At 67.5% G+C, this 111,977-nt stretch carries 108 protein-coding genes and 1 other RNA gene (2 of these 109 running past the window's edge); 66 read left to right on the forward strand and 43 right to left on the reverse strand.

Going from position 1 to position 111,977, the window contains the following annotated elements:
• The 3 genes from AC3WLY_RS24660 to AC3WLY_RS24670 all read left to right on the forward strand — a co-directional run.
• On the forward strand, positions 1–167 hold the final stretch of the coding sequence (locus tag AC3WLY_RS24660) for a ribonucleotide-diphosphate reductase subunit beta (RefSeq protein ID WP_034182669.1). Its footprint begins 1,045 nt before the window's first position; the window shows 167 of its 1,212 coding nt (coding positions 1,046–1,212); its start codon lies off the left edge, out of view; its stop codon occupies positions 165–167.
• An 82-nt stretch (positions 168–249) separates the two neighbouring features.
• Complete coding sequence (locus AC3WLY_RS24665) at positions 250–576, forward strand: hypothetical protein (RefSeq protein ID WP_072436369.1); 327 nt, start codon at positions 250–252, stop codon at positions 574–576.
• A gap of 28 nt (positions 577–604) precedes the next feature.
• Positions 605–1,240 (forward strand): histone H1-like repetitive region-containing protein, encoded by a 636-nt coding sequence (locus AC3WLY_RS24670; RefSeq protein WP_175963118.1) that lies wholly within the window; start codon positions 605–607, stop codon positions 1,238–1,240.
• A gap of 214 nt (positions 1,241–1,454) precedes the next feature.
• Here the strand turns inward: AC3WLY_RS24670 and AC3WLY_RS24675 are convergent, their stop codons facing one another.
• The 10 genes from AC3WLY_RS24675 to AC3WLY_RS24720 all read right to left on the reverse strand — a co-directional run bounded on the left by AC3WLY_RS24675 (position 1,455) and on the right by AC3WLY_RS24720 (position 9,696).
• The gene (locus AC3WLY_RS24675; RefSeq protein WP_175963117.1) at positions 1,455–1,928 is read right to left on the reverse strand and encodes an outer membrane lipoprotein; all 474 of its coding nucleotides are present in this window, start codon (positions 1,926–1,928) and stop codon (positions 1,455–1,457) included.
• Between the two features lie 19 nt (positions 1,929–1,947).
• Positions 1,948–2,886 (reverse strand): carbohydrate kinase family protein, encoded by a 939-nt coding sequence (locus AC3WLY_RS24680; protein WP_175963116.1) that lies wholly within the window; start codon positions 2,884–2,886, stop codon positions 1,948–1,950.
• A gap of 86 nt (positions 2,887–2,972) precedes the next feature.
• Positions 2,973–3,476 (reverse strand): thiol peroxidase, encoded by a 504-nt coding sequence (gene tpx / locus AC3WLY_RS24685; RefSeq protein ID WP_034182673.1) that lies wholly within the window; start codon positions 3,474–3,476, stop codon positions 2,973–2,975.
• A gap of 73 nt (positions 3,477–3,549) precedes the next feature.
• On the reverse strand, positions 3,550–4,902 hold the full coding sequence (locus tag AC3WLY_RS24690; protein WP_492309261.1) for a zinc-ribbon and DUF3426 domain-containing protein: 1,353 nt from the start codon (positions 4,900–4,902) through the stop codon (positions 3,550–3,552).
• 45 nt (positions 4,903–4,947) lie between these two features.
• The gene (gene prmA / locus AC3WLY_RS24695; RefSeq protein ID WP_175963114.1) at positions 4,948–5,850 is read right to left on the reverse strand and encodes a 50S ribosomal protein L11 methyltransferase; all 903 of its coding nucleotides are present in this window, start codon (positions 5,848–5,850) and stop codon (positions 4,948–4,950) included.
• A gap of 2 nt (positions 5,851–5,852) precedes the next feature.
• The gene (accC, locus tag AC3WLY_RS24700; protein ID WP_111015350.1) at positions 5,853–7,220 is read right to left on the reverse strand and encodes an acetyl-CoA carboxylase biotin carboxylase subunit; all 1,368 of its coding nucleotides are present in this window, start codon (positions 7,218–7,220) and stop codon (positions 5,853–5,855) included.
• An 85-nt stretch (positions 7,221–7,305) separates the two neighbouring features.
• Entirely contained in the window at positions 7,306–7,779 is a 474-nt protein-coding gene (gene accB / locus AC3WLY_RS24705; protein WP_072436364.1) for an acetyl-CoA carboxylase biotin carboxyl carrier protein, read from the reverse strand.
• A 66-nt stretch (positions 7,780–7,845) separates the two neighbouring features.
• A complete protein-coding gene (gene aroQ, locus AC3WLY_RS24710; protein WP_072436363.1) occupies positions 7,846–8,298 on the reverse strand; it encodes a type II 3-dehydroquinate dehydratase in 453 nt (150 codons plus the stop codon).
• Positions 8,299–8,492: 194 nt separating this feature from the next.
• Positions 8,493–9,044, reverse strand: a complete 552-nt coding sequence (locus tag AC3WLY_RS24715) for a TlpA family protein disulfide reductase (protein ID WP_175963113.1) — start codon at positions 9,042–9,044, stop codon at positions 8,493–8,495.
• Between the two features lie 7 nt (positions 9,045–9,051).
• Positions 9,052–9,696, reverse strand: a complete 645-nt coding sequence (locus AC3WLY_RS24720; protein ID WP_034182679.1) for a hypothetical protein — start codon at positions 9,694–9,696, stop codon at positions 9,052–9,054.
• A 124-nt stretch (positions 9,697–9,820) separates the two neighbouring features.
• Here AC3WLY_RS24720 and mpl point away from each other — a divergent pair, with 124 nt between their 5' ends.
• From mpl to pyrF, 17 genes are all read left to right on the forward strand, one after another.
• Entirely contained in the window at positions 9,821–11,317 is a 1,497-nt protein-coding gene (gene mpl / locus AC3WLY_RS24725) for a UDP-N-acetylmuramate:L-alanyl-gamma-D-glutamyl-meso-diaminopimelate ligase (protein WP_374955218.1), read from the forward strand.
• A complete protein-coding gene (locus AC3WLY_RS24730) occupies positions 11,314–11,883 on the forward strand; it encodes a YqiA/YcfP family alpha/beta fold hydrolase (RefSeq protein WP_175963112.1) in 570 nt (189 codons plus the stop codon). Before mpl ends, AC3WLY_RS24730 begins: the two co-directional genes overlap by 4 nt.
• Positions 11,884–11,963: 80 nt before the next feature.
• Positions 11,964–14,051, forward strand: coding sequence for an RNB domain-containing ribonuclease (locus AC3WLY_RS24735; protein ID WP_492309262.1), 2,088 nt, complete (start codon positions 11,964–11,966; stop codon positions 14,049–14,051).
• On the forward strand, positions 14,048–14,914 hold the full coding sequence (aroE, locus tag AC3WLY_RS24740; protein WP_310138400.1) for a shikimate dehydrogenase: 867 nt from the start codon (positions 14,048–14,050) through the stop codon (positions 14,912–14,914). The genes AC3WLY_RS24735 and aroE overlap by 4 nt, the downstream gene beginning before the upstream one ends.
• Positions 14,915–14,928: 14 nt before the next feature.
• On the forward strand, positions 14,929–15,666 hold the full coding sequence (gene mtgA / locus AC3WLY_RS24745; RefSeq protein WP_175963109.1) for a monofunctional biosynthetic peptidoglycan transglycosylase: 738 nt from the start codon (positions 14,929–14,931) through the stop codon (positions 15,664–15,666).
• Positions 15,667–16,092: 426 nt separating this feature from the next.
• Positions 16,093–17,703: a S10 family peptidase gene (locus AC3WLY_RS24750; RefSeq protein WP_492309263.1), complete on the forward strand. Its 1,611-nt coding sequence runs from the start codon at positions 16,093–16,095 to the stop codon at positions 17,701–17,703.
• Positions 17,704–17,783: 80 nt separating this feature from the next.
• Positions 17,784–18,182: an EF-hand domain-containing protein gene (locus AC3WLY_RS24755; protein WP_072436355.1), complete on the forward strand. Its 399-nt coding sequence runs from the start codon at positions 17,784–17,786 to the stop codon at positions 18,180–18,182.
• A gap of 349 nt (positions 18,183–18,531) precedes the next feature.
• Positions 18,532–19,431 (forward strand): IclR family transcriptional regulator, encoded by a 900-nt coding sequence (locus AC3WLY_RS24760; RefSeq protein WP_111017759.1) that lies wholly within the window; start codon positions 18,532–18,534, stop codon positions 19,429–19,431.
• On the forward strand, positions 19,428–20,453 hold the full coding sequence (locus tag AC3WLY_RS24765) for a 2-dehydro-3-deoxygalactonokinase (protein WP_492309264.1): 1,026 nt from the start codon (positions 19,428–19,430) through the stop codon (positions 20,451–20,453). Before AC3WLY_RS24760 ends, AC3WLY_RS24765 begins: the two co-directional genes overlap by 4 nt.
• Before the next feature lie 23 nt (positions 20,454–20,476).
• A complete protein-coding gene (locus tag AC3WLY_RS24770; RefSeq protein ID WP_175963105.1) occupies positions 20,477–21,154 on the forward strand; it encodes a 2-dehydro-3-deoxy-6-phosphogalactonate aldolase in 678 nt (225 codons plus the stop codon).
• Entirely contained in the window at positions 21,154–21,933 is a 780-nt protein-coding gene (locus AC3WLY_RS24775) for an SDR family oxidoreductase (RefSeq protein ID WP_175963148.1), read from the forward strand. The genes AC3WLY_RS24770 and AC3WLY_RS24775 overlap by 1 nt, the downstream gene beginning before the upstream one ends.
• 102 nt (positions 21,934–22,035) lie before the next feature.
• Positions 22,036–23,031 carry an arabinose ABC transporter substrate-binding protein gene (locus tag AC3WLY_RS24780; RefSeq protein WP_034182691.1) on the forward strand — a complete coding sequence of 332 codons (996 nt, stop codon included), beginning with the start codon at positions 22,036–22,038 and terminating at the stop codon, positions 23,029–23,031.
• A 68-nt stretch (positions 23,032–23,099) separates the two neighbouring features.
• Entirely contained in the window at positions 23,100–24,611 is a 1,512-nt protein-coding gene (araG, locus tag AC3WLY_RS24785; protein WP_492309265.1) for an L-arabinose ABC transporter ATP-binding protein AraG, read from the forward strand.
• 70 nt (positions 24,612–24,681) lie between these two features.
• Positions 24,682–25,698: an L-arabinose ABC transporter permease AraH gene (gene araH / locus AC3WLY_RS24790; protein ID WP_310138378.1), complete on the forward strand. Its 1,017-nt coding sequence runs from the start codon at positions 24,682–24,684 to the stop codon at positions 25,696–25,698.
• Positions 25,699–25,722: 24 nt separating this feature from the next.
• Positions 25,723–26,538, forward strand: coding sequence for an SDR family oxidoreductase (locus AC3WLY_RS24795; RefSeq protein WP_310138375.1), 816 nt, complete (start codon positions 25,723–25,725; stop codon positions 26,536–26,538).
• A 50-nt stretch (positions 26,539–26,588) separates the two neighbouring features.
• Positions 26,589–27,650 (forward strand): aldose 1-epimerase, encoded by a 1,062-nt coding sequence (locus tag AC3WLY_RS24800; protein WP_310138372.1) that lies wholly within the window; start codon positions 26,589–26,591, stop codon positions 27,648–27,650.
• A gap of 39 nt (positions 27,651–27,689) precedes the next feature.
• Entirely contained in the window at positions 27,690–28,517 is an 828-nt protein-coding gene (gene pyrF / locus AC3WLY_RS24805; protein WP_175963101.1) for an orotidine-5'-phosphate decarboxylase, read from the forward strand.
• A gap of 102 nt (positions 28,518–28,619) precedes the next feature.
• Here pyrF and AC3WLY_RS24810 read toward each other — a convergent pair whose 3' ends face one another.
• The 3 genes from AC3WLY_RS24810 to thiL are packed head-to-tail and all read right to left on the reverse strand — an operon-like array spanning position 28,620 to position 30,691.
• Positions 28,620–29,120, reverse strand: coding sequence for a CinA family protein (locus tag AC3WLY_RS24810; RefSeq protein ID WP_072436346.1), 501 nt, complete (start codon positions 29,118–29,120; stop codon positions 28,620–28,622).
• Positions 29,121–29,151: 31 nt separating this feature from the next.
• Entirely contained in the window at positions 29,152–29,703 is a 552-nt protein-coding gene (locus AC3WLY_RS24815) for a phosphatidylglycerophosphatase A family protein (RefSeq protein WP_310138367.1), read from the reverse strand.
• Complete coding sequence (thiL, locus tag AC3WLY_RS24820) at positions 29,693–30,691, reverse strand: thiamine-phosphate kinase (protein ID WP_034182699.1); 999 nt, start codon at positions 30,689–30,691, stop codon at positions 29,693–29,695. Before thiL ends, AC3WLY_RS24815 begins: the two co-directional genes overlap by 11 nt.
• Before the next feature lie 135 nt (positions 30,692–30,826).
• Here thiL and AC3WLY_RS24825 point away from each other — a divergent pair, with 135 nt between their 5' ends.
• The 4 genes from AC3WLY_RS24825 to AC3WLY_RS24840 all read left to right on the forward strand — a co-directional run bounded on the left by AC3WLY_RS24825 (position 30,827) and on the right by AC3WLY_RS24840 (position 34,969).
• A complete protein-coding gene (locus AC3WLY_RS24825; RefSeq protein WP_371287022.1) occupies positions 30,827–33,169 on the forward strand; it encodes an NADP-dependent malic enzyme in 2,343 nt (780 codons plus the stop codon).
• Positions 33,170–33,547: 378 nt separating this feature from the next.
• Positions 33,548–33,979: a guanyl-specific ribonuclease gene (locus AC3WLY_RS24830; protein WP_034182701.1), complete on the forward strand. Its 432-nt coding sequence runs from the start codon at positions 33,548–33,550 to the stop codon at positions 33,977–33,979.
• 16 nt (positions 33,980–33,995) lie between these two features.
• Positions 33,996–34,559 carry a barstar family protein gene (locus AC3WLY_RS24835; protein ID WP_027783519.1) on the forward strand — a complete coding sequence of 188 codons (564 nt, stop codon included), beginning with the start codon at positions 33,996–33,998 and terminating at the stop codon, positions 34,557–34,559.
• 98 nt (positions 34,560–34,657) lie between these two features.
• Entirely contained in the window at positions 34,658–34,969 is a 312-nt protein-coding gene (locus AC3WLY_RS24840) for a hypothetical protein (RefSeq protein WP_492309267.1), read from the forward strand.
• Between the two features lie 50 nt (positions 34,970–35,019).
• Here the strand turns inward: AC3WLY_RS24840 and AC3WLY_RS24845 are convergent, their stop codons facing one another.
• From AC3WLY_RS24845 to speE, 3 genes are read right to left on the reverse strand one after another with little or no spacing between them, the layout of a single operon-like run.
• Positions 35,020–35,787: a 16S rRNA (uracil(1498)-N(3))-methyltransferase gene (locus AC3WLY_RS24845; RefSeq protein WP_175963099.1), complete on the reverse strand. Its 768-nt coding sequence runs from the start codon at positions 35,785–35,787 to the stop codon at positions 35,020–35,022.
• Between the two features lie 17 nt (positions 35,788–35,804).
• Complete coding sequence (locus AC3WLY_RS24850) at positions 35,805–36,221, reverse strand: VOC family protein (protein WP_072436342.1); 417 nt, start codon at positions 36,219–36,221, stop codon at positions 35,805–35,807.
• 51 nt (positions 36,222–36,272) lie between these two features.
• Positions 36,273–37,130: a polyamine aminopropyltransferase gene (gene speE / locus AC3WLY_RS24855; RefSeq protein ID WP_175963098.1), complete on the reverse strand. Its 858-nt coding sequence runs from the start codon at positions 37,128–37,130 to the stop codon at positions 36,273–36,275.
• Between the two features lie 216 nt (positions 37,131–37,346).
• Between speE and tkt the strand changes: the two genes are divergently transcribed.
• Complete coding sequence (gene tkt, locus AC3WLY_RS24860) at positions 37,347–39,419, forward strand: transketolase (protein ID WP_492309268.1); 2,073 nt, start codon at positions 37,347–37,349, stop codon at positions 39,417–39,419.
• A gap of 87 nt (positions 39,420–39,506) precedes the next feature.
• Positions 39,507–40,517: a type I glyceraldehyde-3-phosphate dehydrogenase gene (gene gap / locus AC3WLY_RS24865; RefSeq protein WP_006485712.1), complete on the forward strand. Its 1,011-nt coding sequence runs from the start codon at positions 39,507–39,509 to the stop codon at positions 40,515–40,517.
• Positions 40,518–40,610: 93 nt separating this feature from the next.
• Here the strand turns inward: gap and AC3WLY_RS24870 are convergent, their stop codons facing one another.
• The gene (locus tag AC3WLY_RS24870; protein ID WP_492309269.1) at positions 40,611–41,498 is read right to left on the reverse strand and encodes a LysR family transcriptional regulator; all 888 of its coding nucleotides are present in this window, start codon (positions 41,496–41,498) and stop codon (positions 40,611–40,613) included.
• 151 nt (positions 41,499–41,649) lie between these two features.
• On the opposite strand from AC3WLY_RS24870, the gene AC3WLY_RS24875 reads away from it, so the two are divergent.
• Positions 41,650–42,423, forward strand: coding sequence for an SDR family NAD(P)-dependent oxidoreductase (locus AC3WLY_RS24875; RefSeq protein ID WP_492309270.1), 774 nt, complete (start codon positions 41,650–41,652; stop codon positions 42,421–42,423).
• A gap of 11 nt (positions 42,424–42,434) precedes the next feature.
• The gene (locus AC3WLY_RS24880; RefSeq protein WP_492309271.1) at positions 42,435–43,493 is read left to right on the forward strand and encodes an L-idonate 5-dehydrogenase; all 1,059 of its coding nucleotides are present in this window, start codon (positions 42,435–42,437) and stop codon (positions 43,491–43,493) included.
• 89 nt (positions 43,494–43,582) lie between these two features.
• On the opposite strand, the gene AC3WLY_RS24885 is transcribed toward AC3WLY_RS24880, so the two are convergent.
• Positions 43,583–44,305, reverse strand: a complete 723-nt coding sequence (locus tag AC3WLY_RS24885) for a FadR/GntR family transcriptional regulator (protein WP_072436337.1) — start codon at positions 44,303–44,305, stop codon at positions 43,583–43,585.
• A 214-nt stretch (positions 44,306–44,519) separates the two neighbouring features.
• Between AC3WLY_RS24885 and AC3WLY_RS24890 the strand changes: the two genes are divergently transcribed.
• From AC3WLY_RS24890 to AC3WLY_RS24900, 3 genes are all read left to right on the forward strand, one after another.
• Positions 44,520–45,842 carry a C4-dicarboxylate transporter DctA gene (locus AC3WLY_RS24890; protein ID WP_492309272.1) on the forward strand — a complete coding sequence of 441 codons (1,323 nt, stop codon included), beginning with the start codon at positions 44,520–44,522 and terminating at the stop codon, positions 45,840–45,842.
• Between the two features lie 205 nt (positions 45,843–46,047).
• On the forward strand, positions 46,048–47,055 hold the full coding sequence (gene alc, locus AC3WLY_RS24895) for an allantoicase (RefSeq protein WP_175919094.1): 1,008 nt from the start codon (positions 46,048–46,050) through the stop codon (positions 47,053–47,055).
• Positions 47,056–47,069: 14 nt separating this feature from the next.
• Positions 47,070–47,594 (forward strand): ureidoglycolate lyase, encoded by a 525-nt coding sequence (locus tag AC3WLY_RS24900; protein WP_175963092.1) that lies wholly within the window; start codon positions 47,070–47,072, stop codon positions 47,592–47,594.
• A 170-nt stretch (positions 47,595–47,764) separates the two neighbouring features.
• Here the strand turns inward: AC3WLY_RS24900 and fur are convergent, their stop codons facing one another.
• On the reverse strand, positions 47,765–48,193 hold the full coding sequence (fur, locus tag AC3WLY_RS24905; RefSeq protein WP_011350926.1) for a ferric iron uptake transcriptional regulator: 429 nt from the start codon (positions 48,191–48,193) through the stop codon (positions 47,765–47,767).
• A 142-nt stretch (positions 48,194–48,335) separates the two neighbouring features.
• Here fur and AC3WLY_RS24910 point away from each other — a divergent pair, with 142 nt between their 5' ends.
• The 9 genes from AC3WLY_RS24910 (at position 48,336) to AC3WLY_RS24950 (ending at position 57,709) form a co-directional block, all read left to right on the forward strand.
• Entirely contained in the window at positions 48,336–49,154 is an 819-nt protein-coding gene (locus AC3WLY_RS24910; RefSeq protein WP_175963091.1) for an outer membrane protein assembly factor BamE, read from the forward strand.
• A gap of 65 nt (positions 49,155–49,219) precedes the next feature.
• On the forward strand, positions 49,220–50,017 hold the full coding sequence (gene dapB / locus AC3WLY_RS24915; RefSeq protein ID WP_492309273.1) for a 4-hydroxy-tetrahydrodipicolinate reductase: 798 nt from the start codon (positions 49,220–49,222) through the stop codon (positions 50,015–50,017).
• 20 nt (positions 50,018–50,037) lie between these two features.
• Complete coding sequence (locus AC3WLY_RS24920; RefSeq protein WP_175963089.1) at positions 50,038–50,706, forward strand: MotA/TolQ/ExbB proton channel family protein; 669 nt, start codon at positions 50,038–50,040, stop codon at positions 50,704–50,706.
• 24 nt (positions 50,707–50,730) lie between these two features.
• Entirely contained in the window at positions 50,731–51,192 is a 462-nt protein-coding gene (locus tag AC3WLY_RS24925; RefSeq protein ID WP_175963088.1) for an ExbD/TolR family protein, read from the forward strand.
• 294 nt (positions 51,193–51,486) lie between these two features.
• Complete coding sequence (gene leuS, locus AC3WLY_RS24930) at positions 51,487–54,081, forward strand: leucine--tRNA ligase (protein ID WP_310138304.1); 2,595 nt, start codon at positions 51,487–51,489, stop codon at positions 54,079–54,081.
• Between the two features lie 38 nt (positions 54,082–54,119).
• Positions 54,120–54,671 (forward strand): LPS-assembly lipoprotein LptE, encoded by a 552-nt coding sequence (locus AC3WLY_RS24935; RefSeq protein WP_034182717.1) that lies wholly within the window; start codon positions 54,120–54,122, stop codon positions 54,669–54,671.
• Positions 54,672–54,689: 18 nt separating this feature from the next.
• Positions 54,690–55,784, forward strand: a complete 1,095-nt coding sequence (holA, locus tag AC3WLY_RS24940) for a DNA polymerase III subunit delta (protein WP_111015313.1) — start codon at positions 54,690–54,692, stop codon at positions 55,782–55,784.
• Positions 55,785–55,997: 213 nt separating this feature from the next.
• Positions 55,998–57,269, forward strand: a complete 1,272-nt coding sequence (locus AC3WLY_RS24945) for a glutamate-5-semialdehyde dehydrogenase (protein ID WP_492309275.1) — start codon at positions 55,998–56,000, stop codon at positions 57,267–57,269.
• A 17-nt stretch (positions 57,270–57,286) separates the two neighbouring features.
• Positions 57,287–57,709 (forward strand): CopD family protein, encoded by a 423-nt coding sequence (locus AC3WLY_RS24950; RefSeq protein ID WP_110281316.1) that lies wholly within the window; start codon positions 57,287–57,289, stop codon positions 57,707–57,709.
• 97 nt (positions 57,710–57,806) lie between these two features.
• Here AC3WLY_RS24950 and AC3WLY_RS24955 read toward each other — a convergent pair whose 3' ends face one another.
• Complete coding sequence (locus AC3WLY_RS24955; RefSeq protein WP_011350936.1) at positions 57,807–58,655, reverse strand: MurR/RpiR family transcriptional regulator; 849 nt, start codon at positions 58,653–58,655, stop codon at positions 57,807–57,809.
• 293 nt (positions 58,656–58,948) lie between these two features.
• On the opposite strand from AC3WLY_RS24955, the gene edd reads away from it, so the two are divergent.
• The 4 genes from edd to AC3WLY_RS24975 all read left to right on the forward strand — a co-directional run bounded on the left by edd (position 58,949) and on the right by AC3WLY_RS24975 (position 63,550).
• Positions 58,949–60,805: a phosphogluconate dehydratase gene (gene edd / locus AC3WLY_RS24960; RefSeq protein ID WP_310138290.1), complete on the forward strand. Its 1,857-nt coding sequence runs from the start codon at positions 58,949–58,951 to the stop codon at positions 60,803–60,805.
• Positions 60,806–60,824: 19 nt separating this feature from the next.
• Positions 60,825–61,451 (forward strand): bifunctional 4-hydroxy-2-oxoglutarate aldolase/2-dehydro-3-deoxy-phosphogluconate aldolase, encoded by a 627-nt coding sequence (eda, locus tag AC3WLY_RS24965; protein WP_034186432.1) that lies wholly within the window; start codon positions 60,825–60,827, stop codon positions 61,449–61,451.
• Between the two features lie 220 nt (positions 61,452–61,671).
• Entirely contained in the window at positions 61,672–63,033 is a 1,362-nt protein-coding gene (locus AC3WLY_RS24970) for a GntP family permease (RefSeq protein WP_175963083.1), read from the forward strand.
• A gap of 13 nt (positions 63,034–63,046) precedes the next feature.
• Positions 63,047–63,550, forward strand: coding sequence for a gluconokinase (locus AC3WLY_RS24975; protein WP_072436328.1), 504 nt, complete (start codon positions 63,047–63,049; stop codon positions 63,548–63,550).
• Positions 63,551–63,622: 72 nt separating this feature from the next.
• On the opposite strand, the gene AC3WLY_RS24980 is transcribed toward AC3WLY_RS24975, so the two are convergent.
• Positions 63,623–64,270 carry a TetR/AcrR family transcriptional regulator gene (locus tag AC3WLY_RS24980; protein ID WP_492309276.1) on the reverse strand — a complete coding sequence of 216 codons (648 nt, stop codon included), beginning with the start codon at positions 64,268–64,270 and terminating at the stop codon, positions 63,623–63,625.
• 273 nt (positions 64,271–64,543) lie between these two features.
• On the opposite strand from AC3WLY_RS24980, the gene AC3WLY_RS24985 reads away from it, so the two are divergent.
• Positions 64,544–65,965, forward strand: a complete 1,422-nt coding sequence (locus AC3WLY_RS24985) for an NAD(P)/FAD-dependent oxidoreductase (RefSeq protein WP_492309277.1) — start codon at positions 64,544–64,546, stop codon at positions 65,963–65,965.
• Positions 65,966–66,035: 70 nt separating this feature from the next.
• Here the strand turns inward: AC3WLY_RS24985 and purB are convergent, their stop codons facing one another.
• Positions 66,036–67,424, reverse strand: a complete 1,389-nt coding sequence (gene purB / locus AC3WLY_RS24990) for an adenylosuccinate lyase (RefSeq protein ID WP_072436325.1) — start codon at positions 67,422–67,424, stop codon at positions 66,036–66,038.
• Between the two features lie 232 nt (positions 67,425–67,656).
• Here purB and AC3WLY_RS24995 point away from each other — a divergent pair, with 232 nt between their 5' ends.
• The 6 genes from AC3WLY_RS24995 to AC3WLY_RS25020 all read left to right on the forward strand — a co-directional run bounded on the left by AC3WLY_RS24995 (position 67,657) and on the right by AC3WLY_RS25020 (position 73,528).
• Complete coding sequence (locus tag AC3WLY_RS24995; protein WP_492309278.1) at positions 67,657–68,610, forward strand: LysR substrate-binding domain-containing protein; 954 nt, start codon at positions 67,657–67,659, stop codon at positions 68,608–68,610.
• A 284-nt stretch (positions 68,611–68,894) separates the two neighbouring features.
• Positions 68,895–70,181, forward strand: coding sequence for a Glu/Leu/Phe/Val family dehydrogenase (locus tag AC3WLY_RS25000; RefSeq protein WP_034182728.1), 1,287 nt, complete (start codon positions 68,895–68,897; stop codon positions 70,179–70,181).
• Positions 70,182–70,410: 229 nt separating this feature from the next.
• Positions 70,411–71,304: a glutamate/aspartate ABC transporter substrate-binding protein gene (locus AC3WLY_RS25005; RefSeq protein ID WP_175963079.1), complete on the forward strand. Its 894-nt coding sequence runs from the start codon at positions 70,411–70,413 to the stop codon at positions 71,302–71,304.
• Between the two features lie 84 nt (positions 71,305–71,388).
• Positions 71,389–72,129 (forward strand): amino acid ABC transporter permease, encoded by a 741-nt coding sequence (locus AC3WLY_RS25010; protein WP_034182729.1) that lies wholly within the window; start codon positions 71,389–71,391, stop codon positions 72,127–72,129.
• A complete protein-coding gene (gene gltK / locus AC3WLY_RS25015; protein ID WP_310138273.1) occupies positions 72,129–72,806 on the forward strand; it encodes a glutamate/aspartate ABC transporter permease GltK in 678 nt (225 codons plus the stop codon). The genes AC3WLY_RS25010 and gltK overlap by 1 nt, the downstream gene beginning before the upstream one ends.
• Positions 72,803–73,528, forward strand: a complete 726-nt coding sequence (locus AC3WLY_RS25020; RefSeq protein WP_034182731.1) for an amino acid ABC transporter ATP-binding protein — start codon at positions 72,803–72,805, stop codon at positions 73,526–73,528. The genes gltK and AC3WLY_RS25020 overlap by 4 nt, the downstream gene beginning before the upstream one ends.
• A 124-nt stretch (positions 73,529–73,652) precedes the next feature.
• Here the strand turns inward: AC3WLY_RS25020 and AC3WLY_RS25025 are convergent, their stop codons facing one another.
• Positions 73,653–78,917: an autotransporter outer membrane beta-barrel domain-containing protein gene (locus AC3WLY_RS25025; protein ID WP_492309279.1), complete on the reverse strand. Its 5,265-nt coding sequence runs from the start codon at positions 78,915–78,917 to the stop codon at positions 73,653–73,655.
• Positions 78,918–79,557: 640 nt separating this feature from the next.
• Positions 79,558–80,469: a class II glutamine amidotransferase gene (locus AC3WLY_RS25030; RefSeq protein ID WP_425132401.1), complete on the reverse strand. Its 912-nt coding sequence runs from the start codon at positions 80,467–80,469 to the stop codon at positions 79,558–79,560.
• A gap of 205 nt (positions 80,470–80,674) precedes the next feature.
• Between AC3WLY_RS25030 and pyrC the strand changes: the two genes are divergently transcribed.
• From pyrC to rnpB, 3 genes are all read left to right on the forward strand, one after another.
• Positions 80,675–81,739, forward strand: a complete 1,065-nt coding sequence (gene pyrC, locus AC3WLY_RS25035; protein WP_072436318.1) for a dihydroorotase — start codon at positions 80,675–80,677, stop codon at positions 81,737–81,739.
• On the forward strand, positions 81,736–82,614 hold the full coding sequence (locus tag AC3WLY_RS25040) for a DUF3025 domain-containing protein (RefSeq protein WP_492309280.1): 879 nt from the start codon (positions 81,736–81,738) through the stop codon (positions 82,612–82,614). Before pyrC ends, AC3WLY_RS25040 begins: the two co-directional genes overlap by 4 nt.
• Before the next feature lie 12 nt (positions 82,615–82,626).
• Positions 82,627–83,038, forward strand: an RNA gene (rnpB, locus tag AC3WLY_RS25045) — RNase P RNA component class A.
• Positions 83,039–83,108: 70 nt separating this feature from the next.
• On the opposite strand, the gene AC3WLY_RS25050 is transcribed toward rnpB, so the two are convergent.
• Both AC3WLY_RS25050 and AC3WLY_RS25055 read right to left on the reverse strand, forming a co-directional pair.
• On the reverse strand, positions 83,109–83,573 hold the full coding sequence (locus AC3WLY_RS25050; protein ID WP_072436316.1) for an OsmC family protein: 465 nt from the start codon (positions 83,571–83,573) through the stop codon (positions 83,109–83,111).
• Between the two features lie 431 nt (positions 83,574–84,004).
• Positions 84,005–84,310, reverse strand: coding sequence for a DUF1090 family protein (locus tag AC3WLY_RS25055; protein ID WP_175963074.1), 306 nt, complete (start codon positions 84,308–84,310; stop codon positions 84,005–84,007).
• A gap of 311 nt (positions 84,311–84,621) precedes the next feature.
• Here AC3WLY_RS25055 and rplM point away from each other — a divergent pair, with 311 nt between their 5' ends.
• From rplM to erpA, 3 genes are all read left to right on the forward strand, one after another.
• Positions 84,622–85,050, forward strand: coding sequence for a 50S ribosomal protein L13 (gene rplM, locus AC3WLY_RS25060; RefSeq protein WP_009687896.1), 429 nt, complete (start codon positions 84,622–84,624; stop codon positions 85,048–85,050).
• A 10-nt stretch (positions 85,051–85,060) separates the two neighbouring features.
• A complete protein-coding gene (gene rpsI / locus AC3WLY_RS25065; protein ID WP_006476904.1) occupies positions 85,061–85,453 on the forward strand; it encodes a 30S ribosomal protein S9 in 393 nt (130 codons plus the stop codon).
• Positions 85,454–85,671: 218 nt separating this feature from the next.
• Positions 85,672–86,043, forward strand: coding sequence for an iron-sulfur cluster insertion protein ErpA (gene erpA, locus AC3WLY_RS25070; protein WP_072436314.1), 372 nt, complete (start codon positions 85,672–85,674; stop codon positions 86,041–86,043).
• 102 nt (positions 86,044–86,145) lie between these two features.
• Here the strand turns inward: erpA and AC3WLY_RS25075 are convergent, their stop codons facing one another.
• Positions 86,146–87,294, reverse strand: a complete 1,149-nt coding sequence (locus AC3WLY_RS25075; RefSeq protein ID WP_492309281.1) for an anhydro-N-acetylmuramic acid kinase — start codon at positions 87,292–87,294, stop codon at positions 86,146–86,148.
• 142 nt (positions 87,295–87,436) lie between these two features.
• Here AC3WLY_RS25075 and tyrS point away from each other — a divergent pair, with 142 nt between their 5' ends.
• The 3 genes from tyrS to AC3WLY_RS25090 are packed head-to-tail and all read left to right on the forward strand — an operon-like array spanning position 87,437 to position 89,819.
• A complete protein-coding gene (tyrS, locus tag AC3WLY_RS25080) occupies positions 87,437–88,678 on the forward strand; it encodes a tyrosine--tRNA ligase (RefSeq protein WP_425132404.1) in 1,242 nt (413 codons plus the stop codon).
• Complete coding sequence (gene dtd, locus AC3WLY_RS25085; RefSeq protein ID WP_034182741.1) at positions 88,675–89,133, forward strand: D-aminoacyl-tRNA deacylase; 459 nt, start codon at positions 88,675–88,677, stop codon at positions 89,131–89,133. Before tyrS ends, dtd begins: the two co-directional genes overlap by 4 nt.
• A 23-nt stretch (positions 89,134–89,156) precedes the next feature.
• The gene (locus AC3WLY_RS25090; RefSeq protein ID WP_175963071.1) at positions 89,157–89,819 is read left to right on the forward strand and encodes a histidine phosphatase family protein; all 663 of its coding nucleotides are present in this window, start codon (positions 89,157–89,159) and stop codon (positions 89,817–89,819) included.
• 129 nt (positions 89,820–89,948) lie between these two features.
• Here AC3WLY_RS25090 and AC3WLY_RS25095 read toward each other — a convergent pair whose 3' ends face one another.
• The 9 genes from AC3WLY_RS25095 to AC3WLY_RS25135 all read right to left on the reverse strand — a co-directional run bounded on the left by AC3WLY_RS25095 (position 89,949) and on the right by AC3WLY_RS25135 (position 99,173).
• Entirely contained in the window at positions 89,949–90,902 is a 954-nt protein-coding gene (locus AC3WLY_RS25095) for an oxygenase MpaB family protein (RefSeq protein WP_310138246.1), read from the reverse strand.
• Positions 90,903–90,926: 24 nt separating this feature from the next.
• The gene (gene ruvB, locus AC3WLY_RS25100; RefSeq protein WP_034182744.1) at positions 90,927–91,997 is read right to left on the reverse strand and encodes a Holliday junction branch migration DNA helicase RuvB; all 1,071 of its coding nucleotides are present in this window, start codon (positions 91,995–91,997) and stop codon (positions 90,927–90,929) included.
• Positions 91,998–92,105: 108 nt separating this feature from the next.
• Positions 92,106–92,687: a Holliday junction branch migration protein RuvA gene (gene ruvA, locus AC3WLY_RS25105; RefSeq protein ID WP_006401679.1), complete on the reverse strand. Its 582-nt coding sequence runs from the start codon at positions 92,685–92,687 to the stop codon at positions 92,106–92,108.
• Between the two features lie 156 nt (positions 92,688–92,843).
• Complete coding sequence (ruvC, locus tag AC3WLY_RS25110) at positions 92,844–93,386, reverse strand: crossover junction endodeoxyribonuclease RuvC (protein WP_034182746.1); 543 nt, start codon at positions 93,384–93,386, stop codon at positions 92,844–92,846.
• 149 nt (positions 93,387–93,535) lie between these two features.
• Entirely contained in the window at positions 93,536–95,101 is a 1,566-nt protein-coding gene (gene purH / locus AC3WLY_RS25115; RefSeq protein ID WP_034182747.1) for a bifunctional phosphoribosylaminoimidazolecarboxamide formyltransferase/IMP cyclohydrolase, read from the reverse strand.
• Between the two features lie 44 nt (positions 95,102–95,145).
• On the reverse strand, positions 95,146–95,379 hold the full coding sequence (locus AC3WLY_RS25120) for a Fis family transcriptional regulator (protein WP_006476892.1): 234 nt from the start codon (positions 95,377–95,379) through the stop codon (positions 95,146–95,148).
• Positions 95,376–96,443 carry a tRNA dihydrouridine synthase DusB gene (gene dusB / locus AC3WLY_RS25125; RefSeq protein WP_174421738.1) on the reverse strand — a complete coding sequence of 356 codons (1,068 nt, stop codon included), beginning with the start codon at positions 96,441–96,443 and terminating at the stop codon, positions 95,376–95,378. The genes AC3WLY_RS25120 and dusB overlap by 4 nt, the downstream gene beginning before the upstream one ends.
• A 116-nt stretch (positions 96,444–96,559) precedes the next feature.
• Positions 96,560–97,747 carry a UbiH/UbiF/VisC/COQ6 family ubiquinone biosynthesis hydroxylase gene (locus AC3WLY_RS25130; RefSeq protein ID WP_492332726.1) on the reverse strand — a complete coding sequence of 396 codons (1,188 nt, stop codon included), beginning with the start codon at positions 97,745–97,747 and terminating at the stop codon, positions 96,560–96,562.
• Between the two features lie 40 nt (positions 97,748–97,787).
• Positions 97,788–99,173 carry an aminopeptidase P N-terminal domain-containing protein gene (locus AC3WLY_RS25135; RefSeq protein ID WP_175963068.1) on the reverse strand — a complete coding sequence of 462 codons (1,386 nt, stop codon included), beginning with the start codon at positions 99,171–99,173 and terminating at the stop codon, positions 97,788–97,790.
• A 186-nt stretch (positions 99,174–99,359) separates the two neighbouring features.
• Here AC3WLY_RS25135 and AC3WLY_RS25140 point away from each other — a divergent pair, with 186 nt between their 5' ends.
• A complete protein-coding gene (locus AC3WLY_RS25140) occupies positions 99,360–99,971 on the forward strand; it encodes a glutathione S-transferase family protein (protein WP_175963147.1) in 612 nt (203 codons plus the stop codon).
• A 104-nt stretch (positions 99,972–100,075) separates the two neighbouring features.
• On the opposite strand, the gene AC3WLY_RS25145 is transcribed toward AC3WLY_RS25140, so the two are convergent.
• The 3 genes from AC3WLY_RS25145 to AC3WLY_RS25155 form a co-directional block, all read right to left on the reverse strand.
• Positions 100,076–101,695 (reverse strand): FMN-binding glutamate synthase family protein, encoded by a 1,620-nt coding sequence (locus tag AC3WLY_RS25145; RefSeq protein ID WP_072436307.1) that lies wholly within the window; start codon positions 101,693–101,695, stop codon positions 100,076–100,078.
• Positions 101,696–101,813: 118 nt separating this feature from the next.
• The gene (mnmA, locus tag AC3WLY_RS25150; RefSeq protein WP_175963067.1) at positions 101,814–102,962 is read right to left on the reverse strand and encodes a tRNA 2-thiouridine(34) synthase MnmA; all 1,149 of its coding nucleotides are present in this window, start codon (positions 102,960–102,962) and stop codon (positions 101,814–101,816) included.
• Entirely contained in the window at positions 102,959–103,468 is a 510-nt protein-coding gene (locus tag AC3WLY_RS25155; RefSeq protein ID WP_049030822.1) for an NUDIX hydrolase, read from the reverse strand. Before AC3WLY_RS25155 ends, mnmA begins: the two co-directional genes overlap by 4 nt.
• A 286-nt stretch (positions 103,469–103,754) precedes the next feature.
• Here AC3WLY_RS25155 and AC3WLY_RS25160 point away from each other — a divergent pair, with 286 nt between their 5' ends.
• From AC3WLY_RS25160 to AC3WLY_RS25170, 3 genes are read left to right on the forward strand one after another with little or no spacing between them, the layout of a single operon-like run.
• A complete protein-coding gene (locus AC3WLY_RS25160; protein WP_034182753.1) occupies positions 103,755–104,894 on the forward strand; it encodes a Re/Si-specific NAD(P)(+) transhydrogenase subunit alpha in 1,140 nt (379 codons plus the stop codon).
• 11 nt (positions 104,895–104,905) lie between these two features.
• Positions 104,906–105,232 (forward strand): NAD(P) transhydrogenase subunit alpha part 2, encoded by a 327-nt coding sequence (locus tag AC3WLY_RS25165; protein ID WP_034182754.1) that lies wholly within the window; start codon positions 104,906–104,908, stop codon positions 105,230–105,232.
• Complete coding sequence (locus AC3WLY_RS25170; RefSeq protein WP_175963066.1) at positions 105,229–106,683, forward strand: NAD(P)(+) transhydrogenase (Re/Si-specific) subunit beta; 1,455 nt, start codon at positions 105,229–105,231, stop codon at positions 106,681–106,683. Before AC3WLY_RS25165 ends, AC3WLY_RS25170 begins: the two co-directional genes overlap by 4 nt.
• Before the next feature lie 174 nt (positions 106,684–106,857).
• Here AC3WLY_RS25170 and AC3WLY_RS25175 read toward each other — a convergent pair whose 3' ends face one another.
• Positions 106,858–107,544 (reverse strand): helix-turn-helix transcriptional regulator, encoded by a 687-nt coding sequence (locus AC3WLY_RS25175; protein WP_034182756.1) that lies wholly within the window; start codon positions 107,542–107,544, stop codon positions 106,858–106,860.
• 73 nt (positions 107,545–107,617) lie between these two features.
• Positions 107,618–108,022 (reverse strand): VOC family protein, encoded by a 405-nt coding sequence (locus AC3WLY_RS25180; protein ID WP_072436303.1) that lies wholly within the window; start codon positions 108,020–108,022, stop codon positions 107,618–107,620.
• Positions 108,023–108,191: 169 nt separating this feature from the next.
• Between AC3WLY_RS25180 and AC3WLY_RS25185 the strand changes: the two genes are divergently transcribed.
• On the forward strand, positions 108,192–108,524 hold the full coding sequence (locus AC3WLY_RS25185) for an ArsR/SmtB family transcription factor (protein ID WP_072436302.1): 333 nt from the start codon (positions 108,192–108,194) through the stop codon (positions 108,522–108,524).
• Positions 108,517–108,981 carry an SRPBCC family protein gene (locus AC3WLY_RS25190; protein ID WP_347067963.1) on the forward strand — a complete coding sequence of 155 codons (465 nt, stop codon included), beginning with the start codon at positions 108,517–108,519 and terminating at the stop codon, positions 108,979–108,981. The genes AC3WLY_RS25185 and AC3WLY_RS25190 overlap by 8 nt, the downstream gene beginning before the upstream one ends.
• Before the next feature lie 60 nt (positions 108,982–109,041).
• Here AC3WLY_RS25190 and AC3WLY_RS25195 read toward each other — a convergent pair whose 3' ends face one another.
• Both AC3WLY_RS25195 and AC3WLY_RS25200 read right to left on the reverse strand, forming a co-directional pair.
• Complete coding sequence (locus tag AC3WLY_RS25195) at positions 109,042–110,343, reverse strand: THUMP domain-containing class I SAM-dependent RNA methyltransferase (RefSeq protein WP_492309283.1); 1,302 nt, start codon at positions 110,341–110,343, stop codon at positions 109,042–109,044.
• A gap of 155 nt (positions 110,344–110,498) precedes the next feature.
• On the reverse strand, positions 110,499–111,977 hold the 3' portion of the coding sequence (locus AC3WLY_RS25200; RefSeq protein ID WP_492309284.1) for a site-specific recombinase. It continues 636 nt past the right edge of the window; only the last 1,479 of its 2,115 coding nucleotides appear in the window; its start codon lies beyond the right edge, outside the window; its stop codon occupies positions 110,499–110,501.

Raw genomic sequence — 111,977 nt, forward strand, 5'->3', positions numbered from 1 at the left:
TCATCAGCAACCGCCGTTGCCAGCAGATCGGCCTCGATCCGCTGTACCCGAACGAGGAAAACCCGTTCCCGTGGATGAGCGAGATGATCGACCTGAAGAAGGAGCGCAACTTCTTCGAGACGCGTGTGATCGAGTATCAGACGGGGGGCGCGCTGTCCTGGGAATAACCCGCAGCAGCGAACCCGTTACATGATGGAGCAGCCGGCGGCCTCTCGGCCCCGGCCCAAGGTTTAGGAGCAAGAACGCCTGATGCAAAGCATGCCCGGTGCCTTAGCGGCACAACGACACGACAGGCACTTTGCGAACCCTTCAGTGGGATGGGCAAACTTCCCTCCGGATAAAGCGGACGGCCGTGTGGCGGTCCGCTTGATCAAGCGATTAGGGGTAGCGGCGCGAGGTGCGCCGGCTACCGACTTGATTTGGCGCGCGAGGCCGGGTGGTCACGCGCGCCATACCGTATTCATTAGCGTAAGCGCGCGGTATCCGCGTACGCCGATGAATAGCCCGCTTCGAAGCGCACGTCCTGAACAGCGTCCGCGGGAAGCGGGTTTTGACGAAGGGTGTAGTTTGAACTGACTCTCATCTGAACCTGAAGGAGAACAACATGGCTACCGCCAAGAAGAAACCGGCTGCTAAGAAAGTTGCTGCCAAGAAGACCGTCGCGAAGAAGGCCGCTGCTCCGGCGAAGAAGGCCGCTGCAGTGAAGAAGGTTGCTGCGAAGAAGGTCGCGGTGAAGAAGGTTGCCGCGAAGAAGGCAGCACCGGCGAAGAAGGCCGCTGCGAAGAAGGTCGCAACGAAGAAGGTTGCAGCCAAGAAGGTCGCAGCAAAGAAAGTCGCAGTGAAGAAGGTTGCTGCGAAGAAGGCAGCGCCGGCCAAGAAGGCCGCTGCGAAGAAGGTTGCAGCCAAGAAAGTCGCAGTGAAGAAGGTTGCTGCGAAGAAGGCCGCACCGGCCAAGAAGGCTGCTGCCAAGAAGGCTGCGCCTGCGAAGAAGGCTGCTGCCAAAAAGGCTGCGCCTGCGAAGAAGGCCGCTGCGAAGAAGGCTGCGCCCGCCAAGAAGGCTGCCCCTGCGAAGAAGGCTGCCGCTCCGGCGAAGAAGGCTGCTGCTCCGAAGAAGGCCGTCGTGAAGAAGGCTGCACCGGCAACGACCGCGTCGACCGCATCGGTCGCGCCGGCATCGGGCGTGAAGACCGCGCTCAACCCGGCAGCGGCATGGCCGTTCCCGACCGGCAGCCGTCCGTAATCGCGGCTGACCAGCATCACCCGGGCACTCACGTGGTGTCCGCGGGTTGAGTAGCGCTACTCAATCAGTCCCGCCATCTGGCTCAGGTGGCGGGATTTTTTTCGTCCGTATTCGCCCATGTACCGGCTGCGGCGAGGACGGACGAAAAAAAAACGCATGTGCAGCTTCGCACATGCGTTCGACTGCGGCTTGCGCCGCATGCTGAGGTACCCGGTTAGTGCGTGACGCGCGTGACGCCGCCGCTCGACAGCAGCCGCACACGCTCGCCGGCGCGGAACGCTTCGCCGCTTGCTGCCTGCGTGATCGAGCGCAGGTCGCCGTTGTCGAGGCGCACGGTGATTTCGACACCGTTCGCCGTGCTGAGGTTTTCGCCGACCGCGTTACCCGCGACCGCACCGACGAGACCGCCGGCGATTGCCGTCAGGATCGATCCCTTGCCGCCGCCGATCGCGCTGCCTGCGACCGCGCCGAGTGCGCCGCCGCCGAGCGTGCCGATCGCGCTGCCGCCGCCGTCGGACTGGATGCGCACCGCACGGACGCTTTCGACCGTGCCCATGCGGACCGTCTGTTCGCGCTGCGCCTGGCCGACGCTATAGACATCTGCCGAACCGGGTGCCGTGAAGCAGCCGGCGAGGGTCAGCGTGGCAGTCAGCATGGCCGCGAGCGTGAGGTTTTTTGTCGTCAACATTTTGGCTCTCCCACAATATTCATTTGAGACTGTAACCGAATGCAGCCTCGAAGCGCGCGTCGATTTCGGCGCGCGTCAGTACGTAAGTCTGGGGCCCCTGGTGAGCGATCTTGATCGAACCCATCAGGCTCGCGAGGCGGCCCGTGGTTGCCCAGTCGAGGCCGTTCTCGATACCGTATAGCAGGCCGCCCCGGAAGGCATCGCCGCAGCCGGTCGGATCGACGACACGCTCGGCCGGCACAACCGGAATCTGCTCCGTGCCCTGCTTGTGGCGGATGGTCGCGCCGTGCTCGCCACGCGTAATGACGAGGGCGTCGACCCGGCTGGCGATTTCGTCTTCGGACCATCCCGTTTTGTCGCTCACCAGCTTGGCCTCGTAGTCGTTGACCGCGACATAGGTCGCAAGTTCAATGCTGCGGCGCAGCGTCGCGCCGTCGAACAGCGGCAGGCCCTGGCCCGGATCGAATACGAACGGCACACCGGCCTTGGCGAGCTCTTCCACGTGCTGCACCATCCCGTCGAAGCCGTCGGGGCCGACGATCGCGAGCTTGATGTCCGGCGCGTCACCCGCATGGTTCAGGTGCGACTGCATCATCGCGCCGGGGTGGAACGCAGTGATCTGGTTGTTGTCGAGATCGGTCGTGATCATCGCTTGCGCCGTGTACGTGTCGGGCAACACGCGAACGTGATCGCAGCGCAGGCCGAGCTGATCGAACCGGTCGAGATACGGCTGCGCGTCGAGCGCGCCCATCGTCCCCATCATGCGCGCATCGCCGCCGAGCAGGTGCAGCGCGTACGCGATGTTGCCCGCGCAGCCGCCGAATTCGCGGCGCATCGTCGGCACGAGGAAGCTCAGGTTGATGAGGTGCACCTGGTCGGGCAGGATGTGCTCGCGGAACCGCCCTTCGAAGGTCATGATGGAGTCGTAGGCGATCGAGCCGCAAATCAGCGTAGCCAAGGTGTGCGTTCCTGTAGAAATGAAAGGCCCTGCGCGACAGCGCCGCGCGAAGGGCGCGGCGCGGCAGGGGACAGCGGGGGGAAAGCTTACTTCAGTGCGGCGAGCGCGGCGTCGTAGTTCGGCTCGTCCTTGATCTCGCCGACGAGTTCCGCGTGGATCACCTTGTCCTGCGCGTCGAGCACGACGACGGCACGTGCGGTCAGGCCGTTCAGCGGGCCGCTCGTCACGTCGACGCCGTATGCGTTCGCGAACGCGCGGCCGGTGCGGAACGTCGAAGCCGTCACGACGTTCGCGAGGCCTTCGGTCGTGCAGAAGCGCGTGGCGGCGAACGGCAGGTCGGCGGACACGACGACCACGACCGTGTTGTCGAGCGACGACGCGGCTTCGTTGAACTTGCGGGTCGACGTCGCGCAGGTCGGCGTGTCGAGGCTCGGCACGATGTTCAGCACCTTGCGCTTGCCGGCGAAGCTGGCGAGCGACAGGTCGGCGAGGTCCTTGCCGACCAGCTTGAAATCGGCGGCTTGGGCGCCGACGGCCGGGAACGTGCCGGCGAGATCGATCGGGTTGCCACCCAGCGTAACTTTGCTCATGTTCGTGCTCCGAAATAGCGCGCCGCTCGGGCGCGCGGGTTGAGACGGGCGCGCAGGCGCGCGCCGCGGCGCGTCACGGATAGAAGATCTGGACGCGGAAATTCGAGGCGGGCGTGCCGTTCGTTTCGACGCGGACGATCATCGTCTGCGTCTTGCCGGGCGGCAGCCCGGCGTCGATCGGCGTACCCGGGCGCACGTAGTCGCGCGGCGCGAGCACGCGGCGCACGGTCACGTGATTGGTGTCGTCGAGCAGCGTCAGTTCGAGCGACGGGTACGCGAGCGCGACGCGGTAGCGGTTCGTCAGCGGCACCTTCAGCTCGAGCACGCGCGGGCCGTCGAGCTGGCGCAGGTCGGTCGCGTCGAGCCGCAGGCCGTCGATCGCGCGCGGCGGCGCGACGGTGCAGGCGAGCGGCGCGCAGGCCTGACGGAACCAGCCCTGCGTGACGGGCCAGTAGATCATCAGCGTCTCGCGCTGCCACCATGCGAGTTGCGCGACGAGCAGGAAGGCCAGTGCCGCGGCGACGAGGCCGCTGAAAAAGCCGCCGAGCAACCCGCGCCGCTGCGGCGCGCGCGTCTCGCGCGTGACGGCGAAGTGCGGGCGATCGTCGTCGGTCGGCGCGGCGGGGAACGGCGCGGCGGGTATGTCGGTGACCGCGGCCGGGGTTTCGTCGTGCCGGGCGGCGGCGTCGGGTTCCGATCCGGTTTCGGGTGCGGTTACGGCCGGCGCCGGAGCGAACGCAAAACGCGGTTCGCGCGGCGCGCGCTCGTCGTCCGGTACGGCGAAGTGCGCGTTGCCCACCGGTTCGGTGTCGTCGGTAGCAGTTTCTGCTTCCGACGGAATGTGGGCGACGAAGCGGGGCTCATGCGGGTCGCGTTCGACGGGGGACACGACGGGCGCCGGCGATGCTTCGATTTCCTGTTCCGTCTGCGTCGAATGCGGTTCGGCCGGTTGCGCGGCGTCGGCGGATGCATCGAGCTCGGTCGGGGACGGGAACGGCGCGGGCGTACCCGACAGGTGAACGATGCCGGCTTCGGTGGACGGGAGCGCGAGCGGCACCAGCGGCGCGGTGCGCACGGTCTGCACGTTGTGATGCAGCGACGGATCGACGCCGGCGTCGAGCCACGGCGCCCACATGTCCCAGCCTTCCGGCTTGTAATCGGTGTCGGACGGCAACCCGGCCGGCGCGTCGGCGGCGAACAGCCGCGCGGGCGCGGCCTGGTGGCGCGCATCGCCGTTCTCCGGCGCGGCAGCCGTTTCGGTCAATGCCGGTTCGGGCTGCCGCGCGTGCTCGGGAACGAGCGATTCCGACGCGTTGAAGACTTCGTGGCAATGCCCGCAGCGCACGAGCCCTTCATGCAGCGAGAGCTGTTCCTGCTGCAGCCGGAAGACGGTTTCGCAATGGGGGCAGCGCGTCGCAAGAAGCATGTCGAGCCGGGCGGCCTGCTGGCCAGAGTAAAGGACAGCGCTATTCTAATGGCTTTCCCGCCGGGTTCCGGCAAGGCAGACCCAACCTTCGTGTTCGCGCCAGACCGAGATGTCGATGTAGCGCGCATAGACGGCCGCGACTTCGTCCGCCTGGCGCGCGAGCACGCCCGACAGCGCGATGCGCCCGCCCGGTTTGACCTTCGACGCGAGCATCGACGCCATCAGCTTCAGCGGGTTCGACAGGATGTTCGCGACGACGATGTCGAATTCGCCGTCCGGGCATGCATCGGGCAGCCCGTACGTGACTTCCGCGCGGTTGCGTTCGCTGTTCTGCCGTGCCGATTCCACCGCCTGCGGATCGATGTCGATGCCGATGACCGGGTTCGCCCCGCATTTCTTCGCGAGGATCGCGAGAATGCCGGAGCCGCAGCCGTAGTCGAGCACCGACTGGCCCGGCTTCACCGATTGTTCGAGCCATTCCATGCAAAGGCGCGTGGTCGGGTGGCTGCCGGTGCCGAACGCGAGGCCGGGGTCGAGTTCGAGTACGAGCGCGTCGGGATCGGGCGCGTCGTGCCACGACGGCACGACCCAGATCCGCTCGCCGATCGGGATCGGCTCGAACTGCGATTGCGTGAGCCGCACCCAGTCCTGTTCCTCGACTTCGCGGACGTCGAATTTCGGCGTCCCGGCGAGGCCGATCTCGTTTGCGGCCGCCGCGAGCAGCACGGCCGGATCGTGGTCGGGCGACAGCAGCGCGACCACGCGCGAGTGCTGCCACGCGGTGCGATCGGGCACGAGGCCGGGCTCGCCGAAGAGCGGCTGTTCGTCGGGCGTGTCGGCGTCGGCGTCCTCGACGGACACCGACAGCGCGCCGAGGTCGAGCAGCGCGTCGGACAATGCCTCCGCGTGCTCACGGGCCAGTTCGACGACGAGTTCGCGATAGCTCATGCTTACGCTTCTTCCGGTGCGACCTGCTGCTTCTGCGCGAGCCGGTTTTCGAGGTAGTGGATGCTGGTGCCGCCTTCGACGAACTTCGAGTCGATCATCAGCTCGCGGTGCAGCGGGATGTTGGTCTGGATGCCTTCGACGACCATTTCCGACAGCGCGATGCGCATCCGGCTGATCGCCTGCTCGCGGGTCGCGCCGTAGGTGATCAGCTTGCCGATCATCGAATCATAGTTCGGCGGCACGAAATAGCCATTGTAGGCATGCGAATCGACGCGCACGCCGGGGCCGCCCGGCGTATGCCACGACGTGATCCGGCCCGGCGACGGCGTGAACTTGAACGGATCTTCTGCGTTGATCCGGCATTCGATCGCATGTCCGCGGAACTGGATGTCGCGCTGGCGCAGCGCGAGCTTCTCGCCGGCCGCGATGCGGATCTGTTCCTGCACGATGTCGACGCCCGTGATCAGTTCCGACACCGGATGCTCGACCTGCACGCGCGTGTTCATCTCGATGAAGTAGAACTCGCCGTTTTCGTACAGGAATTCGAACGTGCCCGCGCCGAGGTAGCCCATCTTCTTGCATGCGTCCGCGCAGCGGTCGCCGATGCGGTCGATCAGGCGGCGCGGAATGCCGGGCGCCGGCGCTTCCTCGATCACCTTCTGGTGGCGGCGCTGCATCGAGCAGTCGCGCTCGCCGAGCCAGATCGCGTTCTTGAACGCATCGGACAGCACCTGGATCTCGATGTGGCGCGGGTTCTCGAGGAACTTCTCCATGTACACCTGCGGGTTGCCGAACGCACGGCCGGCTTCCTCGCGGGTCATGTTGACCGCGTTGACGAGCGCGGCCTCGGTGTGCACGACGCGCATCCCGCGCCCGCCGCCGCCGCCCGCCGCCTTGATGATGACCGGGTAGCCGATCGTGCGCGCAATCTTGACGATCTCCTTCGGATCGTCCGGCAACGCGCCTTCCGAGCCCGGCACGCACGGCACGCCGGTCTTGATCATCGTCTGCTTGGCGGTGACCTTGTCGCCCATCATCCGGATCGTTTCCGGGCGCGGGCCGATGAACGTGAAGCCCGACTGCTCGACGCGTTCCGCGAAATCGGCGTTCTCCGACAGGAAGCCGTAGCCGGGGTGGATCGCCTCGGCGTCGGTGACTTCCGCGGCGCTGATCAGCGCCGGCATGTTCAGGTAGCTCAGGTTCGACGGGGCCGGGCCGATACAGACGGCTTCGTCCGCGAGGCGCACGTACTTGGCTTCCTTGTCGGCTTCCGAGTAGACGACCACCGTCTTGACGCCGAGCTCGCGGCACGCGCGCTGGATGCGCAGCGCGATTTCACCGCGATTGGCAATGAGGATTTTTTCAAACATAGCGAGTATTCGTCTCTTCGAGGGGCGCGCGAACGGCGCCTGGCGAGCATCGGCGGCGCGCGGCTGGGCCAGCCGCGCGGCGGACTTAGCCGATCACGAAAAGCGGCTGGCCGTATTCGACGGCCTGGCCGTTCTCGACGAGGATTTCCTTGATCACGCCGGCTTTGTCGGACTCGATCTCGTTGAGCAGCTTCATCGCTTCGATGATGCAGATCGTCTGGCCTTCCTTGACCGTGTCGCCGACCTGGACGAACGGGTCCGCGCCCGGCGACGGCGCGCGATAGAACGTGCCGACCATCGGCGACGTCACGACGTGGCCCTGCGGGACGGCCGGCGCGGCTGCGGCGCCGGCTGCCGGCGCCGCGGCACCGTCCGTCGGCAGCGCGGCCGACGGAGCGGGCGCGCTGAATTGCGGGGCATACCCAGCCGTCGGCTGTACGTAGACCGGCGGTGCGTTCTTGACGATGCGCACCTTGCCTTCGCCTTCCGTCACTTCCAGCTCGGAGATGCCGGATTCGGAAACGAGGTCGATCAGAGTTTTCAGCTTACGAAGATCCATCGGGAATTCCCCTTTCAATACGTGAAAGCGCCGGTTAGGGGCCGGCGCTGAATCTAGATCGCGAAATCAGCCGCGCGACGTGCCTTGCAGCTTGTCCAGCGCGTACTCGAGCGCGTACAGATAACCTTTCCAGCCGAGCCCGCAGATCACGCCTTCGGCCTGGTCGGAAAAGTAGGAGTGGTGCCTGAACGCTTCGCGGCGATGCACGTTCGACAAGTGAACCTCGACGAACGGGATGCCAACGCCGGCGATCGCGTCCCGGATCGCGACGCTCGTGTGCGTATACGCGGCCGGATTGATCAGGATGAAATCGGTCTGTTCCTCCCGCGCGGCCTGGATGCGGTCGACCAGCGCGCCTTCATGGTTGCTCTGGAACGACGACAGTTCGGCGCCGGCTTCCCGGGCACGCGCGGCAAGCGCCTGATCGATCTGTGTCAGCGTGACGCGGCCGTACACCTCCGGTTCCCGGGTGCCGAGAAGGTTCAGGTTGGGGCCGTGCAGCACCAGCAATCGTGTCATGGTCGCTTCTATTTCTGCGGAATTGCGCGAACTTTAGCGCTATTTAGAGAAATTTGTCTAGTTTTGCCGAACGGCCGAGTTCGCCGGACCCGCAAGAATTACCGGTGCGGATGCAAAGTATCGGCGAATTCACGCGAAATTGCGGTGATCGACGGACAAATTGCTGCGAACGTGCGGGCCGGCGTTCGGGCAGGTTACAGCGCGTCGAGCGTCTTTTTCAGCTCGGACGGCTGGATTTGTCCCAATTTTGTCTCGCGAATCTTGCCGGTTGCGTCGATGACGACCGTAAACGGCAACGCGCCAGCGGTGTTTCCGAAATTACGGGCCAGATCAGCGCCCGCATAACCGCTGACGAAAACCGGATAGTCGACCTTCACTTTCTGCAGAAAGTTCTTCACGTTCTGCTCGGAATCGACGCCGATCCCGATGAAACGGATGCCTTTCTGTTTGTACTGATGCGACAGCGCGACGAGCTCGGGCATCTCTTCGACGCACGGGCCGCACCATGACGCCCAGAAATTGACGACGACCTTCTGGCCCTTGAAGGCAGCCAGCGTGGCCGGCTTGCCGTCGACACCCGTCAGCGCCGCTGCCCACAACTGGTCGACCGGGCTGCCCGCTGCGGCGGGCGAGGCGACGGCGACGCCGTCGTCGGCATTGCCGCGGAACCAATGGCCGGCGGTAATCCCGCCGGCGACAGCGGCGGCCGCGACCACCGCGAGCGCCAACATGCGTTTCATCATCATCGTTGAATCATTCAGGTTCGGAAGGGGCTTTGCCTGCTTCGACGAGCGTGCGCAGCGCGGCGGCATCCGCGCGGGCGACCCGGCCGCGCGAGTCGGCCTTGACCGCGCCGCGCAGGTCGTCGCTCGCATAGAGCGCGAGGTGGATGCCAATCGCGTCCACGTCGCGCCGCGGGCGCCACAGGAAGCTCAGCGTCTCGACGTCGCCGCGGCCCGCGAAGTGCCGCGTCTCGGACACGTCGTACTGGATATTCTGGTTCAGCAAGTAGATCGCGACGTCCTTCGGGTTGTCGGTGAATGCCTGCAAATGGATATCCGAATGCGCGTTTGCGGTGCCGTTCAGCACGGCGCCCGTCACATACGGACGGAACTCGGCGAGCCGGCGCATCCAGTCGAGCGCGATCTCGCGCAGCAGGCGCAGTTCGTCCGGCTGCGTGTCGCTCTGGAACAGTGCGAGGTACTCGCGCAGTTCTTCCTCGATCTGATCGTTATCCGGCAGCCATTCGCCGGCAACGCGCGAATCGCCGAGCAACTGGCGCGCGGCCTTGCGTTTCGCGCCGGCATAGTCCAGCCCGTCCTCCGCGATCAGGCGGGCGGCGGACTGGGCGATTTCCTCGCGGACGCGCCGCGGGTCGACAAGAGGTTTGCGAGACATGATCCGGCAATCATACTAGATCGCCGCGGCGCCCGAACACGGGTGCGGCGGCCTGCCGCCCGGTGCGCCGGCGGCGTTCGCGCGCATCGTTCGGGCCGCCGGGCACGGCAGGCCGTCAGTTACAATACTGCTCTTTGTGTCGCGGCGACGAGCGCCGGTCGCACGGCCTGTCCGGCGCGCCGCAGACGCATCTTTTCCGAATCGACGGCGCCCGGCGGCGCGAAAGCATTCATCTATGCACATCCACATTCTTGGCATCTGCGGCACCTTCATGGGCGGTCTCGCCGTACTCGCGCGCGAGGCGGGCCACACGGTGACGGGTTGCGACGCGGGCGTCTATCCGCCGATGAGCACGCAGCTCGAGGCGCAGGGCATCACGCTGATCGAGGGCTACGGCGCCGAACAGATCGACCTGAAACCGGACCTGTTCGTGATCGGCAACGTCGTCACGCGCGGCAATCCGCTGATGGAGGCGATCCTCGATCGCGGCCTGCCGTACGTGTCGGGCCCGCAGTGGCTCGGCGAGCACGTGCTGGCCGGCAAATGGGTGCTCGCGGTCGCGGGCACGCACGGCAAGACGACCACGTCGTCGATGCTCGCGTGGCTGCTGGAAGACGCGGGCCTGAACCCGGGCTTCCTGATCGGCGGCGTGCCGCTGAACTTCGGCGTGTCGGCGCGGCTCACCGATTCGAGCTTCTTCGTGATCGAGGCCGACGAATACGATACGGCGTTCTTCGACAAGCGCTCGAAGTTCGTCCATTACCGGCCGCGCACCGCGGTGCTGAACAACCTTGAATTCGATCACGCCGACATCTTCCCGGATCTCGCCGCGATCGAAACGCAATTCCATCACCTCGTGCGCACCGTGCCCGGTGTCGGCCGGATCGTCACGAACGGCCGCTCGGACGCGCTCGAGCGCGTGCTGGCGCGCGGCTGCTGGAGCGAGGTCGAGCGGTTCGGCGTCGACGGCGGCTGGCAGGCGCTGCCGGCCGAGGACGGCGTGCCGGTCGACGAGCGTTTTGCCGTGTATTCGCACGCGGAGCGTGTCGGCGAAGTCGCGTGGCAGGTGCAGGGCGATCACAACCGGATGAACGCGCTCGCGGCGATCGCCGCCGCGCGCCACGTCGGCGTGCCGCCCGCGCAGGCCGCAGCCTCCCTCGCAGCGTTCCGCAACGTGAAGCGCCGCATGGAAGTGCGCGGCAGCGTGGACGGCGTGACCGTCTACGACGACTTCGCGCACCATCCGACCGCAATCGAAACCACGATCGCCGGCCTTCGTGCGCGCATCGGTAGCCGGAATGCCCGCATCCTCGCGGTACTCGAGCCGCGCTCGAACACGATGAAGCTGGGCGTGATGAAGGCGCAATTGCCCGCGAGCCTGGCCGATGCCGATCTCGTGTTCGGCTACGGCGCGCCGACCGGGCGCGATGCGCTCGGCTGGAATCTCGGCGAGGCGCTCGCGCCGCTCGGCGACAAGGCACGCGCGTTCGACGATCTGCACCTGCTGGTGAAGGCCGTCACCGAGGCCGCGCGCCCGGGCGACCACGTGCTCGTGATGAGCAACGGTGGCTTCGGCGGCGTGCACCAGAAGTTGCTCGATGCGCTCGGGAGCCGCACGTGATCCTGTATCTGCACGGCTTCCGGTCGTCGCCGGAATCGCAGAAGTCGCGGCTGCTCGCCGCACGCATGGCCGAACTCGGCCGCACGGACGAGTGGCGTTGCCCGTCGCTGTCCGTGTCGCCGCTCGATGCGATCGCCATCGCGGAAGCCGAGGTTGCCGGCGCACGCGACGTGACCGTCATCGGCAGCTCGCTCGGCGGCTATTACGCCACGTGGCTCGCCGAAAAGCATGGCTGGAAGGCCGTGCTGCTGAATCCGGCCATCGTGCCGCAGCGCGATCTCGAGCAGCATCTGGGCGAACAGCCGCTGTGGCACGGCGGCGGCACGATCGTCGTCGAGCGCCATCACCTGCACGAGCTCGATGCGCTGCGCGTGCCGGCGATCACGCGTGCCGAGCGCTACTATCTGTTCGCGGCGACCGGCGACGAAGTGCTCGACTACCGCGAGATGCTGGCCCATTACCCGGGCGCGAAAACGCGCGTGATCGAAGGCAGCGATCACGGAATCAGCGAATTTGCCGACTATGTCGACGACGTTCTCGCGTTTTGCGACGGAAAAGCGCGATAAACCGGCCGCGTGCCGATCGAATCCCCATCATCATGCGGCGCCGCCGATGCGGCGTCCGGCAGTCTGAACGAGAGTACTGAGTGAACGTTTTCTTCGAGGAATCGGGCAGTTTCAAGGCGGGCAGCGTGCTGTCGCGCCAGGGCGACGCATTTCAGGTCGAGTTGCCCGGCGGGCGGCGCGCGAAGGTGCGCGCGAAAGACGTGCTGATCGAATTCGACAAGCCGGCCGCGGGCGAACTGATGCAGGAGGCCGACACGGCCGCGCAGCAGATCGATCTGGATTTCCTGTGGGAATGCGCGCCGGCCGACGAGTTCGCGTATACGGCGCTGGCCGAGGAGTACTTCGGCGCGGCGTACGGCCCGGTCGAGCGCGCGGCGCTGGTGCTGCGGCTGCATGGCTCGCCCGTCTACTTCCGCCGCAAGGGGCGCGGCCAGTATCAGCGCGCGCCGGAAGAGCAGCTCAAGATGGCGCTCGCGTCGCTCGAGCGCAAGCGCCAGCAGGCGCTCGTCCAGGCGCAGTATGAAGAGGAGCTGAAGGCCGGCAAGCTGCCGGAAGCGTTCGCGGGCAAGGTGCTCGGGCTGCTGACGCGGCCGGACAAGAACGCGATCGAATACAAGGCGCTGGAAGCGGCGGCCGGCGCGCGCGGCGTGTCGCCGGCGCGGCTGATGCTCGACTGCGGCGGCATCGCGTCGCCGCGTGCGCTGCACGAGGCGCGCTTCCTCGCGGAATTCTTCCCGCACGGCACGGGCTTTCCGCCCGTCACCGTCGGCGCGCTGCCGGACGACCTGCCGCGCGCGAACGTCGAGGCGTTTTCGATCGACGACGTCACGACGACCGAAATCGACGATGCGTTCTCGGTCGAACACCTGTCCGACGGCCGCGTGCGGATCGGCGTGCACATCGCGGCGCCGGCGCTCGGCATCGTGCGCGGCGACGCGGTCGACGCGATCGCGCGCACGCGCCTGTCGACCGTCTACATGCCGGGCGACAAGATCACGATGCTGCCGGACGACGTCGTCGACGTGTTCACGCTGAAGGAGGGCGATTACCGTCCGGCGCTGTCGCTGTACATCATCGTCAACCGCGAAACGCAGGACATCGTCGCGAACGAGACGCGCGCCGAACTCGTGTTCGTGAAGAGCAACCTGCGTCACAACACGCTCGACGAACTCGTCAACGAAGAGACGCTCGCGGCCGGCACCGGCGACTACCCGCACAAGGACGACATCGCCGTGCTGTGGCCGCTCGCGCAGGCGCTGTTCGAGAAGCGCCAGCTCGCGCGCGCGGGCTACGGCCTGAAGCGCGAAGTGCAGCGCAACACCGACTACAACTTCTACGTCGAAGGCGAGCACGTGTCGATCACGCCGCGCCGCCGCGGTTCGCCGCTCGACCTGATCGTGTCCGAGCTCGCGATCCTCGCGAACTCGACCTGGGGCGCGTTCCTGCACGATCATACGGTGCCCGGCATCTACCGCTCGCAGCGCGGCTTCGGCGCGCCGGGCCCGAAGCGCACGCGGATGCAGACGACGGCCGCGCCGCACGAAGGCCTCGGCGTGCCGCAGTACGCATGGAGCACGTCGCCGCTGCGCCGCTACGTCGACCTCGTGAACCAGTGGCAACTGCTCGCATGCGTGCAGCATGGCGTCACCGCCAAGCTCGCCGCGCCGTTCAAGCCGAAGGACGCCGACCTGTACGCGGTCGTGCAGGGCTTCGACGACACCTACACCGCGTACGCCGACTACCAGCGCCGGATGGAATATTTCTGGTGCCTGCGCTGGCTCGCGCAGGAGCAGAAGAAGCAGGTCGTCGCGACGGTCGTGAAGGGCGATCTCGTGCGCCTCGAGGAAATTCCGCTGCTGCTGCACGTGCCGGGGCTCGGCGTGCATGCGCGCGGCACGCGCGTGCTGCTCGACGTGATGTCGCTCGACGAGCTGACGATCGAGGCGTCGGTGCGGTTGCTGAACGTGCTCGATGCGCCGACCGTGACCAGCGGCGATGCGGCCGAGGAAGAGGATGATGCCGAAGGCGGCGACGACACGCTGATCGACGCGGAAGACGCCACGGCGGAAACCGAGGCGGAAGCGCTGGCCGAAGCGGACGGTGCGGCGGCGGGTACGGTCGGCGAAGCCGCGAGCGGCAACGACGGCGAAGAGGGGCGCGCATCATGAACGCGGTTGCGTCGACGAGCGGCGCCGACCGCTACGTAGTGTTCGGCAACCCGGTGGCGCACAGCAAGTCGCCGTTCATCCACGCGCAGTTCGCCGCGCAGACCGGCGAGGCGATCGAGTACGCGCACCGGCTCGCGGCGGTCGACGGCTTCGAAGCGGCCGTGCGCGCGTTCGTCGCCGAAGGCGGTCGCGGCGCGAACGTGACGGTGCCGTTCAAGCTCGAAGCGCATGCGCTCGCCGACACGCTGTCGCCGCGCGCGGCGGCGGCTGGCGCGGTGAACACGCTGCGCATCGACGCCGACGGAAGCATCCACGGCGACAACACCGATGGCGTCGGCCTCGTGCGCGACATCGAAGCGAACCTCGGTGTGTCGCTCGCGGGCGCACGCATCCTGCTGCTCGGCGCGGGCGGCGCCGCGCGCGGCGTCGTGCTGCCGCTGCTCGAGCGTGCGCCGCTGTCGATCACGATCGTGAACCGCACCGCCAGCAAGGCCGAGGCGCTCGTCGGCCAGTTCATGCAGGCCGCACACGATGCGGGCTGCACGCTCGCGGGCGGCGGCCCCGACGTGGTGCGCGCGGAGCCGTACGACGTGATCGTCAATGCGACGGCCGGCAGCCTCGATGCCGCGCTGCCGGCGTGCGACGCGGCCGCATTCGGCGCGGGCACGCTGGCGTACGACATGATGTACGGCGCGCAGCCGACCGTGTTCATGCAGCATGCGGCGTCGCTCGGCGCACGCACGGCCGACGGGCTCGGCATGCTCGTCGAGCAGGCAGCCGAATCGTTCTTTATCTGGCGCGGCGTGCGGCCGGACGGTGCACCGGTGCTTGCCGCGCTGCGCCAGGCGCTCGCGGCGAGCTGAACGGAGCGCGGCACGTGGTGGCGGTAAGCAGCACGCAGCGCACGCGGACGGTGAGCCCGGCCCGCTGGATCGTCTACGCGGGTGCGGTGTTCGCGGGCGCGTGGCTCGCGACGCAGCTGTTCTATCTCGCGCAGATCGCGCTGTGGTCGTTCGTGAACCCGGGTTCGACCGCATTCATGCGCACCGACGCGTGGTGGCTGTCGCGCGACAAGCCGCCCGCGCAGATCCAGCACCAGTGGGTGCCGTACGACCAGATCTCGCGCAACCTGAAGCGCGCGCTGATCGCATCCGAAGACTCGACCTTCGCGACCAACAACGGCTACGACGTCGATGCGATTCTGCAGGCGTGGGAGAAGAACAAGGCGCGCGGCCGGATCGTCGCGGGCGGTTCGACGATCACGCAGCAGCTCGCGCGCAACCTGTTCCTGTCGCGCGAGAAGAGCTATATCCGCAAGGGGCAGGAGCTCATCATCACGTGGATGCTCGAAACCGCGCTCGACAAGGAGCGGATCTTCGAGATCTACCTGAATTCCGTCGAATGGGGCCGCGGCGTGTACGGCGCCGAAGCGGCCGCGCGCTATTACTACAGGATTCCCGCGAGCCGGCTCGGCGCGTGGCAGTCGGCGCGTCTCGCGGTGATGCTGCCGAAGCCGCGCTGGTTCGACGCGCATCGCGGCTCGGCCTACCAGGCACAGCGCGCGGCCATCATCGCCCGCCGGATGGGCGCGGCCGCGCTTCCGCAATCGGAGTGAACGGCGCGCTCGCGCCGCCGCATTGTCCGTTCTGCCGCCAATGCGTCATTGGTGCGCTGCAGCGCATTCGTGTCGCGCGCATTTCGGGCCACATCCTTTAGACGAATTCGTCTATTTCGCGCTGCTGAGCAATGCCAGCGACTACGCGATTTTGTTTGCCGATATGCCGCGAAATCCACGCTTTTTTAGTATTTCCGAGTAAACGCGAAAGGCGTTGAAAGCGGCGCGAAATGCAACGTTTCGCGAACCGAAGCATTCCTGAAAGGTGTGCGCCGCACCGGCCGTCGGCCAAATATTTCAAAATTTTTCAAAGCCGACATGCTCGCGTATATTGGCCAGCGCCTCGGCTTATCGGCCGCAATCGAGGCGGGGGGCGGCTTATCCGGCTGCTCGACACAAAAAACATCCGAGAGAAGGAAAGCAACGATGCCAGCGAGCAAAGCGAAGCTGTTGTTGGGGGTGGTTTTTTCTTCGCTGATTCTGACGGCCTGCAACGACGACGTGACATCGTCCGCTGCTGCGAGCGCCGACAACTCAGCCGATCCCGCCAGTCAGGTGGACAGGGCGTACAACGATCCGAACAGTTATTCGCCGAGCGCGAACGCGTCGCTCGACGCATCCGCCGCGATCGAAAAGGCCGCCGTCACGCATCACCAGATCACGCTGAACGGCAAGACGATCCGCTACACGGCCAAGGCCGGCCACCTCGTCGCGCGCAATCCGCAGACGGGCGCGCCCGAGGCGTCGTTCTTCTATGTCGCCTACACGGCCGACAACCAGCCCGCGGCGAAGCGGCCCGTCACGTTCCTGTACAACGGCGGTCCCGGCTCGGCGTCGGTGTGGCTGCACCTCGGCTCGTTCGGCCCGCGGCGGGTCCAGACGGGCGACCCGAACGCGAACGCGTCGACGTTCCCGTTCGTCGACAACCAGGAAAGCCTGCTCGACACGACCGACCTCGTGTTCGTCGACGCGATCGGCACCGGCTTTTCCGAAGCGATCGCGCCGAACACGAACCAGACGTTCTGGGGCGTCGACCAGGACGCCGGCGCGTTCCGCGATTTCGTGACGCGCTACCTGACCGTGAACCAGCGCAACGATTCGCCGAAATACCTGTTCGGCGAGTCGTACGGCACGCCGCGCACCGACGTGCTCGCGAACCTGCTCGAGACGGCCGGCGTGAAGCTTGACGGCATCGTGCTGCAGTCGTCGATCCTGAACTACAACACGAACTGCGACATGGCGAGCGACTATGTCGGCAACTCGAACAACGGGTCGAGCCCGGTGAGCTGCGCGGGCTTCGCGCCGTCCTACGGCACCGTCGGCGCGTATTACCAGCTCGACAATCCGAACCCGTCGAACCTGCCGCAGTATGCGGACCAGATGCGCGTGCTGACGGCCGGCAGCTACGCGCCCGCCGTGAACGCGTACCTGGCGAGCCATACGCCGCCGCCGCCGAGTCTCGTCACGACGATGGCGAATTCGACCGGCACGAAGCAGGCGCTGTGGAACGCGAACTTCAACGTGATCCCGACCTTCTTCGACAACAGCTTCCAGCTGTCGCTGATCCCGGGCACGCTGATCGGCCGCTACGACGCGCGCGTGAACGTGCCCGTGTCGAGCCCGCTGGCGGCGGACGGCGATCCGTCGAGCACGTTCATCACGAAGCCGTTCACCGACACGATCGGCAGCTACCTGCCGAACGAGCTGAAGTACACCGCGCAGTCGGCCTACTCGTTGAGCAGCAATGCGATCAACACGTGGGACTGGACGCACGACGGCCTCGCGATGCCCGACACGATCCCCGATCTGGCCGCGGCGCTGACGTTGAATCCGTCGTTGAAGGTGCTGTCGCTGAACGGGTATCACGACATCGCGACGCCGTTCTACCAGACCGAGCTCGACCTCGCGCGGCTCGGGACGCAACCGAACCTGACGATCAAGGACTATCAGGGCGGACACATGGTCTATCTCGACGATACGTCGCGTCCGCAGGAGAAAGCCGATCTCGTGACTTTCTACAACGCGGCCGCGCACTGATGCTGCGCCGGGCCGGCGACAGGCGCCCCCGGCGGCGCCTCGCCTGCCGTCGACGACCTCATTCCAGACTGGAGCCTGATATGAAGAATCGTTTCATCGTCGTTGCCGCGGCGCTCGCATGCGCCGCCGCTGCAGCATCCGTATCCGCGTTCGCGCAGGCGAGCGACGCCGCCGCACCGGCGCGTGCGCGCCAGGCGCAGCTCGGCGATCCGTACGTGCCGCCGGCCGCGCGCAAGCCGACCGCCGGCACGCAGACGACGGGCGCCGCGCTGCATGCGCAGGTGGTGCGCAAGCTCGCGCGGCAGTTCGACTCGGCCGATACGCAGAGCACGGGTTCGATCACCGAGGCGCAGGCGCGCGCGGCCGGGCTCGGTTATGTCGCGAACCACTTCCGGCAGATCGATTCGGGCGGCAGCGGCCGCGTGTCGTTCGCCGACGTGCAGCGCTACATGCAGGCACGCAGCACGAGCCAGCAGTAAGCGCGGCGCGTGGTGAACAAACGGGGGCGGAACCTGCTGCGCGGCGGGTTTCGCCCCCGTGCACATGGCGCGGCCGTCGCGTCATGCGCGCAGCGTACCTCGTCCGAATTCTCATTATCTGGACAACGCATTCAAATATTGGAGACGAGTGCGTGCGCTCCTACAATCCGAAGCACATCGACAGCTTCGGATCCACGCATCGCGCGGCGCCCGACGCACACGGAGACATATTCCATGAAGTTCGCCGGGCGCTTTACTCGGTGCATCGACCGCCGCCACGCCGCAGCACCGGACGCAGTTCCGGCGCCGCGCGAGCGGCTTCACCGATTCCGTTGAAGAAGCCCGCCCCATGACCAAGATGCCCGTATCCCTTGCCCTCGACGCCCGGCGTGCGACGCCGGACGATGGGTCGCTGACCGACAGCATCGGCGCGACCAGCACGCCGCTCGATCTCGCCGCGCAGCAGGCCGGCACGCAGACGCTGCTGCGCGGTCTCGCGATCCTCGAGGCGATCGCGAACGGCGCGCGCGACATGCGCGCGATCGGCGCCGCGCTCGGCACGACACGCAGCACGACGCACCGTCTCGTCAGCAGCCTCGTGCAGGCGCGCTACCTGCGCCAGGTGCAGGGCGGCTACCTGCTCGGCCCGAAGCTGATCGAGCTCGGCACGATCGCGCTCGAGCAGATGCCGCTCACCGCGGTGGCGCGGCCGCATCTCGAAGCGCTCGCTGAAGCGACGCTCGACACGATCCATCTCGGCGTGCGCGACGGCGACGACGTGCTGTACATCGACAAGATTCCCGGCACGCGCGGCCTCGAGATGCGCTCGCGCGTCGGCCACCGGATGCCGCTCGCATCGACGGGCATCGGCAAGGCGATGATGCTCGACCTCGATCCCGACCTGTGGCGCTCGCTGTTCGAGGCCGCGCGGCGCGCGCTGGCCGGCGTCAATTTCAAGCCCGACAACCGGCCGGAGACGAGTGCGTTCCTGCAGCGCATGGCCCACTACGCGGCCGGCGGCTATACGTTCGACCTCGAGGAGAACGAGGCGTCGATCCGCTGCGTGGCCGCGCCGATCCGCGACGCATCGGGTGCGATCGTCGCGGCCGTGTCGGTCGCGAGCACGATTCCGTACATGCCGCACGACCGGATGGACGAACTGATTCCACTCGTGCAGCGCGAAGCGCGAGCCATTTCCGCGGAACTGGGCTGGAGCCCGCCGCAGGGTACCCGCAGGATCAAACGATGACGACTTCGACCCGGGCCGTTCCGGTTGCCAGCTCCGCCACCCCGTCGCTGATCGCGCTCGACTGGGGCACGACGTCGCTGCGCGCGTATCTGTACGACGCGCACGGCGCGGTCATCGACACGCGCAGCCGCGCGGCGGGCGTCATGCATGTGCCGGGCGGCGGCGCGCGCGCGTTCGACGCGGTGTTCGAGGACGCCTGCGGCGACTGGCTCGACCGCACGCCCGGGCTGCCGGTGCTCGCCGCCGGGATGGTCGGCAGCGCGCAGGGCTGGCGCGAGGCGCCGTATGTTGCGGTGCCGGCCGGCGCCGACGCGCTCGCCGCGGGTCTCATTACAGTGACGACGTCGCGCGGCGCGACGGTATCGATCGTGCCGGGCGTGATCGCGACGGGCGAATTGCCCGACGTGATGCGCGGCGAAGAAACGCAGATATTCGGTGCGCTCGCGAGCGATCCCATGCTTGACGCCGATCGTTCAGGGCTACTGATCGGATTGCCGGGCACCCATGCGAAATGGGCGTGGGTGAAGGGCGGGCTGATCGAGCGCTTCCAGACCTTCATGACGGGCGAGCTGTTCGCGGTGCTGCGCGACCACACGATCCTCGGCCGCACGATGCGCGCGGGCGCGTCGCCCGATCGCGCGGCGTTCCTGCGCGGCGTGTCGGTCGCGCGCGGTGCGCAGCGCACGGGGCTGCTCGCGACGATTTTCAGCACGCGCACGCTCGGCCTGACCGACCGGCTCGCGCCCGATGCGCAGGGCGACTACCTGTCCGGCCTGCTGATCGGCCATGAACTCAATGCGCTCGACGCGATGCTCGCGGAGCGTGGCATCGCGCTCGCGGACCAGCCGCTGCTGCTGATCGGCGACGACGGTTTGTGCGCGCGCTATATCGATGCGCTTCGCGTATTCGGCCACATGCACGCGCGGGTCGTCGCGCATGCGACCGAGCGCGGCCTGTGGCGGATCGCGTCGCGCGCCGGGCTCGTGCGCGCGGACGGCGAACCCGTCTTCGCCGACCAATGAACCGATTGCAGAGGAACCCAGTCATGCCGTCCGACCTTACGTTGCCCGCGCCATACACGCCCCACGCCGCACTGATGCGCGCGTTCGACGCGTGCCCGCTGATCGCGATCCTGCGCGGGATCACGCCTGCCGAAGCGGCCGACCATGGGCATGCGCTGTACGAAGCCGGCTTCCGGATCGTCGAGGTGCCGCTCAACTCGCCGGATCCGTTCGACAGCATCGCGAAGCTGCGGCGCGCGCTGCCCGACGATGCGATCGTCGGCGCGGGCACCGTGCTGCGCGCCGAGTACGTCGATCGCGTGCAGGACGCGGGCGGCGCGCTGATCGTGATGCCGCACAGCGACGCGGCCGTGATACGCCGCGCACGCGAGCGCGGCCTCGCGAGCGCACCGGGCGTCGCGACGCCGACCGAAGCGTTCGCGGCGCTAGCGAACGGCGCCGACGTGCTGAAGATGTTCCCGGCCGAGCAGCTCGGCGTGACGGTCGTGAAGGCATGGCGTGCGGTGATCGACCGCGCGGTGCCGCTGATTCCGGTCGGCGGAATTTCGCCGGACAACATGCAGCCGTTCCTCGCGGCCGGCGCGAACGGCTTCGGGCTCGGCTCGGCGCTGTACCGGCCCGGCCAGCCGGCCGACGCGACCGCGGCGAACGCGCGCGCGTTCCAGGCCGGATTGCGCGTCGCGCGCGGCGGAGCCGCATGATGGGCCGCCTCGCGGGCAAGGTCGCGATGGTGACGGGCGCAGGCCGCGGAATCGGCGCCGCGATCGCCCGTGCGTTCGTGCGCGAAGGCGCGGCCGTCGCGCTCGTCGATCTCGACTTCCCGCAGGCGCAGCACACGGCCGCCGCGATCGCGCACGACCTCGACGGCGCACGCGTGCTGCCGCTGCAGGCGGACGTCGCGCGGCAGGATGCGGTGCGCGATGCGCTCGCGCAGACCGAAGCGGCATTCGGCCCGCTCGATGTGCTGGTGAACAACGCGGGCATCAACGTGTTCGCCGATCCGCTGACGATGACCGACGACGACTGGCGCCGCTGCTTCGCGGTTGACCTCGACGGCGTGTGGCACGGCTGCCGCGCGGCGCTGGAAGGCATGGTCGAGCGCGGCCGCGGCAGCATCGTGAACATCGCGTCGACGCATGCGTTCCGGATCATCCCGGGCTGCTTTCCGTACCCGGTCGCGAAACACGGCGTGCTGGGCCTCACGCGCGCGCTCGGCATCGAATACGCGGCGCGCAACGTGCGCGTGAACGCGATCGCGCCGGGCTACATCGAGACGCAGCTCACGCGCGACTGGTGGGACGCGCAGCCCGACCCGGCCGCCGCGCGCGCGGAGACGCTCGCGCTGCAGCCGATGAAGCGGATCGGCCGGCCCGACGAGGTCGCGATGACGGCCGTGTTCCTGGCGTCCGACGAGGCGCCGTTCATCAATGCCGCGTGCATCACCGTCGACGGCGGGCGCGCGGCGCTGTATCACGACTGACGCAACGATTCGAAAGACCGCACGTGCGACGGCCGCGCGCACGCTGCGTCGAAACCAACAAGCGGCTGCATCCTGTTCGATGAAAACAAGGAGACACTGGAGATGAAACGCAGAACGTTCGTAACGCTGGCCGCGGCTGCCGCGGTGGTGATGGGTAGCCCGGTTGCGCACGCGGCCGACCCGGTCAAGATCGGCTTTCTGGTGAAGCAGCCGGAAGAGCCGTGGTTCCAGGACGAGTGGAAGTTCGCCGAGATGGCGGCGAAGGAAAAGGGCTTCACGCTCGTGAAGATCGGCGCGCCGTCGGGCGAAAAGGTGATGAGCGCGATCGACAACCTGTCCGCGCAGAAGGCGCAGGGCTTCATCATCTGCACGCCCGACGTGAAGCTCGGGCCGGGCATCGTCGCGAAGGCGAAGTCGCACAACCTGAAGATGATGACGGTCGACGACCGCCTCGTCGACGGCGCGGGCAAGCCGATCGAAGCGGTGCCGCACATGGGGATCTCCGCGTACAACATCGGCAAGCAGGTCGGCGACGGCATCGCGGCCGAGATCAAGAAGCGCGGCTGGAACGTGAAGGAGGTCGGCGCGATCGACATCACCTACGAGCAGTTGCCGACCGCGCACGACCGCACGAGCGGCGCGACCGACGCGCTGGTGGCCGCCGGTTTTCCGAAGGCGAACGTGATCGCGGCGCCGCAGGCGAAGACCGACACCGAGAACGCGTTCAACGCGGCGAACATCGCGCTCACGAAGAACCCGCAGTTCAAGCACTGGGTCGCGTACGGCCTGAACGACGAGGCCGTGCTCGGCGCGGTGCGCGCGGCCGAAGGGCGCGGCTTCAAGTCGGACAACATGATCGGCATCGGCATCGGCGGTTCCGATTCGGCGCTGAACGAGTTCAAGAAGCCGCAGCCGACGGGCTTCTACGGCACCGTGATCATCAGCCCGAAGCGTCACGGCGAGGAAACCTCGGACCTGATGTACTCGTGGATCACGCAAGGCAAGGCACCGCCGGCGCTGACGCTGACGACGGGCATGCTCGCGACGCGCGACAACGTGTCGAAGGTGCGCGAGGAGATGGGGCTCGCGTCGAAGTAAGCGGCCCGCCGGCCGCCGCGGGCGATGCGGCGGCCGGCGGTCGATCGATTGGGAAGTGAGGAGACGACGTGTCAGCGGCACTGCGTTTTGACAATATCGGCAAGGTATTTCCCGGCGTGCGCGCACTCGACGGCATCTCGTTCGACGTGCATGCAGGCGAGGTGCATGGCCTGATGGGCGAGAACGGCGCGGGCAAGTCGACGCTGCTGAAGATTCTCGGCGGCGAATACCAGCCCGATGCGGGCAGCGTGCTGGTCGACGGCCAGCCCGTGCAGTTCGCGAGTGCGGCGGCGTCGATCGCGGCCGGCATCGCGGTGATTCACCAGGAGCTGCAGTACGTGCCCGACCTGACGGTCGCGGAAAACCTGCTGCTCGGCCGCCTGCCGAACGCGTTCGGCTGGGTGAGGAAGCGCGAGGCGAAGCGCTACGTGCGCGAGCGGCTCGCCGCGATGGGCGTCGATCTCGATCCCGACGCGAAACTCGGGCGGCTGTCGATCGCGCAGCGGCAGATGGTCGAGATCTGCAAGGCGCTGATGCGCAATGCGCGCGTGATCGCGCTCGACGAACCGACGAGTTCGCTGTCGCATCGCGAGACCGAGGTGCTGTTCAAGCTCGTCGACGACCTGCGCGCGCAGGGCCGCGCGCTGATCTACATCTCGCACCGGATGGACGAGATCTACCGTCTGTGCGATGCGTGCACGATCTTTCGCGACGGGCGCAAGATCGCGTCGCACGATGCGCTTGCCGACGTGCCGCGCGAGAGGCTCGTCGCCGAGATGGTCGGGCGCGAGATTTCGGACATCTACCATTACGCGCCGCGCGCGCTCGGCGACGTGCGGTTCTCCGCCGAAGGCGTCGACGGCCCGGCGCTGCGCGAACCCGCGAGCTTCTCGGTGCGCGCGGGCGAGATCGTCGGTTTCTTCGGGCTGGTCGGCGCGGGCCGCAGCGAACTGATGCGGCTCGTGTACGGCGCGGACCGCCGGCGCGCGGGCATGCTGACGCTCGACGGCGCGCGCATCGACGTGAAGCGCACCGGCGACGCGATCCGTCACGGCATCGTGCTGTGCCCCGAGGACCGCAAGGAAGAAGGGATCATCGCGATCGCGTCGGTTGCGGAGAACATCAACATCAGCTGCCGCCGCCATTCGCTGCGCGCAGGGCTGTTCATCGACCGCAAGACCGAAAGCGAAACGGCCGACCGCTTCATCCAGCGGCTGAAGATCAAGACGCCGAACCGGCGGCAGAAGATCCGCTTCCTGTCCGGCGGCAACCAGCAGAAGGCGATCCTGTCGCGCTGGCTCGCGGAGCCCGACCTGAAGGTCGTGATCCTCGACGAGCCGACGCGCGGGATCGACGTCGGCGCGAAGCACGAGATCTACGACGTGATCTACCGGCTCGCGGAGCGCGGCTGCGCGATCGTGATGGTGTCGTCGGAACTGCCGGAAGTGCTCGGCGTGTCCGATCGCATCGTCGTGATGCGCGAAGGCCGGATCGCGGGCGAGCTGCCGCGCGAACAGGCGAACGAGCATGCGGTGCTGAACCTCGCGCTGCCGCAGACGAGCGCCGCCCAGGCGGCCTGACGCGGCGCACGACATTCGAATCGACCAGGCGCGGCGTGGGCCGCGCGATGCAGGAGCAGGAGACACAATCATGCAAGTCAGGGAAAACCTCGCCGGCGCAGCCGTGAAGCAGTCGGCCGACGCGCTGGTACCGCAGCAAAGCGACCGGCAGAAGTGGTGGCAGCACCTCACCGAGTACAGCCTCATCGCGATCTTCGCGGTGATGTTCCTCACGATGTCGCTGACGGTCGATCACTTCTTCTCGATCGACAACATGCTCGGCCTCGCGCTGTCGATCTCGCAGATCGGCATGGTCGCGTGCACGATGATGTTCTGTCTCGCGTCGCGCGACTTCGATCTGTCGATCGGCTCGACCGTCGCGTTCTCGGGCGTGCTGTGCGCGATGGTGCTGAACGCGACCGACAACACGTTCGTCGCGATCATTGCGGCGGTCGCGGCCGGCGCCGCGATCGGCTTCGTGAACGGCGCGGTGATCGCGTACCTGCGCATCAACGCGTTGATCACCACGCTCGCGACGATGGAGATCGTGCGTGGGCTCGGCTTCATCGTGTCGAAGGGGCAGGCGGTCGGCGTGTCGTCGGACACGTTCATCGCGCTCGGCGGGCTGTCGCTGTTCGGCGTATCGCTGCCGATCTGGGTCACGCTGCTGTGCTTCATCGCGTTCGGCGTGCTGCTGAACCAGACCGTGTACGGCCGCAACACGCTCGCGATCGGCGGCAACCCCGAGGCGTCGCGGCTCGCGGGGATCAACGTCGAACGCACGCGCGTATACATCTTCCTGATCCAGGGCGCGGTGACTGCGCTCGCGGGCGTGATCCTCGCGTCGCGCATCACGTCGGGCCAGCCGAACGCCGCGCAGGGATTCGAGCTGAACGTGATCTCCGCTTGCGTGCTCGGCGGCGTGTCGCTGATGGGCGGCCGCGCGACGATCTCGGGCGTCGTGATCGGCGTGCTGATCATGGGCACCGTCGAGAACGTGATGAACCTGCTGAACATCGACGCGTTCTACCAGTACCTGGTGCGCGGCGCGATTCTGCTCGCGGCCGTGCTGCTCGACCAGCTGAAGAACCGCGGCGTACGCGACTGACCTGATTTCACGGAGACGAACCGCATGACCATCGACACTTCCGCGCACGACCCGCACGCCGCGAGCGATGCGCGCTTTGCGCGATACCCGAGCCTCGAGGATCGCGCGGTGCTGATCACGGGCGGCGCGACCGGCATCGGCGCGTCGTTCGTCGAGCACTTCGTGCGGCAGGGCGCGCGCGTCGCGTTCGTCGACCTCGATGCGGCCGCGGGCACCGCGCTGGCGGAAAGCCTCGCGCATGCGCCGCACGTACGCCACGCGCCGCTGTTCATCCAGTGCGACCTGACCGACATCGGCGCGCTGCGCCATGCGATCGACGCGATCCGCGCGCGCATCGGCGCGATCGCGGTGCTCGTGAACAACGCGGCGAACGACACGCGCCACGCGATCGGCGACGTGACGCCGGAGTCGTTCGACGCGGGTATCGCGGTGAACCTGCGCCACCAGTTCTTCGCCGCGCAGGCGGTGATCGACGACATGAAGCAGCAGGGCGGCGGAGCGATCGTCAATCTCGGCTCGATCAGCTGGATGCTGAAGAACGGCGGCTATCCCGTCTACGTGATGGCGAAGGCCGCGGTGCAGGGCCTGACGCGCGGCCTCGCGCGCGACCTCGGCCCGTTCGGCATCCGCGTGAACTCGCTGGTGCCCGGCTGGGTGATGACCGACAAGCAGCGCCGGCTGTGGCTCGACGACGCGGGCCGCGCGGCGATCAAGGCCGGCCAGTGTCTCGACGCCGAACTGCTGCCCGCCGACCTCGCGCGGATGGCGCTGTTCCTCGCGGCCGACGACAGCCGGATGATCACCGCGCAGGACGTGATCGTCGACGGCGGCTGGGCCTGACCGTTCGCACCGACCCGCATCGTTTCTTCGACGAAGGAAAGGAGCTCATCATGACCGCCACGTCCTCGCGCGCATCGTCGTCCACGAGCCAGTCGCGCCGTGCCCGCCTGGCCGCCGCCGCGCAGCCGGTCAGCCCCGGCCCGCAGACGGCCGCATTCGCGCAGGGCGTGGGTGCCGCGCATGCGGCGGCCGTCTCGCTGTCGAATGCGTCGCTGCGGCTCGACGTGCTGCCGCATCTGGGCGGCGGCATCGCGCGCTTCGACTGGCGCGGCGACAACGGTGCGCTGGTGCCGGTGTTTCGCCGCTGCGAGCATCCGGAGACGGCGACGGACCCGAACGAGCTCGCGTGTTATCCGCTGCTGCCTTACTCGAACCGGATCGGCGGCGCGCGCTTCGAATGCGACGGGCGCAAGGTCGCGGTGCCGCGCAACCGGCTCGACGAGCCGCTGCCGATCCACGGCGACGGCTGGCTCGCGCCGTGGCAGGTGGACGATGCGACCGACACGACGCTGCAACTGTCGCTCGATCGCGCGGGCGGCGCGCCGTATGCGTTCCGCGCGATCCAGTCGTTCGAACTCGACGACACGACGCTGTCGATCGCGCTGACGATCGAGAACGCGGGGCGCGCCCGGCTGCCGTTCGGGCTCGGCGTGCATCCGTTCCTCGTGCGCGACGCGGTGACCGAGCTGGCCGCGGCGGCCGGCGGGCTATGGTTGTCGGGCGCCGATTTCCTGCCGGTGCGGCACGTGAGCGTGCCGCCGGCCTGGCAGTTCGGCGTCGCGTATCCGCTGCCGGGCGCGCTCGTCAATCACGCGTTCACCGGCTGGGGCGGCCATGCGACGGTGAGCTGGCCGCGCCGCGGGCTGTCGCTGACGGTCGCGGCCGACGCCGACGCATACGTGCTCTATACGCCGCCCGGCGAGGATTTCTTCTGCTTCGAGCCGGTCGATCATCCGATCAATGCGGTGAACCTGCCGGGCGGCGCGGCCGCGCACGGAATGACGCTGCTCGCGCCGGGCGAGCGGCTCACGCGGCGTTTCGCGTTCACCGTCGGGCGCGCCGATGCGCGCGGCAACGCCGCGACTCGCGAGGCGCGCCGGAGACGCGGGTAAAATACGCGGTCTACCAACGGTTTGCCGCGAGTATCCGCCATGTCTTCCCCGCTTACTTTCATCGAATCGCTGCGCGCCGCGTGGCAGCGCACGAATTCGCTGCTGTGCGTCGGCCTCGATCCCGAGCCGTCGCGCTTTCCCGTGCAGTTCGACGGCCAGCCTGACGCGATCTTCGAATTCTGCCGGCAGATCGTCGACGCGACCGCGCAGTACGCGAGCGCGTTCAAGCCGCAGATCGCCTATTTCGCCGCGCATCGCGCGGAAGACCAGCTCGAACGGCTGATCGCGCACATCCACCTTCAGCATCCGGGCCTGCCCGTGATCCTCGACGCGAAGCGCGGCGACATCGGCAGCACGGCCGAGCAGTACGCGCGCGAAGCGTTCGAGCGCTATCGCGCGGACGCGGTCACGGTGAACCCGTACATGGGCTACGACTCGGTCGAGCCGTACTTCGAGCACGAAGGCAAGGGCGTGATCGTGCTGTGCCGCACGTCGAACCCGGGCGGCTCCGACCTGCAGTTCCTGGAAACGGGGGGCCGGCCGCTGTACCAGGTCGTCGCGGATCTCGCGGCGAACAAGTGGAACGCGAAGAACGGCCAGCTCGGCCTCGTGGTCGGCGCGACGTTCCCGAAGGAAATCGAGATCGTGCGCGGGATCGTCGGCGACATGCCGCTGCTGATCCCCGGCATCGGCGCGCAGGGCGGCGACGTGCAGGCGACCGTCAACGCCGGCCGCACGGCCGACGGCACGGGCATGATGATCAACTCGTCGCGCGCGATCCTGTACGCGAGCAACGGCGAGGATTTCGCCGAAGCCGCGGCGCTCGCCGCGCAGAAGACCCGCGATACGATCAACGCGCATCGCTGAAACGCTCCGGTCGCCCCTCCGGGCGGCCGACTTCGGCAGGCCCGCACCGGCGGGCCGGTGCCGCTTTCCCGCTCAACTTTCCCGCTTCGTCCGCCTGCCGGCTCAGCGTTCGCGCTCGTCGAGCAGTTTCAGCAGCCCGCGCAGCGCATGCACGGCCGCCTGCGTGCGGATCTGTTCGCGGTCGCCCTTGAACACGAGCGTTTCGACGTCGGTATGGAGCCGGTTGCTCCAGCCGAACGACACGGTGCCGACCGGCTTTTTCTCGCTGCCGCCCGCCGGGCCCGCGATGCCCGTGACGGACAGCGCGACCTGCGCGCGGCTGTTGCGCAGCGCGCCTTCGGCCATCGCGCGCGCGACGGGCTCGCTGACGGCGCCGTGCTTGTCGATCAGGTCGGGCGGCACGCCGATCATGTCGATCTTGGCCTGGTTCGAATACGTGACGAAGCCGCGCTCGAACCACTGGCTGCTGCCGGAGATGTCGGTGATCGCCGCGGCGATCATGCCGCCGGTGCAGGATTCGGCGGTGGCGAGCGTCAGGTGCTCGTCACGCAGCTTGTTGCCTGCGCGGATCGCAAGCTGGTGGACGACGGAATCGGTTGGCATGCGCGTCGGGAAACGGGAGTCGGGAAATCGGTCAGCCGACGACGGAGCGCCACAGGGCGATCACGAGCAGCGTCATGAACGCGGCGACCAGGTCGTCGATCATGATGCCGAGCCCGCCTTTCAGGCGACGGTCGAAATAGCGGATCGGCGGCGGCTTGAGCATGTCGAAGAAGCGGAACGCGACGAACGCCCACAACTGGCCAATGAAGGTCGCCGGCGTGACGAACAGCATCACGAGCCAGATCGCGACGATCTCGTCCCAGACGACGGCGCCCGGATCGGACGTGCCCATCTTCCTCGCGGTGAAACCGGTGATCCACGTGCCCGCCGCGAAGCCGGCCGCGATCAGCATCCACCATTCGGGTACCGTCAGGTAGCGGCTCAGCACGACGAACGTGAGCCAGCCGAACAGCGAACCGAACGTGCCGGGAATGATCGGCGCGAGCCCGCTGCCGAAGCCGAGCGACACGAGGTGCGCCGGGTGCGACAGCATGAAGCGCGCGCTCGCGCGCTTCGGCGCATTCCCGTTCGGTGCGGCGCCGGGTTCGGCCGCGGCGTGCGCGGGCGTCGGGTCAGTCTGCATGGAAGTGGTCGAAGCCGTGCAACGTGAGAGCCAGGGGCGCGCCGGCGGCGTCGCGCCACGCGATCGCGGGCCGCTCCGACGGCGCGGACAACGCGCGTATTGTACCGATTCGCGTGACCGGCACGCCGGCCGTCGCGCCGGCCGCTTCGACCGCCGCGCGGGCCGCGGCCGGGGCCGTGAAGCACAGCTCGTAGTCGTCGCCGCCCGCCAGCGTGCAGCGGCGCTGCACGTCGGGCGGCAGCGTCGCGAGCGCGGCCGAGCGCGGTACCGCGTCGGCGTCGATCTCGGCGCGCACGTTCGAGCGTGCCAGGATGTGCTGCAGGTCGCCGGCGAGGCCGTCGGAGATGTCAAGCGCCGCGTGCGCGACGCCCGCGAGCGCGAGGCCGAGCGCGACGCGCGGTTCGGGGCGCTCGAGCGCGTGCCGGAACGCGGCCGCTTCGTTCGCGCCGGCCGCCCATTCGCCGCGTGCGACGCCGAGGCCGGCGCGCGCGTCGCCGAGCGTGCCGGACACCCAGACGTCGTCGCCGTCGCGCGCGGCATCGCGCCGCAGCGCCGCGTCGGGCGCGACTTCGCCGAATACGGTCACGCACAGGTTCAGCGGCCCGCTTGTCGTGTCGCCGCCGACCAGCTCGCAGCCGAATCGCTCGGCGAGCGCGAACAGCCCGTTGCTGAACGCCTCGAGCCACGCCGCGTCGGCGCGCGGCAGCGCGCACGCGAGCGTGAACGCGCGCGGCTCGGCGCCCATCGCCGCGAGGTCGGACAGGTTGACCGCGAGCGTCTTGTGGCCGAGTGCGTCGGGCGCGACGTCGGGGAAGAAGTGGCGGCCCTCGACCAGCATGTCCGTCGAAATGGCCAGCAATTTCCCGGATCGAGGTGCGATCAGCGCGCAATCGTCGCCGATGCCGAGCGTCGACGCGCGTGCGCCCTGTGCCGCGCGGCGCGCGAAGAAGCGATCGATCAGCGAAAACTCGGAGAGGGCGGCTGGCACGGCGGGCGGATCCGATACGGTTCAGGGAACGGCATTGTACGAGGCGAACGGCGGCGTTCCTGCACCGTTCGGTTCATTTTTGTCGCGGCTGTCGCACCCGAATCGCCGGTCTGGCGGCCTTCGATTGGCGCTACAATGCCGTCGAACAGTTATTCTAATCCGCCCGTCACGAGACACATGTCCACCCAAGCCTCCTCCAAAGCCAAGCTCCGCGAAGCCGCCCTCGACTATCACGAATTCCCGACCCCCGGGAAGATCGCGATCGCTCCGACCAAGCAGATGATCAACCAGCGCGACCTCGCGCTCGCGTATTCGCCGGGCGTGGCGTACGCGTGCGAGGAGATCGTCGAGAATCCGCTCAACGCGGCGCGTTTCACCGCGCGCAGCAACCTGGTCGGCGTCGTCACAAACGGTACGGCGGTGCTCGGTCTCGGCAACATCGGCCCGCTCGCGTCGAAGCCGGTGATGGAAGGCAAGGCCGTGCTGTTCAAGAAGTTCGCCGGCATCGACGTGTTCGACATCGAGCTGAACGAGTCGGACCCGCACAAGCTCGTCGACGTGATCGCCGCGCTGGAGCCGACCTTCGGCGGGATCAACCTGGAAGACATCAAGGCGCCGGACTGCTTCATCGTCGAGCGCGAAGCGCGCAAGCGGATGAAGATCCCGGTGTTCCACGACGATCAGCACGGCACCGCGATCGTCGTGGCCGCGGCCGTCACGAACGGCCTGAAGGTCGTCGGCAAGGACATCAAGAAGGTGAAGCTCGTCGCGTCCGGCGCGGGCGCGGCCGCGCTTGCGTGCCTCGACCTGCTGGTCGACATCGGCCTGCCGATCGAGAACATCCTGGTGACCGACCTGGCCGGCGTGGTCTACAAGGGCCGCACCGAACTGATGGACCCGGACAAGGAGCGTTTCGCACGGGAAACCGAAGCGCGGACGCTGGCCGAAGTGATCGAAGGCGCGGACATCTTCCTCGGCCTGTCGGCCGCGGGCGTGCTGAAGCAGGAGATGGTGAAGGGCATGGCCGAGCGCCCGCTGATCCTCGCGCTCGCGAACCCGACGCCGGAAATCCTGCCGGAACTCGCGCTCGAAGTGCGCCCGGACGCGGTGCTGGCCACGGGCCGCACCGACTACCCGAACCAGGTCAACAACGTGCTGTGCTTCCCGTTCATCTTCCGCGGCGCGCTCGACGTCGGCGCGACGACGATCACGCGTGAAATGGAGATCGCGGCCGTCAATGCGATCGCCGAGCTCGCGCAGCAGGAACAGAGCGACATCGTCGCGACCGCGTACGGCATCCAGGACCTGTCGTTCGGCCCCGAATACCTGATTCCGAAGCCGTTCGATCCGCGCCTGATCGTGAAGATCGCGCCGGCCGTCGCGCAGGCCGCGATGGACGGCGGCGTCGCGACGCGTCCGATCGAGGACATGGAGGCGTACCGCGTCCATCTTCAGCAGTTCGTGTATCACAGCGGCACGACGATGAAGCCGATCTTCCAGATCGCGCGCAGCGCGCCGGCGGAGAAGAAGCGCGTCGTGTTCGCGGAAGGCGAAGAAGAGCGCGTGTTGCGCGCCGTTCAGATCATCGTCGACGAAAAGCTCGCGACGCCGATCCTGATCGGCCGGCCATCGGTGATCGAGCACCGTATCCAGCGCTACGGCCTGCGCCTGAATCCGGGTGTCGACTTCACGGTTGTCAACACCGAGCACGACGAGCGCTACCGCGACTTCTGGCAGTCGTACCACAAGCTGATGGCGCGCAAGGGCATCAGCGAGCAGCTCGCGCGCGTCGAGATGCGCCGCCGCACGACGCTGATCGGCGCGATGCTGGTGAAGCGGGGCGAAGCGGACGGGATGATCTGCGGCACGATCAGCACGACGCACCGCCACCTGCACTTCATCGACCAGGTGATCGGCAAGCGCGCCGGCTGCAGCGTCTATGCGGCAATGAACGGCCTCGTGCTGCCGGGCCGCCAGATCTTCCTCGTCGATACGCACGTCAACGTCGATCCGACCCCGGCGCAGCTTGCCGAGATCACGATCATGGCGGCTGAAGAAGTGCGCCGCTTCGGCATCGAGCCGAAGGTCGCGCTGCTGTCGCACTCGAATTTCGGCACGAGCAACGCGCCTTCGGCGCAGAAGATGCGCGATACGCTCGCGATCCTGCACGAAACCGCGCCTGACCTGAAGGTCGACGGCGAGATGCACGGCGACGTCGCGCTCGACGCGGCGCTGCGCAAGGAAATCCTGCCGGAATCGACGCTGGAAGGCGACGCGAACCTGCTGATCCTGCCGAACATCGACGCCGCGAACATCGCGTACAACCTGCTGAAGACGGCCGCCGGCAACAACATCGCGATCGGGCCGATCCTGCTGGGTGCTGCCCAGCCGGTGCACGTGCTGACCGAATCGGCGACCGTTCGCCGCATCGTCAACATGGCGGCGCTGCTGGTCGCCGACGTGAACGCCGCGCGCTGAGCGAAAACGAACGCGCCAGGCCGGTCGAACCGGCGTGGCGCGTCGGGCGAAATTGTAAACAAAAGCAAAAAGAGGCGTGCCCGCAATGGGCACGCCGTCGGGCAGGGCGCAAACGCGCTTCCCTCAAAGCAACAGCAGCATCTCTCCACTCCGGGTAGCGAGCGTGGCAAGGAGGCAGGGTCTTGCCATACGAGAGATGCCGCCCGTATTTTATCTTATGTAAGATAAATGTAGTGTGATTTCGGTAAGAAATACGTCAATCCGCGCGTCGTCGGGCTTTCGATTCCCAAACGGACATTGATTCGCGCGGCCAATAACGCTACGCTAACGCCTTTGTTGGTCGTCAACTACTTGATTTAACAGCGGGAACCCTGGTTCATGGCACGCAAGTGGCTCCGCAACGGCGCGCTCGCGTCCGTCTTCGCGATGTTCGCGATGGGTATCGTCGGCACGCCGACGGGCAGTCTGGTTTCCGCCGCTTACGCACGGGAGGCCGTTTCGGCCGACGTGGCCGCCAGCGGGCTCGATACGATCCCGACCGCCCGTCTTCCGCGCGAGGCCGTGACCACGCTGGGCCTGATCGGCGCCGGCGGCCCCTATCCGTACGAGAAAGACGGCGTCGTGTTCGGCAACCGCGAGCGGATTTTGCCGAAGGCGAAGCGCGGCTACTACCATGAATACACGGTGCCGACGCCGCGTGCCCGCAATCGCGGCGCGCGCCGGATCGTCTGTGGCGGGCCATTGCGCCGGATCGACAACTGTTATTACACGGGCGACCACTACAACAGTTTTAAACGTATTGTTGAATGACTTCGGGACGAATGGCATGAGCGACTCCATCTACGCGCACGATTCGGCGGCGGCGGAACTGTTCGCGGCCGGCGACGGCAATCTGTTTCAGCGCGTGATTCAATTGAACGCGGCGGCACAGGCCGTCGGCGCGCCGGAGCAACAGGAAGCCGAGCCCGGGCTTTCATCGAACGAGGAGCCTATGAGCCTTTTCACGACCGTGCGACCCAATCTCGTGCAGTCGATCCGCGCGTTCCGCGTGCAGGATCTCGCCGACGAAGCCGGTCGGCTCGGCCAGCACTTCCTGTACGCGTATTGCGGCGCCGCGCAGTCGAAGCAGGAAGTGATGGAAACGATCGCGACGTCGTTCCTGTTCCCGAAGCATTTCGGGAAGAACTACGATGCGCTGTACGACTGCCTGACCGACCTCGTCGCGAAGGCCGGCGCGCAGCCCGGTTTCGTGATCGTCCTCGAAGGGCTGCCGATCGCGCAGAAGTTCGACAAGGAAGGGCGCGAGACGCTGCTCGACGTGTTCCGCGAGGCGGCCGAGTTCTGGGCCGAGCGCAAGGTCGCGTTCCGCGTGTTCTACTCGTTCGCATAAGCGCGAATCGGCCCGCGGCTCTGCGCGGCCGGCCCGGCGAGAAGCCCGCTTCGAGCGGGCTTTTTTACGTGTGCGCGGCGCATACAGGCCGGCGCGGCATGAACGCGGCAATCCGTGCCGCGTCATTCTTCAGGCGACCGTTGCCAAGCAAGGCGATCTTCTCCGGCATGGCGCAGGTCTTGGACGCGGCGCCGGTGACGCGCCCCGTGACGGGCAAGATCGACCTCTACGGCCTGGACCGGAGGCTGGGCAACCGGAAGCCCGCAAGACGTGCTGAGCCCGGTTCTCGATGCGTTGTCCGATTCGATGCCGCACGGATCGTCGAGCGACAAGCCGCGATAAGCCGTAGCGTGGAAACGCGCCGCATTTCTGCCGTGACGCCGGCCGCATATCGCGCCGCGGCAGGGTGACGTGTGGGCCGGGACCTGTCGTGCCGCCTCGCGGCGGCACGCCCGTCTCGTCACCATCCGCCCCAGCGCGCGGCCAATGCCGCGAGCACGGCCGCGCCGGCCGTCTCGGTGCGCAGCACGCGGGGCCCAAGCGACAGCGCGGTGAAGCCGCGCGCGCGGGCCGCGTTTTCCTCGTCGGGCGACAGTCCGCCTTCGGGGCCGATCAGCAGCGTGACGGGCGCTCCGGGCGGCATGTCGGGCAGCGACGCAAACGGGATGCTCGCGCGCGGCGACAGCAGCAGCCGCAGTTCGCCGTCGGCCGGCGCGGCCGGCAACGTATCGAGCCACGCGTTGAAGCCGAGTACCGGCGCGACCCCGGGCAAGCGGTTGCGCCCGCACTGTTCGCACGACGCGCGCACGACGCCGCGCCAGTGCGCGACGCGCTTGTCCGCGCGTTCGCCGGCGAGCTTCACGACGCCGCGCGCGGTCGACAGCGGCACGATCGCCGCGACGCCGAGCTCGACGGCCTTCTCGATCACCCAGTCCATCTTGTCGCCGCCGGCGATCCCTTGCGCGAGCGTCACGCGATAGGGCGGCTCGGCCTCGGCCGGTTCGAACGCATCGATCTGCGCGAGCGCGCTGCGCTTGTCGATCTCGACGAGCCGCGCGCGGTATTGGCCGCCCGTGCCGTCGAACAGCGCGAGCACGTCGCCGGGCTGCAGGCGCAGCACCTGAGCGTGGCGCGCGACGTCGGCCGGCAGCGCGAGCGTGGCGTCGGCGCGCAGTGCCGCATCGACGAAAAAGCGCGGCACGGCCGCGGTGGTGGTGGCTTCGTTCATGCGTGTGGCGGTTTCGGTCATGCGTCGAGGCGGCGCGCGAGCGCCCAGCGGTAGCCGTCGAGATCCTCGATCTGCGCGAACCGGTCGCCCCAGAACTGGTCCTGCGGCGCGCTCAGCGATTTCGCGCCCGCGTCCAGCGCGCGCTGCCAGGTTGCGTCGACATCATCGACGTACAGATAGAACGACTGCGGCGCGGTGGCGTGCGCGCTTTTCGGCGTGAGCGCGATCGAGCCGAATGCGCCTTCGGGTGCGAACATCACGATCAGCCGGCCGTGATAGGCCATCTCGACGTGCATGATCGCGCCGTCCTCGTCGTGCACGTCGCGCAGCTCGAAGCCGAATGCGGCCTTGAAGAAATCGATGGCCGCGCGCGCGTTGCGTACGGCCAGATAGGGCGTCAACCAAGGCACGTTGGCCGGACGTGGATCGGTCATCGGTAGTTCTCCTGCGTGGGGGAAAGCGGAACGGCTCGGCCGCCCGGACGTTCAGCGGCGAGCGCCCAGTGTATCGCGCAGCGCGTGCGGCAGGGCAAAGAGGGACGCATGCAGCCGCGCGTCGTAGTAGCGCAAGCCCTGGACGTGGCGCGCGGCGAGCCGTTCGTCGATGTCGTGCGCGAACAGCGCGGCCGCATCGAGCGTGTCGCTCGCGATCGCCATCAGCCACTGCGAGCCGTACAGCGGCACGTGCGCGGACAGCGGATCGACGACCGCGAAGCTCGCGCGCAGGTCGTCGATCAGCGCGGCGATGCGCGCGGCGTGGAACACCGGCGAGCCGAGATGCATCGAGATCGCGCCGCACGGCGTGAGAATCCGCTTGAGCCGTGCGTAGAACGCGCGCGTATAGAGGCCGGCCGCCGGCGAGTCGGGCGGCGTGAGGTCGAACACGACGAGATCGAAATGCTCGACGGTCGACTCGACGAAATGCGCGGCGTCGCCGATCACGACCTCGACGCGCGGGTCGTCGAGCGCGCCCTGGTGCACGTCGTCGAGATAACGACGCGCCATCCCGACCACCTCGTCGTCGAGCTCGGCGATCACGATCCGCTCGATGCACGCGTGCTTGAGCAACTGGCGCGCCGCGCCGCCGTCGCCACCGCCGAGCACGAGCGCCTTCTTCGGCGACGGATGCGCGAGCGCGGCCGGGTGCGTCATGCACTCGTGATAGACGTACTCGTCGCCGACCGACGTCATCGGCTGGCCGTCCAGCGTAAACAGCCGGCCGAGCTGCGGGGTTTCCCAGACTTCGATCTGCTGGTGCGGGGACTCGACGCGCGCGAGCCGCCGAGCATTCGGGAAGCCGTAGGTGGCGTCGGGCGCAGGGTGAAAGAGTAGCGTGGTGCTCACGGGCGGGCCGCTAAGGGCAGTCGGTTCTGACGTCTGAATTATAGGAGGCGCGCGGTTTGACGGAAAACCGTGCCGGAACACCGCGCGCCGACAAGGGAAATGTCGGCCCATCTGTTAAAATGACGAGCTTTGCAGCCCCGTCCGTAGGCTCCGTCCGCTTCGCGTCCGTCAGGCGCCGCACCGCGCGCCGGGAACGATTGACGCTCGAGCTTCCGGATGCCGCCGTGCCCCCGTTTCCTCGACTCGTTCTCCGGACTCGACATGACGACTTCGTCTCCCGCCTCCACCACCCTGATGGCCAACGCGATCCGTGCGCTCGCGATGGACGCCGTCCAGCAAGCGAACTCCGGCCACCCCGGCATGCCGATGGGCATGGCCGAAATCGGCGTCGCGCTCTGGTCGCGCCATCTGAAGCACAACCCGACGAACCCGCACTGGGCAGACCGCGACCGCTTCGTGCTGTCGAACGGCCATGGCTCGATGCTGCTGTACTCGCTGCTGCACCTGACCGGCTACGACCTGCCGATCGAAGAGCTGAAGAACTTCCGCCAACTGCACTCGAAGACGCCGGGCCACCCGGAATACGGGATCACGCCGGGTGTCGAGACGACCACCGGCCCGCTCGGCCAGGGTCTCGCGAACGCGGTCGGCATGGCGCTCGGCGAAGCGCTGATGGCCGACGAGTTCAACCGCGACGGCGCGAAGATCGTCGATCACCACACGTACGTGTTCCTCGGCGACGGCTGCCTGATGGAAGGCATCTCGCACGAAGCCTGCTCGCTCGCGGGCACGCTGAAGCTGAACAAGCTGATCGCGCTGTACGACGACAACGGCATCTCGATCGACGGCGACGTCGTGAACTGGTTCCACGACGACACGCCGAAGCGCTTCGAAGCGTACGGCTGGAACGTGATCCCGAATGTGAACGGCCATGACGTCGACGCGGTCGACGCGGCGATCGCGAAGGCGAAGCTGTCGGACAAGCCGACGCTGATCTGCTGCAAGACGGTGATCGGCAAGGGCGCGGCGACCAAGGCCGGCGGCCACGACGTGCATGGAGCTGCGCTCGGCGCGGAAGAAATCGCGAAGACGCGCGAAGCGCTCGGCTGGAAGTGGGAGCCGTTCGTGATTCCGCAGGAAGTCTATGCGGCATGGGACGCGAAGGAAGCCGGCAAGCGTGCCGAGACCGACTGGGACGCGACGTTCGCGCAATATCGCGCGAAGTTCCCGGCAGAAGCCGCCGAATTCGAGCGCCGGATGGCTAACCAGCTGCCGGCCGACTGGGCGCAGAAGGCTGCGGCGATCATCGCCGGCGCGAACGAGCGCGCCGAGACGGTCGCGACCCGCAAGGCGTCGCAGCAGGCGATCGAAGGTCTGGCCGCCGCGCTGCCCGAACTGCTCGGCGGCTCGGCCGACCTGACCGGCTCGAACCTGACCAACTGGAAGGCCTCGAGGGCGGTCCGCGCGAATCCGGAAGGCGCGGGCGTCGTGCTGGGCAACCATATCAACTACGGCGTGCGCGAATTCGGCATGAGCGCCGCGATCAACGGCCTCGCGCTGCACGGCGGCCACAAGCCGTTCGGCGGCACGTTCCTGACGTTCTCCGACTACAGCCGCAACGCGCTGCGCGTGGCCGCGCTGATGAAGGTGCCGTCGATCTTCGTGTTCACGCACGATTCGATCGGCCTCGGCGAAGACGGCCCGACGCACCAGTCGATCGAGCACGTGTCGAGCCTGCGCCTGATCCCGAACCACGACGTGTGGCGTCCGGCCGACACGGTCGAGACGGCCGTTGCCTGGACGCACGCGGTTGCCGCGGATCGTCCGTCGAGCCTGATCTTCAGCCGCCAGAACCTCGCGTTCAACCCGCGTACCGACGCGCAGATCGCCAACATCGAGAAGGGCGGCTACGTACTGAAGGACTGGGACGAAGAAGTCGTCGCGCGCAAGATCATCCTGATCGCGACGGGTTCGGAAGTCGAGCTCGCGATGAAGGCCGTCGAGCCGCTCGCGCAGCAGGGCATCGCGGCGCGCGTCGTGTCGATGCCGTCGACCAACGTGTTCGATCGCCAGGACGCCGAATACCGCGAACGCGTGCTGCCGCACGGCGTGCGCCGCGTCGCGATCGAAGCCGGCGTAACGTCCTTCTGGCACAAGTACGTCGGCCTCGAAGGCGGCGTCGTCGGGATCGACACGTTCGGCGAATCGGCGCCGGCCGGCGTGCTGTTCAAGTACTTCGGCTTCACCGTCGAGCACGTCGTCGAGACCGCGAAGGCCGTGCTGGCCTAAAAGCATTCGCGACGCGCGCCACCCGTTGCGCGCGTCGCACCGTGAAGCTGCACGAAACGAATTTTTTCAGCCATCAGGAGATAGACCATGACGATTCGCGTCGCAATCAACGGCTACGGCCGTATCGGCCGCAACACGCTGCGCGCGTTTTATGAAAACGGCAAGAAGCACGATCTCGAGATCGTCGCGATCAACGACCTGGGCGATGCGAAGACCAACGCGCACCTGACCCAGTACGACACCGCGCACGGCAAGTTCCCGGGCGAAGTGTCGGTCGACGGCGACTACCTCGTCGTGAACGGCGACAAGATCCGCGTGCTGGCGAACCGCAACCCGGCCGAACTGCCGTGGGGCGAGCTCGGCGTCGACGTCGTGATGGAGTGCACGGGCTTCTTCACGACCAAGGAAAAGGCGAGCGCGCACCTGAAGGGCGGCGCGAAGAAGGTGATCATCTCGGCGCCGGGCGGCAAGGACGTCGACGCGACGATCGTCTACGGCGTGAACCACGACGTGCTGAAGGCCGAGCACACGGTCATCTCGAACGCATCGTGCACGACGAACTGCCTCGCGCCGCTCGTCAAGCCGCTGAACGACAAGATCGGCCTCGAAACGGGCCTGATGACGACGATCCACGCATACACGAACGACCAGGTGCTGACGGACGTCTACCACGAAGACCTGCGCCGCGCGCGTTCGGCCACGCACAGCCAGATCCCGACGAAGACGGGCGCTGCTTCGGCCGTCGGCCTCGTGCTGCCGGAACTGAACGGCAAGCTCGACGGTTACGCGATCCGCGTCCCGACGATCAACGTGTCGATCGTCGACCTGTCGTTCATCGCCAAGCGCGACACGACGGTCGAGGAAGTCAACGCGATCATGAAGGAAGCGTCGGAAGGCGCGCTGAAGGGCATCCTCGGCTACAACGACGCACCGCTGGTGTCGATCGACTTCAACCACAACCCGGCTTCGTCGACGTTCGACGCGACGCTGACCAAGGTGTCGGGCCGCCTCGTCAAGGTGTCGAGCTGGTACGACAACGAGTGGGGTTTCTCGAACCGCATGCTGGATACGGCTGTCGCGTTCGCGAACGCGAAGTAATCCCGCACGTTGCGCGGCCGCGGCAACGCGGCACGCGCGGCGAACGAGCCCGGCCCGGTTTTCCGGCCGGGCTTTTTCATTGCCCCGACTTCGTCATCGCCTGTCTGCCGTCACCTGCTTGAGCGCGTCGACGAACGCACGCTTAAGCGGGCTGTCGAGGTCGGTCCACGCGAGGCCGATGCCGCTTCGGTGGCCGGCCAGGTCGAGCGGCCGCGCGAGCACGTCCGGCGGCAGCGCGCTGGCGGCCTCTGCCGGGATCAGCCCGATGCCCATCCCCGCCGCGACGAGCGCGAGCATCGTCGTGAATTCCCCGAACTCCTGCGCGATTTCGAGCGTCGTGCCCGCGCGGCTCAACGCGAGCAGCATGTCGTCGTGAAAGCCGGGCGCGTAGCGGCGCGCGAGCACGAACGCGGGCTGGCCGCGCAGTGCGGCCGGCGGGATCGTGTCGTGCGCGGCGAGCGGATGGTCGAGCGGCAGCGCGACGACGAAGCCTTCTTCCAGCACCACGCGCGTGTCGATGCCCGCATACGCGGCCGGCAGCCGGATCATCCCGAAATCGATCCGCCGGTCGCGCAGCGCGGCGATCTGGTCGGGCGTCGGCAGGTCCTTCAGTTCGAGCGCGATCAGCGGATAGCGCTCGCGCATCGTGCGCAGCACGGCCGGCAGCAGTGCGGGCAGCACCGACGACACGAACGCGATCCTCAGCGTGCCGATCTCGCCGCGGCTCGACAGCCGCGCCATCTGTTCCGCACGCGCGGCCTGTTGCAGCGTCGCGCGCGCTTCCGGCAGGAACACGCGCCCCGTGTCGCTCAGTTCGACCTTGTGGCGGTCGCGCTCGAACAGCCGCGCACCGAGCTCTTCCTCGAGCGCCTTGATCTGCATGCTCAGCGCGGGCTGCACGATGAACAGGCGCTGCGCCGCGCGCCCGAAATGCAGCTCTTCCGCGAGCGTGACGAAGGCGCGCAATTGCTTGAGTTCCATGGGCGGCGGGCAGGAGAGGGCGGTAATCAGATTTCATGATAACCGGATCAAAAAAGACCATTGGCGCGGCATCGGGCAGGCAGCCGAAGATACCGTCAACGCGAGACCGGCCGCGACGGGCAGCCGGCTCCACTGGCACGAGGACACATGCATGACCAACGCGCTTGACCGGTTCCGTCTCGACGGCCGCCGCGCACTGATCACGGGTTCCGGACGCGGGATCGGGCTGACGCTCGCCCGCGGGCTCGCGGAAGCCGGCGCGGCGATCGTCATCAACGATCGTAATGAGGAGAAGGCTGCGACGCTCGCGAGCCGTTTCCGCGACGAAGGCTTCGCGGCCGACCATGCGGTGTTCGACGTCGCCGAGCATGCGCAGGTGCGCGCGGCGATCGACGACTTCGAGGCGCGCGTCGGTGCGATCGACATCCTCGTGAACAACGCGGGCATCCAGCGCCGCGCGCCGCTCGACGCATTCGAGCCCGACGACTGGCATGCGCTGATGCGCGTGAATCTCGACGGCGTGTTCAACGTCGCGCAGGCCGTCGCGCGTCACATGATCGCGCGCGGCCACGGGAAGATCATCAACATCTGCTCGGTGCAGAGCGAACTCGCGCGGCCGACGATCGCGCCGTACGCGGCGTCGAAGGGCGCGGTGCGGATGCTGACGAAAGGGATGTGCGCCGACTGGGCGCGCCACGGCATCCAGGCCAATGGCCTCGCGCCCGGCTATTTCGAAACGGAGCTGAATCGCGCGCTGGTCGACGACGCGGCGTTCTCGGACTGGCTGTGCAAGCGCACGCCGGCCGGCCGCTGGGGGCGCGTCGACGAGCTGTGCGGCGCGGCGATTTTCCTTGCGTCGGCCGCATCCGATTTCGTGAACGGCCAGACGCTGTTCGTCGATGGCGGCCTGACCAGCGCCGTATAGGGAGGAAGGTCATGCGTATGCGTTGCATGTGTGTCGTGATCCACGGGCCGAACGACCTGCGGGTCGAAGAACAGGACGCGGGCGAAATCGGCCCGGGCCAGGTGCGCGTCGATGTCGCGATGGGCGGCATCTGCGGGTCCGACCTGCATTACTTTCGGCACGGCGGCTTCGGCGCGATCCGGCTGCAGCAGCCGATGGTGCTCGGCCACGAGGTTGCCGGCACGGTCGCGGAGGTCGCGCCGGACGTGACGTCGGTGAAGGTCGGCGATCGCGTCGCGGTCAACCCGAGCCGGCCGTGCGGTGCGTGCCGCTACTGCCTCGAAGGCTTGCCGAACCAGTGTCTGGACATGCGCTTCTACGGCAGCGCGATGCGGATGCCGCACGTGCAGGGCGCGTTTCGCAACGCGCTCGTGTGCGACGCGGCGCAGTGCGTGAAGGTCGCCGATCATGTGCCGCTGTCGCTCGCGGCGCTCGCCGAGCCGTTCGCGGTCGGGCTGCATGCGGTGTCGCGCGCGGGCCCGCTGATCGGCAAGCGCGTGCTCGTGTCGGGCTGCGGGCCGATCGGCGTGCTGGCGGTCGCGGCGGCGCGCGCGCACGGCGCGGCGGAGATCGTCGCGACCGACGTCGTCGAAGCGCCGCTGGAAGTGGCCCGCGCGCTCGGCGCCGACCATACGATCAACGCGGCGGCCGATGCCGGATGGGTCGCGCGCTACGGCGCCGACAAGGGCACGTTCGACGTGATGATCGAGTGTTCGGGCAATGCGCGCGCGCTGCGCGACGGGCTGGACGTGATGCGTCCGCGCGGCGTCGTCGTGCAGCTCGGGCTCGGCGGCGATGTCAGCCTGCCGCAGAACGTCGTGGTCGCGAAGGAGTTGTCGATCTGCGGATCGTTCCGCTTCCATGCGGAATTCGCGCTCGCGGTGCAGCTGATCAACGCGGCGCGCGTCGACCTGCAGCCGGCCATCACGCGCGTGTTCCCGATGCGCGACGCGAACCTCGCGTTCGAACTGGCCGGCGACTGGCAGCGCGCGATGAAGGTGCTGATCGATTTCGCGGGCGAGGCCGCGTGATCGTCCGGCGCCAGCGCGCGCCTTTTTCGTGATCGACGCGAATCCGATCGCTGCGGTGTGATGCTCGTGCGGCGCGCGCCGCACGGCCGTCAGGCGCCCGGCGTCGGGAAGAAGATGCCCGCGCGCTGCGCGGCGTTCGCGATGTGCGTTTCGATCGCGCTGCCCGCGGCGGCCGCATCGCGCGCGATCAGCGCATCGACGATCGCGCGGTGCTCGTGCCACGTCGACAGCAGCAGCTCGCGCCGGTAGAACGGCATGCGCTGGCTTTCCTTCATGATGTCCGCGCTGCCGCGCAGGATCGATTCGATCGCCGCGTTGCCGGCGAGATGGACGATCCGCATATGGAAGTCGAAGTCGAGCTGCGACGCCTCGTCGAGCGCGTTTTCGGTCAGCGCGACGTGCAGGTCGGCGAGATTGTCTTCGAACCACGCGATGTCGTCGTCGCTGACCACGCGCGCGGCCATCCGCGCGGCGAACCCTTCGAGCGCGTAGCGCATCTGGTAGGTATCGGGCGGCGACGACTGCTCGGCAAACTGCCAGGCATGCGCGGCCGTTGCCTGCGCGCTTTCGACGTACACGCCCTTGCCCGCGCGGATGCGCAGCATCCCGAGCGCCTCGAGCGTCGACAGCGCCTCGCGCAGCGACGCACGGCTGATCTCCAGCTCCTCGGAGAGCTGACGCTGGGCCGGCAGCAGGCTGCCGACCGGATAAACGCCTGCCTCGATCCGGTCGCGGATCGTCGCGATGGCGGCGTCGGTCACGGTATGCGGAACATTTTTCATGATGTGAACGATGGCCGGTCTGACCGGCATTGTAATCCGCACGGGCGCAGTGCATGACCGCACTACGGGAAAGCCACGATCAGGCCCGCTTTCGGGGCCGCCGGACGTATGCGAAGGGGGGCGGGAAATCCCTATTTTGTCCGTCCTTGACGTCACTATATCGGCTTCCTACTATCCACCATAACATCACTGGTCTTACCAGTATGAACAGACGAAACTGCAACCGTTGGATCGGGAGAGCGCCGTGTCGAAATTCCTCAATTCGCTGTTTGGCCGGGTAGTCGTCGCATTGATCCTGGGGGTCGCGCTCGGCGCGTTCTTCCCGCATTTCGCCGAGTCGCTGCGACCGCTCGGCGACGGCTTCCTGAAGCTCATCAAGATGGTCATCGGCCCAATCGTGTTCTGCGTCGTGGTCAGCGGGATGGCCAACGCGGGCGACCTGAAGAAGGTCGGCCGGGTCGGCCTGAAGGCCGTCATCTACTTCGAGATCATGACGACGCTCGCGCTCGGCATCGGCCTCGTGCTCGCGTGGGTCACGCGCCCGGGCGTCGGGATGAACATCGACCTGCATTCGCTCGACGCGTCGTCGCTCGCGTCGTACGCGAAGAACGCCGAAAGCCTGAAGGACACCGCCGGCTACCTGATGAAGATCATCCCCGACACCGCGATCGACGCGTTCGCGAAGGGCGACATCCTGCAGATCCTCGTGTTCGCGGTGCTGTTCGGCTCCGCGCTGTCGCTGCTCGGCGACAAGGCGCAGCGCGTCAACTCGCTGATCGAGGAACTGTCGCACGTGTTCTTCCGGATCATCGGCTTCATCATCAAGCTCGCGCCGCTCGGCGTGCTCGGCGCGATCGCATTCACGACCGGCAAATACGGCGTCTCGTCGCTCAAGCAGCTCGGCTACCTTGTCGCGGTGTTTTACCTGAGCTGCTTCGTGTTCGTCACGGTCGTGCTCGGCATCGTGATGCGGCTCGCGGGCTTCTCGGTGTTCAAGCTGATCCGCTACCTGCGCGAGGAACTGTCGATCGTGCTCGGCACGGCGTCGTCGGATGCGGTGCTGCCGCAGGTGATGCGCAAGCTCGAATACATGGGTGTCAAGGATTCGACGGTCGGCCTCGTGATCCCGACCGGCTATTCGTTCAACCTCGACGGCTTCTCGATCTACCTGACGCTCGCCGTGCTGTTCATCGCGCAGGCCACCAACACGCCGCTGTCGACGCATGATCTGATCGTGGTGCTGCTCGTGTCGCTCGTCACGTCGAAGGGGGCGCACGGGATTCCCGGTTCGGCGATCGTGATCCTCGCGGCGACGCTGTCGGCGATCCCGGCGATTCCGGTGCTCGGCCTCGTGCTGATCCTGCCGGTCGACTGGTTCGTCGGCATCGCCCGCGCGCTGACCAACCTGATCGGCAACTGCGTCGCGACGGTCGTCGTCGCGGTGTGGGAGAACGATATCGACAAGGTCCGCGCGAAGCGCGTGCTGAACCGCGAGCTGCGCTACGTGCCGGCCGAAGAGGAAGGCAACGCGGCGCCGGTCGCCGGCGACCAGGCCCACGCGCTCTGAGCGCGGCTTGTCGCGCGGGGCGGCTTTGCCCAGGTAGTCCCGCACGATCGATTTACATGCGGCCGGCGCCTCGATGCGCCGGAACTTGATCAGAAATTGCTTTGCATGGGACGGGAGTAAGCGCCAAAGCGCCAGCTCCCATCGACCGCGAAGCATGGGATGGGAGTAAGCGCTAAAGCGCTAACTCCCATCGACAGGAGACAACATGGCAGCTCCCATCCTCGATCCGAACGCGCCGGCCTTCACGCGGCGCTACATGAACCTCGCCGACCCGCGCCTCGGCGCGCAGGCATTGTTTGCGAGCGACGAATTCTTCGCGCCGAAAGAGCGCATGCTGAACCCCGAGCCGGCCGTGTTCATCCCCGGCAAGTACGACGACCACGGCAAGTGGATGGACGGCTGGGAAACGCGCCGCAAGCGCACGACGGGCCACGACTTCTGCGTGGTGCGGCTCGCGCGGCCGGGCGTGATTTTCGGCGTCGATCTCGATACGAGCCACTTCACCGGCAATTTCCCGCCGGCCGCGTCGATCGAGGCGTGCGTTGCCGACGGCGACACGCCGCCCGACGATGCCGAATGGCGCACGATCGTCCCCGCGACGACGCTGCAGGGCAATTCGCATCACTACGTGAGCGTCGACGACACGCAGCCGGTCACGCACCTGCGCGTGAACCTGTATCCGGACGGCGGGCTCGCGCGGCTGCGCGTGTACGGCCAGCCGCAGCGCGACTGGCGCCATGTGCCGGCCGGCGAACTCGTCGATCTCGCCGCGATCGAGAACGGCGGTTATCTGGTGGCCGCGAACAACCAGCACTTCGGCCCGGCATCGCAGATGCTGATGCCGGGGCGCGGCGCGAACATGGGCGACGGCTGGGAAACGCGGCGCCGCCGCGAGCCCGGCAACGACTGGGCGATCGTCGCGCTCGCGCGGCCGGGCATCATCCGGCGCGTCGAGGTCGATACGGCGTTCTTCAAGGGCAACTTCCCCGACCGCTGCTCGCTGCAGGCCGCGCGGGTCGCGGGCGGCACCGACGATTCGCTGGTTACGCAGGCGATGTTCTGGGCCGAATTGCTCGGCGAGCAGAAGCTGTCGATGGACCACGTGCATACGTTCGACCAGCTCGCGGCGCTCGGCCCCGTCACGCACGTGCGTTTCAACATCTTCCCGGACGGCGGCGTGTCGCGCCTGCGTCTGTGGGGCGAGCCGGCTTGAAGGAGGGCGACGGCATGAGCGGACCCCATATCCTGCGCGTCGAGCGCCTGACCCGCGAAGCGTTCGCGCCGTTCGGCGACGTGATCGCGCTCGAGGGCGCGCGGCATTTCCCGATCAACGGCGGCACGACCGAGCGCTTCCACGATCTCGCGACGATCGACGTCTGCGCGGACGGCGGCCGGCCGCTCGTCAGCGTGTTTCGCGCGCAGCCGCGCGCGCTGCCGGTCGCGGTCACGCTGATGGAGCGCCATCCGCACGGCAGCCAGGCGTTCATCCCGCTCGCAGCCGTGTCGCGCTACGCGATCGTCGTCGCGCCGGCCGGCGAATTCCGGCCCGACGCGATGCGCGCGTTCCTGGCCGAAGGCTGGCAGGGCGTGAACTATGCGAAGGGCGTCTGGCACCATCCGCTGCTCGCGCTCGACGCGGTCAGCGATTTCGTGATCGTCGATCGCGGCGGGCCGCAGCCGAACTGCGACGAGATCCCGCTCGACCGTGCGTGGGCGCTCGAGTTCGAGCCGGCCTGCACGGGCACGGCCTGACGCGGCGCGCGGCAGGCGTCCGGTTCCCGGCGCCGGCTTCGCGCGCGCCGAAGGGCTTTCGTAAGATTTTCGAGCCGGCACGCGCGCGGCGCGGGGCACGATCCCGAAAAGAACACGGCCCGGGCGGCGAGATGCCGGCCGGGCCGTGCTTCGTGCGCGGGTGGCGCGATTCAGTGCTTGCGGTGCGGGCAGTTCTCGGTCGTGCAGGAACCGTACATCGCCAGCGAGTGCTCCTGGAGCCGGAAGCCGCGCTCCTTTGCGATCGCCTGCTGGCGGCCTTCGATCTCGGCGTCGAAGAATTCCTCGACGCGGCCGCAATCGAGGCACACGAGGTGGTCGTGGTGCGAGCCTTCGTTCAGTTCGAACACGGCCTTGCCAGATTCGAAGTTGCTGCGCGTGAGCAGGCCGGCCTGCTCGAACTGCGTCAGCACGCGGTAGACGGTGGCCAGCCCGATGTCGAGCTGCTCGTTGAGCAGGTTGCGGTAGACGTCTTCGGCCGTCAGGTGGCGTACGGGGCTTTGCTGGAAGATCTCGAGAATCTTGAGGCGCGGTAGGGTGGCCTTTAGCCCGATATTCTTGAGATCCGTCGGATTGGTCATGGCTAGGCATCCCTAGAGTACAATGCAGGGCTTCAATGTTACCGGCTTTTCGCCGTTCCAGATACACGCGCGGCCTGCGACGCAGGCCAGCACGGTGAAGGAAATGATCCCAGAAACGCTTTCGCACTTTCAGAGGAGTCGCATGCGGAGTGCCATCATCGCTGCCGCCGCCGTTGCGGCGCTGGCTGGTTGTTCGTCGTACGACAGCGTGACGCAGCGCATCGCGCAGAGCATCACGCCCTATCGGATCACCGTCGTGCAGGGCAACTTCGTGTCGCAGGAGAAGGCCGCACAACTGCAGGTCGGCATGACGCGCGAGCAGGTGCGCGCATTGCTCGGCACGCCGCTGCTGGCGGACATGTTCCACGCCGACCGCTGGGATTACCTCTTCTACTTCAAGCGCGGCTCGACGGCGATCGTCCAGCAGCGCGATCTCGTCGTGACCTTCTCGGGCGATCGCCTCGCGGGCTGGACCGGCGCCGAGAACCTGCCGTCCGAGCTCGACCTGCTGGCCGATATCGACGGCGATCGCGGCGGCAAGAAGGCGAAGGCGGCCGCGGCGGCGAAGGCCGCTTCCGAGGCGGCTGCCGCGCGCGCTGCACAAGCGGCGAGCGCGTCGGCGCCGGAGGCTGTCGCCAGCCCGTCCGCCGTGCCGGCGTCCGGCGCGGTGGTCGACCAGGATGCGAACGCGCAGGCCGCACGCGCGGCGAACCGCGCGACCAACCAGGTATCGGGTCAGGGCTCGAGCGCGCGCCGCTTCGCGCCGGCCGCGCAGGCTTCCGGCGGTGCGCCGGTGCCGGGCGGCCAGCCGCCGGGCGCGGTGCCGGCGATCCAGCCGCAGTTCCAGTTCCATCGTCCGCCGCAGCCGAACGCGTCGAGCGAGGCGTCGCCGCCGGTCGGCCCGCAAGGCTCGGACACGCTGCAGAACCAGCCGCTCACCGCGCCGGTCCAGTCGCAGTAAGCGGCCGGCGTGCGGAAACGGGGCGGCTTGCGCCGCCCGCCTTTAGACCTGTCGTGTAGAAAGCCATGAAGATTGCGATTGCCGGCGCATCGGGCCGAATGGGCCGGATGCTGATCGAAGCCGTTCTCAACGATCCCGACGCAAAGCTCGTCGGCGCGCTCGACCGCGCCGATTCGCCGTTCCTCGGCCAGGACGCCGGCGCGTTCCTCGGCAAGGAAACCGGGATCAAGCTGACCGACGACCTCGACGCCGTGTTCGCGCAGGCCGACTATCTGATCGATTTCACGCGCCCGGAAGGCACGATCGCGCACGTCGAGGCCGCGCTGCGCCACGACGTGAAGCTCGTGATCGGCACGACCGGCTTCACCGCCGAGCAGAAGGCCGAACTGCAGGCCGCTGCGGGCAAGATCGGCATCGTGTTCGCAGCGAACATGAGCGTCGGCGTGAACGTCACGCTGAAGCTGCTCGAATTCGCGGCCAAGCATTTCTCGCACGGCTACGACATCGAGATCATCGAGGCGCACCACCGCCACAAGGTCGACGCGCCGTCGGGCACCGCGCTGATGATGGGCGAAGCCGTCGCCGGCGCGCTCGGGCGCTCGCTCGACGATTGCGCGGTGTACGGCCGCCACGGCGTGACGGGCGAACGCGATCCGTCGTCGATCGGCTTTGCCGCGGTGCGCGGCGGCGACATCGTCGGCGATCACACCGTGCTGTTCGCCGGGATCGGCGAGCGCATCGAGATCACGCACAAGTCGTCGAGCCGCGTGTCGTACGCGCAGGGCGCGCTGCGCGCGGTCCGCTTCCTGTCGGCGCGCGGCGCCGGCCTGTTCGACATGCAGGACGTGCTCGGCCTGCGCTGACACCCAACGGGGAAACTCCGATGGCGATTCCCACCGGCGTTGTCCACTACCTCGAAAGCGGCGATGCGATCACGCATGCCGTTGCCTATGTGCTGCTGGCGATGTCCGTCGCCAGCTGGTGTTTCCTCTTCATGAAAGCCTGGCTGCTGGTCCGCGCGAAGCGGCAGGGGCCGCGCGCGCTCGCCGCGTTCTGGCGAGCGCCGTCACTCGACGCGGGCATCGCCGTGCTCGCCGGCGCCGATCGCGAGCGCGTGTTCGTGCCGCTCGCCGAAGCCGCGCGCGATGCGGCCGACGATCACGATCCGGCTGCGCTGGCCGCGCGCGTCGAGCGCGGCGAACGCGTGCTGCGCGCGTTGCGCCACGCGATGCTGCGCTCGCAGCGGCGTCTCGAATTCGGCCAGGTGCTGCTCGCGTCGATCGGCAGCACCGCGCCGTTCGTCGGGCTGCTCGGCACCGTGTGGGGCATCTACCACGCGCTCGGCAGCATCGCCGCGAGCGGGCAGGCACAGATCGAGAACGTCGCGGGGCCGGTCGGCGAGGCGCTGATCATGACCGCGTTCGGGCTCGTCGTCGCGATTCCGGCCGTGCTGGCCTACAACATTCTCGGGCGGCTCGTGCGGCAGCTCGCCGAGGAACTCGACGGCTTCGCGCGCGACCTGCACGTGTTCGTGTGCGCGCAGGGCGCCTGACGCGCCGGCCCGGGAGGAACGACCATGGCATTCGGCGGACTCGAGCACCACAAGACCTCCGCGCCGATGGCGGAGATCAACATGACGCCGCTGATCGACGTGATGCTGGTGCTGCTCGTCATCTTCATCATTACCGCACCGCTGATGACACACGCGATCCGGCTCGACCTGCCGAAGGTCGCGGCCAGCGTCGCGCGCGACACGCCGCAATCCGTCACGCTGTCGATCGACGACGCGGGCAAGCTGTACTGGGACGACGCACCGGTTGCGCTCGACGCGCTGCCCGCGCGCTTCCGGGCCGCCGCCGCGGGCGGCGCACCGCCCGAGCTGCGGCTGCGTGCGTCGCGCGCGACGCGCTACGACGTGATCGCGCAGGTGATGGGTGCCGCGCAGGCCGCGGGCCTCGCGCGGATCGGCTTCGTGACCGACGTGCCGCCGCAGGCGGGCGGTTCCGCCGCGCCGTCTGCCGTGCCGGCGAACCGCTGAGCGGATCTTCCGGCCGGTCCACGCCCGCCGCGGGATCGGCCGACCGCCGCGAGACCGGCCGAATGAACCGGCGCGGGCGGTATAATCGTCGTTTTTCCCGGTTGGCAGGCTTTTTCAAGGTAACCCGGAATTTTCCAGGTTACCCGGGCATGCTGCGGGTTACCCGGAAAATACCCGGAAACCGTGAACAGGTTCGGCAACAGCGAACCTGCAGGTCCGCCGGGCAAGCACGAATTTCGATCCACTCCTGCGCGCGAGCCGTCGCGCCGCTTAAAGCCTAGTCCGAACCACACCATGCACGAGAGATACGTACCCGCCGACGTCGAAGCCGCCGCCCAGGGCGACTGGCGCGCAGCCGATGCCTACAAGACGAAGGAAGATTCGCAGAAGCCGAAGTTCTACTGCGTGTCGATGCTGCCGTACCCGTCCGGCAAGCTGCACATGGGTCACGTGCGCAACTACACGATCAACGACGTGATGTACCGCTATCTGCGGATGAACGGCTACAACACGCTGATGCCGATGGGCTGGGATGCGTTCGGGATGCCGGCCGAAAACGCCGCGATGGCGAACGGCGTGCCGCCCGCGAAGTGGACCTACGACAACATCGACTACATGAAGGGCCAGATGCAGTCGATGGGCCTCGCGATCGACTGGTCGCGCGAGATCGCAACGTGCAAGCCCGACTACTACAAGTGGAACCAGTGGCTGTTCCTGAAGATGCTCGAGAAGGGCATCGCGTACAAGAAGACGGGCACCGTGAACTGGGACCCGGTCGACCAGACCGTGCTCGCGAACGAGCAGGTGATCGACGGCCGCGGCTGGCGTTCGGGCGCGCTCGTCGAGAAGCGCGAGATCCCGATGTACTACCTGCGGATCACGCAGTACGCGGATGAGCTGCTGAACGATCTCGACGGCCTCGGCTGGCCCGAGCGCGTGAAGATCATGCAGCAGAACTGGATCGGCAAGAGCTTCGGCGTGAACTTCGGCTTCCCGTACGAACTCGACGGCGAGAAGAAGCTGTTGCGCGTGTTCACGACGCGCGCCGACACGATCATGGGCGTCACGTTCTGCGCGGTCGCGGCCGAGCACCCGCTCGCCACGCGCCTTGCACAGGACAAGCCCGAACTGCTGGCGTTCATCGACGAATGCAAGCGCGGCGGCGTCGCCGAGGCCGACGTCGCGACGATGGAGAAGAAGGGCGTCGCGACGGGCTTCTCGGTCACGCATCCGCTGACGGGCGAGCCCGTCGAGGTGTGGATCGGCAACTACGTGCTGATGAGCTATGGCGAAGGCGCGGTGATGGGTGTGCCCGCGCACGACGAGCGCGACTTCGCGTTCGCGAAGAAATACGACCTGCCGATCAAGCAGGTGATCGCGGCCGAAGGCCAGACGTACTCGCTCGACGCGTGGCAGGAGTGGTACGGCGACAAGGAAGTCGCAGCCTGCGTCAACAGCGGCAAGTACGACGGCCTCGGATACGGCGCGGCCGTCGACGCGATCGCGGCCGACCTGAAGGCCGGCGGCTTCGGCGACAAGCAGGTCACGTGGCGCCTGCGCGACTGGGGCGTATCGCGCCAGCGCTACTGGGGCACGCCGATCCCGATCATCCACTGCCCGTCGTGCGGCGACGTGCCGGTGCCGGAGAAGGATCTGCCCGTCGTGCTGCCGGAAGACCTCGTGCCGGACGGCTCGGGCAACCCGCTCGCGAAGTCGGAAGCGTTCCTGAACTGCACGTGCCCGAAGTGCGGCGCGGCCGCGAAGCGCGAAACCGACACGATGGACACCTTCGTCGATTCGTCGTGGTACTTCTCGCGCTACACGGCGCCGGACGCCGAGACGATGGTCGACGCGCGCACCGACTACTGGATGCCGATGGATCAGTACATCGGCGGCATCGAGCACGCGATCCTGCACCTGCTGTATTCGCGCTTCTGGACCAAGGTGATGCGCGACCTCGGCCTCGTGAAGTTCGGCGAGCCGGCGAAGAACCTGCTCACGCAGGGGATGGTGCTGAACGAGACGTTCTACCGCGAGGACGCAGCGGGCAAGAAGACCTGGTACAACCCGGCCGACGTGACGGTCACGCACGACGACAAGGGCCGCCCGGTCGGCGCGACGCTGAACACGGACGGCCAGCCGGTCGTGCTCGGCGGCATCGAGAAGATGTCGAAGTCGAAGAACAACGGCGTCGATCCGCAGGTGCTGATCGACCTGTACGGCGCCGATACCGCGCGCCTGTTCACGATGTTCGCCGCACCGCCCGAGCAGCAGCTCGAGTGGTCGGGCGCCGGCGTCGAGGGCGCGAGCCGCTTCCTGCGCCGCGTGTGGAGCTTCGGTTACGCGAACCGCGAAGCCCTCGCCGCGCGCGCGGGCTTCGATGCGGCCGCGCTCGGCGAAGCCGACAAGGCGCTGCGCCGCGAGATCTACAGCGTGCTGAAGCAGGCCGATTTCGACTACCAGCGCCTGCAGTACAACACGGTCGTATCGGCCGCGATGAAGATGCTGAACGCGGTCGACGGCGCGAAGGGCGCGACGCCCGGCGTGCTGCGCGAAACGTACGGCGTGCTGCTGCGCGTGCTGTACCCGGTCGTGCCGCACGTCACGTTCGAGCTGTGGAAGGCGCTCGGCTACGCGGACGAATTCGGCCCGCTGCTCGATGCACCGTGGCCGAAGGTCGACGAAGCCGCGCTCGAGCAGGCCGAGATCGAACTCGTGCTGCAGGTGAACGGCAAGGTGCGCGGCGCGTTGAAGGTCGCGAAGGACGCGAGCCGCGAGGCGATCGAAGCCGCGGCGGTGGCCGACGACGCGTTCGCGAAGTTCAGCGACGGCAAGCCGGCGAAGAAGATCGTCGTCGTGCCGGGCCGCCTCGTGAACATCGTCGTCTGACGGCCGCCGGCCGTCGGACGTACCCAGAAGGAGCGAAGGTGATCCGCAGATCGTTTTTGATGCTCGTCGGCAGCGCGGTTGCGCTGTCGGCATGCGGCTTCCAGTTGCGGGGCCAGCAGGACTATGCGTTCAAGCACCTGCTGGTGGCCGGCGCGCCGGCGCCCGTCGAGGCGCGGCTGACGCGCCTCGTCGAGGCCGGCAGCGACACGAAGATCGTCAAGTCGGCGGACGACGCCGACGCCGTGCTGCGCATGTGGGAGTCGCGTGGCCAGAACACGCTGACGCTCAACAAGTACGGCTCGGCGCAGGAGTACGCGCTGTTCTATACGCTGAACTACACGCTGACGAGCAAGGACGGCACCGTGCTGATCCCGCCGAGCGCGATCGCGCTGAACCGCGCGATGACGTACAGCGACCAGTACACGAACGCGAAGGCGCAGGAAGCCGACATCCTGTACGGCGACATGCAGAACGATGCGGTCGACCAGTTGATGCGGCGTCTCGCGATCGTCCACTCGCTGACGCCGGCGCCGGAGGACGTGGTGCCGGGCGTCGCGCCGCGCGCGCCGCTGCCGCCGCCGCCGCTCTGATCGACGGCGCACGCACCGATGCAATTGCGACTTGATGCGCTGGAGCCGCACCTCGCGAAGGGGTTGGCCGGGCTCTATACCGTCTACGGCGACGAGCCGCTGCTCGCGCAGGAAGCATGCGACCGCATTCGTGCGGCCGCGCGCGCGGCCGGCTTCACCGAGCGTTCGGTGCATACGGTCGAGCGCGGCTTCGACTGGAGCGTGCTGCTCGGCGCGACCCAGGCGATGTCGCTGTTCGGCGAGCGCCAGCTGATCGAGCTGCGCATTCCGTCGGGCAAGCCCGGCAAGGAAGGCGCCGACGCGCTGAAGACGCTCGCGGCCACCGCCAATCCCGATGCGCTGATGCTCGTCACGCTGCCGCGTCTCGATGCGGCCACGCAGAAATCCGCGTGGTTTACCGCGCTACAGAACGGCGGCGTCGCGCTGAAGATCGATCCGGTCGACCGCGCGCAACTGCCGAACTGGATCGGCCAGCGCCTGTCGATGCAGGGCCAGCGCGTCGCGGCCGGCGACGACGGGCGGCGCGCGCTGCAGTTCATCGCGGAGCGCGTCGAGGGCAACCTGCTCGCCGCGCACCAGGAAATCCAGAAGCTCGGGCTGCTGTATCCGCAGGGCGCGCTGTCGTTCGAGCAGGTGCACGATGCGGTGCTGAACGTCGCGCGCTACGACGTGTTCAAGCTGAACGAAGCGATGCTCGCCGGCGACGCCGCACGGCTCGCGCGGATGATCGACGGGCTGAAGGGCGAGGGCGAGGCGATTGTGCTCGTGATGTGGGCCGTCGTCGAGGAGTTGCGAACGCTGCTGCGGATCAAGCGCGGCGCGACGGCCGGCAAGCCGCTGGCGACGCTGCTGCGCGAGAACCGCGTGTGGGGCCCGCGCGAACGGCTGATCGGCCCCGCGCTGAACCGCGTGTCGGAACCCGTGCTCGAGAAGGCGCTCGCGTTCGCCGCGCAGCTCGACCGGCAGGTCAAGGGGCTCACGGCCGTCGTGCCGGGCCGCCGCACGCAGGACCAACCGCCGCCCGATCCGTGGGACGGGCTGTTCCAGCTCGCGATGACGGTCGCGGGCGCGCGCGGCGAGCGACCGCCGACCGCGGGTCGCGTGCGACGCTGAGTCCCGTTCGGGCCTTCAGCGCGCGCTGCGCAACCCGCTTACAATGCTTCGAAAGCCGGGGCGACCATCCGCGGCGCGGCCTTCCGGCCGCCGCGCCCCATGGATGGCCACCCGCGGATGGCCGCCCCGCGGATGGCCGCCCGCGGATGGCCGCCCCCCTCGCTTCCCCACGAATTCATGCCGCCCAGCGCGGCTTGCTTCTCGAGTCACACGATGGATATCGATCAGTACATGACCGACCTGGGCCGTCGCGCCCGGCACGCTTCCCGCGCGATGGCGCGCGCCAGCACGGCCGCGAAGAACGCGGCGCTCGACGCCGTGGCCCGCGCGATCGAACGCGACGCGCAGACGCTGAAGGACGCGAATGCGCGCGACGTCGCCCGCGCCCGTGAAAAAGGGCTCGATGCGGCGTTCGTCGACCGCCTGACGCTGTCGGACAAGGCGTTGAATACGATGGTCGAAGGCCTGCGCCAGGTTGCGTCGCTGGCCGATCCGATCGGCGAGATCGGCAACCTCAAGTACCGCCCGAGCGGGATCCAGGTTGGCCAGATGCGTGTGCCGCTCGGCGTGATCGGCATCATCTACGAATCGCGCCCGAACGTGACGATCGATGCGGCCGCGCTGTGCCTGAAGTCGGGCAATGCGACGATCCTGCGCGGCGGCTCCGAAGCGCTCGAATCGAACACGGCGCTCGCGAAGCTGATCGGCGAAGGGCTCGCGGCGGCCGGCTTGCCGCAGGACGCGGTGCAGGTCGTCGCGACGGCCGATCGCGCTGCGGTCGGCAAGCTGATCACGATGACCGAATACGTCGACGTGATCGTGCCGCGCGGCGGCAAGAGCCTGATCGAGCGCCTGATCAACGAGGCGCGCGTGCCGATGATCAAGCACCTCGACGGCGTCTGTCACGTGTACGTCGACGATCGCGCCGATCTCGACAAGGCGCTGACCGTCTGCGACAACGCGAAGACGCACCGCTACGGCACCTGCAACACGATGGAGACGCTGCTCGTCGCGAGCGGCATCGCGGAGAAGCTGCTGCCGCCGCTCGGCAGGCTGTATCGCGACAAGCAGGTCGAGCTGCGCGTCGATGCGGCCGCGCGCGCGGTGCTCGCCGACGCGGGCGTCGGCCCGCTCGTCGACGCGACCGAGGAAGACTGGCACACCGAATATCTCGCGCCGGTGCTCGCGATCAAGGTGGTCGACGGCCTCGACGCCGCAATCGAGCACATCAACCAATACGGCTCGCATCACACGGATGCGATCGTCACCGAGGATCACGACCGCGCGATGCGTTTCCTGCGCGAGGTCGATTCGGCGAGCGTGATGGTCAACGCGTCGACGCGCTTCGCGGACGGCTTCGAATTCGGTCTCGGCGCGGAAATCGGCATCTCGAACGACAAGCTGCACGCACGCGGCCCCGTGGGCCTGGAAGGGCTGACGTCGCTGAAGTACGTCGTGCTCGGACACGGCGAAGGCCGCCAGTAAAGCGAGGCGCACAACCGATGGCAATGCTCTGGATCAAGACGTTCCATATCGTTCTGATCGCCGCGTGGTTCGCGGGGCTGTTCTACCTACCGCGCATCTACGTGAACCTGGCCATGGAAACCGATCCGGCCGCGGTGCGACGCCTGCTGCTGATGGCGCGCAAGCTGTTCCGCTTCATGACGATGATCGCGGTGCCGGCGCTGGCCTGCGGGCTGTGGCTCTGGCTCGCGATCGGCATCGGCCAGGGGCAGGGCTGGATCCATGCGAAGGTGACGGTCGTGCTGCTGCTCATCGTCTATCACGCATACTGCGGGCACCTGCTGCGGGTGTTCGAGCGCGGCGAGAACCGCCGCACCGACAAGTGGTACCGCGTGTTCAACGAGCTGCCGGTGCTCGGCATGCTCGCGGCGGTCGCTCTGGTCGTGATCAAGCCGTTTTGAGCGGTGCGGCCGGCGAGGCTGCCGGCCCGATCCATGCGCAACGGCGCCCCTTGGGGTGCCGTTGTTCGTTTACGCACTGTTTCCGTGTGGCGCCTGTTCAATCCTTCGCGCCGTCGTCGATCCGCCGGCGCGTGATCGCTTCCTTCGCGCGGCCGACCCGTTCCATCAGCGCGGGGCCGCGCGACAGCGCGACGCCGACCGCGAGGATGTCGCCGATCGCGAGATGCGACATCCGCGACGTCATCGGCGAGAACACGTCCGTTTCCTCGGCGACGTTCGACGCGAGGCTCACCGTCGCGAGCTTCGCGAGCGGCGAATGGCTCTGCGTGATCGCGACGACTTTCGCGCCGCACGCGAGCGCGGAGCGCGCAGCGTCGACGATGTCGCGCGTGCGGCCGGTGTTCGAGATCGCGACGACGACGTCGTGCGGCCCGAGCAGCGCCGACGACATCGAGAACGTGTGCGGATCCGAATACGCGACGCTCGGCACGCCGAGCCGGAAGAACTTGTGCTGGATGTCCTGCGCGGCGATGCCCGAGCCGCCGGCGCCGTAGAACTCGATGCGCGACGCGTTCGACAGAAGCGCGATCGCATCGGCGACGCTGCCCGCGGACAGGCTGTTGCGAACCTCGATCAGCGCGCCGATCGTGCGGTCGAACACCTTGCCGATGATGCCGGGCGCCGGTTCGTCGGGCTCGACGTCGCGATACACCGACGACACGCCCGGCGCGACGCTCTGCGCGAGCCGGATCTTGAATTCGCGAAAGCCGCTGCAGCCGAGCGCCTGGCAGAAGCGCGCGATCGTCGGCTGGCTGACGCCCGCGCGCGTCGACAGCTCGGTCATCGCGAGGTCGAGCACCTCGCGCGGCGCGGCGAGGATGTAGTCGGCGAGCTTGCGCTCGGACGGGCGCAGCTCGGCGCGGATCGCTTCAATGCGAGGCAGCATGGGGCAGTGGCTGGAAATCGGGTTCGGATGAGCGAGTGTATCGCAATCGAATTGTAGAAAATCTACATGAAAATGCTAGCGTTATTGCAGTGCTTGCGGCGCGATGACGGTGGGGGTAATTAGGGTTTTTACTGATTAAAGCCATGCTGGTGGCGGGAACGAGGGTTGCGCGCGAATCGATCTGCATTGCATGCTTGTAGTTTTTCTACTAGACTGGCTTCGTTCAGTCGATGCATTCGACCGTCCCCACGATTCCAACCGCCGGTGTCGGCCGGCATACAGGAGCGCCCAGCATGACGTCGCTGCACCCCACTCTGGCGAAGGTCACCGAACGCGTGATCGCCCGCAGCCAATCGACCCGTTCCGCCTATCTGCACCGCATCGACGGCGCGCAGGGCAAGTTCCCGGCGCGCGGCGCGCTGTCCTGCGCGAACCTCGCGCACGGCTTCGCGGGCCTCGAGGGCAGCGACAAGTTCGCGATCAAGACCATCCGCGAGCCGAACATCGGCATCGTGTCCTCGTACAACGAGATGCTGTCCGCGCACGCGCCGTACAAGGATTTCCCCGACATCATCAAGGCCGCCGCGCGCGAGAACGGCGGTGTCGCGCAGTTCGCGGGCGGCGTGCCGGCGATGTGCGACGGCGTCACGCAGGGCAACCCGGGGATGGAGCTGTCGCTGTTCTCGCGCGAGGCGATCGCGATGGGCACGGCGATCGCGCTCACGCACAACATGTTCGACGCGGCGCTCTGCCTCGGCATCTGCGACAAGATCGTGCCGGGCCTCCTGATCGGCGCGCTGCAGTTCGGCCACCTGCCGACCATCTTCGTGCCGGCCGGCCCGATGACGAGCGGCCTGTCGAACGACGACAAGGCGAAGATCCGCCAGCAGTTCGCGACCGGCCAGGTCGGCCGCGACGCGCTGCTCGAAGCCGAATCGGCCGCATATCACGGCCACGGCACCTGCACGTTCTACGGCACCGCGAACAGCAACCAGATGCTGATGGAGCTGATGGGCCTGCACCTGCCGGGTTCGGCGTTCGTCCATCCGCACACGCCGCTGCGCACCGCGCTGACGGCCGAGGCCGCGCGCCGCGTGCTCGACCTGACCGTCGAGCGCGGCCGCTACACGCCGATCGGCCATGTGATCGACGAGAAGGCGATCGTCAACGGGATCGTCGCGCTGCTCGCGACGGGCGGCTCGACCAACCATACGCTGCACCTCGTCGCGATCGCGCGCGCGGCCGGCATCCTGATCGACTGGAACGATTTCGACGAACTGTCGGCCGTCGTGCCGCTGCTCGCGAAGATCTACCCGAACGGCAAGGCCGACGTGAACCACTTCCACGCGGCGGGCGGCGTCGCGTTCCTGGTGCGCAACTTGCTCGAAGGCGGGCTGCTGCACGAGGACGTGACGACGGTTGCCGGCCGTGGGCTGTCGCACTATACGAAGGAGCCGAAGCTGATCGACGGCAAGCTCACGTGGGTCGACGGCGCGGCCGAGAGCCACGACACGAAGGTGCTGCGCGGCATCCGCGACCCGTTCCAGCCGGACGGCGGCCTGCGCCTGATGCAGGGTCGGCTCGGCCGCGGCGTGATCAAGATTTCGGCGGTCGCGCCCGAGCACCGCAAGGTGACGGCACCCGCGATCGTGTTCGATTCGCAGGAAGCCGTGCAGGAAGCATTCGATCGCGGCGAGCTGAAGCGCGATTTCGTCGCGGTCGTGCGCTTCCAGGGTGCGCGCGCGAACGGGATGCCCGAGCTGCACCGTTTGACGCCGCTGCTCGGCGTGCTGCAGGATCAGGGCTTCCACGTCGCGCTGGTGACCGACGGCCGCATGTCGGGCGCGTCGGGCAAGGTGCCGGCCGTGATCCACGTGTCGCCGGAAGCGCTGCTGGCCGGCCCGCTCGGCAAGGTGAAGACGGGCGACACGCTCGTGATCGACGCGGAAGCCGGCGTGCTCGACATCGAGGTCGACGACGCCGAGTGGCACGCGCGCCCGGTCGCGCAGCCGCTGCACCAGGCCGAGAACGAGGTCGGTTTCGGGCGCGAACTGTTCGGCGTGTTCCGCGCGGCCGCGGCGCCGGCCGAGCAGGGCGCATCGGTTTTCGGGACGCTGGTCGGCGAAGCGGCCGTCCGCGTCGACGCATGAATTTCAAGGAGCGAATTTGATGAAGACGATTGCTGAAATCGTGAAGCTGGGCCCGGTCATTCCGGTGCTCGCATTCGACTCGGTCGAGCAGGGCGAGCACGTGTCGCGCGCGTTGCACGCGGGCGGCGTGAAGGTGCTCGAGATCACGCTGCGCACGCCGGCCGGCCTGGAGGCGATCCAGCGCGCGAGCCAGCTCGCGGACGACATCGTCGTCGGCGTCGGCACGATCACGAAGCCCGAGCACTGCGCGCAGGCGAAGCGCGCGGGCGCGAAGTTCGGCGTGTCGCCGGGCCTGACGAAGGACCTGCACCTCGCGTCGCTCGACGCGGGCCTGCCGCTGCTGCCGGGCGTGATGACGCCGAGCGACATCATCCAGGCGCTCGAATTCGGCTACGAGATCGTGAAGTTCTTCCCCGCGCAGCAGGCGGGCGGCGTGCCGATGCTGCAGGCGTTCCACGGCCCGTTCCCGGCGCTGAAGTTCTGCCCGACGGGCGGCATCACGGTCGACACCGCGCCGAATTTCCTGAAGCTGCCGAACGTCGTGTGCGTCGGCGGCTCGTGGCTCACGCCGAAGGCGGCGCTCGCCGCGCAGGACTGGGCCGAAGTCACGCGCCTCGCGCAAGCTGCGAGCCAGCTGCCCCGTTAAGATTTGTACGGAATGACGGTTTGACCCTCGGAAGACAAGCGCTTAGTGCTTGTTTTACCGAGGGTTTTTGCTGATGGAACCGGTTCTATCCGCGAACCGCAAAGATAAGTAAAATTCAGCGTCCTGACGGTGGGGGTCTCCCCGCTGTTTCGGAGACCTGCATAGCCGGGCATACTCGCAACGATCCGCCCGGTTCGAATAATCCCAAGGAGGAGTCCACATGGGGGCTGTCCAAGGCAGCATGCTGCTCATCTATACCGTGATCGCGATCGTGGCGTTGATCGTGATGATCGCGCGGTTCAAGATCTATCCGTTCCTGGTGCTCATCATCGTGTCGCTCGGCCTCGGCCTGGTGGTCGGGATGCCGATGGACAAGATCGTCAAGTCGTTCGAGACGGGCAACGGCAATACGCTCGGCCACATCGCGATCGTCGTCGGCCTCGGCACGATGCTCGGCAAGATGATGGCCGAATCGGGCGGCGCCGAACGGATCGCGACCACGCTGATCGACTGGTTCGGTGAAAAGAACATCCACTGGGCGATGATGTTCGTCGCGATCATCGTCGGCCTGCCGGTGTTCTTCGAAGTCGGCTTCGTGCTGCTGATCCCGATCGCGTTCAACGTCGCGAAGCGCACCGGCAAGTCGCTGCTCGTCGTCGGCCTGCCGATGGTGGCCGGCCTGTCGGTCGTGCACGGGCTGATCCCGCCGCACCCGGCCGCGCTGCTCGCGGTCCAGCAGTACGGCGCCGATATCGGCAAGACGATCGCATTCGGCCTGATCGTCGGCGTGCCGACCGCGATCGTCGCGGGCCCGCTGTTCGCGCTGACGATCTCGAAGTTCGTGAAGCTGCCGGAGAACAACCCGCTCGCCGCGCAATTCGTCGAGTCGCACACCGAAGGCAAGAAGCGCGAGCTGCCGGGCTTCGGCATCACGCTGTTCACGATCCTGCTGCCGGTGATCCTGATGCTGGTCGGCAGCTGGGCCGACCTGGTCTTCGCGCCGAAGACGCTGCCGAACAACCTGCTGCGCTTCGCCGGCAACTCGGACGTCGCGCTGCTGATCGCCGTGCTCGTGAGCTTCTTCACGTTCGGCAAGCTGCAGGGCTTCAACCGCGACCAGATCCAGAAGTTCTGCGGCGAGTGCCTGGCACCGATCGCCGGGATCACGCTGATCGTCGGCGCGGGCGGCGGCTTTGGCGGTATCCTGCGTGATAGCGGGATCTCGCAGCAGATCGTCGCAACCGCCACGCAGGCGCACCTGTCGCCGCTGCTGCTCGGCTGGTTCGTCGCCGCGCTGATTCGTCTGGCCACGGGCTCGGCGACGGTCGCGATGACGACCGCCTGCGGCATCGTCGCACCGATCGCGGCGGCATCGGGGGCGGCGGTCCGTCCGGAACTGCTGGTGCTCGCGACGGGCTCGGGCTCGCTGATCTTCTCGCACGTGAACGACGGCGGCTTCTGGCTGATCAAGGAATATTTCGGGATGACGGTCGGCCAGACGTTCAAGACCTGGACGCTGCTCGAAACGATCATCTCGGTGCTCGGCCTGAGCTTCACGCTGCTGCTGAGCATGGTTTTGTAACAAGGGGTAGTCAATGATTCTGATCGCAATGGGCGTGTCGGGCGCGGGCAAGTCGCGAATCGGCGAAATGCTGGCGGAACGCCTGTCGTGCAGCTATACCGACGGCGACGCGTTTCACAGCGCGGCGAACAAGGAAAAGATGCACCACGGCATTCCGCTCACCGACGACGACCGCTGGCCGTGGCTGCGCTCGATCCGCGAGGCCATCGAGGAAAAGCAGCGCGCGGGCGAGACGGCCGTGTTCACGTGCTCGTCGCTGAAGCGTTCGTACCGCGACGTGCTGCGCGGCACCGACACCGACGTGCGGTTCGTGTATCTGCAGGGTTCGTTCGACGTATTGCGCGAGCGCCTGAAGACCCGCACCGGCCATTTCTTCGATCCGTCGCTGCTGAAGAGCCAGCTCGACACGCTCGAGGAGCCGGGCCCGGACGAAGCGATCGTGGTCAGCATCGAGCTGACGCCCGAACAGATCGTCGATCAGGTGATGGTGAAGATCGGTCTCGCGCAGCAGCACTGAGCGCGATTCGCGGCAATCGTGATGAAAAAGGCGCCCTTCGGGGCGCTTTTTCGTTGGCGGCGCGCCAGCCGGTCAGGCCGCGTGCGCGCGCTTCGCGATGCCGTCGAGCAGCACGTCGAGCATCGTGTCGTGCACGATCTCCGGATCGAGCTGCGCATAGAGCGGGGCGGCCGACCTGACGAGCGGATGCTCGGTGTCCGACAGCGCGTTCATTTCCTCCAGCTCCACGTCGTTCGCGGGCCGCGTGAGGCCGCCGGCCTCGGCGGCGGCGAGCCCGATCACGCTCGCATACCAGCCGACGCACACCGACGGCAGCGCCGCGCGCGGAATGCCGGCGTCGGCCAGCGCGCGGTGCACGGCCTCGATGTGCGCGAGATCGGCCGGCCCCGTGCTCATGTGGCGCTGCAGCAGCGCGAACGCGGCCGGGTGGCGCAGCGCGAGCGTGCGGTACTGGCGCGCGAGATCGCGCAGCCGTTCGCGCCACGGCTGAGCATCGTCGACCGGCACGAGCGAGCGCGACAACGCGTTCGCGATCGCGCGGCTCAGGCCGTCCTTCGACTTGAAGTGATACAGCACGCTCATCGGGTCGCAGCCGACCGACTGCGCGAGCTTGCGTACGCTGAACGCGGCTTCGCCGACGTCTTCGAGCAGCGCGAGCGCGGCCGCGACGATCGCGTCCTTGTCGAGGCCGCGCGGGCCCTGGGCGGGTTTGTCTTTCATCGATCGGACTGGGCAGCCGGCGCAGACCCGGCTGTAAACTTGACGAAAGCTTATTCTACACTGTAGAATTATTTCTGCGGTGTAGAAATTGGGTGTCCCGGCACTGATCAATGCGTGCTTTCGCACGGTCCGGGACCCAGGCGGCACGAACGTGTCCGCCGTCAACACGGGCCATCGCGCCCTTTATCTCGTTGACACCCAAGTGGAACCGGCTGCCCCACCCGCGAAGCCAGAAGGCTCATCGACAGGCGGCCCTACCATGCAAGTGCAATCATGACCTCCAATCACAAACCCCTGATCCAGGGCGAATCGCGTTTCGAGCAAACGCAACTGAACATCGAAAAAGACAACTGGAACTGGTGCGACCCGGCCCGTTACGACGGCGAGCGCCCGGCCAACTGGTACGAGGCGTCGCTGTCGCGCCACGCGAACGGCGCGCCGCTCGCGCACGACGTCGTGTGCGACGTGCTCGTGATCGGCGCGGGCCTGCTCGGCGCATCGGCCGCGCTGCATCTCGCGGAAGCGGGCGTCGACACGATCCTCGTCGACAAGCATCACGTCGGCTCGGCCGCATCGGGCCGCAACGGCGGGCAGTTGACGCCGGGCCTCGCGCGCTGGGAAGCGGCCGACATGATCGACCACCTGTCATACGACGATGCGAAGCGGCTGTGGCGCTTCGCGTCGACCGAATCGATGGACCTGATCGATGCGATCGGCGCGCGTTACGCGCTCGATCTCGACCGCAAGCGCGGCCACGCGACGGCGGCGGTCCACCCGGGCCACATGAGCGCGCTGCTCGACGGCGCGGACGCCCGCCGCCATCTCGGCGACGCGGGCGTGACGCTCGTCGGCCGCCATCAACTGCACGACGAATACGTGCGCTCGGGGCTGTACCACGGCGCGGCGATCGACGCGATCGGCGGGCAGATCCATCCGCTCGCGCTCGTGCGCGGCCTCGTGCACGGCTTCCGGCTGAACGGCGGCGCGCTGTTCGAGGGTACCGAGGTGCTCGAGCTCGACGAGACGCCTGCGGGCGTCGTCGCGACGACGCCGGGCGGCACGATCACCGCGCGCCGCGGCGTCGTGCTCGCGCTGCATAACACGACGTTCCGGCTGTTCGACGACGGCAGCACGACGACCGTGCCGTTCTTCACGTACGTGAGCGTGACGGCGCCGCTCGACGTCGATGTCGCGACGCTGATGCCGGCCGGCATGCCCGTGTACGACACGCAGTTCCAGATCGACTACTACCGGCCGGTGCGCGGCAACCGGCTGCTGTTCGGCGGGCAGGGCACCGGCAGCTGCTGGGCGCAGCCCGACGTCAACGCGTATCTGTTGACGCGGCTGAACACGGTGTTTCCGCAGGCCGACGGCAGCTTCGCGCTCGACTACTGCTGGAGCGGCGTCAGCGACTTCACGCTGAATGGCGCCACCGACAGCCGCAAGACCGACAGCCGCGTGCCGATGTACATGGTGCAGGGCTGGAGCGGCCACGGCGTTGCGCAGACGGTGCGGATCGGCAAGGCGATCTGCGACGATTTCGTCGGCCGCAACGACGATTTCTCGATGCTGACCGGCATCGACCATCGCGAGATTCCGCTCGGCCGGCAGTTGTCGCCGATCGCGATTCCGGCCGCGAAAGCAGCGATGAGCGTGATGAGCGCGCTCAACCCGGGCCGGATGATTTCGTTCTGAGCGCCCGAAAAGGAAAAAGCCCGCTGCGATTGCTCGCAGCGGGCTTTTGTTCGTCCGGCGACGGCGGCGCTTACGCGATCCGCTTCGCGAGTTCGACGGCCTTGCCGATGTACGACGCGGGCGTCATCGCGAGCAGGCGGTCCTTCGCGTCCTGCGGGATCGCGAGCGTGCCGACGAACTGCTGCAGCGCTTCGCGCGTGATGCCCTTGCCGCGCGTCAGTTCCTTCAGCTGCTCGTACGGATTCTCGATGCCGTAGCGGCGCATCACCGTCTGCACCGGCTCGGCGAGCACTTCCCAGCAGTTGTCGAGATCTTCGTTCAGGCGCTGCGGATTCACCTCGAGCTTGTCGAGGCCGCGGATCAGCGAGTCGTACGCGAGCAGCGAGTAGCCGAGCGCGACGCCCATGTTGCGCAGCACCGTCGAGTCGGTCAGGTCGCGCTGCCAGCGCGATACCGGCAGCTTGTCGGCGAGGTGGCGCAGCGTCGCGTTCGCGAGGCCGAGGTTGCCTTCCGAGTTCTCGAAGTCGATCGGGTTGACCTTGTGCGGCATCGTCGACGAGCCGATCTCGCCGGCCTTCGTCTTCTGCTTGAAGTAGCCGACCGAAATGTAGCCCCACACGTCGCGGTCGAGGTCGAGCAGGATCGTGTTCGCGCGTGCGACCGCGTCGAACAGCTCGGCCATGTAGTCGTGCGGCTCGATCTGGATCGTGTACGGGTTGAACGTGAGCTTCAGGCGGTTTTCGATCACGTCGCGCGAGAACGCTTCCCAGTCGAATTCCGGATACGCGGACAGGTGCGCGTTGAAGTTGCCGACCGCGCCGTTCATCTTGCCGAGGATCTCGACCTTCTCGATGCGGGCGATCGCACGCGCGAGACGCGCGGCGACGTTCGCGAGTTCCTTGCCGAGCGTCGTCGGGCTGGCCGGCTGGCCGTGCGTGCGCGACAGCATCGGCTGTTCGGCATGCGCGTGCGCGAGCGCGACGAGGCGCTGGTGGACCGTGCGCAGCGCCGGCACGATCACGTGCTCGCGCGCGCCGGCGAGCATCATCCCGTGCGACGTGTTGTTGATGTCCTCGGACGTGCACGCGAAGTGGATGAATTCGCTTGCCTTCTCGAGTTCGGCCTGGCCCTTCACCGATTCCTTCAGCCAGTATTCGACGGCCTTCACGTCGTGGTTCGTCACGCGCTCGATTTCCTTGATGCGCGCGGCGTCGTGCGCGGTGAAGCGCTCGGCGAGCTGCAGCAGGAACTGCTCGGACGCGTCGGAGAAGCGCGGGACTTCTGCGAAGCCGGCGCGCGACAGCGCGATCAGCCAGTGCACCTCGACGGTGACGCGGTGGCGCATGAAGGCGGCTTCGGAGAGCCAGTCGCGCAGCGCTTCGGTCTTGCTGGCGTAGCGGCCGTCGATGGGCGAGAGCGCGGTGAGGGCGAAAAGCGTATCGGGACGAGTGTCGGACATGGTCGGGCGGGCCTTGGGGCCGGGTCGAGCGAGGGGAGGGAGAATCTAACATTTTACCATCGGCGCGCGACGATCCCGGCCGCGCGCAAGCCGGCGGGCGCCGCCGCGTGCCAACGCCGCCCCGGAGCCCGGTGCGCAGCGGCCGCCGGGCCGGGCGCGCCGCCGCCGGCCGGGCCCGCCCGCCGGTAGAATGCAGGCTTCTTCCCGACCGCCGCCCGCCGCGCCCGCCTGCATGGAACTGAAATGGCTCGAAGACTTCGTTTCGCTCGCGGAAACGCGCAGCTTTAGCCGGTCCGCCGAACTGCGGCACGTATCGCAGCCGGCGTTTTCGCGGCGCATCCAGGCGCTCGAAGCGTGGCTCGCGACCGAACTGATCGACCGTTCGGTCTATCCGACGCGGCTCACGCAGGCCGGGCAGATCTTCTACGAGCAGGCGCTGACGATGCTGTCGCAGGCGCACGAGGCGCGGACGCTGTTGCGCGGCCACGTCGGCGCGCCGGTGCCGACGATCGAGTTCGCGGTGCCGCACACGCTGTCGCTCACGTATTTCCCGCGCTGGCTGCAGCGGATCGAGGCGAAGATGGGCAAGGTCCACACACGGCTGCGCGCGCTGAACGTGCACGACGCCGTGCTGTCGCTCGTCGAGGGCGGCTGCGATCTCGTGATGGGCTACCACCACCCGAGCCACCCGGTCGCGCTCGATCCGGCGCGCTACGACATGCTGATCCTCGGCAGCGAGCCGATCAGCCCGTTCTCGGCGCCCGGCCGCGCGGGCCGGCCGCGCCATACGCTGCCCGGCACGGCCGACGCGCGCGTGCCGTACCTGTCGTATACGCCGAACGCCTATCTCGGCCGGATGACGGAAGTCATCATCGCGAACGCGCCGACGCGGCTGTTCCTCGATCGCGTCTACGAAACCGACATGGCCGAAGGGCTGAAGGCGATGGCGCTCGCGGGGCACGGCGTCGCGTTCCTGCCGCACAGCGCGGTCGAAGACGCGGTCGCGAGCGGCCGGCTGATCCGGCTCGACCGTGCGGCGCGCGGCGGCGCGCATCCGTTCACGCTGACGATGGAGATCCGGCTGTACTGCGACAAGCTCGCGCTGCAGGGCGACGATCCGCGGCAGAAGCTCGTGCGCGCGCTGTGGGAGGTCGTGCGCGACGAACTGCGCGAGACCGCCGGTTAGCAACTGGGCAGCAGCCGGCGACTGCGCACGATCGACCGCGACCGGCTGACGGCGGGCTTGCCGCGCCTGTCGGACGGCTGTCCGGCGGCCGGTCCGTGCACGATCAACATGATTGTTCGCGGATGCGATGCACGGCCGATCGCGTGCGTTCTTGCGCAAATCGACCGCAGATTTGCGAAAAATCGCGATCATGCAAGAAACGCATAATCGAATAAGCAAACGGCATTGGATAAAAAAAACGGGTTTTTCGACAATGTGCGCACCTGTTGACCGTTGGAGCATCCATGTCTTCGCAATTGCAGTCCATCCCGTCCTACCTGCACGCCGACGATCTCGGCCCGTGGGGCAACTATCTTCAGCAAGTCGATCGCGTCGCGCCGTACCTCGGCTCGCTGTCGCGCTGGCTCGAAACGCTGAAGCGCCCGAAGCGCATCCTGATCGTCGATGTGCCCATCGAGCTCGACAACGGTACCGTCGCGCACTTCGAGGGCTATCGCGTGCAGCACAACGTGTCGCGCGGCCCGGGCAAGGGCGGCGTGCGCTACCACCAGGACGTGACGTTGTCGGAAGTGATGGCGCTGTCCGCATGGATGTCGGTGAAGAACGCGGCCGTGAACGTGCCGTACGGCGGTGCGAAGGGCGGCATCCGCGTCGACCCGCGCAAGCTGTCGCGCGGTGAGCTCGAGCGCGTGACGCGCCGCTACACCAGCGAAATCGGCATCATCATCGGCCCGAACACCGACATTCCGGCGCCGGACGTCAACACCAACGAACAGGTGATGGCGTGGATGATGGACACCTTCTCGATGAACCAGGGCCAGACGTCGACCGGCGTCGTGACCGGCAAGCCGATCGCGCTCGGCGGTTCGCTCGGCCGCAAGGAAGCGACGGGCCGCGGCGTGTTCGTCGTCGGCTGCGAAGCGGCGAAGAAGAAGGGCCTCGAGATCGAAGGCGCGCGCATCGCGGTGCAGGGCTTCGGCAACGTCGGCGGCATCGCGGCGAAGCTGTTCCAGGAAGCGGGCGCGAAGGTGATCGCGGTGCAGGATCACACGGGCACGATCTACCGGCCGGCCGGCCTCGATTCGAACAAGCTGCTCGACCACGTCGCACGCACGGGCGGCGTCGCGGGCTTCGAAGGCGCGGAGCCGATGCCGAACGACGAGTTCTGGACGGTCGAAACCGACATCCTGATCCCGGCGGCACTGGAAAACCAGATCACCGAGAAGAACGCAGCGAAGATCCGCACGAAGATCGTCGTCGAAGGCGCGAACGGCCCGACGACGACGGCGGCGGACGACATCCTGAGCGCGAACGGCGTGCTCGTGATCCCCGACGTGATCGCGAACGCGGGCGGCGTGACCGTGTCGTACTTCGAGTGGGTGCAGGATTTCTCGAGCTTCTTCTGGACGGAAGACGAGATCAACCACCGTCTCGAGCGCGTGATGCGCGAAGCGTTCGCCGGCGTGTGGGCGGTCGCGGAAGAGCACAAGGTGACGGTGCGTACGGCGGCGTTCATCGTCGCGTGCACGCGCATCCTGATGGCGCGCGAAATGCGCGGCCTCTACCCCTGATCATTGACTATGATCTAGCCATGACGCAATCCATCCGGTTGCGTGCATGAACCCTCGCGGGCGGTGCCGAATCCGGTGCCGCCCGCGCGCGCATTGGGGCGCGGAAAGGGTGCCCGGAGCCGGGAGGAAGGCGCCGGACAGCGCGATTCGTAGTTCGGTAAACAACCAGTACTTTCAAAAATATTACTTTGATACACTGGCGCGGGTTTTAGCCAAGGAGATGACCAAAATGAAATACCACAAGGCAGTCCTGATGGTCGCGGCGCTCTGCGCGTTCGCAAGCGGCGCGCATGCTCAGGAGACGGGCACGCTGAAGAAGATCAAGGACACGGGCGTAATCGCGCTGGGCCACCGCGAGTCGTCGATCCCTTTCTCCTACTACGACCAGAGCCAGCAGGTGGTCGGCTATTCGCGCGACTTCCAGCTGAAGGTGGTCGACGCGGTGAAGAAGAAGCTGAACCTGCCGAACCTGCAGGTGAAGAACATCCCGGTCACGTCGCAGAACCGTATTCCGCTGGTGCAGAACGGCACGGTCGATATCGAGTGCGGCTCGACGACCAACAATACCGAGCGTCAGCAGCAGGCCGCGTTCTCCGACACGATCTTCGTGATCGGCACGCGCCTGATGACGAAGAAGGATTCGGGCGTCAAGGATTTCGCGGACCTGAAGGGCAAGACGGTCGTGACCACCGCCGGCACGACGTCGGAGCGCCTGCTGCGCAAGATGAACAACGACAAGCAGCTCGGCATGAACATCATCAGCGCGAAGGATCACGGCGACTCGTTCAACACGCTGGAATCGGGCCGCGCGGTTGCGTTCATGATGGATGACGCATTGCTCGCGGGCGAGCGCGCGAAGGCGAAGCAGCCGGGCGAGTGGGTGATCGTCGGCACGCCGCAATCGGAAGAAGCGTACGGCTGCATGATGCGCAAGGGCGACGCGGACTTCAAGAAGGTCGTCGACGACGCGATCTCGCAAGTCGAGAAGTCGGGCGAAGCCGCGAAGATCTACGCGAAGTGGTTCGAGAACCCGATCCCGCCGAAGGGGCTGAACCTGAACTTCCCGCTGTCCGATTCGATGAAGAAGCTGTACGCGAACCCGAACGACAAGGCGCTCGACTGATCGCACGGCCGTTGATGCAGAAATGACGCTAATGAGACGGAAGAGGCCACGCTTCTTCCGTTTCTTTTTGCTGGAGTCTTGCCCATGTCTTACCACTGGAACTGGGGCATCTTCCTGAGCCCCGTGTCGACCGGCGAGCCGACGACTTATTTCGGATGGCTGATGTCCGGCTTCCGGGTGACGATCGAAGTGTCGCTTGCCGCCTGGGTCATCGCGCTGATCGTCGGTTCGCTGTTCGGCGTGCTGCGCACGGTGCCGAACAAATGGCTGTCCGCGATCGGTACCGCGTACGTGTCGATCTTCCGGAACATTCCGCTGATCGTGCAGTTCTTCATCTGGTATCTCGTGATACCGGAACTGCTGCCCGCATCGATCGGCACCTGGATCAAGCAGTTGCCGCCCGGCACGCAGTTCTTTACCGCGTCGATCGTCTGTCTCGGCCTGTTCACGGGCGCGCGCGTGTGCGAACAGGTGCGCTCGGGGATCAACGCGCTGCCGAAGGGCCAGCGCGCCGCCGGCCTCGCGATGGGCTTCACGCAATGGCAGACGTACCGCTACGTGCTGCTGCCCGTTGCGTACCGGATCATCGTGCCGCCGCTCACGTCGGAATTCCTGAACATCTTCAAGAACTCCGCCGTCGCGTCGACGATCGGCCTGCTCGACCTGTCCGCGCAGGCGCGCCAGCTCGTCGACTACACCGCGCAGACCTATGAGTCGTTCATCGCGGTCACGCTCGCGTACGTGCTGATCAACCTCGTCGTGATGTCGCTCATGCGCTGGATCGAAGGCCGTACGCGGCTGCCCGGCTATATCGGAGGCAAGTGATGCATCAGTTCGACTGGAGTAGTATTCCCGGCGCGCTGCCGACGCTGTGGACGGGGGCGATCGTCACGCTGCAGATCACGTTGATCGCGATCGTCGTCGGGATCGTCTGGGGCACGCTGCTGGCGCTGCTGCGGCTGTCGGGCGTCAAGCCGCTCGCGTGGTTCGCGCAGGGCTACGTGACGGTGTTCCGCTCGATCCCGCTCGTGATGGTGCTGCTGTGGTTCTTCCTGATCGTGCCGCAGCTGCTGCAGGGCGTGCTCGGGTTGTCGCCGACGATCGACATCCGCCTCGCGTCGGCGATGGTCGCGTTCTCGCTGTTCGAAGCCGCGTATTATTCCGAGATCATCCGCGCCGGCATCCAGTCCGTGCCGCGCGGGCAGGTGAACGCCGCGTTCGCGCTCGGCATGAACTACGCGCACGCAATGCGCCTCGTGATCCTGCCGCAGGCGTTCCGCGCGATGGTGCCGCTGCTGCTCACGCAGGCGATCGTCCTGTTCCAGGATACGTCGCTCGTGTACGTGATCAGTCTCGCGGACTTCTTCCGCACGGCCGCCAACGTCGGCGATCGCGACGGCACGACCGTCGAGATGGTCCTGTTCGCCGGCGCATGCTATTTCGTGATTTGCTCGTTGGCGTCTGTTGTCGTCAAGAGTCTCCAGAAAAAGGTCACACGATGATTTCCATCAAGAACGTTTCCAAGTGGTACGGCCAGTTTCAGGTTCTCACCGACTGCACGACCGAGGTCAAGAAAGGCGAAGTGGTCGTCGTGTGCGGCCCGTCGGGCTCCGGCAAGTCGACGCTGATCAAGACCGTCAACGGCCTCGAGCCGTTCCAGCAGGGCGAGATCCTCGTGAACGGCCAGTCGGTCGGCGACAAGAAGACGAACCTGTCGAAGCTGCGTTCGAAGGTCGGGATGGTGTTCCAGCATTTCGAGCTGTTCCCGCACCTGTCGATCACCGAGAACCTGACGCTCGCGCAGATCAAGGTGCTCGGCCGCGGCAAGGACGAAGCGGCCGATAAAGGCATGAAGCTGCTCGATCGCGTCGGCCTGAAGGCGCATGCGCACAAGTATCCGGGCCAGCTGTCGGGCGGCCAGCAGCAGCGTGTCGCGATCGCGCGCGCGCTGTCGATGGACCCGATCGCGATGCTGTTCGACGAACCGACGTCCGCGCTCGATCCCGAGATGATCAACGAAGTGCTCGACGTGATGGTCGAACTCGCGCAGGAAGGGATGACGATGATGGTCGTCACGCACGAGATGGGCTTCGCGAAGAAGGTCGCGCATCGCGTGATCTTCATGGACAAGGGCGCGATCGTCGAGGACGACCGCAAGGACGATTTCTTCTCGAATCCGAAATCGGAACGCGCGAAGGACTTCCTCGCGAAGATCCTGCACTGAGCGTTCGCGCATGGCGAGCGTGTCATGCGCGCCCATGAAAAAACCGCCCGGCCGAACGCCGGGCGGTTTTTTTTCGCCGGTTGCCCGTCGCCTGCCGCTGGCGGACGGGCTCCCGTCGCGGGCGTTACCAGCTGTAGCGGTAGCCGACCTGCCCGGTGATGCCGCGCCGATAGTCGCCGCCTATGTTGCGCGCATATTTCACGTTCGCGTACAACTCGCCCGACTTGCCGAGGCCAGAGGTCACGCCGAGACCGAGCTCGTACCACGTGCGGCCGAGATGCGTCGCGAACGGCGTGCCGCCGACGACGGTCTGGCCCGGCGACAGGAAGTCGTGCAGCACGTCGGCCGTGAAGTACGGCGTCGCGGCGCCGCCGCCCGAGTTCGCTTCGAGGTTCGGCCGGAAGATGCGCACGCCGACGCGGCCGCGCAGCGCGTTCGTCGTCGTGCCCGACACGGCCGACACGTTGTCGTTGAACCCGTTGAGCTTCAGGTACTGGTACATCAGCTGCGCCTGCGGCTCGATCGCGATCGGCGTGCCGCCGATGCCGAACGGCTTGCCGACCTCCTGCGACAGCGCAATGCCGAAGCCGTTCTGCGACGCCTCATTGCCGTAGCTGTCGCGATAGCGGTTGCCGTAGTGCGTGACCTGCCCGACGCTGTCGAAGTACGTGCCGTCGGACAGGTACTTCGTCCAGTAGCCGCCGACGCTCTGCGCGTGCATCTCGACCGAGCCCGTCGACGTCGACAGGCCCGGCGTGGCGGCGCGCATCATGTCGTCGAAGCTGGCGTTCGACACGCCGATGGTCGCCGTCACGCCTGCATGCGTGCTGCCGCCGTTGGGTATCTGGCCGAGCGTCCAGTCCTTGCCGAACTGCGCGAAGAACGTGCGTTCGTCGGCCGCGAAGCGGCCCGCGTTCGCATCGAGGCTCTGGCCGCCGATGCGCCCCCACACGCCGTCGCGGTTGCCGGGCTGCTGCTTCGCGAGGTTGTAGATGTCGCCCACGCGCTCGTGCAGCTTGCCGAGCGTCGAGAAGCCGTAGTCGAGGTTGAGCAACGGCGTCATCGTGTAGCCGGCGACGCCCGGACGGTAAGCGAGCGTGCCATCGCTGCCATCCCCGTTGCCATTGCCGTCGCCGCCGCCCGACGGGTGGATCGGGTCGCCGGGGTCCGTCGGATCGAGCTGCGAACGCAGGTACCAGCCGTTCGCGTCGCCCTGGCCGCCGCGATAGAGCCGGTATTCGTATGCGCCGGCCTGTACCGGGCCCGCGAGATGGAACGCCGACGCGGTGGTCGTGCCGCCGTTGGCCGTGACGACCACGGGAATCCCGTCGCCGGTCGTCTGCGCGCCGGTGCCGGCCGTGTTGGCGATCTTCAGGCCGGTCGTGCCGCTCGCGGCGCCGCCGTTCACGATCAGCCGGTCGGTCGGCGATGCATCGGCGCCGAGATACGTGTTGAGCGCGATCGTGCCGCCGTTGCCGACATAGCTGCCGGTCGTCAGCGTCTTGTAGCTGCCCGTGAGCGTCGGCGAGCCGACCGGCGCGGCGAACGCGACGAGGCCCGCGTTGTTCAGGCTGCTCAGCACCGAGCTGCCCGTCATGCGCCACGTGCTCGTGCCGTCGATCGTCAGCGCGACCGGGTCGATCGTGCCGGTCAGCGTCGTGCCGTTCGCGAGGAACACGTTGCCGGTGCTCGATGCGTCGGAGACGATGTCGCCCGCGAGGTTCACCGCCGATGCGTTGAACGTCACGTTGCTGCCGTTCGTGAGATTGAGCAGCGTGCCGTTGCCGGCCGTCACGACCGTGCCGTTGCGCACCGCGATGTCGGCCGTGCCGCCGCGCGCGGCGAATGCCGGCCCGGCGGCTGATGTCACGCTGCCGCCGTCGACGAGCACCGAGCTCGTCGCGCCGTTCGCGAGCGTGTCGGATGTCAGCACGCCGGCCGTCGCGCCCTTGAGCGTCGTGCCGGTCAACGCGAGCACGCCGCCGCTGTCCGCGGTCGCGCCGTTGCCGGCTGCGCTGGCGATCGACGATCCCGTATCGCCGATGCGGCCGCCATTTCGCGCGACGACGCCGTCGGCCGCGGCACCCGACGCGGTGACCTGCGCGCCCGATAGCAGCGCGGTCGCGCCACCGTCCATGACGATCGCGTGCGCGCCGACGCCCGTCGTCGCGACCGTCGTGCCGTTGGCCGTGAGCGTCGAATCCGCGCCCGATACGAACAGGCCGCGCGCGTTGGCGCCGGCGGTGCGGACGACCGTTGCCGCATCGGCCGAGATGCGCGCGCCCGCGCCGGTCGATGCGAGGCCGTCGGCGCCATTGCCGGTAGTCGTGACCTGCGTGCCGGACAACGCGATCGCGGTGTTCGTGCCGAGGTTGCGGATCCCGCTGCCGTAGCCGCCGACCGCGATCGACGTCGCGCCGGCCGCGAGCCCGCCGCCCGATACGGTCGAGTCGATCAGCACGCCGTCGGCGCTGCCGTTCGCGACGACGGTGCCCGCGCCCGACAGCGCGACCGATGCGCCGGCACCCGTCAGGCGCACGCCCGCGATGCCGTCGTCGGCTTCGATCGAACCCGTGTTGGCAAGCGTCGCCGACGCACCACGCACGAGCGCGCCGGTGCCGTCGGCTACGCGGATCGTCGACGCGTTGTTCACCGTGCCGAGCGTGCCGGCCACGACGCCCGTCGAGCCGGCACCCGTCAGCAGCACCGTGTCGCGGTTCTCGAGCGTGCCGAGGTTTTGCGCGACGAAGCCCGTCACGCCGGCCGTCGACGACGCGACGGCGGCGTCGTTGGTCAGCGTCGTCGCGACCGGCGCACCGGCGTTCGCGCCGGCGAGGTCGTGCGCCTGGCCGTCGACGACGCCCGCGATCGCACCGGCCGCGTTCAGGTTGATCGTCGCGCCCGCATCGATCGTGCCCTTCGCGCCGCCTTCGACCGCGATTGCGATGCCGTTCGCGCCGTTGACGTTGTAGATCGCGTTGCCGGTCGACAGCGTGGTGCCGGCGTCGGTCGCAAGCACGCCGTGCGCACGCTGGCCGTTGACGTCGGTCGTGAGGGTGCCGGCGGCCGACTGGCCCGTGTAGGTCGCGCCGCCTGCGACGCGGAACAGCGTCGAGTCGTCGGTGTCGACGCTGAGGTGCCGCGCGGCGACGTTGATCTTCGAGCCTGCGCCATACGCGTAGAAGCCGATCTGGTTCGTGCCGGACATGAAGGCCGGCACCGCGTTGGCGCCGACGTCGATCGTCGCGCCCGAGCGCGCGTGCACGCCGATCGCGCCGGTGCCCGTCAGGTTGAGCGCGCCGTCGAGCGTGGCTTTCGCGAGCGGCCCCTCGGCCCAGACGCCGTAGTTGCGCGTGCCCGATGCCGGATCGAGGCCGCCGGCCACGTCGATCGTGCCGGTCGACGTCACGGCCGTCGCGTTCGTGCCGGTCCCGACGACCATGATGCCGATGCCGTTCACGCCATTCAGCATGATCGTGCCCGTGTTGGTCACGGTCGCGGCGGTATCGGCCGCAAGCATGCCGACGTTCGCGAGCGGCGTGCCGGGCGCCGCGCCGTTGACGACGATCGAGCCCGCGTTGGTCAGCGTGCCGGACGACGAGCCGATGCTCGCCAGCGCGGCGCCGTTCTGCGTCTGCGAGCCGATCACGATCGTGCCGAGGTTGGTCGCGGTGCCCGACGCGCCGAGCAGGATGCCGTACGCGTGCGCGGACAGCGCGACGTCGTTCGCGGCCTCCGGCGACGCGGCATCGTACTGGGCCGCGCGGCCGAGATAGATCGTGCCGCCGGCTTCGTTCGTGAAGCGGCCGCCGGCGACGAGGCCGCCGATCACCTGGCTGTCGAGCGTCGTCGCGTTGACGCCGACGTTGATCGTGCCGGCGTTCGACCCCGTGGCGCCGCCCGTCACGGCTACCGCGTAGTTTTGCAGGTCCGGCTGGTTGCCGTCGAGCGTCCAGGCGCCGACGTTCATCACGCCGTTGTTGACGAACGTCGTGCCCGCACCGTTCGCATACACGCCGTTGCCTTCCGTGTACGCGTTGAAGCCGAAATTGCCCGGCTGCGCGCTGCCGGCCGTGTTGAAGTTGTCGCCGGACGCATAGCCGGACGAGATCGTGCCGTTGTTGACGCCGCTTGCGCCGCTCAGCAGGCGCACCAGCGTGAAGTCGCCCGACAGGCGCCCGTCGTTGATGAAGTGCGCACCGCTCTCCGCGAGGACGGCCGAACTCGAGACGATCGTGTTGGTGCCGCGGAAGTCGATCTGGCCGTCCTTGTCGATATGCAGCGTCGCGTTCGCGCCCATGCCGTGCATCGCCGACAGGAAATCGATCGGCAGCGTGTTCTTGTCGCCCGCGGACACGTTGTTCTGGTACTGGAAGGTTTGCTGCGAAAACGTGACGGCCTGGCTGAATGCGTTGTCGTAGGCGGCCTGCGAGCCGAGCGCGCCGCTTTGCACCGAGCGCACGAGAAAGTCGTTGTATGCGGCGAGCGATGCGGCGTCGGTGACCTTCCATGTGCTGCCGTCGAACGCGGCGAAGGTGCCCGCGTAGGCTGGCACGTCGAGCTGGACGTTGCCGACGGCGCCGCCGTCCGCAAGATAGTTGCCGGCAGTGAACAGGATCTGGTTGCGCGAATTCCAGTTGACGGTGCTTTTCGCGGAGCCCGTGCCGTCCGCGAGGGTAAGGTCGGTCTCCTTCGCGGCCATCGAGATTGCGTTGCCGGCTGCATCGGGCGCGTTCGACGCGTTGCCGATCGACACGTTGAGCGCGCCGCCGGTGCGGCCGACGGTGCCGATGCGCGTGTTCACATACTGATTGCCGTTCACGTCGTTGTAGACGGGCACGGTCTTCGCGCCGGCCGTCGACGCGGAAAACGCGGACGAGTTGTAGGTGGCGACCGACGTGCGGGTGCCCGTGATCGAGTCGGGCGTGCTGATGCTCTGCGTCTTGCCGCCGAGCGACAGCAGCGGCTGGTTCGGGTTGCCAGAGACGACGGTCGCGTTGCCGATCGGCGTGAGGGTGTAGCCGGGGTCGCCGCCGACGCCGGTCCATGCACCCGTCACGCCGACCGTGTCGCCTCCCGACACGGTGGTTGCGCCGGCCAGGTTGTCGTTGACGGTCGGGCTGAAGCCGCCGAGCGCGCAGGTGCCGCCGCTCGCGACGGCCGCGCCGCTGCCGCAGGTCGAGGCATACGCGGAGCCCGCCGACAGCGCGGCCAGCGCGGCGCCAAGCGCCACGACACGAAGCGGCGACGGGCGCGTTGCCGTGCGGGCGGCGCCGCGGCTTGCGCCGGATTCGCCGCCCGAGCGCTTGCCGCGCGCCCGTGCTGTTTCCGCAACCGCGACCCAGCAGCCGGCGGTTTCGCTCCATATCGATCGAAATGAGTGATTCACGACAAGCCCCTCTCTCTTTTTTTGAAGTGGTATTCACCGCGGTGCAGTGAAATCGCAATCCGCGGTGGAGTAATGGCCTGAATGGACGTGCAGCGGCCGTGGCCGTTTCTGCGCCAATCGTGATTCGTTACACCGAGGATGGGGGGAGTCTAATGATCGGAAGGGTGGTCGATTATCAAAAAAATAATGAATGTGGCAATAATGCCGATTTCATTCGGTATTTTTTGATTGTGTGATGAATCGAACTGAAAGCCTTTGTGGATAAGGGTTCGGGTGATTTTGTCAGCGTGGGCGCATGATTGCCGGATCGGTGGGGTGGCGCACGGTTCGCACCGGGGTGGTGCGTTAGAATGCGGTTTCCGGATTATATGTTCTCCGGATTTCCGGATTTATTTGTTTCGGATTCGAGTTATTTTCGCGTGGAAATTAATAAAATCAAGCGAATGTTGTGTGGCGTTGATTCGATATGCCGGAATGTAGCCCGGATGAAACGAAACCGGCACGCGGCAGGCGATTTTCCCCGACGGTGAAAGCCGTACGCATTGCGTGCGCACGAAATCGCCCGCCACGCCCGAACGTTGCGGACGACGGTCTTGCCGTGCGGGAATTGGAAAGCGGGAAGGGCGCCGGCGCGCGGCGCTCAGAAGTCGATCGCGTCGTCGGAATCGTCGTCGGCGGCGGCGGCGAGCGCCTCGCGTGCGTCGCGCGGTGCCGAGGCCGACGGGTCGAGCGCCGGATTGCGCAGCTTCTCGAGCACGCGTTCGGGCACCGGGATCTGCATCCGCGCGGCGACGTCGCCGCACTGGAACATGATCAGCTCGCCCGGCTCGAACGCGGTCCAGACCTCGTTGTCGGTGAGCGGCTGCGTCGCGATCACCGCGACGCGATCCTCGGGCGTCGTGTATTTCGCGAAGTCGATCGACAGGTCTTCGTCGACGAGATGCGCGGTCGAGAACGGCCAGCGCCGCACGAGGTAGTGCAGCCGCGTCGAGCAGTGCGCGAAGAGCGCCTGGCCGTTCGACATCAGGAAGTTGAACACGCCGTGATCGGTGATGCCGCGCGTGAGCTCGCCGACGCGCTCGAACAGTTCGGGCAGCGGCGGCTGCGCGCCGGGAAATGCCTCGCGCAGCCCCTGCATCAGCACGCAGAACGCCTGTTCGCTGTCGGTCGTGCCGACCGGGTGGTAGACGCTGCCGTCCATGTTCGGCGCATAGTCCTGCAGGTCGCCGTTATGCGCGAAGATCCAGTGCCGGCCCCACAGCTCGCGCATGAACGGATGGCTGTTCTCGAGCAGGATGTGCCCTTGCGTCGCCTTGCGGATGTGCGCGATCGTGTTCTTTGACTTGATCGGGTAGCGCTTCACCATCTCGGCGATCGGCGACGTGGCCGATGCCTGGTGATCGATGAACAGGCGGCAGGCCTTGTCTTCGAAGAACGCGATGCCCCAGCCGTCGGCATGGTGATCGGTGAGCCCGCCCCGGGCCGCGAAACCTGTGAAGGAGAATGTGACGTCCGTCGGCGCGGCGCAGTTCATTCCTAGGAGTTGGCACATTTTACTTGGGGCGGCAGGCGGAAGCGGGGGGTAACGAACCGGGCGAACCCCGGTACAATGCGGCTTCTAGCATATCACCGAGCCCTGAGCGGTAAAAAGCGGATTCCGCTGGCCAAAGGCCTCGTGTTGCGGTTTGCCGTCAGTCGGCCCGCGCACGCGCGTTCCGGCCCCGCTGATGGCCAGTCCGTTCCTCACGACGCCTCCTATGACTGCCTCGAACGCTTCCTCCCCGGCGACGCTTTCGCTCGCCCGTCCCGACGACTGGCACCTGCACCTGCGAGACGGCGACATGCTGGCCGCCGTGCTGCCGCACACCGCGCGCCAGTTCGGCCGCGCGATCGTCATGCCGAACCTGAAGCCGCCGGTGACGACCACCGCACAGGCGCAGGCCTATCGCGAGCGCATCCTCGCCGCGCTGCCGGCCGGGATGACGTTCGAACCGCTGATGACGCTGTACCTGACCGACAACACGCCGCCCGATGAAATTCGCCGCGCGCGCGAAAGCGGCTTCGTGCACGGCGTGAAGCTGTATCCGGCCGGCGCTACGACGAACTCCGACCACGGCGTCACCGATCTCGCGAAATGCGCGAAGACGCTTGAGGCGATGCAGGAAGCGGGCATGCCGCTGCTCGTGCACGGCGAGGTGACCGATGCGTCGATCGACCTGTTCGACCGCGAGAAGGTCTTCATCGACCGCGTGATGACGCCGTTGCGCCGCGATTTCCCGGGCCTGAAGGTCGTGTTCGAGCACATCACGACGAAGGACGCGGCCGACTACGTGCGCGACGCCGACGCGGCGCCGGGCCTGCTCGGCGCGACGATCACCGCGCATCACCTGCTGTACAACCGCAACGCGATGTTCGTCGGCGGGATTCGCCCGCACTACTACTGCCTGCCCGTGCTCAAGCGCGAGACGCATCGCGTCGCGCTGGTCGAGGCCGCGACGTCGGGCAACCCGCGCTTCTTCCTCGGTACCGACAGCGCACCGCATGCGCGCGGCGCGAAGGAAACCGCGTGCGGCTGCGCGGGCTGCTACACGGCGCTGCACGCGCTCGAACTGTATGCGGAAGCGTTCGACCACGCCGGCGCGCTCGACAAGCTGGAAGGCTTCGCGAGCTTCTTCGGCGCCGATTTCTACGGGCTGCCGCGCAGCGCCGAGACGGTCACGCTGCGCCGCGAGGCGTGGGAACTGCCGCGCGAGATCTTCGCGGGCGACACGCCGGTCGTGCCGCTGCGCGGCGGCGAGACGATCGGCTGGAAACTCGCGTGACCGGCGCGCCGCCGCGCGAAGCCGGCCACACGGCCGGCAGCGGGGCGGCGGATTTCGCGCGGATCGACTGGTCCGCGCCGTGGCTTGCGCAGTACGCGGAGCCCGGCCGCGCCGCACAGGCGGCCGCACGGGCGGGCGATGCCGCGCTGCTCGACGCGCTGAACGGCGTTTTGCGCGACGGCGGGCGCGTCAGCGGTCGCGGCAGGCCGCTGCGGTTCGTGCCGCAGGCCGAACTGCCGCCCGGTGTCGCGTACGAGACCCATATCGCGGACACCGGCGGCGTGCCGACCCGCCACAATCTCCACGACTTCTTCAATGCGCTCGTCTGGTTCGCGTATCCGCGCATCAAGGCCGCGTTGAACGCGCGCCAGTCCGCCGCGATCGACGCGGCGGGCGGCGTCGGGCCCGTGCGCGGCACGCTGCGCGATGCGCTCACGCTGTTCGACGAGAATGCCGCGCTGTTCGTGACGGCCGACCGCGCGCTCGCCGATGCGCTGCGCGGCTTCGACTGGCCGCGGCTGCTGGTCGCCGCACGCGACGCTTGGGGCACGCGCTGCGAAGCGCGGCTCGTCGGCCATGCGCTGCTCGAGAAACTCGTCGCGCCTTACAAGTCCTGCACCGCGCACACGTGGATCGTCGAAGTGAGCGCCGACTATTTTTCGTGGCCCGACGCGCAGCGCACTGCGCATGTCGATGCGCGTGTCGCCGCCGAACTCGCGACGCGCGAGTTGACGAGCCGCGATTTCTCGCCGCTGCCGGTGCTCGGCGTCCCGGGCTGGTGCGACGCGAATGCCGACGCCGCGTTCTACGACGATCCGGCCGTATTCCGCAGCGGCCGCCGCACGCGCGCAGCCGGCGGCGGCGCACAGTGCTAGAATGCGCGTCGCAAAGCAGGCCAGGCAGTCGCGGCCTCGCCGCCTTCGGGCGCGCGGGGGCGAGGAAAGTCCGGACTCCACAGGGCAGGGTGATGGCTAACGGCCATCCGTGGCGACACGCGGAACAGGGCAACAGAAAGCAAACCGCCGATGGCCCGGCGCAAGCCGGGATCAGGTAAGGGTGAAACGGTGCGGTAAGAGCGCACCGCGGCGACGGCGACGTTCGCCGGCACGGTAACCTCCACCCGGAGCAATTCCAAGTAGGCAGGCGCGCATCTTCGGATGCAGGACGGGGCCCCCGTCTCGTCTGCGGGTAGGAAGCTTGAGCGCGTCAGCAATGGCGCGCCTAGAGGAATGGCTGCCACGCGCTGTGCGCTTCGGCGCGCAGCGTGCACAGAATCCGGCTTATCGGCCTGCTTTGCCGTTCGAATGCGAAAGGGCCGGCGTCTCCTTGCGGAGCGCCGGCCCTTTTTTCATATATGCGCGCCGTGCGTTCAGGCGGCGACGATGTCGAACGAATGCGTGAGTTCGGCCGTCTTCGCGATCATGATCGACGCGGAGCAGTACTTGTCGTGCGACAGGTTGATCGCGCGTTCGACCGTGGCCGGGTTCAGGTTGCGGCCGGTGACGGTGAAGTGGAAGTGCACCTTCGTGAACACCTTCGGGTCTTCGCTCGCGCGCTCGGCCTTCAGCGTGACCGAGCAGCCGGTGACTTCCTGGCGGCTTTTCTTCAGGATCAGCACGACGTCATAGGCCGTGCAGCCGCCGGTGCCGAGCAGCACCATTTCCATCGGGCGCGGCGCGAGGTTGTGGCCGCCGCCTTCGGGCGCGCCGTCCATCGTGACGAGATGCCCGCTTCCGGTCTGGGCGGAAAACGCCATGCCGTCCTGACCCATCCAGCTTACTTTGCATTCCATGCTTGCACTCCAGCGTTGCCTGATTCGGATTCGATCCGGCATTGTAGCCCGCAGCGCTTCGGTCGGCTGATGCGGTGCACGACGTGCAGTACCGGAGCCGCGCGAGCGGCGCGCAACAGCGTGCCGAACGGCGATTTCCCTGCTGGTTTTAGGGGTTTTACTCTAGGTGCGGGCTATTTTTGCTCGCCCTGGTCGAAGTCATGTGGTTGATTTTAAACAGGAAATTTAATTTTCCTGCCGATAGCCAGAAATTTCGCATTATGGTGGTTGATTTCGCAATGCAAATTTTCTTGTGAAGCCGGCGGCACGTTCGTATAATGAGCCTCATTGGTTGTCGCGCTGCGGCAACCTCCGAATGTCTCCTCCACCCTCCTCCTAAGGTGGATTAAGCCCGAACCAGCCGTTCGGGCTTTTTTTCGTCCCATGCAAACATCGGCGCGCGGCTTGCGCGCCCTGGCATCCCCCGGCATCCATTACGCAGGCTGCCGTGCGGCCGGCTGCGATGTCGCGTCGGGCAGCGTGCCGCGCAAGCGTGCGTCGGGTGCCGGCGCGGTCACGGCCGACGCATGGCCGTGGCCGCGTGCGCAGAAGTGGCGGACGCGTTCGCGCACCGCACGCAGGCGGGCGACGCGATCCTCGGCATGGGCGGTCCGGGCTTCGGCAATGCGCGCATCGAGCGCGTCGAGCTTGGCTTCGCAGCCGGCCTGGGCGGCGACGGCAGGCACCGCGGCGGCCAGCAGCGCGGCCGCGAAGAAGGGCGTAAGTCGTTGTTTCATCATGCTTGTTTGTTGTTTTCCGGGTTCGGCCGGTCTGGCGCGGCAAGGTCATGTGCCGCGCGTCGATGGGTGCCTCCCCGGGCGCTCGGATCGCCTGGCTTGTCGGGGCACGACCGAATTTTCGCCCATTTCGGGCGCCGCGCACACGGGGCGAGGATTCCCTTTGACCGCGTTGCCGTATTTCCTTTATAATTCAGGGCTTTTCCGCATTCATGCCCACGGAAAAAGAACAGGGAGAGCCTGCACCGCGCCTCGAAGCGCACACAGACAAGCAGGAAGAACACATCGGGCAAAGCATTTTTTTTGGATCGATCATGAAGACGTTTTCCGCAAAAGCCCATGAGGTGACGCGCGAATGGTACGTGATTGACGCGACGGATAAGGTTCTCGGCCGTGTTGCCAGCGAAGTGGCACGCCGTCTGCGCGGCAAGCACAAGCCTGAGTTCACCCCGCACGTCGACACTGGTGATTTCATCATCATCATCAACGCGAGCAAGTTGAAGGTCACGGGCAACAAGACGCTGGACAAGAAGTACTACCGTCACTCGGGCTACCCGGGCGGTATCTATGAAACGACGTTCGGCAAGATGCAGGAACGCTTCCCGGGCCGCGCGCTCGAGAAGGCGGTCAAGGGCATGCTGCCGAAGGGCCCGCTCGGCTACGCGATGATCAAGAAGCTGAAGGTCTACGCAGAAGCGACGCATCCGCATTCGGCTCAACAGCCGAAGGCGCTCGAGATCTAAGGGGACCCACATGATCGGTAACTGGAACTACGGTACGGGCCGCCGCAAGAGCGCAGTCGCACGTGTCTTCATCAAGGCTGGCAAGGGCGACATCATTGTCAACGGCAAGCCCATCGCTGACTACTTCTCGCGCGAAACGTCGCTGATGATCGTGCGTCAACCGCTGGAACTCACGAACCACGGCCAGACGTTCGACATCAAGGTGAACGTGAACGGCGGCGGTGAAACGGGTCAGGCAGGCGCAGTGCGCCACGGCATCACCCGTGCACTGATCGACTACGATGCGACGCTGAAGCCGTCGCTGTCGAGCGCAGGCTTCGTGACGCGCGATGCGCGTGAAGTCGAGCGTAAGAAGGTCGGTCTGCGCAAGGCACGCCGCGCCAAGCAGTTCTCGAAGCGTTAATTCCGCTTCATGGCCGCGCCGCTTTCGGGCGGCGTCCGCCGGAAAAACCGCCAGCTTTCGCGCTGGCGGTTTTTTTATGCCCGCTGCCAGGCCCGTGCTGCGGCGGCTCGCACGGGTACGTTTGATGAAATCGACAAGAACCTATTGATTTCATGGACTTCAGCACGATCTTCTGATCGGCCCTACAATAGCGGCTAAAGCTTCTTGGAGAGTTCGCAATGAACGCTGTTACCGAATCCGCAGCAACGACGACCGAAATGCCGCTTCCGTTCGTCTTCACCGACGCAGCGGCCGACAAGGTCAAGCAACTGATCGACGAAGAGGGCAATCCCGACCTGAAGCTGCGCGTGTTCGTGCAGGGTGGCGGCTGCTCTGGCTTCCAGTACGGCTTCACGTTCGACGAGGAAGTCAACGAGGACGACACCGTGATGAACAAGAACGGTGTCCAGCTCCTGATCGACTCGATGAGCTACCAGTACCTGGTTGGCGCCGAGATCGACTACAAGGACGACCTCAACGGCGCCCAGTTCGTGATCAAGAACCCGAACGCGACCACCACCTGCGGGTGCGGTTCGTCGTTCTCGGTCTGAGCGCACGACAGATCAGCGCCGGTTCGCCGGAATGAAAAACGGGGCTTCATGCCCCGTTTTTTTATGCCCGTGCGCGGCGCCTGCCGGGCGGCAGGCTTTGCGTCAGCCCGGATAGAGCGCGCCGAGCACGCGGTTGCCGGCCGCACCGGTGACCGTCGCGAGATTGCCGGGCTGGCGCGCGGTGAAGCGGTACGCGAGCCACGCGAACGCGAGCGCCTCGACCTGTTGCGGCGGCACGCCGAGCGCGGCCGTCGTATCGACCGTGGCCAGCACGCCGGCCTCGCGCAGCGCGTGCCGGAGCGCGTCGAGCAGCACCGGATTGCGCGCACCGCCGCCGCACACGAAGACTGCCTTGCAGCCGGGTGCGTGCTGCGCGATCTCCCGTGCGACCGAGACCGCGGTGAGCGCCGTGAGGGTCGCCTGCACGTCCTCCGGCGCGACTTGCGCGAACGCGGCGAGCTTCGCGTCGAGCCACGCGGGATTGAACAGGTCGCGTCCGGTGCTTTTCGGCGGCGGCGCGGCGAAATACGGTTCGTCGAGCAGCGCATCGAGCAGCGGCACGTGTACGGTGCCGCGCGCGGCGAACTTGCCGCCGTCGTCGTAAGGCTTGCCCAGATGGCGGGTCGCCCACGCGTCGATCAGCGCATTCGCGGGGCCGCAGTCGAAGCCGCGCACGTCGCCGCCTTCGCCGGGCAGGATCGTGATGTTGCTGATCCCGCCCAGATTGCAGACGACGCGCGTCTCGCCCGGCGCACCGAACACCGTCGCATGGAACGCCGGCGCGAGCGGCGCGCCGTGGCCGCCGGCGGCCACGTCGCGGCTGCGGAAATCGGCGATCACATCGACATGGGTCAGCTCGGCGAGCAGCGCCGGGTTGTTGAGTTGCCGCGTATAGCCGCGCTCGGGGCGATGGCGCACCGTCTGGCCGTGCACGCCGATCGCGCGGATCTCGTCGCGCGACAGCCCTGCGGTGCGCTGCAATTCGTGGCAGCACACCGCGTAGCGCGTGACGAGCGCGTTCGCCGCGAGCGATTCGCGGTCGATCTCGTTGTCGCCGGGTTGCTGCAGCGCGAACAGCGCGTCGCGCAGCGATTGCGCGAAGCCGACGAACGCTTCCGCGAGCACGGTCGGCGCCTTGCCGGCCTCGAAACGCACGGCGACGCCGTCGACGCCGTCCATGCTGGTTCCCGACATCAGCCCGAAGTAGATGCCGTCGGCCGGATGGACGTTTTGCGGCTGTCGTTGCGGCACGTTGGGTTCTCCTGGATCGTACGGCGCGGGCCCGTGCCGCGCACCTTGCGCCCGATTATCCGCGCAACGTGACGCGCCGTTAAGCGATGCGCGCGCAAGTTATGGGAAAATCCCTGTTTTTGCGACATTCTTCCTGGCACCGATGAGCACCGAACCCAGTTCCAAGCCCGTTTTCCCGATCACCGACGAAGTCCGGCATGCGCTCGCCGTCACGAAGCGCGGCGTCGACGAGCTGCTGATCGAGGAAGAGTTCGCGCAGAAGCTCGCGCGCAGCGCGGCCACCGGCACGCCGCTTCGCATCAAGCTCGGCCTCGACCCGACCGCGCCCGACATCCACATCGGCCACACGGTCGTGCTGAACAAGATGCGTCAGCTGCAGGACCTCGGCCACACGGTGATCTTCCTGATCGGCGATTTCACGTCGCTGATCGGCGATCCGTCGGGCCGCAACGCGACGCGCCCGCCGCTCACGCGCGAGCAGATCGAGTCGAACGCGAAGACCTACTTCGAGCAGGCCGCACTCGTGCTCGATCGCGAAAAGACCGAGATCCGCTACAACAGCGAATGGTCGATGCCGCTCGGCGCGGACGGGATGATCAAGCTCGCGTCGCGCTACACGGTCGCGCGGATCCTCGAGCGCGAGGACTTCACGAAGCGCTTCCAGGGCGGCGTGCCGATCTCGATCCATGAATTCCTGTACCCGCTGATGCAGGGCTACGATTCGGTCGCGCTGAACGCCGATCTCGAACTCGGCGGCACCGACCAGAAGTTCAACCTGCTGGTCGGCCGCGAACTGCAGAAGCAGTACGGCCAGGAACAGCAGTGCATCCTGACGATGCCGCTGCTCGAAGGCCTCGACGGCGTCGAGAAGATGTCGAAGTCGAAGGGCAACTACGTCGGCATCAGCGAGAAGCCGACCGACATGTTCGGCAAGCTGATGAGCATCTCGGACACGCTGATGTGGCGTTACTTCGAACTGCTGTCGTTCCGCAGCATGGACGAGATCATCGGCTTCAAGCGCGAAGCCGAAGGCGGCCGCAACCCGCGCGACTTCAAGGTGCTGCTCGCGCAGGAAATCGTCGCGCGCTTCCATTCGCAGGCCGACGCCGAGCGTGCGCTCGAAGACTTCAACCACCGCGCGAAGGGCGGCGTGCCGGACGACATTCCGTCGGTCACGCTCGCGGGCGCACCGCTGGCGATCGGCCAGTTGCTGAAGCAGGCCGGCCTCGTGCCGTCGACGAGCGAAGCGCTGCGCAACATCGAGCAGGGCGGCGTGAAGATCGACGGCGCGACCGTGTCGGACAAGGGCCTGAAGGTCGAGGCCGGCGAGTTCGTCGTGCAGGTCGGCAAGCGCCGCTTCGCGCGCGTCACGCTGACCGCATGATCGCGCTGATCCAGCGCGTGAAGCGCGCCGACGTGCGCGTCGGCGACCGCACGACGGGCGAGATCGGCGCGGGCCTGCTCGCGCTGGTCTGCGCGGAGCGCGGCGACACCGACGCGGCGGCCGACAAGCTGCTGGCGAAGATGCTCGGCTACCGCGTGTTCAGCGACGCGGCCGGCAAGATGAATCTCCCGGTGTCGAATATCGACGGCGCGGGTCGCGCAGGCGGCCTGCTGCTCGTGTCGCAGTTCACGCTGGCGGCCGATACCAACAGCGGGTTGCGCCCGAGCTTCACGCCGGCCGCGCCGCCCGATGAAGGCGCGCGGCTGTTCGACTATTTCGTCGCGGCCGCGCGGGCGCGCCATCCCGTCGTCGAGACGGGCGAGTTCGGCGCCGACATGCAGGTGTCGCTCGTCAACGACGGCCCCGTGACGTTCTGGCTGCAAGTGCGGCCCTGATGCTTCCCCGGAGACGCGCCGCGATGGCCACCACGCAGATTCTTTTCATCCGCCATGGCGAGACGGCCTGGAACCGCATCAAGCGCATCCAGGGGCATATCGACATCCCGCTGGCCGATTCGGGGCTCGTGCAGGCGCAGCGACTGGCCGCGCGGCTCGAGCGAGAGGCGCGCGAGGGTGCGCCGCTCGACGCGGTTTATTCGAGCGACCTGATGCGCGCGCAGCAGACCGCGCAACCCTTTGCCGATGCGCTCGGGCTGCCGCTGCAGTTGCGGGACGGGTTGCGCGAACGCTCGTACGGCGCATTCCAGGGGCACGACAGCACCGAGATCGAGGCGCTGTTTCCGGACGCGTATGCGGCCTGGCAGACGCGCGATCCGGGCTTCGCGCCGGAAGGCGGCGAGTCGCAGCGCGCGTTCTATCACCGCGTGCTGCATGCGCTCGAGCCGATCGTTGCCGCGCATCCGGGCGGCCGGATCGCGTGCGTCGCGCATGGCGGCGTGCTCGATTGCGTGTACCGTTTTGCGAACGGTCTGGATCTGTCGGCGCCGCGCAACTATCAACTGCTCAATACGAGCATCAACGTCGTCGATTACGTGGATGGCCGCGCACAGGTCGTGCAGTGGGCCGACGTGTCGCACCTGGACGCCGACAGCGACGACGACGGTTATCGCAAGGTGCTCTGAGCACGCGGGGCCGCCCGGCATTCCCCTGAAGGGCAGAACGGGCAGCACGTGCGACCGTGCGCGGGGCAAGCCCGTCGGCTTGTCACAGGTATTCGACGGTAAATTGAAACGATCCGAAGAGGCGAATCGTCAGGCGGAAGGTGCGCCGTCGGGCGGGGGCGCGGTCGCGCGACGGCGCGCACGCTTCGACGCGCCGTTGACGAGCGCCCAGCGCAGCACGGGTGCGACGGCCCGTACGCCGGGCCGGACCACCGCGCGTCGCAATGGCGCGAACGTCGACACGCGGAGCATGCGCTGCGCCCACGGCGGCAGCAGGTCGATCCCGGCATGCATCATCAGCGACGCGGCCGGCCGCAGCGCGGGCTTCGCGACCGGGACATTCAGCAGGATGGCCATCACTTCGAAGGTATGCGGCCCGGCCTCGAGTTCGGGCTGCATGCGCGCGAGATACGCGGCGACCTCGGCGCGCGAACGGGGCACCTCGTGCGCGCCGAGCAGTTCGGCGATCAACGCCGTTTCGGCGTAATAGCGATCCTGCAATTCTCCCGACAGCGCCGGATTTACGTAGCACAGATGCGCGGCGAGGAAGCTCGATACTTCCGCGATATGCACCCAGGTCAGCAACGCCGGATCGTCGGCGCGGTACGGCCGACCGTCGGGCGCGGTACCTGATACGCGCGAGTGGATCGTTTTCACGCGCTCGATCAGTGCGAGCGCGTCCGCGCGACTGCCGAACGTCGTGCCCGTGATGAACGTGGCGGTGCGCCGCAAGCGGCCGAGGATGTCGGTGCGAAATGACGAGTGATCCCAGACGCCCGCGAGCGCGAGCGGATGGAGCGCCTGCAGCAGCAGCGCGGCGATGCCGCCCGTCATCATCGACGTGAAGTCGGCATGCACGCGCCAGCAGACGGCGTCGGGGCCAAACAGCCCGGGATCGCCGGGCGGCGAAGAGAGATCGAGCGACGGGCCGCCGCCGCCCACGGTCAGGTGCGTGATGCCGGCCACGAGGCGCTTGCGGATCGGCTCGGCCCAGCGCGGGCCCGGTGCGGGTGCGGCGGGGTGGCGGCTAGGCGGCGTCGTCATGGCTGGCGTGGCTCGGGCGGCCGGTTACTTCCCGGCGGGCGTATCCCACATGCCGCGTTCGGTGCTGCCGGCGTCGGGCGCGGAGAGCCCGAAGTGGCGATATGTGAGCAGCGTCGCGACACGCCCGCGCGGCGTGCGCTGCAGGAAGCCCTGCTGGATCAGGTACGGCTCGAGCACGTCCTCGATCGTGTCGCGTTCCTCGCCGATCGCGGCTGCCAGGTTGTCGATGCCGACCGGGCCGCCGTCGAACTTGTACAGGATCGCTTCGAGCAGCTTGCGGTCCATCAGGTCGAAGCCGACCGGATCGACGTCGAGCATCGCGAGCGCGGCATCGGCCACCGCCGCGGTGATCTGGCCGTCGGCCTTCACTTCCGCGAAGTCGCGCACGCGGCGCAGCAGCCGGTTCGCGATCCGCGGCGTGCCGCGCGAGCGCTTCGCGATTTCCAGCGCGCCGTTCGGATCGATCTGCGCGTTCAGCAGCGACGCCGAGCGCCGCACGATGCGCGACAGTTGATCGGCGTCGTAGAACTCGAGGCGCGAGACGATCCCGAAACGGTCGCGCAGCGGGTTGGTCAGCATCCCCGCGCGGGTGGTCGCACCGACCAGCGTGAACGGCTGCAGGTCGAGCTTCACGCTGCGCGCGGCCGGACCTTCGCCGATCATGATGTCGATCTGGTAATCCTCGAGTGCCGGATACAGGATTTCCTCGACGACCGGCGACAGCCGGTGGATCTCGTCGATGAACAGCACGTCGTTCGCTTCGAGGTTCGTCAGCAGTGCGGCGAGATCGCCCGCGCGCTCGAGCACGGGGCCCGACGTCTGCCGCAGGTTCACGCCCATCTCGCGCGCGATGATGTGCGCGAGCGTGGTCTTGCCGAGACCCGGCGGCCCGAACAGCAGCACGTGGTCGAGCGGCTCGGAGCGGCGCTTGGCGGCTTCGATGAAGATCTCGAGCTGGCCGCGCACCTTTTCCTGGCCGACGTAGTCGTCGAGCTGGCGCGGCCGCAGCGCGCGTTCGAACACCTCCTCGTGCGACGAGGTGGGCGTGGCGGCGATGATCCGCTGCTCGGTGGCGAGTTTGTCGGTTTCAATCATGCGGCCATTGTACCGCGCGCCGCTCGCGGTCCGAACTGGCCGAACGGCCGACTGGCGCGCGCCGCGCGGCGGCGCGACACTGCGTCCGACAGTCGGTTCTGGCGGGCGTTATGCCTTCGACAGCGCCTTCAGCGCGAGCTTGATGCCTTCGGACACGCCGGTGCCGGCCGGCACGTTCTTGATCGCGGCGAGGCCTTCCTTTTCGGAGTAGCCGAGCGCGAGCAGCGCGTTGAGGATGTCGGTCGCATGGTCGGATGCCGACGCGGCGCCGGCGAGCGCGCCGAGGTCGGCGCCGAGCTTGCCCTTCAGCTCGAGCAGCAGGCGCTCGGCCGTCTTCTTGCCGATGCCGGGCAGGCGCGTGAGGCGTGCGGCGTCCTGCATCGTCACGGCCTGCGCGAGCTCCTGCACGCTCATGCCGGACAGCACGGCGAGCGCCATGCGCGCGCCGATGCCGGTGATCTTCAGCAGCTCGCGGAAGGTCGTGCGCTCCTGCGGCGTCAGGAAGCCGTACAGCAGGTGCGCGTCCTCGCGGACGATCTGCTGCGTGAGCAGCACGACGCGCTCGCCCGTCTGCGGCAGGTTGTAGAAGGTGCTCATCGGCACGTCGATTTCGTAGCCGACGCCGTTGCAGTCGACGAGCAGGTGAGGCGGGTTCTTTTCGAGCAGGATGCCGGCGATGCGACCGATCATGGATGGCGGGATGCGAGGAAGAAAGCGCGAGTGTAGCGCACGCGCGGCGCAATGCCGATGGGCTTGGCCGTCAGGCCGAGGCGATGCGTGTCGCGTATGCGCCGCACGCGGGCAAGACGGTCAGCCCGGCGTGCCGTGCGATGGCGCACGCCGGCATCAGCCGACCAGCCGCCCGCGCCGCACGCGCAGCCCTTTCTTCGCGAGCGCCGGTGCGAGGCCGCCGAGCGTGCTGAGCGTGTTGCCGCCGTGCGCATGGCAGATCGCCATGCCGAGCGCGTCGGCCGCATCGGAGCCCGGTTGTCCGGAGAGGTTGAGTAGCCGCGTGACCATTTCCTGCATCTGCGTCTTGGTCGCGCGGCCGTAGCCGACTACGGCCTGCTTGAGCTGCAGCGCCGTGTATTCGGCGACCGGCAGCCCGCCCGCGACGAGGCCGCAGATCGCGGCGCCGCGCGCCTGGCCGAGCAGCAGCGTCGACTGCGGGTTCACGTTGACGAACACCTTTTCGATCGCGGCCTGGTCGGGCGCATGTTCGCGCACGATCGTCGACACGCCCTGGAAGATCGTGCCGAGCCGGGTGGCCAGATCGGCCGTCGGCGTGCGGATCACGCCGCTCGTGACATAGGCGAGCCGGTGGCCGCTGACGTCGATGACGCCGAAGCCGGTGACGCGCAGGCCGGGGTCGATGCCGAGAATTCGCATGAGTGAGGAGAGAGGCGTGATGCAGCGATACTACAACGAATGGTGCGGCGAGCCGGTCGCACAGTCGCGCGACGGCGCCGCGCAATAAAAAACCCGGCGGGTGCGACGCCGCCGGGTTTTCGTGCAACGGCCGCGCGGGCCGCGTGCGATCAGTGACGGAAGTGGCGCACGCCCGTCAGGATCATCGCGATGTTGTGCTCGTCGGCTGCCGCGATCACTTCGTCGTCGCGCACCGAGCCGCCCGGCTGGATCACGCAGGTCGCGCCGGCCGCCACGACGACGTCGAGGCCGTCGCGGAACGGGAAGAACGCATCCGACGCGACGGCCGAACCGGCCAGCGTCAGGCCCGCGTTCTGCGCCTTGATGCTCGCGATGCGCGCGGAATCGACGCGGCTCATCTGGCCTGCGCCGACGCCGAGCGTCATGCCGTTGCCGCAGAACACGATCGCGTTCGACTTCACGTACTTCGCGACTCGCCACGCGAACAGCAGGTCGTCCATTTCCTTCGGCGTCGGGTGGCGCTTCGTCACCACGCGCAACTCGTGCGGCTGCACGTTCTTCGAATCGAGCGACTGCACGAGCAGGCCGCCGCCCACGCGCTTCAGGTCGAATGCGTTATGGCCGTCGCCCAATGCGATTTCGAGCAGGCGCACGTTCTGCTTCGCGGCGAACACCTGCTTCGCGGCGTCGGAGAACGACGGCGCGATCAGCACTTCGACGAACTGCTTCGCAACAGCCTGCGCGGCCGCTTCGTCGACTTCGCGGTTGAACGCGATGATGCCGCCGAACGCGGAGGTCGGGTCGGTCTGGAACGCCTTCGCGTACGCGTCGGCCGAGTCGTTGCCGACCGCGACGCCGCACGGGTTCGCATGCTTGATGATCACGCAGGCCGGTGCGTCGAACGTCTTCACGCATTCCCACGCCGCATCCGAATCCGCGATGTTGTTGTACGACAGTTCCTTGCCCTGCAGCTGGCGGTAGTTCGCGAGCGCGCCGGCCGGCGTCGAGATATCGCGGTAGAACGCCGCGCTCTGGTGCGGGTTTTCGCCGTAGCGCAGGTCCTGCACCTTGTCGAACGCCATGTTCAGCGTCGCCGGGTACGCATTGCGCGACGCGTGCTTCAGCTCGTCGGTCAGGCTCGTCAGGTAGTTCGTGATCGCGCCGTCGTATTGCGCGGTATGCGCGAACACCTTCGTCGCGAGGCGGAAGTTGGTCGGGTAGCCGACCGTGTTGCCGTTCGCCTTCATTTCATCGAGCACGACCGCGTAATCGGCCGGATCGACGACGACCGTCACGTCGCGGTGGTTCTTCGCAGCGGAGCGCAGCATCGTCGGGCCGCCGATGTCGATGTTCTCGATCGCGTCGGCGAGCGTGCAGTCGTCCTTCGCGATCGTCGCGACGAACGGATACAGGTTCACGACGAGCAGGTCGATCGTCGGGATGCCGTGCTGTTCCAGCGCCTGCATGTGCTCGGGCAGGTCGCGGCGCGCGAGGATGCCGCCGTGCACCTTCGGGTGCAGCGTCTTCACGCGCCCATCGAGCATTTCCGGAAAGCCCGTGTAGTCGGCCACTTCGGTAACGGGCAGGCCCGCGTCGGCGAGCAGTTTCGCGGTGCCGCCCGTCGACAGCAGCTTGACGCCGAGGTCGGACAGCGACTTCGCGAAGTCGACGATGCCGGTCTTGTCGGAAACGGAAATGAGCGCTTGCTTGATCATGATGGAACCACCAATAGCCAGGGAAACGGGGACGGGACGGCCGACTACAGCAGGCCGTGCTGCTGCAGCTTCTTGCGCAGCGTATTGCGATTGATGCCGAGGTACTCCGCGGCGAGCGACTGGTTGCCGCCTGCCTGTACGAGCACGACCTCGAGCATCGGCTTTTCGACGCAGGACATCACCATTTCATAGACGTCGTGCGGATTGGAGCCGTCTAGATCCCGGAAATACACGTCCAGGCTCTCGCGGACACATTGTTCGATGTTGTGCTTGCTCATGCTGCTAACTGGTTATGGTCGTCCGACTCGCCCTGGCCGTTTTCCTCTTCGTCATCGACGTAGACGAGATGGTCCGACAGCGCCTTTTGCGCCTCGAAGAATGCATTGACGGCGGCGAGCTGCTCGCGGGAGGAATCGAGCGTGTTCATCCTGTGCCGGAACCCGTTGGCACCGGAAAGGCCGCGAGTGTACCAGCCGATGTGCTTGCGCGCAGTACGGACTCCCGTGAATTCACCATAGAAAGCGTAGTGGTCTTCCAGGTGTTCGTTCATCACGTGCTGGATCTCGTCGATCAACGGCGGGGGCAGCAGCTCGCCGGTTTGCAGGAAATGATCGATTTCGCGGAACAGCCACGGCCGTCCTTGCGCGGCACGACCGATCATCAATGCGTCGGCGCCCGTTGCGTCGAGCACGGCCTTCGCTTTTGCGGGCGACGTGATGTCGCCGTTTGCGACGACCGGAATTCGCACGGCCGCCTTCACGGCCGCGATGGTGTCGTATTCGGCGTCGCCGCGGTACAGGTCGGCGCGCGTGCGGCCGTGCACGGTGAGCATCGAGATGCCGGCGGCTTCGGCCAGCCGCGCGACCGTGATCGCGTTCTTGTGCTCGCGATCCCAGCCGGTGCGGATCTTCAGCGTGACGGGCACCGCATCGGGCCCCGTGCCGACCGCCGCGACGACGGCCTCGACGATCCGCTGCACGAGCGGCTCGTTCTGCAGCAGCGCGGAACCGGCCGCGACGTTGCAGACCTTTTTCGCCGGGCAGCCCATGTTGATGTCGATGATCTGCGCGCCGTTATCGACGTTGTAGCGTGCCGCTTCGGCCATCATCGCCGGGTCGGCGCCGGCGATCTGCACCGCGATCGGCTCCACTTCGCCTTCGTGGTTCGCGCGCCGCATCGTCTTCGCGCTTTTCCACAGCTGCGCATTGGACGCGACCATCTCGGACACGGCGTAACCGGCTCCCAGCCGCTTGCACAGCTGGCGGAACGGACGATCCGTCACCCCGGCCATCGGGGCGACGAACAGGTTGTTACGCAATACGTGAGAGCCGATAACGGGCATCGCAATGGCACCGCCCGCGACCGGCGCGGGCATGAAAAGGGCGGAGGGAAAACGCGTATTTTACCGTATTCCCATGCCCCGCCGATTTGACCCGGTTTGTGTGGCGCGCCCGCGCGTCAGTTGCGCTGGCCGAACATCATCTGGCGCGCGATCGCCTTCTTGAGCGGCGGCACGAATTCGAGCGCGGTGAGCGCGGCGCCGCGCAGCAGCGGGAGCGGGCCCGTGTCGATCGTGAACAGCCGCGCCAGCGTGTCGGTCGCGCCGATCGTGAAGCGCCGGTCGAGCGCGCGGCGCGCGTTGAAGGTCGCAAGTGCGGTCGCATCGAAGCGCTGCGCGGACAGCGCGTCGACGAGCGTATGCGCGTCGCGCAGCCCGAGGTTGAGCCCCTGGCCCGCGACGGGGTGCAGGGTTTGCGCGGCATTGCCGACGATCGCGACGCGGCCGCTGACGAGCGTTTGCGCGGCGTTCAGCCCGAGCGGGAACGATGCGCGGCCCGCGATCGCGACGAACTGGCCCATGCGTTCGCCGAACGCGCTGCCGAGCTCGCGCAGGAACGCGTCGTCGGGCAGCGCCGCGCGGCGTGCCGCTTCGTCGGGCGTGCAGCACCAGACGAGCGCGTAGTCGGCCTGGCGCGGCCCGCCGAGCGGCAGCAGCGCGAGCGGGCCTTCGTGCGTGAAGCGTTCCCATGCGACGTTCGGGCGCGGCGCCGATACCGTGACCGTGCCGACGAGCGCGGTCTGCCCGTAGTCGCGGCGATGCTTGCCGGCGTCGGCGTGCTGTTCGTGGAACAGCCCGCCTTCGGCGTTGATGACGATGCGCGCGCGCAGCGTGCGCTCGCCCTGCGGGCCGTCGAGCGTCAGCGTGACGCCGTCGGCGTCCTGCTGCGGCGCGCGCGCGGTGGTCGACGTGAGCCAGTCGACGCGGGTGCCGCGCACGGCACCCGCGAGCGCCTGCACGAGCGAGCCGTAGCGCACGACATAACCGAGCGCGGCGAGGTCGTGCTCGTCGCGGTCGATCAGCGTGCGGCCGAAATGGCCGCGCTGCGATACGTGGATATGTTCGATCGGCGTTGCGTCGGCAGGCCACGCGAGCGTGTCGAGCAGCACGCGGCTGCCGTGCGAGACGGCGATCGCGCGCGGGTCGTTCGCGCTCGCGGCCGGTTCGCGCGCATCGATCAGCGCGATCGACGCGTGCTGCGTTGCGCTGCGGCGCGCGAGCCAGCCGGCGAGCGCGAGCCCGACGGGGCCCGCGCCGACGATGGCGAGGTCGTAATCCGGTGTGGCCGGGGAGGAAGCGGTCGTCATCTTGATTCGTGAAACGGAGGTAACGGTCGGCAGCGGCCGGTCATGCGCCCGCGCGCATCAGCGCTTCGATCTCGGCGGCGTCGACAGGCACGCCGCGCGTGATCAGCTCGCAGCCGTGCTCGCGCACGATTGCGTCGTCCTCGATGCGGATGCCGATGTTCCAGTACTCGGGCGGCACGTCGTCGGCTGCGCGCACATACAGGCCGGGCTCGACCGTCAGCGTCATGCCGGGCTTCAGCGTGCGCCACGGCAGCGCGCCGTTGCCGTCGCGCTCGGCGAGCCGCTCGCGGTAGTCGCCGCAGTCATGCACGTCCATGCCGATCCAGTGGCCCGTGCGGTGCATGTAGAAGCGCGTGTACGCGCGCTCGGCGATCACGTCGTCGACGTTCGAGAAGCGTGCTTTCGGGATGATGCCGGTATCCAGCAGCCCCTGCGCGAGCACGCGCACGGCCGCATCGTGCGGCGCCTCGAACGGCACGCCCGCGCGCGTCGCATCGATCGCGGCCTGCTGCGCGGCGAGCACGATGTCGTATAGCGCGCGCTGCGCGGGCGAGAAGCGCCCGTTGGCCGGGAACGTGCGCGTGATGTCCGATGCGTAGCCGTCGAGTTCGCAGGCGGCGTCGATCAGGATCAGGTCGCCGTCCTGCGCGGCCGCGTTGCCGGCCGGGTAGTGCAGCACGCACGCGTTCGCGCCGGCCGCGACGATCGAGCCGTACGCAGGCGCCTGCGCGCCGTGCTTGCGGAACGTATACAGCAGCTCGGCCTCGAGTTCGTATTCGCGGATGCCGGGGCGGCACGCCTGCATCGCGCGGCGGTGCGCGAGCGCGGAGATGTGCGCGGCGCGCATCATGATCGCGAGTTCGTGTTCGTCCTTCACGAGCCGCATGTCGTCGACGAGCGGCGTGAGGTCGAGCATCGCGTCCGGCGCGGCGACGCCCGAGCGCGCCTGCGCGCGCACCGCGTCGAGCCAGCCCGCGAGCTGCCGGTCGAAGTCGGCCGACGCGCCGAACCGGTAGTGCACGGTGCCCGCATCGGCGAGCAGGCGCGGCATCTCGGTGTCGATCACGTCGACCGCGAACGCCGCGTCGAAGCCGAACGCATCGCGCGCGGCTTCGGGCCCGTAGTGGAAGCCTTCCCAGATCTCGCGGTCGACGTTCTTGCCGCGGCAGAACAGGATCGACTCCGGCGCGCCGTGCGGCGCGGCCGCGTTCAGCACGAGCACGGCATCCGGTTCGGTGAAGCCCGTCAGGTAGTGGAAGTAGCTGTCGTACCGGTACGGGTAGGCCGTATCGCGGTTGCGCAGCAGTTCCGGCGCGGTGGGGACGATGGCGACGCCGCCGCCGGCGGCGCGCAGTGCGGCAAGCACGCGTTCACGGCGCTGGCGGTAGACGTCGACGGCGATGGCGGTATCGTGGGGCGCATTCATCGTGCGATTGTAGCGCCGGCGGACGCGGCGCGTGAGAGAGGGGCGGGAAGCCGCGCCGGAAGGACCGCTACGGCGGCTGTTGCAAACCATCCACAGGCCGGCCGGGCGATTTTCTACCGCGCGCCGCTGGCCGGTTATGATCGGCGACAACGTATACTCTCGGCGGTTCCCTTAAAAAGGCAGATGATGAAATTAATCGGTTCGCTCAGCAGCCCGTACGTCCGAAAGGCGCGGATCGTGCTCGCTGAAAAGAAGATCGACTACAAGCTGGAGCTCGAGAACGTGTGGGCGCCGGAGACGGATATTCATGCATCGAATCCGCTCGGCAAGGTCCCGTGCCTCGTGATGGAAGATGGTGCCGCGGTGTTCGATTCCCGCGTGATCTGCGAATACGTCGATACGCTGTCGCCGGTCGGCAAGCTGATTCCGCCGTCGGGTCGCGAGCGCGTCGAAGTGCGCTGCTGGGAAGCGCTGGGCGACGGCGTGCTCGACGCGGCGGTCGCGATTCGTCTCGAACACACGATGCGCGACGAGGCGCAGCGCAGCGCGAGCTGGATCGCGCGCCAGCAGCGCAAGATCGACGATGCGCTCGTTGCGATGTCACAGGGTCTTGGCGGCAAGACGTGGTGCGTCGGTAATCATTACTCGCTCGCCGACATCGCGCTCGGCTGCGCGCTCGGTTATCTCGACTTCCGGATGCCCGAGGTCAACTGGCGCGATCGCCACCCGAACCTCGACAAGCACTTCGTGAAGCTGCTGCAGCGGCAGTCGTTCGCCGACACGCTGCCGCAGAACTGAGCCGCTGCCGGCCACGCAGTCACACATTCGGCAGACGAAAGAAAAGCGCCCCGCGGGGCGCTTTTCTTTTTGCCGGGCCGCCCGGAGCGGGGCGGTTGCGAGCGTCACTCGATCGACGCGTAGACGGTCTCGCCGAGCGTGAACGAATCGCTGCGCGCAATCGGCCACCACTTGTCGTACAGCGAGAAGCCGCAATGGTTGCCGTCGAGCAGCGCGCCGGGCTTCAGGTATTTCAGCAACTGCGACATCAGCCGGACCTCGTGCGGCGCGATGCGCTGCACGATGTGATGCGCGCGCAGCTCGGACGGATGCGCGAGGCCGGCCGCCTGCACGAGTTCCTGCAGCGCGTGCAGCGTATTGCGGTGGAAGTTGTACACGCGGTCGGCCTTGTCGGGCACGACGAGCGCGCGCTGGCGCACCGGGTCCTGCGTCGCGACGCCGGTCGGGCAGCGGCCCGTGTGGCAGGTCTGCGCCTGGATGCAGCCGACCGCGAACATGAAGCCGCGCGCCGAGTTCACCCAGTCCGCGCCGATCGCGAGCGTGCGCGCGACGTCGAACGCGGTGATGATCTTGCCGCTCGCGCCGATCTTCACGCGGTCGCGCACGCCGATCCCGACGAGCGTGTTGTGCACGAGCAGCAGCCCTTCCTGCAGCGGTACGCCGACGTGGTCGGTGAATTCGAGCGGCGCCGCGCCCGTGCCGCCTTCCGCGCCGTCGACGACGATGAAGTCCGGCACGATGCCGGTCTCGACCATCGCCTTCGCGATCCCGAAGAATTCCCACGGATGGCCGACGCACAGCTTGAAGCCGGTCGGCTTGCCGCCCGACAGCGTGCGCAGCCGTTCGACGAATTCGAGCAGCCCGCGCGGCGTCGAGAATTCGGAGTGCGTCGCGGGCGAGATGCAGTCCTTGCCCATCGGCACGCCGCGCGTCTCGGCGATCTCCGGCGTGATCTTCGCGGCCGGCAGCACGCCGCCGTGGCCGGGCTTCGCGCCCTGCGACAGCTTCACCTCGATCATCTTGACCTGCGGATCGGCGGCCTGCTTCGCGAACTTGTCGGGGTTGAACGTGCCGTCGTCGTTGCGGCAGCCGAAGTAGCCCGACGCGATTTCCCAGATGATGTCGCCGCCGTTCTCGCGGTGGTACTTCGACAGCGAGCCTTCGCCAGTGTCGTGCGCGAAACCGCCTTTCTTCGCGCCGAGGTTCAGCGAGCGGATCGCGTTCGCGGACAGCGAGCCGAAGCTCATTGCCGAGATGTTGAAGATCGAGATGTCGTACGGTTGCGCGCGATTCGCGCCGACGCGGATGCGGAAATCGTGGTTCGGCAGCTTGGTCGGCGCGAGCGAGTGGCTGATCCATTCGTGCGCGACGGCCTTCACGTTCAGCTCGGTGCCGTACGGGCGATTGTCGGCGACGTTCTTCGCGCGCTGGTAGACGAGGCTGCGCTGCGCGCGCGAGAACGGTTTCTCGTCGGTGTCGTCCTCGACGAAGTACTGGCGGATCTCGGGGCGGATGAACTCGAACAGGAAGCGGAAATGGCCCCAGAGCGGGTAGTTGCGCAGGATCGCGTGACGGTCCTGCTTCAGGTCGTACAGGCCGAGCGCGACGAGGGCGGCGGGGATCAGGATCCACAGCCAGGAGAGTGCGTGGATCGACGCGAGCGCGGCCGTCGCGGCGAGCAGCAGGACGGCACACCACATCGCCAGATAGCGTCGTGAAAGCATGGGGACTCCGTAAGAATCTTGAAATGCCGCCATGCGTGCGCTGCGCGGCGGCACGCCGACCGCGGCGGAATCGTGTTCCGCCGGGCGCGGCGTGCCGCAAGTCTAAACCGAATAGGTGTCAGCGTGCTTCGGCGAGCGCCGGTGCGTGGCCTTCCGCGGCTGCGGCCTGGCCGGGCTGGCCGGTTGCCGCGAACTCGATGATGCCGCCGCCGAGACAGATCTCGCCGTCGTACAGCACGGCCGACTGGCCGGGCGTGACGGCCCACTGCTCGGCGTCGAACGCGAGCGAGAAGCGCTCGCCGCCGGCATGCGCGAACGTGCACGCGGCATCGGCCTGCCGGTAGCGCGTCTTCGCGCCGCACGCGAAGCCTTCCGCCGGCGGCTCGCCGGCGACCCAGCTCACGTTGCCGGCGACGAGCTGCCGCGACAGCAGCCACGGATGATCGTGGCCCTGCACGACATACAGCGTGTTCGACGCGATGTCCTTCGCGGCGACGAACCACGGCTCGCCGCTGCCGCTCTTGCTGCCGCCGAGGCCGATGCCCTTGCGCTGGCCGAACGTGTAGAACGCGAGGCCGATGTGCTCGCCGACGACCTTGCCGTCGGGCGTCTTCATCGGGCCCGGTTTCGTCGGAAGGTAGCGGTTCAGGAAATCGCGGAACGGCCGTTCGCCGATGAAGCAGATGCCGGTCGAATCCTTCTTCTTCGCGTTGGGCAGCCCGATCTGCGCGGCGATCTCGCGCACCTTGGTCTTCGGGATCTCGCCGAGCGGGAACATCGTCTTCGACAGTTGCGCCTGGTTCAGCCGGTGCAGGAAGTACGACTGGTCTTTCGTATGATCGAACGCCTTCAGCAGTTCGAAGCGCCCGTCGCGCTCGCGCACGCGCGCGTAGTGGCCGGTCGCGATCATTTCGGCGTCGAGCGACATCGCGTGATCGAGGAACGCCTTGAACTTGATCTCGGCGTTGCACAGCACGTCGGGGTTCGGCGTGCGGCCGGCCGAGTATTCGCGCAGGAACTCGGCGAACACGCGGTCCTTGTACTCCGCCGCGAAGTTGACGGCTTCCACGTCGATGCCGATCAGGTCGGCCACCGACACGACGTCGATCCAGTCCTGGCGCGTCGAGCAGTATTCGCCGTCGTCGTCGTCTTCCCAGTTCTTCATGAACAGGCCGACCACGTCGTAGCCCTGTTCCTTCAGCAGCCACGCGGTCACCGACGAATCGACGCCGCCCGACATGCCCACCACTACACGGCGCTTGCTCATTTGTTGACCGCCTGACGTTCGAATGCTTCGGGGCGCGGCGCGACCGAATGCGTGTGCACGAAATCGAGCGGAATGCGCCGCCCGGCGAGATAGTCGTCGACGCATCGCATCACCGCGGGCGAGCGGTGGCGCTCGCTGCATGCACGCAGTTCGTCGGCCGTCATCCACAGCGTGCGGACGATGCCGTCGTCGAGCACGTGGCCCGCGACCGGCTCGCCGGCCGTGCCGCAGAACGTGAAGCGCAGGTAGGTCGCGCCGGCGGTGCCGGGGCGGTCGTAGTGCGCGAGATAGACGCCGACGAGCGCGTCGGGCGTGAACGGGTGCGCGGTTTCCTCGAGCGTCTCGCGGATCACGGCGTCGGCCAGCGTTTCGCCTGCTTCGAGATGGCCGGCCGGCTGGTTGATGCGCAGGCCCGTCGAGGTTTCTTCCTCGATCACGAGAAAGCGGCCGGCGTGCTCGACGAGCGCGGCGACCGTCACATGCGGGGTCCAGATTTCGGGTTTCATGGTTCGGCATTTTACCGGTTGCGCCCGAACGCTGCCCGGCGTCTGATCTGACGATAGGCGAATCCGACCCTCGCAAACCGGCCGTCCTGCCGATGCGTGGCGCTGCGAGTCGAGTGAATGTCGCATTCGCGCACGATCGTGCGGAATGTACTGGCGCGACCGTCGCTTTCGGTTAAAGTGCAGCGTGAACGCCGTTGCCCGTGAGCCGGTAAGTCAGCCTGTCCGGCTCGTTGTGCAGTAAAAATCGCAAGAAAAGAAATACTGACAATGACTGGAGGAACTGACGATGCATATTGGAGTGCCTGCTGAAACGCGGGCGAACGAGGCGCGTGTGGCCGCGACGCCGGAAACCGTGAAGAAATACGCGGCTGCCGGCCATCGCGTCAGTATCGCGAAAGGGGCCGGCGTCGCAGCCAGTTATCCCGACCAAGCCTATGCGGCCGCCGGTGCCGAATTGACCGACCAGTCGGCTGCTTTTGATGCCGACATCGTGTTGAAGGTCCAGGCGCCCACCGACGCGGAACTGCCTTCGCTGAAGCGCGGCTCCGTGCTGGTCGGCATGCTCGAGCCTTTCAACGGCGAGCAGGCGGCGAAACTGGCCGCGGCCGGCGTGACGGGCTTCGCGCTCGAAGCCGCGCCGCGCACGACGCGCGCGCAGAGTCTCGACGTGCTGTCGTCGCAGGCGAATATCGCGGGCTACAAGGCCGTGCTCGTCGCCGCGGCGCTGTATCCGCGCTTCTTCCCGATGCTGATGACGGCCGCAGGCACCGTGAAGGCCGCGCGCGTGCTGATTCTCGGCGCGGGCGTCGCTGGCTTGCAGGCGATCGCGACCGCGAAGCGGCTGGGCGCCGTGATCGAGGCTTCCGACGTGCGGCCGGCCGTGAAGGAGCAGATCGAGTCGCTCGGCGCGAAATTCCTCGACGTCCCGTTCGAAACCGACGAAGAGCGCGAGGCCGCGCAGGGTGTCGGCGGTTATGCGCGCCCGATGCCGCCATCGTGGCTCGGCCGCCAGGCCGCGCTCGTGCACGAGCGTGCGAAGCAGGCCGACATCGTGATCACCACCGCGCTGATTCCCGGGCGCCCGGCGCCGACGCTGATCTCGGTCGAAACCGCGCAGTCGATGAAGCCGGGCTCGGTGCTGGTCGATCTCGCGGCCGGCCGCGGCCCGGAATTCGACGGCAGGAAGAGCGGCAACTGTCCGCTGACGGTCGCCGACCAGGTGATCGTGCACAACGGCGTGACGATCGCCGGCTACACGAATCTTGCATCGATGGTCGCGTCGGACGCGTCGGCGCTGTACGCGCGCAACCTGCTCGACTTCATGAAGCTGATCGTCACGAAGGAAGGCACGCTGAACATCGACCTGACCGACGACATCGTCGCCGCGACGCTGCTGTGCCGCGACGGTGAAGTCACGCGCAAATAACGGGGGAGACCATGGAAGTCATCAATCACACGGTGATCAACGTGATCATCTTCGTGCTGGCGGTGTACGTCGGCTACCACGTCGTCTGGAACGTCACGCCGGCGCTGCATACGCCGCTGATGGCCGTCACCAACGCGATCTCGGCGATCGTGATCGTCGGCGCGATGCTCGCGGCGGCGCTCACCGTCGGCGTGACCGGCAAGTTCTTCGGCACGCTCGCGGTCGCGCTCGCGGCCGTCAACGTGTTCGGCGGCTTTCTCGTGACGAGGCGAATGCTCGAGATGTTCCGCAAGAAGGAGCCCAAGCGTGTCGAGGGCGGCAAGGAGGGCGCGCGATGAGCATGAACGTCGTTACCCTGCTGTACCTCGTCGCATCGGTGTGCTTCATCCAGGCGCTGAAGGGCCTGTCGAACCCGAAGAGCGCGCGGCGCGGCAACCTGTTCGGGATGGTCGGGATGGCCATCGCGATCCTCACGACGGTCGCGCTGATCGTCAAGCAGGCGGCCTGGCTCGGCGCGAACCTGCCGCTCGGCATTGCGCTGGTGCTCGGCGCGCTGGTCGTCGGCGGCGGTGTCGGTGCGTTCGTCGCCGCGCGCGTCGAGATGACGAAGATGCCGGAGCTCGTCGCGGCGATGCACTCGCTGATCGGTCTCGCGGCCGTGTGCATCGCATATGCGGTGGTGTCGGAGCCGGAAGCGTTCGGGCTCGTGCCGCAGGACGCCGTCGCGTCGAACTTCATCCCGTACGGCAACCGCGTCGAGCTGTTCATCGGCACGTTCGTCGGCGCGATCACGTTCTCCGGGTCGGTGATCGCGTTCGGCAAGCTGTCGGGCAAGTACAAGTTCCGGCTGTTCCAGGGCGCGCCGGTCGTGTATGCGGGCCAGCACCTGATCAACCTGATGCTCGCGATCGCGATGCTCGGCTTCGGCATCCTGTTCGTCATCACGCAGGCGTGGCTGCCGTTCATCATCATGACGGCGATCGCGTTCGTGCTCGGCGTGCTGATCATCATCCCGATCGGCGGCGCGGACATGCCGGTGGTCGTGTCGATGCTGAACTCGTACTCGGGGTGGGCCGCGGCCGGCATCGGCTTCTCGCTGAACAACGCGATGCTGATCATCGCCGGCTCGCTGGTCGGCTCGTCGGGCGCGATCCTGTCGTACATCATGTGCCACGCGATGAACCGTTCGTTCTTCAACGTGATCCTCGGCGGCTTCGGCGGCGAGGCGGCCGCCGGCGGCGCGGCGGGCGCGCAGGAGCAGCGGCCGGTGAAGTCGGGCTCGGCCGAGGATGCGTCGTTCATGCTCGGCAACGCGGAATCGATCGTGATCGTGCCGGGCTACGGGCTGGCCGTCGCCCGCGCGCAGCACGCGCTGAAGGAGCTGACCGACAAGCTGATCGAGAAGGGCGTCGACGTGCGCTATGCGATCCATCCGGTTGCCGGGCGGATGCCGGGGCACATGAACGTGCTGCTCGCGGAAGCGGAAGTGCCGTACGACATCGTGTTCGAGATGGAGGACATCAACGGCGAGTTGGGTCAGGCCGACGTGGTGCTGGTGCTCGGTGCGAACGACGTCGTGAACCCGGCCGCGAAGAACGATCCGAAATCGCCGATCGCGGGGATGCCGATCATCGAGGCGTACAAGGCGCGCACGGTGATCGTCAACAAGCGTTCGATGGCGGCTGGCTACGCGGGCCTCGACAACGATCTCTTCTACATGGACAAGACGATGATGGTCTTCGGCGATGCGAAGAAGGTCATCGAGGACATGGTGAAGGCCGTCGAGTAGCGTACGCACCGGCAACGCGGGCGCCTGCTTCAATGCAGGGGCGGTCCGCCCGGACAGGCCCGACCGGCGCAAGCCGGCCGGGTCTTTTTCATGGGCGCGACGAGGTTCGCGATGCACGCGGAGATCGCGTCGCGCACGCGCACGATCGCCGGATCGCATCGGCGCATCGGCGCATCAGCGCATCGGCGCTTCCGCGATCCGCATGTAGTCGGCGATCCGCCGTCCTTCCATGTCCGGAAACTGCTCGTGCACGGTGATGTCGCCCATCCGCGCGATATCGAAGGTGCGGAAATCGTCGCGCAGCTCGCACCACGCGCCGATCGTCCAGCGCCCGCCCCAGTAGACGAGCCCGAGCGGCCACACGCGGCGTTGCGAATGCGCGCCGAGCCGGTCGCGGTAGCCGAAGCTGACGATGTGGCGCGTGTCGATGGCCTGGTGGATCGCGTCGACCTTCGCGCAAAACGTCTCGTCGATGTGGAACGACGGCGCGAACACGGGCAGGCGGTCGAGCGCCGTGCGCTTGTCGGCCGGCATCGCCGACGCGATCTTCGCAAGCGCCGAGCGGGCGCCGCTCGCGAAGCGCGCACCGCCCCAGGTCTCGAGCATGCGCGCGCCGGTGGCGAGCGCCGCGAGCTCCTCGGCCGTGAACGTGAGCGGCGGCAGGCTTGCGTTGCGGTTCAGCCGGTAGCCGATGCCGGCTTCGCCTTCGATCGGCACCCCTGACAGTTGCAGGTCGCGCACGTCGCGATAGACCGTGCGCGGCGACACCGACAGCCAGTCGGCAAGCTGCTGCGCGGTCGTGAGACGGCGCCCGCGCAACAGCTCGGCGATCTGGAACAGGCGGTCGGCACGGCGTGTCATGGCAGCACCTCGATTCCAACGGCTAAGGGGACTTCGCGATGATAGCGCCGCACCGCCCCGATGGCCGATGCGCTCAATGGCATTTCGGCGCGTGCAGGCCGACGCGGTTGCCTTCGGTATCGATCAGGTAGCCGATGTAGCCGTAGTTGTTCGGCAGCTCGACGACCGAGCCCTGCACGACGCCGCCCGCGCGCTTCGCGCGCTCGAGCGCCGCGACGACCGAGTCGCCGGCGTTCAGGTAGACGAGCACGCCGTTCGCGCTCGGCTTCATCTGCTGCGGATCGAACACGATGCTGCCGCCCGTGCTCGACGCCTCGTGATCGAACATCGCCATCGGCACGCCGCCGATGACTTCGCGCTGCAGCGTGGTTTGCAGCACGGTTTCATAAAAGCGGATCGCGCGGTCGAAATCGAGGGACGGAATGTCGAACCAAGCGATTGCGCGTTCCAGGGTTGCGGTGGCAGTTGCGGACGTCATGACGAACTCCTTGTTGCGTTGTTATTCGGGTTCTGTGTGGAAACCAGCGTTGCATTGCGCCGGGATTGCAGTGTGATCGCGGCCTGCTGACACCGTATTGTCAGTAGAGTTGTCATCCTTGACATGCAACTATTTGGTTGCATAATAAGACCATCGACCCGGGAGCGGCATGGATCTCGTTTTCAAGGCGCTGGCCGATGCCACGCGCCGTCAGTTGCTCGACCTGCTGCATGCGAAAAGCGGCCAGACCCTGTCCGGGCTGTGCGACGGACTCGCGATGAGCCGGCAGGCCGTGAGCAAGCATCTTGCGCTGCTCGAGGCCGCGAACCTCGTCGCGACCGCATGGCGCGGCAGGGAGAAGCTGCATTACCTGAATCCGGTGCCGATCCACGACATCGCGGAACGCTGGATCGGCAAGTTCGAGCGTCAGCGCCTGCAGGCGCTGGCGGATCTCAAGCGCGGGCTGGAAGCGGCCCGCGGCACAGGAGACGACGATGGGTAATCCCGCCTTTGTGTACGTGACCTTCATCGCGGCGACGCCCGAGCGCGTGTTCGACGCGCTGACCAACGCCGAGCTGACGAAGGACTACTGGGTACGGCATCGCAACGCGTCGCCCGACTGGCGGCCGGGCTCGCGATGGGAACATCAGGACTACGACGATCCGTCGCGGGTCGACATCGTCGGCGAAGTGGTCGAGAACGATCCACCGCACCGGCTGGTCGTCACGTGGCGTACGCCGTCGGGAGACGGCGAGGAATCGCGCGTGACCTATCTCGTCGAGCCGCACGAGGGCGTCGTGAAGCTGACCGTCACGCACGACGGGCTCGTGGCCGGTTCGGAGATGGATCGCGGGATTCGCGGCGGGTGGCCGGTCGTGCTGTCGAGCCTGAAGACGCTGCTCGAGACGGGGCACGCACTGCCGTTCACGATGGGGCGCTGGTCGAAGTCGAAGCACTGACGCGCGCCGGCGGGAGGAGCGCGCGGGCGCCGCGATGGCGGCCCCGCGCAATGGTGTCGCTTACGCGTCGCCTTCCGGCGCGGCCGGGCGCGCCTTCACGCTGCCGGCGATCAGGTCGAAGCGGAACAGCCGGCATTCGAGCGCGCCGTTGAACAGCGGCGTCTTCGCCGATTCGCGCAGCCGCAACTGGCCCGGCAGCGAACGGTCGGACGTCAGCAGGAACGCCTGCCAGCCCGTGAAGCGCTGTTTCAGCGCATCGCCGAGCGCGTTGAAGAACTCGCTGTCCGGCGCGTCGGTATGCGTGCGGCGGAACGCGTCGTCGTTGCCGCGGTTGCGGCCCGTCTCGCGCACTTCGCCGCGCGCACTGCGGCCGCGCACCTCGATCCGCTCGCCGTACGGCGGGTTCGCGAGGATGATGCCCGGCCCGTCGCACGGCGGCGTCATCCCGCGTGCGTCGACCTGCTTGAGCCACACCGACGGCACGCCCGCGCGCTCGAGGTTCGCGCGCGCCTTCTCGAGCATGTCGCCGGAAATGTCGCTGCCGTACACGCCGAGCGCATCGCCGCGCTTGCCGCGCGCCGCGCGCTTCGCGTCCAGCGCCGGGACCTTCAGCCCCTGCCACGCGGTGATGTCGTACTGCTTGAGCTTTTCGAAGCCGAACCGGCGTTCGACGCCCGGCGCCACGCCGAGCGCGATCTGCGCGGCTTCCGCGAGGAACGTGCCGCTGCCGCACATCGGGTCGTACAGCGGCGTGCCGGGCGTCCAGCCCGTCAGGCGCAGGATGCCGGCCGCGAGGTTCTCGCGCAGCGGCGCCGCGCCCTTGTCGAGGCGCCAGCCGCGCTTGAACAGCGGCTCGCCCGACGTGTCGAGGTACAGCGTGCACTCGTTGGCCGTCAGGAACGCGAACACGCGCACGTCCGGCGCACCCGTGTCGATGCTCGGGCGGGCGCCGGTCTTGTCGCGCATCCGGTCGCAGATCGCGTCCTTCACGCGCAACGTCGCGAATTCGAGGCTTTTCAGCGGCGACTTGATCGCGGTGATGTCGACGCGCAGCGTCTGCGTCGCCGCGAACCAGCGCTCCCATGGCTGCTCGAGCGCGAGTGCATAGACATCCTGCTCGTTGCGGTACGCGCGGTGCGCGATCTTCAGCAGGATCCGGCTCGCGATCCGCGAATGGAGGTTCGCGGCCATGCCGGCGGCCCAGCCGCCGCTGAAATGGACGCCGCCCGGCACCTGCGCGCCCGCGGTGAACGGCGCGCCGCTCAGGTGGCGGCCGGCGATTTCGGCCAGCTCGGCGGCAAGCGCCGCTTCGAGGCCGCGCGGGCAGGGGGCGAAGAATTCGTACAGGGTGGGCGAGGACATAAGGCGGGTGAGGACGTGCAAAAGTCCACCATTGTACGCGGCGCGGGCGACCGGGGCCGGCGTTTCGGCGCGGCGACGCAGGCGCGACGGCCGCGTTCGCGCGGGGAGGCCCGGCGCAGCGGCGCCCGGCCGAGCACCGCCGCGCCGCCTCGGGTTCAGTGCGCGCCCGGCTGGCCGGTGCGCGCGGCCTGGCTGCCGGCCGGCCAGAACAGCGCGAGCGGATTCGACAGCACCGTGCGGACGATCGCGGCGACGAGCGCGCGCACCTTGGTCGGGCGCAGGCTGCGCGAGCGCACGGCCATCGTGAACGCGAGCGCGAAGCTCACGAGCACGTTGAGGATCGCCATGCTGAGCACGCCGGCGCCGGCCCACCACAGCTCGGGCGTCCCGAGCGCACCCTTGCCCAGCACGCCGAGCGCGATCCCGATCGAGCCGGCCGACAGCGTCACGTGCCGCACCTCGAACGGGAACATGAACACGGTGACGATCGCCGGAACGAGGCCGAGCATCAGGCCGAGGCCGACGTTCGCGACCACGCCCGCGACGTTCGACCGGCAGAAGTGCGCGAGCTTTGCTGCGCCGGCCGCGCCGAGCGTCAGGCGCAGCCGGCGGTTGTAGGTGAGCGCGTCGCCGACCCGGTGCAGCACGAACCAGTTGTCGGCCCAGCCCGCGAGCAGGCTCGACGCCCACAGCAGCACGCCCGTCAGCGCCGCGTAGAGCGGCGTCGGGCCGAGCAGCGAGAACGAGTGCAGCGTCGCATGCGCCTTCTCCGGCGAGATCAGGTTCGCGTGCAGCACGTTGCCCGCGAACAGTTGCACGAGCAGGCACACGGGCAGCACGACGAGCACGTTGCCGGAAATCGCGGCCGCCTGCGTGCGGATCAGCGCGATCACCGACGCCACGAATGTCTTCACGCCTTCGTCGTGGCCGGTGTCGTCGAGTTCGCGCGCGAGCGTCGGCGCGGTCATCGCGGGCTGCTTGGTCGCGAGCGTGAAGTGCAGGAAGTGCATCAGCATGAAGCTGGCCGCGTAGTTGATGCCCGCGAGCAGCCCTTCGAGCATCGACTGCAGGTGCGCGCCCGTGATCGCGAACTTCACGCACACGGTCACGACCGTGACGAGGCCGCCGCCGGCGGCCATCCGCAGCATCTTCAGGTACTCGGCGCGGCCGCGCGAGATGTAGTGCTCGCCGGTGTCCGCGTTGGTCTCGACGAGCTTGCGCGCGAACAGCGAGAAGTTGCTGCGCACGAGGTGCGTGACGCTCTGGCTGTTCTGGTTCGCGTCGACCAGCTCGGCCGTCAGGCGTGCCATCCCGTGCAGGTCGTCGCGTGCCATCCACGCGTTCAGCAGCGTTTCGGCGCGCAGGATGCGCATGCGCATCCGTTCGACCTGGAACACGATGTCGACCGACACGCCGTTGCGGTACAGGTGCGAGAACACGTTGTCGACCGCGATCCGGCATTCGTCGAGCAGCACGCGCAGGTAGTTCACCTCGTGCAGCAGCTTGCTCGGGTCGCCGCCGTCCTCGACGGCCGCGTGTGCGGTCTCGACCGCGAGCATCGCGCGTGTGAGGCGATAGAACGGCTGCGTTTCGAGCGGCTGGCGCGCATCGTCGTCGGACAGCCGGCTGCGCAC

This window comes from Burkholderia sp. FW306-1C-G01B (genome assembly GCF_058781685.1).

Excerpts from the sequence above, each read along its gene's own strand:
- AC3WLY_RS24850 (WP_072436342.1), bottom strand. The coding sequence starts at position 36,221 with ATGACCGATCCACGTCCGGCCAACGTGCCTTGGTTGACGCCCTATCTG.
- AC3WLY_RS24815 (WP_310138367.1), bottom strand. The coding sequence starts at position 29,703 with ATGCAGACTGACCCGACGCCCGCGCACGCCGCGGCCGAACCCGGCGCC.
- purB (WP_072436325.1), bottom strand. The coding sequence starts at position 67,424 with ATGTCCGACACTCGTCCCGATACGCTTTTCGCCCTCACCGCGCTCTCG.
- AC3WLY_RS24775 (WP_175963148.1), top strand. The coding sequence starts at position 21,154 with ATGGGCCGCCTCGCGGGCAAGGTCGCGATGGTGACGGGCGCAGGCCGC.
- AC3WLY_RS25005 (WP_175963079.1), top strand. The coding sequence starts at position 70,411 with ATGAAATACCACAAGGCAGTCCTGATGGTCGCGGCGCTCTGCGCGTTC.
- AC3WLY_RS24750 (WP_492309263.1), top strand. The coding sequence starts at position 16,093 with ATGCCAGCGAGCAAAGCGAAGCTGTTGTTGGGGGTGGTTTTTTCTTCG.
- holA (WP_111015313.1), top strand. The coding sequence starts at position 54,690 with ATGCAATTGCGACTTGATGCGCTGGAGCCGCACCTCGCGAAGGGGTTG.
- AC3WLY_RS24830 (WP_034182701.1), top strand. The coding sequence starts at position 33,548 with ATGGCACGCAAGTGGCTCCGCAACGGCGCGCTCGCGTCCGTCTTCGCG.
- alc (WP_175919094.1), top strand. The coding sequence starts at position 46,048 with ATGGCAGCTCCCATCCTCGATCCGAACGCGCCGGCCTTCACGCGGCGC.
- AC3WLY_RS25135 (WP_175963068.1), bottom strand. The coding sequence starts at position 99,173 with ATGAATGCGCCCCACGATACCGCCATCGCCGTCGACGTCTACCGCCAG.
- AC3WLY_RS24665 (WP_072436369.1), top strand. The coding sequence starts at position 250 with ATGCAAAGCATGCCCGGTGCCTTAGCGGCACAACGACACGACAGGCAC.
- AC3WLY_RS24885 (WP_072436337.1), bottom strand. The coding sequence starts at position 44,305 with ATGCCGGTCAGACCGGCCATCGTTCACATCATGAAAAATGTTCCGCAT.
- dtd (WP_034182741.1), top strand. The coding sequence starts at position 88,675 with ATGATCGCGCTGATCCAGCGCGTGAAGCGCGCCGACGTGCGCGTCGGC.
- AC3WLY_RS25175 (WP_034182756.1), bottom strand. The coding sequence starts at position 107,544 with ATGACACGCCGTGCCGACCGCCTGTTCCAGATCGCCGAGCTGTTGCGC.
- dusB (WP_174421738.1), bottom strand. The coding sequence starts at position 96,443 with ATGCCCGTTATCGGCTCTCACGTATTGCGTAACAACCTGTTCGTCGCC.
- AC3WLY_RS25155 (WP_049030822.1), bottom strand. The coding sequence starts at position 103,468 with ATGAAACCCGAAATCTGGACCCCGCATGTGACGGTCGCCGCGCTCGTC.
- AC3WLY_RS25170 (WP_175963066.1), top strand. The coding sequence starts at position 105,229 with ATGAGCATGAACGTCGTTACCCTGCTGTACCTCGTCGCATCGGTGTGC.
- AC3WLY_RS24970 (WP_175963083.1), top strand. The coding sequence starts at position 61,672 with ATGGGGGCTGTCCAAGGCAGCATGCTGCTCATCTATACCGTGATCGCG.
- AC3WLY_RS24780 (WP_034182691.1), top strand. The coding sequence starts at position 22,036 with ATGAAACGCAGAACGTTCGTAACGCTGGCCGCGGCTGCCGCGGTGGTG.
- AC3WLY_RS24690 (WP_492309261.1), bottom strand. The coding sequence starts at position 4,902 with ATGCTTCTTGCGACGCGCTGCCCCCATTGCGAAACCGTCTTCCGGCTG.
- AC3WLY_RS25185 (WP_072436302.1), top strand. The coding sequence starts at position 108,192 with ATGGATCTCGTTTTCAAGGCGCTGGCCGATGCCACGCGCCGTCAGTTG.
- AC3WLY_RS24765 (WP_492309264.1), top strand. The coding sequence starts at position 19,428 with ATGACGACTTCGACCCGGGCCGTTCCGGTTGCCAGCTCCGCCACCCCG.
- AC3WLY_RS24925 (WP_175963088.1), top strand. The coding sequence starts at position 50,731 with ATGGCATTCGGCGGACTCGAGCACCACAAGACCTCCGCGCCGATGGCG.
- AC3WLY_RS25195 (WP_492309283.1), bottom strand. The coding sequence starts at position 110,343 with ATGTCCTCGCCCACCCTGTACGAATTCTTCGCCCCCTGCCCGCGCGGC.
- tpx (WP_034182673.1), bottom strand. The coding sequence starts at position 3,476 with ATGAGCAAAGTTACGCTGGGTGGCAACCCGATCGATCTCGCCGGCACG.
- AC3WLY_RS24835 (WP_027783519.1), top strand. The coding sequence starts at position 33,996 with ATGAGCGACTCCATCTACGCGCACGATTCGGCGGCGGCGGAACTGTTC.
- aroQ (WP_072436363.1), bottom strand. The coding sequence starts at position 8,298 with ATGACACGATTGCTGGTGCTGCACGGCCCCAACCTGAACCTTCTCGGC.
- AC3WLY_RS24840 (WP_492309267.1), top strand. The coding sequence starts at position 34,658 with ATGAACGCGGCAATCCGTGCCGCGTCATTCTTCAGGCGACCGTTGCCA.
- accC (WP_111015350.1), bottom strand. The coding sequence starts at position 7,220 with ATGTTTGAAAAAATCCTCATTGCCAATCGCGGTGAAATCGCGCTGCGC.
- tkt (WP_492309268.1), top strand. The coding sequence starts at position 37,347 with ATGCCGCCGTGCCCCCGTTTCCTCGACTCGTTCTCCGGACTCGACATG.
- AC3WLY_RS25030 (WP_425132401.1), bottom strand. The coding sequence starts at position 80,469 with ATGTGCCAACTCCTAGGAATGAACTGCGCCGCGCCGACGGACGTCACA.
- AC3WLY_RS25050 (WP_072436316.1), bottom strand. The coding sequence starts at position 83,573 with ATGCCGGATCGAATCCGAATCAGGCAACGCTGGAGTGCAAGCATGGAA.
- AC3WLY_RS24715 (WP_175963113.1), bottom strand. The coding sequence starts at position 9,044 with ATGATGATGAAACGCATGTTGGCGCTCGCGGTGGTCGCGGCCGCCGCT.
- araH (WP_310138378.1), top strand. The coding sequence starts at position 24,682 with ATGCAAGTCAGGGAAAACCTCGCCGGCGCAGCCGTGAAGCAGTCGGCC.
- AC3WLY_RS24810 (WP_072436346.1), bottom strand. The coding sequence starts at position 29,120 with ATGCCAACCGATTCCGTCGTCCACCAGCTTGCGATCCGCGCAGGCAAC.
- leuS (WP_310138304.1), top strand. The coding sequence starts at position 51,487 with ATGCACGAGAGATACGTACCCGCCGACGTCGAAGCCGCCGCCCAGGGC.
- AC3WLY_RS25165 (WP_034182754.1), top strand. The coding sequence starts at position 104,906 with ATGGAAGTCATCAATCACACGGTGATCAACGTGATCATCTTCGTGCTG.
- AC3WLY_RS25145 (WP_072436307.1), bottom strand. The coding sequence starts at position 101,695 with ATGCTTTCACGACGCTATCTGGCGATGTGGTGTGCCGTCCTGCTGCTC.
- AC3WLY_RS24945 (WP_492309275.1), top strand. The coding sequence starts at position 55,998 with ATGGATATCGATCAGTACATGACCGACCTGGGCCGTCGCGCCCGGCAC.
- gltK (WP_310138273.1), top strand. The coding sequence starts at position 72,129 with ATGCATCAGTTCGACTGGAGTAGTATTCCCGGCGCGCTGCCGACGCTG.
- AC3WLY_RS24880 (WP_492309271.1), top strand. The coding sequence starts at position 42,435 with ATGCGTATGCGTTGCATGTGTGTCGTGATCCACGGGCCGAACGACCTG.
- AC3WLY_RS25095 (WP_310138246.1), bottom strand. The coding sequence starts at position 90,902 with ATGACGACGCCGCCTAGCCGCCACCCCGCCGCACCCGCACCGGGCCCG.
- purH (WP_034182747.1), bottom strand. The coding sequence starts at position 95,101 with ATGATCAAGCAAGCGCTCATTTCCGTTTCCGACAAGACCGGCATCGTC.
- gap (WP_006485712.1), top strand. The coding sequence starts at position 39,507 with ATGACGATTCGCGTCGCAATCAACGGCTACGGCCGTATCGGCCGCAAC.
- dapB (WP_492309273.1), top strand. The coding sequence starts at position 49,220 with ATGAAGATTGCGATTGCCGGCGCATCGGGCCGAATGGGCCGGATGCTG.
- fur (WP_011350926.1), bottom strand. The coding sequence starts at position 48,193 with ATGACCAATCCGACGGATCTCAAGAATATCGGGCTAAAGGCCACCCTA.
- AC3WLY_RS24770 (WP_175963105.1), top strand. The coding sequence starts at position 20,477 with ATGCCGTCCGACCTTACGTTGCCCGCGCCATACACGCCCCACGCCGCA.
- AC3WLY_RS24675 (WP_175963117.1), bottom strand. The coding sequence starts at position 1,928 with ATGTTGACGACAAAAAACCTCACGCTCGCGGCCATGCTGACTGCCACG.
- AC3WLY_RS25090 (WP_175963071.1), top strand. The coding sequence starts at position 89,157 with ATGGCCACCACGCAGATTCTTTTCATCCGCCATGGCGAGACGGCCTGG.
- edd (WP_310138290.1), top strand. The coding sequence starts at position 58,949 with ATGACGTCGCTGCACCCCACTCTGGCGAAGGTCACCGAACGCGTGATC.
- AC3WLY_RS24795 (WP_310138375.1), top strand. The coding sequence starts at position 25,723 with ATGACCATCGACACTTCCGCGCACGACCCGCACGCCGCGAGCGATGCG.
- AC3WLY_RS24980 (WP_492309276.1), bottom strand. The coding sequence starts at position 64,270 with ATGAAAGACAAACCCGCCCAGGGCCCGCGCGGCCTCGACAAGGACGCG.
- AC3WLY_RS24910 (WP_175963091.1), top strand. The coding sequence starts at position 48,336 with ATGCGGAGTGCCATCATCGCTGCCGCCGCCGTTGCGGCGCTGGCTGGT.
- eda (WP_034186432.1), top strand. The coding sequence starts at position 60,825 with ATGAAGACGATTGCTGAAATCGTGAAGCTGGGCCCGGTCATTCCGGTG.
- ruvB (WP_034182744.1), bottom strand. The coding sequence starts at position 91,997 with ATGATTGAAACCGACAAACTCGCCACCGAGCAGCGGATCATCGCCGCC.
- AC3WLY_RS25055 (WP_175963074.1), bottom strand. The coding sequence starts at position 84,310 with ATGATGAAACAACGACTTACGCCCTTCTTCGCGGCCGCGCTGCTGGCC.
- AC3WLY_RS25130 (WP_492332726.1), bottom strand. The coding sequence starts at position 97,747 with ATGACGACCGCTTCCTCCCCGGCCACACCGGATTACGACCTCGCCATC.
- AC3WLY_RS24800 (WP_310138372.1), top strand. The coding sequence starts at position 26,589 with ATGACCGCCACGTCCTCGCGCGCATCGTCGTCCACGAGCCAGTCGCGC.
- AC3WLY_RS25180 (WP_072436303.1), bottom strand. The coding sequence starts at position 108,022 with ATGACGTCCGCAACTGCCACCGCAACCCTGGAACGCGCAATCGCTTGG.
- ruvA (WP_006401679.1), bottom strand. The coding sequence starts at position 92,687 with ATGATCGGTCGCATCGCCGGCATCCTGCTCGAAAAGAACCCGCCTCAC.
- AC3WLY_RS24875 (WP_492309270.1), top strand. The coding sequence starts at position 41,650 with ATGACCAACGCGCTTGACCGGTTCCGTCTCGACGGCCGCCGCGCACTG.
- erpA (WP_072436314.1), top strand. The coding sequence starts at position 85,672 with ATGAACGCTGTTACCGAATCCGCAGCAACGACGACCGAAATGCCGCTT.
- mnmA (WP_175963067.1), bottom strand. The coding sequence starts at position 102,962 with ATGAGCAAGCGCCGTGTAGTGGTGGGCATGTCGGGCGGCGTCGATTCG.
- AC3WLY_RS24845 (WP_175963099.1), bottom strand. The coding sequence starts at position 35,787 with ATGAACGAAGCCACCACCACCGCGGCCGTGCCGCGCTTTTTCGTCGAT.
- AC3WLY_RS25000 (WP_034182728.1), top strand. The coding sequence starts at position 68,895 with ATGTCTTCGCAATTGCAGTCCATCCCGTCCTACCTGCACGCCGACGAT.
- AC3WLY_RS24995 (WP_492309278.1), top strand. The coding sequence starts at position 67,657 with ATGGAACTGAAATGGCTCGAAGACTTCGTTTCGCTCGCGGAAACGCGC.
- AC3WLY_RS24870 (WP_492309269.1), bottom strand. The coding sequence starts at position 41,498 with ATGGAACTCAAGCAATTGCGCGCCTTCGTCACGCTCGCGGAAGAGCTG.
- AC3WLY_RS24920 (WP_175963089.1), top strand. The coding sequence starts at position 50,038 with ATGGCGATTCCCACCGGCGTTGTCCACTACCTCGAAAGCGGCGATGCG.
- AC3WLY_RS25140 (WP_175963147.1), top strand. The coding sequence starts at position 99,360 with ATGAAATTAATCGGTTCGCTCAGCAGCCCGTACGTCCGAAAGGCGCGG.
- AC3WLY_RS24720 (WP_034182679.1), bottom strand. The coding sequence starts at position 9,696 with ATGTCTCGCAAACCTCTTGTCGACCCGCGGCGCGTCCGCGAGGAAATC.
- AC3WLY_RS24955 (WP_011350936.1), bottom strand. The coding sequence starts at position 58,655 with ATGCTGCCTCGCATTGAAGCGATCCGCGCCGAGCTGCGCCCGTCCGAG.
- AC3WLY_RS24950 (WP_110281316.1), top strand. The coding sequence starts at position 57,287 with ATGGCAATGCTCTGGATCAAGACGTTCCATATCGTTCTGATCGCCGCG.
- ruvC (WP_034182746.1), bottom strand. The coding sequence starts at position 93,386 with ATGCGAATTCTCGGCATCGACCCCGGCCTGCGCGTCACCGGCTTCGGC.
- AC3WLY_RS25160 (WP_034182753.1), top strand. The coding sequence starts at position 103,755 with ATGCATATTGGAGTGCCTGCTGAAACGCGGGCGAACGAGGCGCGTGTG.
- AC3WLY_RS24670 (WP_175963118.1), top strand. The coding sequence starts at position 605 with ATGGCTACCGCCAAGAAGAAACCGGCTGCTAAGAAAGTTGCTGCCAAG.
- rplM (WP_009687896.1), top strand. The coding sequence starts at position 84,622 with ATGAAGACGTTTTCCGCAAAAGCCCATGAGGTGACGCGCGAATGGTAC.
- AC3WLY_RS25020 (WP_034182731.1), top strand. The coding sequence starts at position 72,803 with ATGATTTCCATCAAGAACGTTTCCAAGTGGTACGGCCAGTTTCAGGTT.
- aroE (WP_310138400.1), top strand. The coding sequence starts at position 14,048 with ATGAACGCGGTTGCGTCGACGAGCGGCGCCGACCGCTACGTAGTGTTC.
- AC3WLY_RS24900 (WP_175963092.1), top strand. The coding sequence starts at position 47,070 with ATGAGCGGACCCCATATCCTGCGCGTCGAGCGCCTGACCCGCGAAGCG.
- AC3WLY_RS25120 (WP_006476892.1), bottom strand. The coding sequence starts at position 95,379 with ATGAGCAAGCACAACATCGAACAATGTGTCCGCGAGAGCCTGGACGTG.
- AC3WLY_RS24755 (WP_072436355.1), top strand. The coding sequence starts at position 17,784 with ATGAAGAATCGTTTCATCGTCGTTGCCGCGGCGCTCGCATGCGCCGCC.
- AC3WLY_RS24975 (WP_072436328.1), top strand. The coding sequence starts at position 63,047 with ATGATTCTGATCGCAATGGGCGTGTCGGGCGCGGGCAAGTCGCGAATC.
- AC3WLY_RS24985 (WP_492309277.1), top strand. The coding sequence starts at position 64,544 with ATGACCTCCAATCACAAACCCCTGATCCAGGGCGAATCGCGTTTCGAG.
- prmA (WP_175963114.1), bottom strand. The coding sequence starts at position 5,850 with ATGAGCTATCGCGAACTCGTCGTCGAACTGGCCCGTGAGCACGCGGAG.
- rpsI (WP_006476904.1), top strand. The coding sequence starts at position 85,061 with ATGATCGGTAACTGGAACTACGGTACGGGCCGCCGCAAGAGCGCAGTC.
- AC3WLY_RS24825 (WP_371287022.1), top strand. The coding sequence starts at position 30,827 with ATGCCGTCGAACAGTTATTCTAATCCGCCCGTCACGAGACACATGTCC.
- pyrF (WP_175963101.1), top strand. The coding sequence starts at position 27,690 with ATGTCTTCCCCGCTTACTTTCATCGAATCGCTGCGCGCCGCGTGGCAG.
- AC3WLY_RS24760 (WP_111017759.1), top strand. The coding sequence starts at position 18,532 with ATGACCAAGATGCCCGTATCCCTTGCCCTCGACGCCCGGCGTGCGACG.
- AC3WLY_RS25190 (WP_347067963.1), top strand. The coding sequence starts at position 108,517 with ATGGGTAATCCCGCCTTTGTGTACGTGACCTTCATCGCGGCGACGCCC.
- AC3WLY_RS25010 (WP_034182729.1), top strand. The coding sequence starts at position 71,389 with ATGTCTTACCACTGGAACTGGGGCATCTTCCTGAGCCCCGTGTCGACC.
- accB (WP_072436364.1), bottom strand. The coding sequence starts at position 7,779 with ATGGATCTTCGTAAGCTGAAAACTCTGATCGACCTCGTTTCCGAATCC.
- tyrS (WP_425132404.1), top strand. The coding sequence starts at position 87,437 with ATGAGCACCGAACCCAGTTCCAAGCCCGTTTTCCCGATCACCGACGAA.
- pyrC (WP_072436318.1), top strand. The coding sequence starts at position 80,675 with ATGACTGCCTCGAACGCTTCCTCCCCGGCGACGCTTTCGCTCGCCCGT.